Raw genomic sequence first — 115343 nt, forward strand, 5'->3', positions numbered from 1 at the left:
GGAAGTGCTGGAGCTGCTCTACCAGCCAGAAGCCGCGGGCGATTACCTGCGTTAATCTCTTCTGAATAAGCGCCTACCCGCTTTGCACAGAGGATGCAGCCGCATCCTCTTTCCGCAAATTCACCCAATTTTCCTATACCGCGCAAAATGGCCTTAATCCACGCTTAACCTGTTTTGGTGCCGCGGGGACGGTCATGAGTGAGATAGGCGTTATCACACTTATCTTTCTGATTTTTGTGGCGATTATCGTCACGGCCGTGCTCTATCTTGAACGCCACTGGTAAGCGAACATTCTCAGGCAACCCCGCCCGGGAAGGCATTCACCAGCCCTTTAACGGTCTGCTCTGCGGCTTCGGGGGTCTCTGCGCCCGGGACCAGAATCACCTTCCGGCACTCCTCCTCGCGTTTTTCGAAAATCTTATAGGCGCGTTCCGCATCCGCAAGGGGGAGATAATGGGTCACGATCTCTTCCGGCGTAAGCAGCCCTTTTTCGATCAGCGGTAACAGTTCACCCAGCCAGGCATGGACGTGCGTCTGGCCCATCTTAAACGTCAGCCCCTTATCAAAGGCATCGCCAAACAGGAAGCCATGGATAAACCCTGCGTATACGCCGGGTACGCTGACCACCCCGCCGCGACGCACGGCAGCAATGCACTGACGCAACGCTTTGCCGCTGCTGCCTTCGATTTTAAGATTGCTGAGGATCGTTTCCGTGGTGCTGCCTTTCGCTTCAAACCCGACTGCATCAATCACGGCGTCAACGCCGCGCTGGCCCGCGGTCTGCTCGATGATTTTTTCCGCCGCGTCGTTGTCATCATCGAAGTTGATGGGGATAGCGCCATAGCGCGCCTCGGCAAATCGCAACCGGTAGGGATGGTGATCGATAACAAAAATCTGCTCAGCCCCCAGCAGCCGCGCACAGGCAATGGTCAGTAGCCCCACCGGCCCGGCGCCAAAAACGGCTACGCTTGAGCCTTTTTCAATCTGCGCATTTTTTGCCGCCTGCCAGGCCGTGGGCAAAATGTCGGACAGGAACAGCGCTTTATCATCAGAAAGAAGCTGCGGGACTTTAAACGGTCCGACGTTACCCTTCGGCACGCGAACGTATTCCGCCTGCCCGCCCGGCACGCCGCCGTAGAGGTGGCTATAGCCAAACAGCGCCGCAGGCGCGGGAATTTGCTTTTTGTTCAGTGCAGCACCCTGCCCGGCGTTGGTATTCTCACAGGCCGCATACTGCTGGAGGCGACAGAAGAAACAGTCCCCGCAGGCGATAACAAAGGGGATCACCACGCGATCGCCCTTTTGCAGATTCTTAACCTCTGCGCCGCACTCGACGATTTCCCCCATAAACTCATGGCCAAAAATATCGCCGTGCTGCACCTTCGGTATCTTTCCGCGGTAGAGATGCAAATCGGAGCCGCAGATAGCCGTGGCCGTGACGCGCAGAATAATATCGTCGGGCTGTTCGATGATGGGGTCGGGGACATTCTCGACGCGAACATGGTGTGGACCGTGATACGTAAGTGCTTTCATGCGACCTCCGAAAGGTTCCGGGTAAGTGTATAAGGGTAGCTACCCCTGAAGGTCTGCCTGTGAATACGGGTCTTTTGAGATTTATCCTGGCAAGATAAGAAAACTGACGGAGCGCTTACAGAAACCATGACTATTTTGTGGTTGAATGAGTACAGCGTTTATAAACAAGGAGAAACGGGTATGTATCAGAGAATCATTATGCCGGTTGATGTTTTTGAAATGGAGCTGAGCGACAAGGCCGTACGCCATGCGGAGTTTCTGGCGCAGCAGGACGGTGTCATCCATCTGCTACACGTGCTGCCAGGCTCCGCCAGCCTGAGCCTGCACCGCTTTGCCGCCGATGTGCGTCGCTTCGAGGAACATTTGCAGCACGAGGCGGAAAATCGCCTGCAAACCATGGTCAGCCACTTCAGCATCGACCCTTCACGGATCAAAACACACGTCAGATTCGGCAGCGTACGCGATGCGGTAAATGAACTGGCGACCGAACTGAAGGCAGACGTGGTGGTTATCGGTTCGCGTAACCCGTCCATTACCACGCATCTGCTGGGCTCTAACGCCTCCAGCGTCATCCGCCACACCCATATACCGGTGATGGTCGTCAGATAAAAAAAGAGGCCACCTTTCGGTGGCCTCTCGCTATTGCAGGTGTAGCCTTACTTTCTTTTCTTATGCGGTTTTGGTGCGGATCAGGTAGTCAAACGCGCTCAGAGACGCCTTCGCCCCTTCGCCCGTGGCGATAATAATCTGTTTGTACGGCACGGTGGTGCAGTCGCCGGCCGCAAACACGCCCTTCACGCTGGTTTCACACTTGGCATCGATGATGATTTCGCCCATGCGGTTGCGCTCAATCGCCCCTTCCAGCCAGGTGGTGTTTGGCAGCAGACCAATCTGCACGAAGATCCCTGAAAGCTGCACGCTGTGCACGTCGCCGCTCACGCGGTCGCGATATTCAAGACCAGTGACCTTGCTGCCGTCGCCCTTCACTTCCGTGGTCTGCGCGTTCAGTATGATGTCGACGTTTTTCAGGCTGCGCACTTTGTCCTGCAGCACCTGGTCGGCCTTCATGTCTGGCGCGAACTCCAGCAGGGTTACGTGTTCAACAATCCCCGCCAGATCGATAGCCGCTTCCACGCCGGAGTTTCCGCCGCCGATTACCGCCACGCGCTTACCTTTAAACAGCGGGCCGTCGCAGTGCGGGCAATAGGTCACGCCTTTGGTACGGTACTGATCTTCGCCCGGCACGTTCATGTTGCGCCATTTCGCGCCGGTGGCAATGATGATGCTGCGCGCTTTCAGCACCGCGCCGGAGGCGGTTTCAATCTGGTGTAACCCCCCCTCAACCGCAGCAGGTACCAGCCTGCTGGCGCTCTGGCTGTCGATCACATCCACGTCATAGTCGCTGACGTGCGCCTTCAGCGCGCCGGCCAGCTTCTGGCCTTCGGTTTTCGGCACGGAGATATAGTTTTCAATGTCCACGGTATCCAGTACCTGGCCACCAAAACGTTCGCCCATCAGACCGGTACGGATCCCTTTACGTGCGGAGTACACTGCCGCCGCCGCACCCGCAGGGCCGGAACCGACAATCAGCACGTCGTAAGCATCACGTTTGTTCAGCGCTTCTGCGGCACGTTTTTCGGCACCGGTATCCACTTTGGCGACGATTTCCGTCAGCGTCATACGGCCCTGGCCGAATTCCTGACCGTTCAGATACACCGCCGGAACGCCCATCACGTTGCGATCGGTGATTTCATTCTGGAAGGTACCGCCATCAATTGCCGTGTGTTTGATGCGCGGGTTGAGGACCGACATCAGGTTCAGCGCCTGCACCACGTCAGGACAGTTGTGGCAGGAGAGCGAGTAATAGGTTTCAAACTCAAAATCACCGTCGATATCGCGGATCTGCTCCAGCAGCGCCTGCGCCTCTTTCGACGGATGACCGCCGGTCCACAGCAGCGCCAGCACCAGCGAGGTAAATTCATGCCCCAGCGGCGAGCCGGCAAAACGCGGCCCCAGCCCAGAGCCTGGGTTAGTGATCAGGAAAGACGGCTTACGGACGTTAAGCGAGTTATCCTCTTTGAAGGTCACTTTTGGTGACAGTTCAGCGATCTCTGCCAGCAGTTCCTTGATCTCTGCCGATTTCGCGCTGTCGTCCAGCGTGGCAATCAGCTCAACGGGTTTGGTCAGTTTCTCAAGGTAGGCCTTGAGCTGGGTTTTCATCGTGGTGTCGAGCATGGTTCTTCCCTCTCTTAAAACGTCATCATGCAAGCTGCCTTATACGGGCGGCCTGAATGCAACTTGCATCATGGTGCTGGAATGAAATGGGCGCGGGTGCGCCCATTGATTGCCGGGTGGCACGTCGTTTACCCGGCCTACGATACTGTAGGCCTGTGCAAGCGCAGCGCCGCAGGCTTTACAGACTTAGATCTTGCCGACCAGGTCTAAAGATGGCGCCAGCGTTGCTTCGCCTTCTTTCCATTTAGCCGGGCACACTTCGCCTGGGTGAGAAGCGACATACTGCGCTGCTTTTACTTTACGCAGCAGGTCAGACGCATCACGGCCGATACCTTCAGCGGTAACTTCGATAGCCTGGATAATGCCCTGCGGGTCAACAACGAAGGTCGCACGGTCAGCCAGGCCTTCATCTTCACGCATGTTGTCGAAGTTACGGGTCAGGGCGCCAGTCGGGTCACCGATCATCGCGTATTTGATTTTGGCGATGGTTTCAGAGCTGCTGTGCCATGCTTTGTGGGTGAAGTGGGTATCGGTAGACACAGAGTAAACGTCTACGCCCAGCTTCTGCAGTTCGTCGTAATGGTCAGCCACGTCGCCCAGTTCGGTCGGGCAAACGAAGGTGAAGTCAGCCGGATAGAAGAAGAAGACGCTCCAGCGACCTTCGGTATCTTTCTCGGTTACTTCGATGAACTCACCGTTTTTGAACGCCTGGTTTTTGAAAGGTTTAATTTTAGTGTTAATCAAAGACATCTGTACTTCCTCCGTGTTTTCGTTGAGATGTAAGGTAACCAACTTTATCCATCGGGGCTAATGCGTATGCTTTATCAAATCAATCAGCCAAACCTTACAACGCCAACAAGACAACCTTGTGAACGGAACTAACGGAAAGCCTGAACGTAAAAAGGCCGCCCTGGTGGGCGGCCCTGATACCTGAACTTTCCACAGGAACTTTCAGTGCCAGCCTGGGCTGGCGTTGCGTTGCGCTCTACATACCTTATTTCAGGCCGTAACAGCGGTTTGATTACAGCACCGGTTTTCAGTTTGGGCAATCCGTCACGCCGGCATTCCGCCCTATGGCTGTGATAGGTTTTACCGAATAGCCTCCGCGTCTGCCTGACTCAACGAGAGGCTTAATAATGAGAATGAGTTGCAATAAGTGGTCTTACTGGTGGCCAGAACGAAAGTGACAATAATGAGTCACAGCGAATGTATAACCAATAATGGTTATTTGAGAACAACGCCGCAAGTTTTAAAGATAAAAATATCTTAATAACGGCTGAAGTTCTATTTCAATAATCCAGCCTCGTGATATATTAAGCTCGTATTCAAAACAAATTAAGTAGGTTAATCACAAGGATTGTAAATGATTAACTTCGAACTATAGTTATCAGTAATGTGATGACAACAACACACTCAGGATGATTTATGGCAAATCTTTACGACCTTAAAAAATTCGATCTTAATCTGTTAGTCATTTTTGAGTGCATTTATCAGCACCTTAGCATTAGCAAGGCAGCGGAAACACTCTATATCACGCCCTCAGCAGTGAGCCAGTCCCTGCAACGCCTGCGCGCGCAACTGAATGACCCGCTTTTTATTCGTTCGGGTAAAGGCATTACCCCGACGACGGTGGGGATCAATTTGCATCACCATCTGGAAGAAAACCTTAATAGCATTGAGCAAACCATTAATATCCTGAATAACGCGCAGATCAAAAAGAGCTTTGTCATCTATTGCCCGCAGATTGTGGCCCATGGGCGCTTCGGCAGCCTGCTAAGCTCTCTGCTTGCAGACGAAAATTACGACATAGAACATAATGATGTGCTCTTATCTCCTGAGTCAGCCGAGGATTTGCTCGCCTACCGCAAGGCCGACCTGGTGTTTAGCTTTGCTCCGGTTAACAGTCGCTCTATCGTCTGTACCCGCTTTATGAAGTTAGCAATGCTGTTGGCGTGCAGCAAAGATCACCCCCGCCTCGGCGATAGCGCAACGATTGAGGAACTCAGCCAGGAAAAATTCACGCTGATGCGCAGTCAGGAGAATGGCATAAAAGAGTTCCAGCTGCAGTCAAACATTCTCCTTCCGGAACGCAACGTCTGTTTCCGCAGTGACTCACTGCTTTCGATTATGAATATTATTGGCGTGAGTGGTTTAATAGGCTTTGTACCAACAATATTGTTTGAACGATATAAAGACCATCTCAACCTGAAGAGCATTTCCTTGCCTTTTGCGACTCCTCAAGTAGATGTTTATATGCTTTACAATCGCTCGGCGTTAAACAGCAGCGTGTTTACGCAATTCATTGAAAAAATCGAAGTGGAATAACTTGCGGTATCGCCTGAATACTTTTTAATTACATTCGGGCAACAAATCCTTTAATGGAAGATCTTATTATTCCGGTTTCTCCTTAATATCTTTACTATTCATGGTTTATCAGCGTAAATAAAAGCCCCCGACAGTCATACTCAGGAAGAGATTGAACATGTCACTGTATAAATATCCCCTGCAGCTTAACGTGCTGGAGGCCGCGCAGGAGCGCATCGGCTGGACGTTCGCCACCTTTTCCCGCATCTGCGTCTCCTTCTCCGGCGGCAAAGACTCCACCGTCATGCTGCATCTCACCGCGCAAATGGCCCGGGCGCAAAAACGAAAAATCAGCGTGCTTTTTATTGACTGGGAAGCACAGTTCTCCTGCACCATTGAGCACGTTAATGCGCTGCGCGAAGGCTACCGGGACGTCATCGAGCACTTTTACTGGGTGGCGCTTCCGCTGACCACGCAAAATTCCCTCTCACAGTATCAGCCTGAATGGCAATGCTGGGCGCCGGACGTGCGCTGGGTGCGCCAGCCGCCGGAAGGCGCCATCACCGCTGCGGATTATTTTGATTTTTACCAGACGGGAATGACCTTTGAAGCCTTTGTCCGCTCGTTTTCCGACTGGTTTGCCCTGCACCGTCCGGCAGCCATGCTGGTGGGCATTCGCGCCGATGAATCCTATAACCGATTTTTGACCATCGCCAACAACCGCAAGCATCGCTTCGCGGACGATAAGCCCTGGACAACCACCGCGCCCGGCGGGCACGCGTGGTACGTCTATCCTCTTTACGACTGGAAAACCGCAGACATCTGGACATGGTTTGCAAAATCCGGAAGCAGCTATAACCCGCTCTACAACCTCATGTTTCAGGCGGGCGTCCCGCCGCGCTATATGCGCATCTGCGAGCCCTTCGGCCCGGAACAGCGCCAGGGACTCTGGCTCTATCATGTTCTCGAGCCCGAGCGCTGGGCCGCCATGTGCGAGCGCGTCAGCGGCGTGCGCAGCGGCGGCTTCTACGCCGGGCAGGACAACCACTTTTATGGCCACCGGAAAATCCTCAAACCCGATCACCTCGGCTGGCGCGACTACGCCATGCTCCTGCTGAACAGCATGCCGCAAAACACGGCTGAGCATTACCGCAATAAAATCGCGATCTATCTGCACTGGTATCAGAAGAGAGGCATGCCGGATATCCCCGAGACGCAGGACGGCGATATCGGCGCCAAAGACATCCCCTCATGGCGCCGTATTTGTAAGGTATTACTTAATAATGACTACTGGTGCAGGGCGCTGTCGTTCAGCCCGAATAAACCTAAACATTATCAGCGCTACAGCGAACGAGTGAAGGCGAAGCGCAAGGAGTGGGGCATTTTATGCGACAAAGAATAATTACCGAGATCGAAACGTACCTTCAGTCACTTTGCGAGGAGGATCGGATTACTGCCATCAATGCCTTTCGCGAAGCGATCCATAAAAACAGCCCTTTTCGCGAGCAACCGATAGACTGCGTTCTCTGGATCAAACAGGACGCGATTATCGCTAACGACTACAACCCCAATAACGTTGCCCCTCCGGAAAAACGGCTGCTCAGCAAGTCGCTCGAACTCGATGGATTCACCCAACCTATTGTTGTGACGGAAAGTGAAGCCCATCACTACGAAATTGTGGATGGCTTTCATCGCCACGAAATCGGCAAAAATCGGGCGGCGTTGAAGCGTCAGCTCAGAGGATATCTCCCCGTCACCTGCCTGCGCCAGCACCGGCAGGATAAACATGACCGTATGGCCGCCACGATTCGCCACAATCGGGCGCGGGGTCGGCATCAAATCAACGCCATGTCAGATATCGTGCGCGAACTGGCACAGCTCGGCTGGAATGATGAGCGAATAGGCAAAGAGCTGGGCATGGACAGCGATGAGGTGCTGCGCCTCAAGCAAATCAACGGTCTGCTGGAGCTGTTTGCAGACCGCCGTTACTCAGAAGCGTGGACGGTGAAATAATCAGAGCGTGTTCAAACGCTCCGCCGCCGCCAGCAGCGTCGATTCCTGCTTCGCAAAGCACAGGCGGATCAGCTTGTGCGGGAAGGGATCGGCGCAGAACACCGACAATGGAATGGCGGCCACGCCGATCTCTTTCGTCAGCCACTGGCAAAAGCTAACGTCGTCCAGATCGGAAATCGCGCTGTAGTCGGCGAGCAGGAAATAGGTTCCTTCAGACGGCAAAATTTCCAGGCGGCTTTGGCTCAGCGCCGCCACAAACAGATCCCGACGTTCACGACAGAAGTGCGGCAGCTCGCGGTAATGCGCGGGTTCCGCGCGCAGCATATCCGCCAGCGCCAGCTGAGCTGGCGTGTTCACGGCAAACGTCAGGTACTGATGCACTTTGCGCAGCTCAGCGCTGATGGCCGCCGGGGCCACGCAGTACCCTACCTTCCAGCCGGTCATATGGTAGGTCTTACCAAACGAAGAGACGGCGATTGCACGCTCGCGAAGCTGCGGATGGGCCAGCACGCTGGCATGCCCTTCCTCAGCAAAGCAGATGTGCTCGTAGACTTCATCGCTCAGGACGTAAATTTCCCGTTCGGCGATAGCCTGCCACAGCGCGGCAAAATCGGCTTTTTGCCACACCGTCGCCGACGGGTTATGCGGCGTATTCAGGATCACCAGACGGGTTTTGTCACTCAGCAGCGCAGCAAACGCCTGCCAGTCAGGGCGGAAATGCGGCGGCTGGAGCGCCACGCGTTTCACCACGCCGCCGGAGAGTTCAACCGCAGGCGCATAGCTGTCGTAGCTCGGATCAAAGCAGATGACTTCATCCCCCGCGCGCACCAGTGCGGTGATGGCCGCGTACAGCGCTTCGGTCGCCCCTGCCGTCACCGTGATATCACTGTTCGCATCGGGCTTATGGCCATACAGCTCCGCCGTTTTGTCGGCAATCGCTTCCCGCAGCGCCTGCACGCCCGTCATCGGCGCATACTGATTCGCCCCCTGCGCCACGTGATACGCCAGACGCGCCTGCAGATAAGCCGGGCCGTCGAAATCCGGGAACCCCTGAGAAAGGTTAATGGCGTTGTGCTGCTGCGCCAGGGCGCTCATCTGCGTAAAGATGGTGGTACCGAGGTTGGGAAGTTTACTTTGCGGAATCAAGGCGTTAATGCTCATTGTGTTGTGCCTGCTTGTAATACTTATGTTGCTGCCACTATAACACGATGTTAGTCTTTGGCAATCAAGACGCTTAGACGTCTATACCCTAAATAATTCGAGTTGCAGGAAGGCGGCAAGGGAACGAATCCCCGGGAGCGTACAAAAGTACGTGACTGGGGTGAGTGAGTGCAGCCAACGCACCTGCAACTTGAAGTATGACGGGTATAAACCATATGAATATTCCTGGCCGAGAGGGTAAAAGGAAAATGACAGACAACCTGCAACTCACGCATCTGGTCGACGCCTGCCGCTGGATCGGTGCCAAAGGCTGGGCGCCCGCTACCGGCGGTAACATGTCGGTGCGTCAGGACGAACATCTCTGCTGGCTTAGCGAATCCGGCAAAGACAAAGGTAGCCTCACAACCGATGACTTTCTGCAGGTGGAGATCGCCACCAACCGCGCGCCGTCCGGTCGTAAACCGTCGGCGGAGACCGGTCTGCACACGCTGATTTATCGCCTGTTCCCGGAAGCCAACGCCGTGCTGCACGTTCACACGGTTAACGCCACGGTGCTGTCGCGTCTGGTCAAAGAGGCCGAGCTCACCATCAGCGGCTTTGAGATGCAAAAATCTCTCACCGGACAAACCACGCATCTGGACACGGTGGCTATCCCGGTCTTTGATAACGACCAGGATATCGACGCCCTCGCCTCACGCATCGCTCATTACGCCCAGAAACGGCCGCTTAATTATGGTTTTCTTCTGCGCGGTCATGGCTTAACCTGCTGGGGACGCGACGTGGCCGAAGCCCGGCGTCATCTGGAAGGATTAGAGTTCTTATTTGAATGCGAAATGCGTTTACGACAACTGGAGAGAGTATGATTCGCGCGATTGTGACGGATATTGAAGGGACCACCAGCGATATTCGTTTTGTCCATGATGTTTTGTTCCCCTACGCGCGTGAGCGGCTGGCGGCCTTCGTGACCGCGCAGCAGTACGCCGAGCCGGTCAAATCCATTCTGGACAACCTGCGTGATGAAATCGCTAACCCACACGCCAGCGTCAGCGAACTTATCGACGCCCTGTTTGCCTTTATGGATGAAGACCGTAAATCCACGGCACTTAAAGCGCTGCAGGGGATCATCTGGCACGACGGCTACGTTAACGGCGACTTTACCGGCCATCTCTACCCGGACGTGCTCCCGGCGCTGGAAAAATGGAAAGCGCAAGGGATTGATCTCTATGTTTATTCCTCTGGCTCCGTCGCCGCGCAGAAACTGTTATTTGGCTACAGCGACGAAGGTGATATTACTCATCTGTTCAGCGGCTATTTCGACACCCACATCGGCGCCAAGCGCGAGGTGCAGTCTTATCAAAACATTGCGGCGCAAACGGGCATTGCCCCGTCGCAGATCCTGTTCCTCTCCGATATTCATCAGGAGCTGGACGCGGCTGAACAGGCAGGTTTTCGTACCCTGCAGCTGATTCGCGGTGATGATGACGGCGCAAGCCACCACCATCAGGTCCACCAGTTTGACGAGATTAACCCGGAGCAGATCCCTTCATGAGCGCATTGACCATTTATTCCGACAAAGACGCCAGTCAACACCAGTGGCGCAGCACCGACGCCGCCGAGATTGCCCAACAGCTCAACGCGAAAGGCGTGCGGTTTGAACGCTGGGCGGCGGATCGCGATTTAGGACACGATCCCGCGCCTGAAGCCGTGATCGCGGCGTATCAACATGCGATCGACAAACTGGTGGCAGAGAAGGGCTATCAGAGCTGGGACGTGATCAGCCTGCGCGCCGACAATCCGCAGAAAGACGCGCTGCGCGCGAAGTTCCTGAACGAACACACCCACGGCGAAGACGAAGTACGCTTTTTCGTGGAAGGCGCGGGCTTGTTCTGCCTGCACATCGGCGATGAGGTATATCAGGTCTTGTGCGAGAAAAACGACCTGATCTCCGTGCCCGCGGGCACGCCGCACTGGTTTGATATGGGCTCAGAGCCGAACTTTACGGCGATTCGTATTTTCGATAACCCGGAAGGCTGGGTGGCCCAGTTTACGGGCGATGCGATCGCGGATGCGTATCCACGCCTGGCATAGGTATTTAAAATTCTAGTGCCATTACAGTTAATCAATGGCACTTTTAATTGAATTAGAATGGAATATCATCTATAAAAACAATTTCCTTATTCACTTTTATGTTAAAAATATCTTCAATATAGATTCGAAGTTGCCCTTTTATCTTTTTGTTATCATCCAACAACTCATTAAGCTGCGAATTCTTAGTACTTATCTCAACTATTAATGAATCATCAGAAGGCCAAATATCATCTATGCTAAAACGATCATATATTTTAAAATCCCTCATAACTTCGAGAGATAACTTTGCTCCATACTTATGCCAGAGCTCTTTTGTTAAAATCTTACGCTTATCAACACTTGAAAAAACTTCATTATAAAAATTCGAAAAACACTTATTGATATAATTCACATAATGTTCGTGAAGTTTTTGATAATAGACTTCGTTGGCTAAAAAACCATTAAGTGTCATGAAGTTTATTTTTGAAGCAGTCGATTCACCATTTATAATATAATTGCTTATGATAGTATGCGATTCCGTTTCGCTTGGGTGTATTTCATCTCCTTCACATTCCAGTAGGATCATCTCACTATCAATTAATGACATTAGATGAAAAAAATATACACTACGTTCTTTTTTCCTTGAAGATAAAGAAGTTAATTCATAAGACTGCGCTTTCATCAGTGACGTTATCGAATTGAATATATTTTTATCATTATTTGACCTTCCACTTTTCTTACTCATTTCTTGAAAAGCAAAAACATTTTTTGATACTTTGAAAATTTTTTCATAAACAATACCATCCGGCACGCCGATTTTCTCTTTATTATTAACCTCTAATTCATACTTTAATACTGGGTGATTACTCCAGTTTTTCAATGGCTCATAATCAATATTGGGGTCATTGGGTCTAATGTTTTTCACTAAAAGAGCCCAAACATTTTCTTCATTTTTCTTACAGCTAATTATTAGAGTTGTATAAACTAAGACATCTCTGATTTTTGTCGCTTTGTAAGCAATAATATCTATTTCACGCGCAACATTTTGTACATCATCAATATAATATTTGTTATTAATAACCCCCCAGCCATTTTTATTTAAAAAATCTGACACCTTACTTTCCAAAATAAAACCAGTACTTTTAATATTTTCAGCGTAAATTTTTAATTTATCACTCATTTTAGGTCCTCAATCACAATATTTTATCATTCACCTTATTATTAGTATTGCTATTTTTATCTATATTATTTCATTCAAAATTAGTGATATATCCACACCAACCATTCTTGCCAGATGCACAAACTCCACCACATCTAACCTGCGCTCACCACTTTCCACTTTAGCGATAAACGATTGGGGTTTCCCCAAAGCCTCAGCAAGCTGCACCTGAGTAATCCCCTTCTCTTTACGAGCCTTCTTCAACGCATTGATAACACGCTGGTATTCGTCCGAGTAAACTGAGGCCATTGTTCCGATTCCATACAAATATCCTGAAATCGAATATCCTCTCATTGCGTTTTTATCCCAAAACAGGATAATTAAGCGCGTAACAAACACATGTAAGGAGGACACAATGCGTCATCAGAACTGGCATCCTGCCGATATCATCGCCGCACTAAAGAAAAATGGAACAAGCCTGGCTGCGTTGTCCAGAAAGGCTGGCCTTTCCTCATCCACATTGGCAAACGCGCTTACCCGACCGTGGCCCAAAGGTGAATTGCTTATCGCACAGGCGCTAGACATTCCGCCCGATGTGATATGGCCGGAAAGATACTTTGATGAAAAGGGAGAGCCAATATTTCGTCAGATGAGGAATACTAAAAAAGAAATCTATCTTCGACTTGATCAATGAATTCTCCCCCTTCACCCCAACCCTCTCCCTCAAGGGAGAGGGGGTCGAAGAGACTTCACATACGCCACCAGCTGATCCAGCACAATCCCCCACCCTTCGTGAAATCCCATCTGTTCATGCTGCTCGCGGATTTCCTTCGTGGGGTGGCGCGCAATCGCCGTATAGCGGGTTTTCCCCTCCCCGGCGTCTTCCAGCAGCAAAATTGCCGTCATAAACGGCTTCTCGGCCGGTTTCCAGCCTTCGGTATAGCCGTCGGTAAAGACCAGCTTTTTCGCCGGGTCGATTTCAAGAAACACGCCCCGGTTATCCATCCGCTGGCCGTCCACCTCAAACACGGTGTTGAACCGCCCGCCCACGCGCAGATCGAGATCGCAGTCGAGCACCTTATGCGGTGCAGGGATGAAGAAGTGTTTGATGTGTTCGGGCGTAGTCCAGCAGAGCCACAGGAGGTCGCGCGGTGCGTCCACCACGCGCTCCAGTTTTAAGTCTGTTTCAGGGTCGAGCGTCACGGTGTTGTCCTCTTAAGGGAGCCCCTTAAAGGATAGCCGGACTCAGGCAAATTTCCCTTCCGCAACCTCTTCCGGCGTGACCACGCCCGTATCCAGCACCCAGCCGCTAATCAGCGAGGCTGGGGTCACGTCAAACGCCGGGTTGTAGACCTTCGCGTTTTCAGGTGCCCACTGCACCGCGCCAAAGCTTCCGGCGACGCCCGTCACCTCGCTGGCGGCACGCTGCTCAATCGGGATCGCGTCGCCGTTCGGGCAGTCCGGGTCGAGGGTCGTTTGCGGCGCGGCCACGTAGAACGGAATGCCGTGGAATTTTGCCAGCACCGCCAGGGAGTAGGTGCCGATTTTATTCGCCACGTCGCCGTTAGCCGCAATGCGGTCTGCGCCCACCCACACGGCGTCGACCTGCCCTTTCGCCATCAGGCTGGCGGCCATGGAGTCGGTAATCAGCTGATACGGCACGCCCAGTTCGCCCAGCTCCCAGGCGGTTAATCTTCCCCCCTGCAGCAGGGGGCGGGTTTCATCCACCCAGACGTTGCTGACCTTGCCTTCCTGATGCGCGCGAGCAATCACCCCCAGCGCGGTGCCGACGCCCGCCGTTGCCAGCCCGCCGGTGTTGCAGTGGGTCAGCAGACGGCTGCCGGGCTTCACCAGCGCGCTACCCGCGCTGGCAATCGCATCGCAAAGTCGTTTGTCTTCGTCAATCAGGCGCAGCGCTTCGGCCACCAGCGCCGGAACAAAATCTTCCTGCCACAGCGCCCGCTTCATGCGGTCCAGGTTGTTCATCAGGTTCACCGCCGTCGGCCGGGAGGCGCGCAGGGTTTCCAGCGCAACCGCCAGCTCGTCACGGCTTTTGCCGTTTTCGGCCAGCAGCGCCAGCAGCAGGCTTGCAGAGAGACCAATCAGCGGCGCGCCGCGCACCCGCAGGGCGTGAATATGCCCCACCAGCGCCTCTACCGTTGAGGCATCCAGCCAGCGTTTCTCCTGCGGAAGGGCCTGCTGGTCGAGAATAAAGAGCTGATTATCCGCTACCCGCAGGCTGGTCGTCTGTAATGTCTGCATGTCGTTAATTCCCTGTTGCGTTGTTGTAGCACATTGTGTCAGGATGAAATCCAGATGTATAGACGTCTACATGTCTTTATTAGCAAACCCGTGAGGAGCAGGCCATGTCGCAATACCGTACCTTTACCGCTCAGGACGCCGTGGAATATGCCAGGCAGTTTGGCGGCCTTGACGATCCTTCATCGCTGGTGGAGGCGCAGGAGGTAGGCGACGGCAACCTCAATCTGGTGTTCAAAATCTTCGACAGCGCGGGCGTGAGCCGCATCATCGTCAAGCAGGCGCTGCCCTACGTGCGCTGCGTCGGCGAGTCCTGGCCGCTGACGCTGGATCGCGCCCGTCTGGAGGCGCAAACGCTGGTCGAGCACTACCGGCACAGCCCGCAGCACACCGTGAAAATCCACCACTTTGACCCGGAACTGGCGGTAATGGTGATGGAAGATCTCTCCAGCCATCGCATCTGGCGCGGCGAGCTGATCAAAAATAATTATTACCCGCAGGCGGCGCGTCAGCTGGGTGAATACCTCGCGCACGCGCTGTTCCACACCAGCGATTTCTTCCTGCATCCGCACGAGAAGAAAGCGCAGGTGGCGAAATTCATCAACCCGGAGATGTGTGAGATCACCGAAGATCTGTTCTTCAACGATCCGTACCAGATCCACGAACGCAACAGCTACCCGGCCGAGCTGGAAAATGACGTCGCCGCGCTACGCGACGACGCCCAGCTGAAAATTGCCGTGGCCTCCCTCAAGCACCGCTTCTTTTCTCAGGCTGAAGCCCTGCTGCACGGAGACATCCACAGCGGCTCGATTTTTGTGGCCGACGGCAGCCTGAAGGCCATCGACGCCGAGTTCGGCTATTTTGGCCCGATTGGATTTGATATCGGCACCGCCATCGGCAACCTGCTGCTCAACTTCTGCGGCCTGCCGGGGCACCTGGGCATTCGCGATGCCGCCGCCGCGCGCGAGCAGCGCCTGACCGATATTCAGGAGCTGTGGAACACCTTCGCGGAGCGCTTCCAGGCGCTGGCGCACGAGAAAACGCGCGACGCGGCGCTCAGCGCGCCGGGCTATGCCTCCGCGTTCCTGAAAAAGGTCTGGCATGACGCCATCGGCTTCTGCGGCACCGAACTCATTCGCCGCAGCGTCGGGCTTTCCCACGTCGCGGATATCGACACCATTCAGGACGAGGCGATGCGCCACGAATGCCTACGCCACGCGATAACGCTCGGCAAGGCGCTGATTGTGATTGCCGACCGTATCGACAGCGCGGAAGATCTGGTGGCGCGGGTGCGGCAGTACAGTTGAGAACGTTTGCCCGGTGGCGGCTTCGCCTTACCGGGCCTACGAGAGCAAAATGTAGGCCGGGTAAGGCGAAGCCGCCACCCGGCTAAAACTCATCCTAAATACTCAATCACCGACAGCCCGCCGTTGTAGTCCGTGCTGTAAATAATCCCCTGCGCATCCACAAACACGTCGCACGACTGGATCACCTTCGGGCGATTCGGGCGGGTATCCATCATTTTCGCCGGCGCGGCAGGCACCAGCGCCCCCGTTTCAACCGGCCGATACGGATTAGAGATGTCATACGCGCGCACGCCCGCATTCTGCCAGGTGGCAAAAATCAGCGTTGAGCTGACAAAGCTTCCCGGCCGGTTCTCGTGCAGGTTGTGCGGGCCGAAATGCGCCCCTTTCGCCACGTAGTCGATTTCATCCGGCTGCGGGAAGGTAGAGATGCTGACCGGGTTCGACGGCTCGCGGATATCAAACAGCCAGATCAGCTTCTCGCCGTCTTCCTGGTTATCGAGCACCGCTTCGTCCAGCACCACCAGCAGATCGCGGTCCGGCAGCGGCAGCGCGGTGTGCGTGCCGCCGCCAAACGGCGGACTCCAGTTGCGGTGGCTAATGAGCTTAGGCTGAGTACGATCCTTCACGTCCAGCAGCGTCAGGCCGCCGTCGCGCCAGCTGCCGTACGCGGTATCGCCGGCAATAATCGCATGGTGGAGCGCGTAGCGTTTCCCTTCCGGCCAGTTAGGCTTCTCCCCTTCTGCCTGATTCATCCCCGGCAGCCACCAGCGCCCTGCCACCTCAGGCTTACGCGGGTCGGCCAGGTCGATCGTCAGAAAGATGTAGTCGGTAAAACCGTCAATAAGCGCCGACACGTACGCCCAGCGGCCCCCGACGTACCAGATGCGGTGAATGCCAATGCCGCTCAGCGGCAGAAAGCCGATTTCGCGCGGCGCGTCCGGCGTGGAGATATCAAAAACGCGAAGGCCAGCGCTCCAGCCTTTGTCCTGCACGTCGCTGACGGTCTCGCCCACCTGCCGGGTGTAGTAGACCTTCTCGTCGGCAAAGCGGGCATCGGCAAACAGATCCCGGGCGTTGATGACCAGCAGCAGGTCATCATGCGCCTGCAGATGCACGTTCCAGGTGCCGGGCGGCGCGGGCACGTAGCCCGCCGCTTTCGGGTTTTTCGGATCGCGCACGTCGACAATCGAAAAGCCCTGCGACACCATATGGCCGATATAAGCGAAACCGCGGTGCACCATCAGCTGCACGCCGTCCGGGCGACCGCCCTGATCGCTATGGCCAATCAGCCGCATATTGCGGCTGTATTCGGGAGGGGGTAAATGAGTCACCTTGAGCTCCTTTCGCCGGGTGGCGGCTTCGCCTTACCCGACCTACAACACCGTAGGCCCGGTAAGCGAAGCGCCACCGGGCATTATTTTGACCTGGCTTCCAGCGTCGCAAACCACGGCGCAATGAAATCTTCCGTCTGTCCCCAGCCCGGAATGATTTTCCCCAGCGACGCCACGTTCACCGCGCCCGGCTGGGCGGTCAGCAGCGTCTGCGGAATAGCGGCCGCCTTAAAATCGTAGGTCGCAGGCGTGGCTTCCCCGGCAATCTTATTGGCGATCAGGCGCACGTTGGTCGCCCCAATCAGCTTCGGATCCACCGCCACGCTCACCTTCCACGGGCTGCCCGGCTCGCGCATCAGCTGCAGATCCTGGTTGGAGATGTCGATGCTGTAGAGTTTGATCTCGGTACGGCCGTTCTCTTTCAGCGCTTTGTACGCGCCCTGGCTGAAGGCGTCCCAGGTTCCCCAGATGGCGTCGATTTTGCCTTTCGGGTATTTCGCCAGGATCGCCCCCACCTTGTTGGCGGTGTCGCCCTGCACGTCAGAGGAAACCGCGCCGATAGACTCCAGCTCTTTGATGTCCGGGTACTGTTTTTGCAGCTCTTTATACGCCGCCTGACGACGCTCCATCGGCGGGAAGCCCGCTACCCACAGCTTGACGATATTGGCCTTGCCGTTGAAATCTTTCGCCAGCTGGCCGAAGGAGAGATTGGTCAGAGAGGCATCGTCCTGTTGGGTCACGGTTACGCCCGGGATCTCGCCGTTGACGGCGGTATCAAATACCGCGACCTTAATCCCGGCGTCCACCGCCTTCTTCACCAGCGCGGTGGAGTACGGATCGCGGCCCTGAGACAGGATAATCCCGTCGTACTTCTGGCTGATGGCCTGGTTCACGAAGTCCTGGAATTTGGCGTCGTCCCCGTTGCTTAAAAAGGTGCTGACCTTAAAGCCAAGCTTCTTCCCTTCCTGAATGGCCCCTGCAATAAACTGCGTGGTGTTGTCGTCTGAGCCGAGGTTACGGATCACCGCGATGCGAATGGGGCCGTCGTGGTTGGCAATGGCCGCCGGGAGCGGTGCGGGCGTGGCCGCGAAGCCAGGCAGAGCGGTGAATAACCCTAATGCCACCAAAGAGAGTGCAATCTTTTTCATTTTTTATCCCGTTGTGTTGTCAGCGTTTTTGTATGTAGGTAATCGCCAGCGCTACCGCGAGCACCAGCCCTTTTATAATGTCCATGGCGTAATACGGCACGGAGAGCATCACCAGCCCGTTCGACAGCACGCCGAGAATCACCGCCCCGACCAGGGTCCCCAGCGCATTCGGCTTGCCGGACCCGGCCAGCGAGAAGCCGATCCACGCCGCCGCCACCGCATCCATCAGGTAACCGCCGCCCGCGTTCACCTGCGATGAGCCAATGCGCGAGGCCAGCAAAATCCCGCCCAGGCCCGCCAGCAGGGAGGCAATCACGTAGGCCGCCACCTTGTAGCGGGTGGTGCGAATCCCCGAGAGGCGCGCCGCTTCCGGGTTACCGCCAATGGCGTACATCCGACGACCATGAGTGGTGAGCGACAGCCCCAGCTGCGCCAGCACCGTCACCACCAGCATGACGATCACGATAGTCGGTACCTGTCCCAGCAGGCTGAACGTCGCAGGGATGGTGCCTTCCGCCATGTCGCCGCTCGGCAGCACCATGTTCTCGGTAATCGACCCGCCGTAGCTGTAGGTCATCGCCACGCCCTGGATCACAAACAGGCTGGCCAGCGTCGCGAGCATGTCCGGAATGCGCAGGATAACGATCAGAAAGGCGTTAAACAGCCCCACCAGCGTGCAGAGCGCAAGGGTGATCAGAATCGACTCGGTGGTGCCGAAGCCGTGCCAGACGAAAAGGGAAATCACCAGCGCGTTCGCCAGCGACGCGGTAGACCCCACGGAGAGATCGAACCCGCCGATGGTCAGCGATATCGACACGCCGATGGCAATCACCGTCACGATGGCAATCGAGCGCAGAATATTGATGATGTTGTTCGGATCGAGGAAGCTGTCCGACGCCAGGCCAAAGACGGCCACCAGCGCGACGACGGTTAACAGCATGCCCCACTTGTAGAGAAAATCGAAAATCTGCTGACGGCCAGACGCCGCCGCGTTTACTGAAAGGGCCTTGCTCACGACGCCGTTCCTCCGGTTGAATAATAAAGTAGTGTCTCTTCACGGGCCTCGGCCCCGGCGATTTCCGCCACGATGCGCCCGTCCCACAGGACGCAGATGCGGTCGCACAGCCCGACCAGCTCGGCAAATTCGCCGGAGGCGTAAATCACCCCTTTGCCCTCGCGCGCCAGGCCGTCAATCAGCTGGAACAGATCGGTTTTGGCCTTCACGTCCACGCCTTTGGTCGGCTCGTCGAAGATCAGCACGCTCGCGTCATTGCGCAGCCATTTGCCGATGGCGATCTTCTGCTGATTGCCGCCGGAGAGACGTCGCAAAACCTGCCCGGGACCGCGGGCGCGAACGCCGACGCGGGCGATCACCTCCTCCGCCCAGCGCCACGCCTGACGATGGCCGAACAGGCTCCAGCGCGAGAAGCTGTTATCGGCGCACACGGCAAGGTTCATGCTCACCGGCTCGTCGATAAAAATGCCCTCTTTGCGCCGCTCTTCCGGCACCAGCGCCAGGCCGCGCAGCACCGAGTCCGCCGGGTCGCGCGGTTTCCAGTCCTGATGGTTCAGCTCGCCGTTCGCGACGCGGCTTTTGCTGGCGCCAAACAGCGCCTTACAGAGTTCGGTTTTGCCCGCGCCCGCCAGCCCGGCAATGCCGAGAATTTCGCCCTTGCGCAGGTGCAGCGAGATATCTTTCAGCAGCGCGTCGTCGTGCAGCCCTTCTACCCGCAGCAGCGTTTCGTCGCCGTGCGGCGGCCGCGCGGGCGGATAAATATCGCTCAGCACGTGGCCGAGCATCTTCTCGACAATCGCTTCGCCGCTCAGATCGGCCATCGGGCCGGACTCAATCAGCTTGCCGTCGCGGAGCACCGTCAGGGTGTCGCAGATGGCCTTCAGCTCGTGAATGCGGTGTGAGATAAACACCACGCCGATGCCCTGCTGCTTTAACCGTCTCACCACCGCAAACAGGCGCTCGCTCTCGTGCGCGTCCAGCGGCGCGGTGGGCTCATCAAGAATGAGAAAACGGCAGTGGTGTGACAGGGCGCGCGCCAGCAAAATCTGCTGCTTTTCGGCAAGCGTGCAGCTGTCGATGGAGCGGCGAACGTCCAGAGAAACATCCAGCTGCGCCAGCGCCTGTCTCGCCTGCTGGCGGACGGCGCGCCAGCTGAAGCGATGCCCCGGCTGCGCCAGCTGGTCGAGCATGATGTTCTCGGCGATGCTTAATCCCGGGATCAGCGCCACGTCCACCTCCTGCTGCACGAGGTGGATGCCCAGCCGTTTGGCGTCCAGCGGCTCGCGGATGCTTACCGGCTGGTTATTGATGGAGATTTCGCCTTCATAGTGGTCGTGCGTCCCGCACAGCACCGCCATCAGCGTCGATTTCCCCGCGCCGTTGGCGCCGGTCAGCGCATGTACCGATCCGCCGGTTAAGGTGAAATTCACGCGCGACAGCGCCTGAAAGCCGGAAAAGGCCAGGCTGATACCGCGCATCTCAAGGCGACTGGAAACCATCCGCGTAAATCCTTCATAACTCTTCTGATTTATCGAATTTTTCACAGCTCCGGTTGACTGACAACGACGGAAAAGGCATAAGTTAAAGCGAAATATTATTAGCCATCCGGATGTCCAGACATAACATCGGGTTAGCGCTTGCTAAAAAAGGACAACACCATGAGCAACACCGATATCCGCGTCGTGCCTGGCCCGGCGAACTACTTCTCCCATTCCGGAAGCCTTGCGCGTCTGAATGACTTCTTTACTCCGGAGCAGCTTTCACGCGCGGTGTGGATTTACGGCGAGCGCGCTATCGACGGCGCGCGCCCGTTCCTGCCGGAGAGCTTTCACGCGCCGGGGGCGAAACGCCTGCTTTTTAAAGGCCACTGCAGCGAGCGCGACGTCACCCATCTGGTGAACGAATCCGGCAGCGACGCCAGCGTGGTGATTGGCGTCGGCGGCGGTGCGGTACAGGATGCCGTCAAGGCCGTGGCGCGTCGTCTGGGGGTGCCGTTCGTGGGCATCCCCACCATTGCCGCCACCTGCGCGGCGTGGACGCCACTCTCCGTCTGGTACAACGATGCCGGTCAGGCGCTGCAGTTTGAGATCTTCGATGACGCCAACTTCCTGGTGCTGGTGGAGCCACAGATCATTCTCAACGCCCCGGCGGAATTCATGCTGGCGGGTATCGGCGATACGCTGGCGAAGTGGTACGAAGCGGTGGTGTTGGCACCTGAGCCGGAGAACCTGCCGCTGACCGTTCGGCTTGGCCTTAACGGCGCGCTGGCGATCCGCGACGTGCTGCTGGAGCACAGTGAGGAAGCGCTGGCCGACCAGCAGCGCGGCGAACAGACGCAGGCGTTTCGGGACGTGGTGGACGCGATTATCGCCGGCGGCGGGATGGTCGGCGGTCTGGGCGAGCGCTATACCCGCGTGGCGGCGGCGCATGCGGTGCACAACGGCTTAACCGTGCTGCCGCAGACGGAAAAATACCTGCACGGCACCAAGGTGGCCTACGGCATTCTGGTTCAGAGCGCCCTGCTCGGCCAGGACGACGTGCTGGCGCAGCTGGTGGCGGCGTACCGGCGCTTTAACCTGCCGACCACGCTTCGCGCGCTGGACGTCGATATTCACAACCGTGACGAGCTGGATAAGGTGATAGCCCACACCCTGCGTCCGGTGGAGTCAATTCACTCTCTGCCGGTGACGTTAACGCCCGACGTTCTGCGCGCCGCGTTTGAGAAGGTGGAATCCTTCAGCCGTTAATCGCGCCGACAGGCTATACCTAATGATGATTCTCACCACTCTCGTCACGAGGTCATCATGCAGATCGATTTAACAGGTAAAAAGGCGCTGGTTACCGGCGCCAGCCGTGGATTGGGTCGGGCTATCGCGCTGTCGCTGGCACGCGCCGGTGCCGATGTGGTTATTACGTATGAAAAATCCGCCGATAAAGCCCAGGCGGTCGCCGATGAAATTAAGGCGCTTGGGCGGCACGGCGAAGCGATTCAGGCCGACAGCGCCAGCGCGCAGGCGATTCAGGATGCCGTCACCCATGCAGCGCGTTCCCTTGGCGGGCTGGACATTCTGGTCAACAACGCGGGTATCGCGCGCGGCGGCCCGCTGGAGTCCATGACCCTGGCGGACATCGACGCGCTGATCAACGTCAACATTCGCGGCGTGGTGATCGCCATTCAGGAAGCGCTGGTGCACATGTCCGACGGCGGGCGCATCATCAACATCGGCAGCTGTCTGGCGAACCGCGTGGCGATGCCGGGCATTGCCGTTTACTCGATGACCAAGTCTGCCCTTAACTCCCTCACCCGCGGCCTGGCGCGCGATCTGGGCCCGCGCGGCATTAACGTTAACCTGGTGCATCCCGGCCCCACCAACAGCGATATGAACCCGGAAGACGGCGAACAGGCGGAAGCCCAGCGCCAGATGATTGCGGTCGGCCACTACGGCCAGCCGGAAGATATCGCGGCGGCGGTCACCTTCCTCGCCAGCCCGGCGGCCGGGCAGATCTCCGGCACAGGGCTGGATGTCGACGGCGGGTTGAACGCCTGATCGCACCTTTTCTGCAAGCCTCTGTCGCCCGGCAGAGGCCTTGTCGAGCCGCCTCGATGTTTCGCTTTTTACCACTTACTTCCGTTTTATGTCCGCTCTACAGTACCTCATAAGAAATTCGGAATTTATCTAATAGTCTTATTATTTCCTTATAATTTGTGCGGGCGTACAGTGGAGGTACGGATGAAGATTGTCTGGTCTAATGGTGCAAAAAAGGCTTTTTCCAGAATTGACGAGCGGTATCAACGCCGCATTGAGGTAAAGCTTGCCGAACTGGATGACCGCTCGGCACCCCGGCCCGATATCAAAAAAATATCGGCGACAGAAAATCATTTCCGGCTTCGCGTTGGCGATTACCGCATCATCTATACGCTTCGGGACGATCCCGATAACCATTGTTATGTTTTAGCCGTCAAGCGCAGAACTTCAACGACTTACCTGCATGAGGAGAAAGCCACCTATGGCTGTTCAGCTAATTAAGGACGATAACGGTAAAACGCAGTATGTGGTTATTCCTTATCACGAATACTTCCGCATGTGCTCACAGATGGCAGAGATCGACGACGAAACCGATGACGATCTGGAGGATATTGAGGTCGAACACGATAGTCTGGATGACGTGGAATTGCCCGGAGACGTGTGCAGCATCATGACCTGGCAGAACGTCAGCCTGCAGGCCGCGTGGCGTATCCTGCGCGGGCTATCCCAGCAGGAGGTGGCGGAGAAACTCGGCATCAGCCAGTCCGCCGTGTCACAGCTGGAAGCGCTGGACTCCCGTCCGCAAAAGCGCACCCGCGAAAAGCTGGCGGCGATCTACGGCTGTAAGCAGGAGCAGATCAGCCTCTATCTCCCGAAAGAGGGTTAACAGCACTTCGCCCCGCCCTTGCCGCCGTAGCGGGCGTCCTGGCGGTCACGGAAAAATTCTTCGTAGGTCATGGGCGTCTGGTCCGGATGATTGACGCGCATATGCTCGACGTAGTTGTCGTAGTCCGGCACGCCAATCATCATTTTGGCGGCCTGGCCCAGGTACTTACCTGCTTTGGAAAGGGTGTCGAACATAGTTCTGATCTCACAAGAAATGTAGGCCGGGTAAGCGCTAGCGCCACCCGGCACACGGGTTAATGCGCCCCTTTGGCCTGGGTCACAATCTCTTCCAGGTTTTCAGGCATTGGCTCATACGGCGTCTCTTTCGCCGTTGGCGCGTCGACTTTCAACGCCGCCAGCGCGGTCCTGAGAGAATACAACGCCAGCACCACGACCACCACCATAAAGAAGATGGTCAGCCCGGCGTCCAGACGGTTGTTAAACACCAGCTGCGACAGCTGCGATTCGGTGTACTGCGCCGGGATCTTGCCGCTGTCGATCATCGCCTGGAACTTGTTGGCGATCGCCAGGAAGCCCACCTTGTTATCCGGGCTGAAGGCCTTCTGCCAGCCCGCCGTCAGGGTACAGACCAGCAGCCACGCGGTCGGCACCAGCGCCACCCACGCGTAACGCTGGCGCTTCATCTTGAACAGCACCACCGCGCAGAGCATCAGCGCCATGCCCGCCAGCATCTGGTTGGCGATACCGAACAGCGGCCACAGGGTGTTAATCCCGCCCAGCGGATCGACCACGCCCTGATGCAGGAAATAGCCCCACGCCAGCACGCACAGCGCCGTCGCCAGCAGGTTAGCCGGGAGCGAATCGGTCCGCTTCAGGTTCGGGGAGATGACGCCCAACAGATCCTGCAGCATAAAGCGCGCCGCACGGGTTCCCGCATCCACCGCCGTCAGGATAAACAGCGCTTCAAACAGAATGGCGAAGTGATACCAGAACGAGACATCCATCAGCCCGCCCAGCGCGCCGTGGAGAATATACGCCATGCCGACCGCCAGCGTCGGCGCCCCGCCCGCGCGGGAGATAATCGACTGCTCGCCCACTTCGCTGGCGATGCTCGTCAACGTTTCAGGCGTAATCGCAAAGCCCCAGCCGCTCACCACCTGCGCGGCGGAAGCGACCACGTCAACGGTGCCCGCCGGAGCCAGGACCGCCATCGGGCTGTTCATCGCGAAATACACGCCCGGGTCGATAATACAGGCGGATACCAGCGCCATGATGGCGACGAAAGACTCCATCAGCATGCCGCCGTAGCCAATCAGGCAGGCCTGATTTTCATTCGCCAGCATCTTCGGCGTCGTCCCGGAGGCGATCAGCGCGTGGAAGCCCGACACCGCCCCGCAGGCGATGGTAATAAACAGGAACGGGAACAGATTGCCGGTCCAGACCGGGCCGGTACCGTCGATAAATTTGGTTAACGCCGGCATGGTCAGCGTTGGGCGCATAATCAGAATACCGATTGCCAGCCCGACAATGGTGCCGATTTTCAGGAAGGTAGAGAGGTAGTCACGCGGGGCCAGCAGCAGCCATACCGGCAGCACCGCCGCCACGAAGCCGTAGCCTACCAGCATCCAGGTCAACTGCACGCCGGTGAAGTCGAAGAACGGCGCCCAGGTCGGGCTTTCCGCCACCCAGCCGCCGGAGATAATGGCGAACACCAGGAACACCAGACCAATCACCGACACTTCACCAATGCGGCCCGGACGCAGGTAGCGGATGTAGATCCCCATGAACAGCGCCAGCGGAATGGTAAAGGCAACGGTGTACGTCCCCCACGGGCTGTGGGTCAGCGCTTTCACCACAATCATCGCCAGCACCGCGAGGATAATCACCATGATCATAAAGGTCGCCACCAGCGCAATCACCCCGGCAGTGGCCCCCATCTCCTCTTTCACCAGCTCACCCAGCGAACGTCCGTCGCGGCGGGTAGAGACGAACAGCACCATAAAGTCCTGCACCGCCCCCGCCAGCACCACGCCCGCGAGGATCCAGATCATCCCCGGCAGGTAGCCCATTTGCGCCGCCAGCACCGGCCCCACCAGCGGGCCTGCCCCGGCAATCGCCGCAAAATGGTGACCGAACAGCACTTTCTTGTCGGTCGGCACATAGTCCAGACCGTCGTTATGGCGGACGGCAGGCGTCATGCGTGTTGCATCAACGCCCAGGACGTTCTTGGCGATATAGCGGCCATAAAAACGATAGGCGATCAGGTAAACGCAGACCGAGGCAACGACGATCCAGAGCGCGTTGATCTGCTCCCCCCGGTTGAGGGCGATATAGCCCAGGGCAAAAGCTCCCACAACGGAGAGCCCTGCCCATGTAAGGTATTTCCCTGAGTTGTTCATAGTTGTTGTCCGTTGTCGTGAAACAGTGATGAGATGTTACATTTTGTTTCTAGAACAACCGGAAAAATTTAACAACTTTGAAACGCAATAATGCGTGGTCAAACCAGAGATTTACACCACAGTGTTAAGCCGATCACTTTGATCTGAGTTAGCCCAACACCATCGTACTCAACCGGCAGGTACAGCACCGCCGCCCCTGCTCGTCGAAGACCCCAATCTCCCAGCTCTGGCTCGAACGCCCAAGATGCAGCGGCTGACACACGCCGCGAACCTTGCCGTGGGATACCGCCCGATGATGCGTGGCGTTCAGCTCCGTGCCCACCACGCTCTGCCCGTCGCGGGTCATCAGAAATCCGGCCATTGAGCCGAGCGTTTCCGCCAGCGCCGCCGAGGCCCCGCCGTGCAGCAGGCCAAACGGCTGATGGGTACGCGCATCCACCGGCATCTCCGCTTCCAGCGCGTCATCCCCGAGGCGGGTATAGACGATGCCCAGGTTCGCCACCAGGGTATTCACGCTGGTGGCGTTCAGTTCCTCAAGCGATAAATGACGTTTCCAGATCATTTACGCCCCCAGCGTGGAGCCGCCGTCCACCACGATATCCTGCAGGGTGATATGGCTGGCGGCATCGGAGGCAAGGAACAGCACGGTCGCAGCTATCTCCTGAGGACGGGCAATTTTGCCCAGCGGAATACCGAGCTTAAACTGCTCGCCGAAGCCGCGAATGCGCTGCTGCTCCGCATCGTCGCTTTTCCACAGGGTGCGCTGCATATCGGTGTCCGTTGAGCCCGGCGACACCAGATTACAGCGCACGCCGCTGCCTGCCAGCTCCAGCCCGACGGTCAGGGCCAGGCTTTTCAGCGCCGCTTTCGATGCGCCATAGGCGCTCATGCCGATGCGCGGCGTGTGCGCCGCATCGGACGCCACGGTAACAATCGCCCCGCCCTGCTGACGGCGGAACTGGCCCATGGTCTGCTGGAACAGATTGAACGCGCCGCCGACGTTGACCGCAAAGGTATCCTGCCAGTCTTCCTGCGAGAGCTGGTCCGTCGCCCCCATGCGCAGAATGCCCGCCGCGTTGACCAGCACGTCCAGACGCTCAAGGGTATTAAGCAAACGGCCACACACATCGCTGACCTGAGCAAAATCCGCCACGTCCAGCGTTTCGGTGGCAAACGGATAATCATCCTGCGGGAAGGCCAGATCGAAGCCGGTCACCTGCGCGCCGGCTTCGGCAAACGCCAGTGCGGTCGCGTAGCCAATCCCCTTCCCCGCGCCCGTCACCCAGACGGTTTTGCCGGTGAAATCAAACACCATCACTTCACCTCGCGGGAGAGCAGCGCCCACCAGGCGTCGAGGGTCGGATTTTTGGCCAGCATCACGAAATCGATATCGCCGTGTACTTTGCGCCAGCGGGCGGCCAGCGCCATCATGCGCACTGAATCCAGGCCGTAGTCGATCAGGTTTTCGTCATCCATCGGCTCGTCGGACTCGTCCAGCAGCGGCAGGATCAGCTCGCGCAGCGCGGCCTTCGAGGCCGGAACGGACGGCAGCAGCTCGTCGGTCATCACCACGCGGCCCGAGCGTCCTGCCACGTATTTCAGCGACATCAGGTGCTCGTCGCGGGTGAAGTCCGCCAGCGCGTCGGCAATGAAGAACGGCTTAATGTCGCGCATAAAGGCGTCGGTGGCGGTGGTCATGCAGCCGATGTGGGCGTAAACGCCGGTAATCAGCAGCTGGTTGCGTCCCGTTTCTTTCAGCATCTGCTCCAGCGGCGAGCGGTGAAACGCGCTGTAGCGCCACTTCACCAGCACCGTGTCCGCTTCGTCCGGCGCCAGCTCGGCAACGATGCGCTGCTGCTCCGGCGAGCGGGTGAGGCCCGGCCCCCACATGTCGTTCAGCAGGGCGCGGTCTTCATCGCTCTGCTCTTTCGGCTGCGCGGTGTAGTACACCGGGATATTGTGTTCTTTGCAGTACGCGCGCAGTCTGGCGATGTTCGCGACTACCTGCTGCATCATCGCGCTGTTTTCGCCCCAGAAGTTCAGGAAATACTCCTGCATATCGTGGATCAGCAGCGCGGCGCGCTCCGGTTCAAACGCCCAGTTCACCTTGCTGGTCGGCAACTCTGCGGCGGTCGGCAGCGCGTAAGCGGTTAATTTTGGAATGGCCATACTCTTTTCCTCACCCCCGGGCGCGTTCAGCAAGCCACAGGCGCAACTGTTTCTTATCAACTTTGCCGACCGGCGTCAGCGGGAGCGCATCCACGCTCTCCACGCGGTCCGGCAGCTTAAATTCGGCGACGCCCTGCTCGCGCAGGAAGCGACGCACCTCGACCGCGCGCAGGGGCTGTTTCACCACCAGATACGCGCAGCTCTTCTCGCCCAGCAGGCTGTCCTCCATGCTCACCAGCGCGGCGTGGATCACCGACTCATGGCGCAGCAGCAGGTTCTCGATCTCCTCGGCGGCGATCTTCTCGCCGCCGCGGTTGATCTGATCTTTCTCGCGCCCCTGCACGGTGATGTAGCCCTGCTCGTCAATGGCGATCAGATCCCCGGAGCAGTAAAAGCCGTCGGCGTCGAAGGCGCTGGCGTTGTGTTCCGGGCTGTTGAAATAGCCGCGGAAGGTGTACGGGCCGCGCGTCATCAGGCGTCCGACCTCCCCACGCGGCAGCGGATTGCCGTGCTCGTCCGCCACCCACACTTCGTCGTCCGGGCACATCGGGCGGCCCTGGGTGTTGATGATGCGTTCCGGGGCGTCGTCGAGCGCGGTGTAGTTCACCAGCCCTTCCGCCATGCCGAACACCTGCTGCAGCTGGCAGCCAATTTCAGCCGGAATGCGCGCCGCGAGCGTGGCGGAGAGGCGTGCGCCCCCCACCTGGAGCAGCTTGAGGGATTTCAGCTGCGCGCTGTCCGCGCCGTCGGCAATCGCCTGCAGCCACAGGCTGACGGCAGGCGGCACCAGCGAGGTGACGTTAATCTGATGCTGTTCAATCAGCGGGAAGCAGAGCGTGGCGCTCGGATCGTTCGCCAGCACCACGCAGCCGCCCGCGGTAAAGACGCCTAACGACCCCGGCGAGCTCATGGCGTAGTTGTGCGCCGCAGGGAGCGCGTTCAGGTAACGCGTTTCGGCGGTAATGCCGCAGATCTCGTTGCTGCGACGAATGCTGTAGTCATAGTCGTTGTGCGTTCGCGGGATCAGCTTCGGCGTGCCGGTGCTGCCGCCGGAGAGCTGGAAAAACGCCACCTCGTCGGCGGGCGTCGGGTTGGCAATAAAATTGTCCGCCGGGCGGGTAATCGCCGCCTCCAGCGCATGCTCGCCCCCGTCACCGCGAAGCAGCACGACGCGTACCGAACGGTGTTCACCCACGAAAGCGTTGAGGAAGTCATCGCCCGCAAACAGCGCGTGGTCGCGATCGGCGATCAGCACGGCAGGGTTGATCTGCGCCGCGTAGGCGTTCAGCTCGCTGCGCTGGTGGCTAAAGAGCGCGTTGACCGGCGCGACGCCGATTTGCAGCAGCGCGAAGAAGGTCATGTAGAACTCGGCCACGTTGCCAAGCTGCACCAGCGCCGTCTCGCCACGCTGCAGCCCACGCGCCTGAAGGGCTGAGGCCAGGTTGTTTACGGCCTGATTCAGCGCGCGGTAGGTAATATGGCGATCGCCATCGATAATCGCCACCGCATCGCTGTCCGCCCGATCCGTCAGGATGAGGGTCAACGGCAGATCCTGCCAGTAGCCTTTTTCACGGTAGCGGCGGGCAAAATCCTCAGGCCAGCGGGTAAAGGGAATGGTCATGAGTCTTCCTTAGTGCAAACCAAACACGTTAAGCATGGTGGAGAGCTTCACGCCCGTCTCGCGCCACTCGCCCACCGGGGAGGAGGCAGGCACAATGCCCGCACCGGCAAACAGGCGAACGGTATTTTCGCGAAGACGCGCGCAGCGGATGGTCACCACCCACTCGCCGTTGCCTTCGCTGTCGCACCAGCCAACGATGCCGCCGAACAGCTCGCGGTCGAACGGCTCCAGTTCGGCAATCAGCTCTTTCGCCGCCTGATGCGGGAAGCCGCTCAGCGCCGGGGTCGGGTGCAGCAGGCAGGCCAGCGTCAGGGCGTTCTCGTTTTCACGCGCCTCGCCTTCTACCGGCGTTGCCAGATGCCACAGCGTCGGCGTGGTAATCAGCTGAGGAGAATCAGGCATGCTGAGATGGTGGCTGCGCGGTGCCAGAATGGTCTTCATCGCCTGGGTGACCAGGTCGTGCTCGTGGCGGTCCTTTTCGGAGGCCAGCAGCTTGTTGCCCGCCTCGCGATCCAGCACATCGTCAGGCTGACGGCGCGCGGAGCCCGCCAGCGGAAGCGAGCTAAAGTGCGCCCCCTCTTTGCGCAGCAGCAGCTCCGGGCTGGCGCCCAGCAGCACCCCGCCGTCTTCCAGCGGCACGTGGAAGTTGAAGCTCGCCGGGTTCTGGGCGATCAGGCGCTCCATCAGAGCGCCGCTGTCCAGGCGTTTGTCGGTCGCGATATCAATCAGGCGCGACAGGACCACCTTGTTCACCTGCGGCGTGGCGGTCAGCGACGCGGCGCGAGCGACCATCTCTTCGAAGACGGGCTGCGGCGGGATCTCGGCGCGTTGTGCCACCTTCAGGGCCTGCGCGCCGGAAAAATAGCGTGCGGACTGCTGACGTGCGGGACGGGAAAAGGTCTCCCAGCGTTGCGGAATAAACAGCGACGAGGGCTTGCGGGTGTCGAACGGGATCGCCCCCACCATCACCGGGTGAGCAATACCGCTGGCTTTTGCCGTGCGGAAGGCCTGGGCTAATTTTTGCTGGAAGCGACCCGCCGGATCGTCACCGCCGACGGCGGGTTCACTGAAGCGGGCAAAGCAGCCGGACGTGGTAAAGCTGCGGTAAGGCGACATAAAGAAAAAACGGTCTGATTCCAGCGTGGTTGCGGCGTGCTGAACTTCCTCAGCCAGGGACGTATCCATATCATCCTCCTCAAAATGATAAAAGAAGCAATAATGATTATCATTTATATTTTCGTCGGCTAACCTAATCCCACATCGCTTCGCTGTCAACCGTCGGGCAAATAACTTGTGCGACAAAAGCTTGCATCCCGTTGCGGCAAATATGAAAATGAGAAGCATTATCTCCAACAAAAACAGGATCCCGTGCTGTGAAATTCCCTGCCGTTTTCCGTAATCCCCTGCTTTTATTATCACTTTTTGTTTTAGGACTTACCTCAGCCGCTGCCGCCGACTGGCCCCGTCAGGTGACCGACAGCCGTGGCGTTCACACGCTTGAGAGCAAACCGACGCGCATTGTCTCCACCAGCGTGACCTTAACCGGCTCCCTGTTGGCCATTGACGCACCGGTCGTCGCCAGCGGCGCGACCACGCCGAACAACCGCGTAGCGGATGGACAGGGTTTCCTGCGCCAGTGGGGCGATATCGCGAAGCAGCGCAAGGTTGCCCGGCTGTATATCGGCGAGCCGAGCGCTGAAGCGGTGGCCGCGCAAATGCCGGACCTGATTTTGATCAGCGCTACCGGCGGGGATTCCGCGCTGGCGCTGTACGATCAGCTTTCCGCCATTGCGCCGACGCTTATCATCAACTACGACGACAAGAGCTGGCAGGCGCTGCTGACCCAGCTGGGCGCGATCACCGGACACGAAAAGCAGGCCGCAGAGCGCATTGCCGCGTTTGATAAACAGCTCGCGCAGGTGAAACAGCAGATGACGCTGCCGCCGCAGTCGGTGAACGCCATCGTCTACACCGCCGCCGCGCATTCCGCCAACCTGTGGACCGCCGAATCGGCGCAGGGCAAACTGCTGCACCAGCTGGGCTTTACGCTGGCGGACCTGCCTGCCGGGTTGCAGACCTCAACAAGCCAGGGCAAGCGCCACGACATTATCCAACTGGGCGGTGAAAACCTGGCGACGGGACTGAACGGCGAAGGGCTGTTTGTGTTTGCCGGCGACGAGAAAGACGTGGCGGCGATTTACGCTAACCCGCTGCTGGCGCACCTGCCGTCGGTAAAAAACAAGCGCGTATGGGCGTTGGGAACCGAGACGTTCCGCCTGGATTATTACAGCGCGATGCTGGTGTTGCAGCGTTTGAATGCGATGTTTAAATAACAGGCACGTTCCCCGTAGGCCCGGTAAGCGCAGCGCCGCCGGGCGTTTTGTCGGGTGGCGGCTCCGCCTTACCCGACCTACAAGGTCACCACACTCTCCTGCCTGAACCGGCGCAATTCCACCAGCGCCACCAATAAGATCACACCAACCATTGCTAACACAAACCCGCTGCTGCTCGCCGACGCCGCCGGGGTCATTATTGCCCCCAGCCCGCCGAGGATCGCCGCGCCAATGGCATCGCCCGTGACGTTCTGCGCGGTCCACAGGCCGTTAATGCGCCCGAGCATTCCTTCCGGCGTCTGGGTCTGGATCAGGGTGTACTGCAGCAGCGAGCTGATGGCGCTCAGCCAGCCGAAGATCACCAGACACATCACCCCCAGCGCCCAGACCGGCATCAGGCTGAAGAAGCCAATGGCGATAAACGAGGCCAGCGTGGCAAGCAGCATAATCAACCCCGGCCGCGCGCTCTGGGCCAGGTTGCCGCTGGTGAGCGCCCCGCAGGCCGCACCGAGCGGAATGGCGGCGTAGAGAATGCCTATTTCCGAGGCGCTCATCTGCCACTTTCCCGACAGCGCCGGGTAGAGCACGCGCACCGCGCTCGCCATCGTCAGCAGGCCGCCGAGCAGCGCAATCCCGCCAATCAGCGGGTTGCTGAACAGGAAACGAATCGCGGCCATCAGGGACTTCAGCGGATGCTCGCGCGGCTGCGGCGGAGGTGGCAGCAGCGGCAGGCGCAGCAGCGTCAGCGTGGTGATAAACGTCCCCGCCGCGGCCAGGCCGTAGTTCCACGCCACGTTGCCGGTTGCCAGCAGCAGGCCGCCCACCATCGGCGAAATCACCGAGCCGAGGCGCACGGTGAGCATGGTGATCGCCCCCGCCTGCATCAGGTTCTCGCGCCCGACCAGCGCGGGCGTCGCCGCCAGCAGCGCCGTCACGCCTAACGAGGCGAAGAAGCCGTCCCACAGCCCGAGGGCATAAATGACCATCAGCGACGGCTCAGGGAGCATGGCGTTCAGACACAGCCCGATAAAGCCCACGCCGCAGGTGCCGCGCGCCAGCAGGATCAGCTTTTTACGCTCGTGGCGGTCCGCCAGCACGCCGCCGACCATCAGGCCGATAAACATCGCCCCGCCGGTTAAGGTGACGGATAGCCCTACCAGCCAGCTGGAGTGGGTCATCGTCTGGATCTGTACCGGCACGGCCACGCCGAGCAAACCGAGGGACAAAATGGAGATAAAGCGGGCAATAAACACGGCGCGATACGCCGGGTGCGTTTTAAGCAGGCTGAGGTTGAGCAGCCAGGATTTTTGATTCATGACAAAGCCTTGAGTGTAATTCTACCCATTCCATGGGCGCACATGCTAACATAGCCAAATAAGATAGATAACGATAATCACTATCATTATCAAATCATGGATGTTGCTATGTCGTTTTCCTCTTCTGCGGTGCGCGCCATTGCCGTGCCCGTATTATTGCTACTGCTAATCCTTGCGATTGCACTCAGCCTACTGGTCGGCGCTAAATCGCTGCCCGCGTCCGTTATTGTTGATGCTCTCTCCGGAACCTGTCAGAGCGCCGACTGCACCATCGTGCTCGACGCCCGCCTGCCCCGCACCCTTGCCGGGCTGCTGGCCGGCGGCGCGCTCGGCCTTGCCGGTGCCCTGATGCAAACCCTCACCCGCAACCCGCTGGCGGACCCCGGCATTCTCGGCGTGAACGCCGGCGCCAGCTTTGCCATCGTGCTGGGCGCGGCGCTGTTCGGCTTCACCTCTCCGTCTGAGCAGCTGGTAATGGCCTTCTGCGGCGCGCTGGCCGCCTCGCTGGTGGTCGCGTTTACCGGCAGCCAGGGCGGCGGACAGCTGAGCCCGGTACGCCTGACGCTGGCGGGCGTGGCGCTTGCCGCGGTGCTGGAAGGCTTGTCCAACGGCATCGCCCTGCTCAACCCGGACGTTTACGACCAGCTGCGCTTCTGGCAGGCCGGTTCGCTGGATATCCGCACTCTTGAAACGCTGAAAGTGGTGGCGATCCCGGTGATGATTGCCGCCGCCGTAGCGCTGTCGTTAAGCCGGGCGCTGAACAGCCTGAGCCTCGGCAGCGACACCGCCACCGCGCTCGGCAACCGCGTCGCGCGCACGCAGCTGATTGGCCTGTTGGCCATCACCGTGCTGTGCGGCAGCGCGACCGCCGTGGTCGGGCCGATCGCCTTTATCGGCCTGATGATGCCGCACATGGCGCGCTGGCTGGTGGGGGCGGATCACCGCTGGTCTCTGCCGGTCACGCTGCTAGCGACGCCTGCCCTGCTGCTGTTTGCCGACGTGCTGGGCCGCCTGCTGGTGCCGGGTGAACTGCGCGTCTCGGTGGTCAGCGCCTTTATCGGCGCGCCGGTGCTGATTTTCCTGGTGCGCCGTAAACGCGGAGGTGGCGCATGAGGGCCCCGTCCCGGCGTTTAGTCACCAGCGTCTCCCTGCTGGTCGTCGCCAGTCTGCTGCTGGCGGTCTGGAGCCTGCAAAGCGGTGCCGTAACGCTTGATTTCGCGCAGGTCTTTCACGCTCTCACCGGCAGCGCGCCGCGTAACATCACCATGGTGGTCACCGAATGGCGACTGCCGCGCGTGGCGATGGCAATCCTGGTCGGCGCGGCGCTCGGCGTCAGCGGCGCGATATTCCAGTCGTTGATGCGCAACCCGCTCGGCAGCCCGGACGTGATGGGCCTCAATACCGGGGCCTGGAGCGGCGTGCTGGTGGCGATGGTGCTGTTCGGCCAGCACCTGACGGCCATTACCTTCACGGCGATGGCGGGCGGCATTCTGACGTCGCTGGTTATCTGGCTGCTGGCCTGGCGCAACGGTATCGACACCTTCCGGCTGATCATTATCGGTATCGGCATCCGCGCGATGCTGATGGCGTTTAACACCTGGCTGCTGCTGCAGGCCTCGCTGGAAACGGCGCTTTCCGCCGGGCTGTGGTATGCAGGTTCTCTCAACGGCCTGACGTGGGGCAAAACCTGGCCCGCCGCGCCGCTGATTGTGCTGATGTTTATCGGCGCGCTGCTGCTGGTACGGCGCATGCGGCTGCTGGAGATGGGCGACGACAGCGCCTGCGCGCTGGGCGTGAGCGTCGAACGCTCGCGCCTGATGCTAATGCTGGTGGCGGTATTGCTGACCGCCGCCTCCACCGCCATCGCCGGGCCGATCTCGTTTATCGCCCTTGTCGCGCCGCATATCGCACGACGTCTAAGCGGGACGGCGCGCTGGGGATTAACTCAGGCGGCGCTGTGCGGCGCGCTGCTGCTACTGGCCGCCGATCTCTGCGCCCAGCGGCTGTTTATGCCTTACCAGCTTCCGGTGGGCGTGGTGACCGTCAGCCTCGGCGGGATTTACCTTATCGTTTTGCTCGTTCAGGAGTCACGCAAGAAATGACAGACACAACCACCCGCTTGCGCGGCGAACATCTCACCCTCGGCTACGGCAAAAAAATCGTTGCCCGAGACTTAACCGTTGCCATTCCGGACGGCCACTTCACCGCGATTATCGGCCCGAACAGCTGCGGAAAATCGACCCTGCTGCGCACGCTGAGCCGCCTGATGACGCCGGTGGAGGGGAGTGTCTTCCTGGACGGGGAGCAGATCCAGCGCTTCGCCAGCAAAGAGGTGGCCAGGCGCATCGGGCTGCTGGCGCAAAACGCCACCACGCCGGGAGACATCACGGTGCAGGAGCTGGTCTCACGCGGGCGCTACCCGCACCAGCCGCTGTTTACCCGCTGGCGCAAAGAGGACGACGAGGCGGTGAACCACGCGATGCAGGCGACGGGCATCACCGATCTCGCCCAGCAGAGCGTGGACACCCTTTCCGGCGGCCAGCGTCAGCGGGCGTGGATTGCGATGGTGCTGGCGCAGGAAACGTCGATCATGCTGCTGGACGAGCCGACAACCTGGCTGGACATCAGCCACCAGATTGACCTGCTGGAGCTGCTTAGCGAGCTGAACCGCACGCAGGGCTACACCCTGGCGGCGGTGCTGCACGATTTAAACCAGGCGTGCCGTTACGCCACGCACCTGATTGCCTTGCGCGACGGGGAGATTGTGGCCCAGGGCGCGCCGAAGGAGATTGTCACGCCGGAGCTGATCGCGCGGATCTACGGTATGCGCTGCATGATTATTGACGATCCGGTGGCGGGAACGCCGCTGGTGGTGCCGTTAGGTCGGCGGTAATTGCCGGGTGGCGGCTACGCCTTACCCGGCCTACGGGAGCCGAGTGTAGGCCGGGTAAGGCGTAGCCGCCACCCGGCGCTTTTGACGTTACCCCAAAATCTCCCTCAACACTGGCCCAATTTTCTCAAACGCCTGCGGTGAAATGATATCCACGTGGGCGCAATCCTGGCTGTACACCTCCAGTTCCCCCACCCACGGTGCCCAGGCGGCCTGCGGATCCATCATGCGCGTGCGTTCGGCAACAAACAGCGTTGCTTTACCGTCAAAGCGTGAACTGTGCGCCGTGGTGAGCAGCCGCACCGCATCGGCGTAGTTGCCTTCGATAGCGTTAAACAGCTCGCTGGAGCCCTGTCCCTGCTGGGCGGCGATAAACGCCTGCCGCTCGCGCTCGATTTCCGCCAGCACCGCCGGGTCGAGGCCGTTGGCCTCTTTCTCCGCCCAGTTCTGGGTTTCCGGCGGCCAGGTATCCAGAAGGCCGAGGAACGCCACCGCTTCCCCCTGCTCGCGCAGGCGGGCCGCAATGCCCTGCGCCAGCGTGCCGCCGAGGGAATAGCCGAACAGGTAATACGGCCCCTGCGGCTGCTGCTTACGCAACGTGTTCAGGTGATGGTCGATGACCCCATCGAGATCCGCGCACTGCTGCATCGGGCCGTCCGGACGCGGCGACTGAATGCCGACGATTGACCAGCGCGGGCTGAGGTAGCGCGCCAGGACGCTAAACTGCCAGGCAAAGCCGGACGCCGGATGGAAGCAGAACAGCGTCGGGCCGTCGCCCTCACGCAGCGGCAGAAGGGTTTCATATCCCAGACGCTGCGCCTGCTCGTCGCTCATTTGCGAGTCCAGCAGCGCGCTAAGCTTGCTCACCGTCGAGGCGACCATAATTTGCCCCGGCGTGACCTTGCGGTTGAACGCGCGGCTGAGCTGAGCCGCCAGACGCATCGCCAGCAGCGAGTGGCCGCCGAGGGCAAAGAAATCCGCCTCAATGTCGCTGATCTCACAGCCCAGCAGCGCGGCAAACGCCTGCGCCACGGCGATTTCAGTTTCGCTTTCCGGCGCGCGACCGGAGGTTTTACCGGTCAGCTCCGGCAGCGGCAGCGCCTTGCGGTCGAGCTTGCCGTTGGCGCTCAGCGGCAGCGCGCTGATTTGCAGCAGCACCACCGGCACCATATGCGGCGGCAGCTGGGCTTTGAGCGAGTCCAGCAGCGCGTCGCGGTCCAGCGGTAAGCCGGATTCAGAAACCACGTACCCCACCAGCTGGCGCGCATCGCCGCCCGTCGCCGCCGCCTGGTTGAACACGCAGGCGTGCGCCACGGCCTGGGCCACGTCCGGCAGCGACAGCATCGCCCGGTCGATTTCACCCAGCTCGATGCGCTGGCCGCGGATTTTGAGCTGGTCATCGCTGCGGCCCAGATATTCCACCGCGCCGTTATCCAGCCAGCGGGCAACGTCCCCGGTGCGGTACATCCGCTCGCCCGGCGCGAACGGGTCGGCGATAAAGCGGCTGGCGGTGAGATCGGGGCGTCCCAGATACCCCTGCGCCAGCTGAATGCCGGTGAGGTAGAGATCCCCCGCCACGCCGAACGGTACCGGGCGCATCATCGCATCCAGAATGCGCAGCCCCGTGTTCCACACCGGGAAGCCGATCGGCACGCTGTTGCCTTCCACCGCCGCCAGCTCGGGCCCAAACGCCGGATACCAGCTGACGTCCACCGCCGCTTCGGTCGGGCCGTAAAGGTTATGCAGCGGCACGTGCGTCAGCTGTTCCCACTCGCGGCACAGCGCCGTCGGCAGCGCTTCGCCGCTGCAGAACACCTGCTTAAGCGTTCTGCAGCAGTCGACGTTTTCCGGCGTCAGCGAGGCGACAAACGCCGCCAGCATCGACGGCACGAAGTGGGTAGTGGTCACGCCGTAGTGCATGAAGAAGCTCTGCATCGCCTGCGGATCGCGGTGCGCGTCCGGCTCCGCCATCACCAGCTTTGCCCCGGCGATAAACGGCCACCAGAACTCCCACACCGACACGTCAAAGCTGCACGGCGTTTTCTGCGCCACCACATCGTTCGCGCCCAGCGGATAATGGTCCTGCATCCACTTCAGGCGGTTAACGATGGCGGTATGGCCGACCATGACCCCTTTTGGACGCCCTGTCGAGCCGGAGGTAAAGATGATGTACGCCGTCTGCTCCGGCTTTGCCAGACGCAGCGGCTCAGCATCGGTGGCCGGTAAAAGTGTGTTGTAACTAAACGTCTCGACGGACAGATCGCTAAAACGCGGAAGCTGTTCGTCGGTGGTAATGAGCAGAGAGGGCTTCGCATCCTCCAGCATCATCCGCAGACGATCGTCCGGGTAACCGGTATCCAGCGGCAGCCAGGCGGCTCCCGCCTCCACAATGCCGTGCAAGGCTAACGTCAGGAATACCGAGCGCGGCAGGGCCACCGCCACGCTGTCGCCCGGCTTCACGCCGCGCGCGCGCAGCAGGTTTGCCAGCGCGACGACCTGCTCGCGCATCTGACGATAGCTGAGTTCAACGTGCGCATCCACCAGCGCCGGGGCATCCGGCGTTTTGCTCGCCTGTTCCGCCACCAGATCCGCGAGCGTGGTGGACGGCAGCGCCAGTCCGGTATCGTTGATGCGCGCGAGTTTTGCGTATTCCTGTTCTGAAACGGTTTCCACCTCGCCGCAGCGCAGGTCCGGGTTGGCCGCAAACTGCACCAGCATCGCGTTCAGGCGCGCGACGTGACGCGTCAGCGTCGCCTCATCGTAGCGCTGCTTATTGGCGAGGATCTCCATGCTCAGCCCGCCCTGCTCGTCCGGGAACAGCGCCAGCTCCAGATCGTTCACCGGGCCGGTCGCCAGCGTGTGGGTGATGGCCTCCACGCCGTCGATATCCAGCTGGTAGTCGAACACTTTAACGTTCAGCACCGGACCAAACAGCGCTTCATCGCCTGCGGCACGTCCGCTGTCGCGCACGATCTGCTCGGCGTCGTAGCGCTGGTGGCGGCGCATTTTTTTCAGCTGGTTCGCCAGGCGCAGCGCCAGCGAGGGCAGGCTCTCCTGGGGATCGATATTGACCGCCAGCGGCAGGACGTTAAGCACCGGCCCGGTCGAGGTGAGCGCCGCGGATCCCATCCGGCGCATAAAGATAAACCCGGCGGCGTAGTCCAGCCGTCCGGTGAGGCGCCCCAGCCACAGCGTCACCAGCGCAAGCGCCAGGTCGGTGCGCTGTACCTGCCCTGCCGCCTGTGCAAGCTGGCTGAAGGCGCGGCCGTCGGCGGTAATTTTCAGACGCAGAATGTCGGTCGTGGCGGCGCGGCCCGGCAGCGGCGCGGAGGAGAGCGAGACCGGAGAAGGCAGCTCTTTGCGCTGCCCGGCCCAGAAGGCGCCGTCGCGCCGGTACGCCTCGCTGTCGCGATAGCGCTGATACTCGTCCACCACCTCTGCAAATGGCGTAAACGGGGATTCCGGCGTGGGGTCGCCCTTTTTCCACGCGGCATAAATCGCGGCGATCTGGCGGGTAATGGCCGGGAAGCTGAAGCCATCCACCACAAGATGGTGATAACGCTGATACCAGTACCAGTGTTTTTCACCGACCTGAATCAGCTGATGGAAAGCGAGCGGCTGACCGCTGTCCACGCGCAGATCCTGACTGAGATCGGCGTCCATCAGCGCCACGGCGGCGGCGTGGGAATCAACGCGAACGATGGACGGTTCCGGCAAAATGACGGTGCCATCCACCCACTGCCATACCTCGCCGTTATCTTCGGCAAAGCGCATGCGCAGGGTATCGGCCTGCATCATGCCCGCGGCAACGGCTTTTGCCAGCAGCGGCGCATCGATATCGCCTTTCAGCTCGGTGTAGTGCGCCACGCTCCAGGCGTTTGGCAGCGTGGACAGCTGTTCCGCCATCCAGATCCCCGGCTGGGCGGCGACGAGAGGAAGACGGTTCATGCGTTCTCCCCCGCGAAATAAGACGGCTCAAGCGTCTGCCAGCGTTCCGCCAGCCACTGCTGGCACGCCTCCTGAGACTGTGCTTCGCACACCACGCCCCACCCTGCCGGCAGTTCGCACTGCTGTGGCCACAGGCTGTACTGCCCCTGGTCGTTTTGCAAAATGACGAACTGTCCCTGCGGATTATCGAAAGGATTGCTGAATTCCATACAGACTCCGTTAGTGAATAAGCGGCTGCCAGAGGGTGATAAGCCCCTGCGTCAGCCCACCGCGCCAGCAAAGCGCATCGTGTCCGCCGTCAACCTGACGCCAGATAACCGGTTGGTGTGTGTGCAGTTCGGCATAAATCGCCTGATTCGCGCGGAAGATGAGCGGCTCGTTGCGCCCGGCCTCAAGAAGGATGCGTAACCCGCGAGGGGATATTTCGCCGGTTTTAAGTTGTTCGATTAACAGCCCGTCCTGCTGGCCGCCGCGGTGTGGCCACCAGTAGGAGCCGGACTGGCTAAGCACGCAGCCAAAACGCTGCGGCCAGTGGAGGCCAGCATAAAGCGACGCGAGACCGCCAAAGCTCTGGCCAGCCACCACCGTACGGTCGGCGCGGTCGCTGAACAGCGCGTGTTTTTGGACAAGGGGGAGAAGTTCTTCCTGCACCGCCAGCCAGAAGTCGGGATTGCACGGCAGCTCGCGGTTGCGATGCGCCATGTCGATAACATCGATTAAGACGTAGACCGCAGGCGGTAATTTGCCTTCACGGGTGAGCGACGCCAGCGCAGGCCAGACCGGCATGCTTTCGGCCCAGAACTGCCCGTCGAGCAGCACCGCCAGCGGGCGTTCCGAGTCGTCGCTCCCGGTGGTGAAAATCCAGATGCGACGGCGATTTTTCAGGCGCGCGCTTTCCCACTCAATGCAGACTGGCGGCTGATACGGCGTATCGGGATGATTCCAGCCCGGCTGAACCGGTGCTTGCGGCATCTCCAGCGCCGAGACGGCGTGCCCACGCCCGCCGCGCCAGCTCTGCGGGTTCAGCGGGTCTGAAACCGCGTGCGGCAGCAGCTTGCGCCAGCCTTCACGCAGCGCCATGCGTTCCGGCTGCTCGCCTTCAAACACAACGCTGGCAAAATCGTTTTCATTCACGGAAGGGATAAAACAATAGCTTCCGCGCCACTCGGGGCTGAACTCGCCCTGCCACTGCCAGACGTCGGTATCGGGAATGCGTTCGAGGGACTGCGGGCGGGCATTTTGGTGGTGATCGGTCACGCCGGTGACGTAGAGCCAGACGCGTTTGATTGGTGACGTTCTTTGCGTTCCTGCCGGGTCACGCCACCAGAACGTGACGCGATAGTTTCCCTTTTCCGGCCTCCATTCAGGCCCGTTTTTCGACTGCCACCACGCTTCACTTCCCGTTGTTAACGCCGTCACCCTTATAACCTCATGTTTAACAGTCTTTTTTGTTTCAGAGCAAATTTTATTGATAATATTATTGATAACTATTTGCATTTGCAATAGCGTAGTGCCCGCGCTGTGGGAAGCGCTCATAAAACAACCACAAAAGCAGGACGTACAATGAATAAGAAGATTCACTCTCTGGCCTTGCTGGTCAATTTAGGGATTTATGGCGTCGCGCTGCCTGCTCTGGCAGACGACAACACCGCCTCTGCGCAGCACGAAGATACGATGGTGATCACCGCCGCCGAGCAGAATCTGCAGGCGCCGGGGGTATCGACCATCACCGCCGATGAGATCCGCAAAAACCCGCCCGCGCGCGACGTGGCGGAAATCATCCGCACCATGCCGGGCGTTAACCTGACCGGTAACTCCACCAGCGGCCAGCGCGGGAATAACCGTCAGATTGATATCCGCGGCATGGGGCCAGAAAACACCCTGATCCTGATCGACGGCAAGCCAGTGACCAGCCGTAACTCCATCCGTCTGGGCTGGCGCGGCGAGCGTGACACCCGCGGCGATACCGGCTGGGTGCCGCCGGAGATGATCGAGCGCATCGAAGTGATCCGCGGCCCGGCCGCCGCGCGCTACGGCAACGGCGCGGCAGGCGGCGTGGTGAACATCATCACCAAAAAATTCGACGACCAGTGGCACGGCTCCTGGAACACCTACCTGAATGCGCCTGAGCACAAGGATGAAGGTTCCACCAAACGCACCAACTTCAGCCTGAGCGGCCCGCTGGGCGGCGACTTCAGCTTCCGCATGTTCGGTAACCTGGACAAAACCCAGGCCGACGCGTGGGACATCAACCAGGGTCACCAGTCTGACCGTACCGGTGCCTACGCCGACACGCTGCCCGCGGGCCGCGAGGGTGTAGAAAATAAAGACATCAACGGCGTGGTGCGCTGGGACTTTGCGCCGATGCAGTCTCTGGAATTTGAGGCGGGCTACAGCCGTCAGAACAACCTCTACGCCGGTGATACCCAGAACACTAACAACGACAACAGCTCCAGCGGCCTGGTGAAAAAGAACTACGGTAAAGAGACCAACCGTATCTATCGCCAGAACTTCGCGGTGACCTGGAACGGCGGCTGGGATAACGGCATTACCACCAGCAACTGGGTGCAGTACGAGCACACCCGCAACTCCCGTCTGGGTGAAGGGCTGGCGGGCGGTACGGAAGGCTTGTTCAACAGCAATAAATTCACCGACACCGATCTGGCCGACGTGATGCTGCACAGCGAAATCAACCTGCCGATTGATTTCCTCGTTAACCAGAACCTGACGCTGGGTACCGAGTGGAACCAGCAGCGCATGAAAGATTCCACCTCCTTCACGCAAACCCTGCAGGGCGGCACCATTCCGGGCATGAGTAACGATCGCAGCCCGTACACGTCGGCAGAGATTTTCTCCCTGTTCGCCGAAAACAATATGGAGCTGACCGACAGCACCATGCTGACCCCTGCCCTGCGCTTCGACCACCACACCATCGTCGGCAACAACTGGAGCCCGTCCCTGAACCTGTCGCAGGGTCTGGGGGATGACTTCACGCTGAAGATGGGTATCGCCCGCGCCTATAAGGCGCCAAGCCTGTATCAGACGAACCCGAACTACCTGCTCTACAGCAAAGGTCAGGGCTGCTACGCCAGCTCCGACGGCGTAGGCTGCTACATGATGGGTAACGACGACCTTAAGGCCGAAACCAGCATCAACAAAGAGATTGGTCTGGAGTGGAAGCGCGACGGCTGGCTGGCGGGCGTGACCTGGTTCCGCAACGACTACCGCAACAAGATCGAAGCGGGCTACGCGCCGATCGGCCACACCTCATCTGGTAAAGTGCAGACGGATATCTACCAGTGGGAAAACGTGCCGAAAGCGGTGGTTGAAGGGCTGGAAGGCTCCCTGAACGTGCCGGTCAGCGACACCATTAACTGGACCAACAACATCACCTACATGCTGCAGAGCAAGAACAAGGAGACCGGCGACCGTCTGTCGATCATTCCGGAGTACACGCTGAACTCGACCCTGAGCTGGCAGGTTCATCAGGACGTGTCGCTCCAGTCGACCTTTACCTGGTACGGCAAGCAGCAGCCGAAGAAGTACAACTACAAAGGTCAGCCGGTGACCGGGTCTGAAAAAGACGAGGTCAGCCCGTACAGCATCGTTGGCCTGAGCGCGACCTGGGACATGACCAAAAACGTCAGCCTGACCGGCGGCGTGGATAACGTCTTCGACAAGCGCCAGTGGCGTGCGGGTAATGCCCAGACGACCGGGAACGCCACCACCGGCGCGTATATGTACGGCGCGGGGGCTTATACCTATAATGAGCCAGGCCGCACGTGGTATATGAGCGTGAATACGCGATTCTGATAAAGGCAACAACGCCGCCCTCTCCCTGTGGGAGAGGGCTGGGTGAGGGCATCAGGCCGCACTATTTATTGATAGAGGGGAAACCATGCACACCACCCACCGCACGTTCATTCTCGCCGGCCATACCGTACACCACGTCACCTTCGACCCAACCACCTTCACCGACGCCGATCTCCTCTGGCTCCCCCACCACGCTGAGCTTGCAAACGCCGGGCGCAAACGCAAAGCCGAGCATCTGGCAGGCCGCATCGCCGCCGCGCATGCCTTACCTGACCACACCGTGCCCGGCATCGGCCCCAGCGGAGAACCGCTCTGGCCGGAAGGCGTTTCAGGAAGCATCACCCACAGCGGCACGCAGGCGATGGCGGTTGTGGCATGCGACCATCCGGCGATTATCGGCATCGATTGCGAAACGATCCTCTCCGAGAATGAAGCTCAGGAAATAAAAGACGGCGTCATTGATGCCCAGGAAGAGCTCGTCCTTTCCTGCTCAGGTTTTCCGTTCCCCCTCGCCCTGACGCTGGCGTTTAGCGCCAAAGAGAGCCTGTTCAAAGCCCTCTTTCCGAAGGTACAGTCCTGGATGGGGTTTGACAGCACTCGCGTCACACAGCTCGACGATAAAACGCTTACCCTGGCATTAACCCTTCAACGCGCAGGATACGCCAAAGCCACCGCCTTCACCCTTCACTGGCGACAGCACGGCGAACAGGCGATCACCCTGCTGTAAGGCTCTCCTGCCGACGGGAATGCAGAGGCTCAACCCGACACCAAACATGCCTGAAAAAATGATCCCCATAACCCATTCTGTTTGATTCGGCTGTTATCTTTCAGGCATTCGGTGGAAACCGCGCAGAACAGGCCGGATGCGAGGGTATTTCAAATAATGCGTTAACGATAGGTCATAGTAAACGACGCCGTGGCGCTCACCGAGCCTGATCGAGCATTCGCAGAGGTCATATAATAAGCGGCCTTAAAGGGAATATTGACGATTTCTCCTGCCGAGGTCGTCGTGCCGTATTTAATAAGCTTGCCGAACTGCACGGGCGAATCGTTATATTTTAGCTGAATGCCCAAACCTGTAGCCGTCGAACTGCTGTTTAACCCCAAAACTCCGTTAACAGGATCGGCAAGCGGGCTGACATTATCCAACGTCACATTCACTGCGGTCTGTGCACTACAGATAAGCGGTATGGAAAATGTCACCTGATTCTGGGTGCTGCCGACGCCGTTAAACTTCGGTAATAGCGCAATTCCCATATTAATATTCAAATTTTTATCTTCAATCTGACAGGATGCAGTGCTTATATTCATCGGCGAAAATATATATTTAAAAAGCGGCAGGCGCATAATGTTATTACTTCTCGGAGTACTGTATTCCATATTTAGCGCCAGAGCGGGTATTGAGCCCGTCTCCGGGGTAGTGCTGGTTTTGATCAGCTCAAAAGTATCCGTGAACGTTGATACACCATCCTGGAGGATCCCTCGCCTCCAGTTCGGGTTATTGAGGTCCATTCTGGTGACAAATTCGCTACTTTGCGTGGTGCTGGAAAAGTTCTTCCACCGGATGCCAATGCCAGGAACCTCTGTCGCCCGCACGTTTGCCAGCGGCGAGGCGCCGTAATCCGTATTCGCCCCGGAGAGCTGAATAAACCACGAGCCATCGTATCCGATTTGCTGACCCTCAGGGTCACATTTTATGGGGTTACTGGTAATTATCGTTGCTAATACCGTTCCAACCGGCGCATCCCGCTGAACGACAATATTGTGATCGAAGTTGACCGCTACGTCGTTTGCAGAACACAGCGCAAAGGCATTCAGAGAGACAGCGCATCCCACGGCTGCCGTCGCGATTTTAAATACGGTGGACATGATATGTTCCTTCATTTCAGGCAAGGCGTAGGCCTTCTCTCGTAAAAGTAATAATACGTATTAACGCAATGAGAAATTTAACGACACGTCGCAGCGGTACGCTGAATTTTACCCGGTAAGGCGTTCAAGTTTATTTTGGCGCGACAGGTTTTCGCTCCCCACTGTACCGTTATGCTGTCACCGTCGTTCAGGCCGCTCATATAGACCTCTCCGTCGCTCCCGACAATGCTCATCGCATCGCTTCCGTTAAGCTTTACCATGGCCCCAAAGGGCACCGGCGAGTTCTGATACAGCAACGTTATCAGAGCCCGGAACCCCGTTCTCGCTTTGAACGTCGCGCGCACCACGGCACCGCGCGTAGGTACGACGTTGACTACGGATTCGTCCACATCCACGTCCGGCCCCAGCGAACCGATGTCTATCGCAATCCGGTTTTCCTGATAAGCGCTGGCATAGGGCACTACCGCATATCCGCGCCAGTCCGTTTTAACGCCAGGGTTATTGCGCACGCTCACGCCTGATGCGCCCTGCGCTTCTAGCAGCACAATGGTATCCCCCAGCGGCTGAGAGAACGTCACGCCATGCTCGTGGCCGACAATCCCCCCCTGCAGACCGAAGTTCAGCTGACTGTTCTGTCGGCTGTAGTTGTAGCCTGCGCTTACGGTACCGTAGCCGCCTTTATAGGTTCCGCTTAGGGAACTTCTCGATTCTCCGCCAGACGACGTATAGCCCTGCTGAACAAGGTAGCTCAGGTTATTATCAGAGAGTGCGGTGCCGCTCAGACCCACCAGGTGCGTCTCAGGACCGTTCTTTTGCATATTCACGCTATAGCTGGCCCAGCTTTGCGGCAGCCATTTGCTCAGCGGCACCTGTAAGTTAAAGGCTACAATCTGGTCCCTACGGTCTTTGCCCGGCGTTTCGCTGTAGGTGTAGCCGAGCGAGTAATTGATATCGCGAATACTGGTGTTAAAGCCGGTGCTGACGTTGCGCTCATAGCCCTGTCTGCCCCAGTAGTCCTGCTGGTATGCCGAAATATAAAAATTTCCCCAGCTTTGCAGCGACTGGCTGAGGTTGAGTTGCAGTCGGCTTCGCTTGTTGTAGCGCTGGCTGCTGAATTCATTCACCTCCTGGAAGGTATAAAAGCCTTCCGTGGAGTAGCGATAGCTTGCGAGCGTCACGGTGGTATCGGTCGTGGCCACCGTTTTTGAATACTGCACCCGATAGGACTGTCCCCGGCTGCGGCGATTTTTCTCCTCAACGAGCTGGCTTTCGGCAAGGGTAACGTCCGCCGATAGTGAGCCTATATCGCCAAAGCTGAGGCCGGAACCAAGCACGCCGGACGCATAGTTACTTGCCCCCAGGACGCCACCGTACAGCGTGAGATTATTGGAGAGGCCATAAGCCAACGTGCCCAGGCCAAATGTGGGCGTATGTGCCCCATGCTTCGTCGTTCGAAACTCGCCTGTGCTCAGCGCATACTTCACGCGGCCTTCCCGCAGCATGACGGGAACCGCGGAGAAAGGTTGCACGAAATGCTGGACGCTGCCGTCAGCTTCGGTGACGACAATATCCAGATCGCCGCTCGCTGACGTAGGATAAAGATCGCGAATGATAAAGCTGCCAGGCGCCACGTAGGTTTGATAAACCGTGTAGCCGTTTTGCTTCACGGTAACCGTGGCGTTGGTGCGGGCGATCCCCCGAATGATGGGGGCGAAGCCGCGCATGCTTTCCGGCAACATGGTGTCATCGGAAAAAATTTGGGCGCCGCGAAACATCACGCTGTCAAACACGTCGCCGGGGGTGCTGGTTTCCCCCACCTGAAACTGCCCTCTCAAAAACTGGACGTCGCGGCTCAGGGTCGTATTCAACGACGAAAACGACTGCTTTCCGTTGTTCTTCGTCACGGTGCTGTAGTTACGCAGGCGCCACGGTCCCGCATTAATACCGCTTTGCAGATTGGTGTAAAGCTGATCCTGCGCCTCACCGTCCCGGCTCCAGCTGCGCGAGCCGTTGATGCTGTAATTTACCAGCAGTGCAGAAATGCCCTGGTTCCAGCGCGACGGATCAACGGTGCCGCGTGCCCGCGCGTTAAGCGCCGATTGAGGGATAGAGATATCCAGTCTCTGCCTGTCAAAATCCAGCCGGGTGGAGGCATCCGGTATAAATGCGCCGGGATCGGTAATTATTGCCTCGGCAGGCAGCATGGATAATTCAGGAAATGCCTTGACCCTGACACCAAGTGATTCCAGCACGCTCCGGTTAAGCTCCGGCGCCAGCCCGACGCCGTTAACAGATACAAAAGAGATATTTTCCGTTCGGATATAATTTTCATTAAGCCATATTTCCACCCTGTAGGTGCCGGGTAACTGTTCTCCCCGCTCGAAGCGGCCCAGATCGATGCCCTGAGAAGTCGAGTGTGTTTTTTCAAGCGCATCGGCCATAAAATAGAGTTCGCCCGCAGCTGCGGGAAAAACGCCCGAAATAAAAATCGCTATCGTCGAGAGTCGACTTACGCGGTTAGGCCACGAGCCAGAGAAAAAACCATATCGAGAAAAAGGAACAGTATTCACTTTGCTTACCTGCGCGAGTGACATAGCGTATTGTTAATATTTTTTATTTCAGCATCTGGCGCTTTTCTGTCGTTACGCCACCAAAATCATTTATGGCTTTCCAGGCCACCTGCGTTCCACTGCCGGCCACCGTTGCGGAACTAAAGGGTGAAATCATCGGCGGCTGCGCAATCGTTTTATTGCCAATCGTTAATGAATAAAGAGAAACGTAGAACGGCGTTGGGTTATTAATCACCAGGTGTTCACCGCGCGTCTCAAACTTTAATTTCGTCCATGCTTCACCGGATTTTTCAGACGCCAGCGCCGCAGGGCGATAGAAAATTTTCATACGCGTCTTAACGGCAATAAGCAGCCGATTTTCATCTGACCGAGTCATTGAGGGAATAGACTTAACGTTTAGCCAAAAAACAGATTCGCGATTATCAGGCAGTGTTTTTTCACCGGTATAAATGATCCGCAGCGTATTTTCATGACCTCCGTCGAGGCGGAACAGGGGCGGCGTAACGATAAAAGAAACCTTCTCCTTCGAGTTTTCACCTAACTCAACCCATGACTGAATTAAATAGGGAACGGCATCCCGACTGTTACTCACTGGGAGTGAGGCTTCGCTTTCATTTCCATTATAAATTAAGCGTGTCCCCCCGACGGTTATGCTGGCCTGAACCGGTAGAGAGAGCAGGCAAACGCCTGATAACGCAATCGTTCGAATAAGTTGACTCATCATACGTTCCCAATATTTCAGCAAGAGACAACGGGGCGCACCTTAGGTACGCCCGGGATATTACTGATAGGTAATGGTAAAATCTGACGTCGCGTTTGCCGTACCCGCCACCACGGCAGCCTGCGTTGCCTTATATTTGGCCACGAAGGTCATCTTATTGCTGTTTGCGGCATCTTCGCCTGCGCTGGTGTCAAGGGTGATGCTCTTCGACTGGGTTGCCAGAGGGATCGCGGTAATGCCATCCTCTTCATAAAACGCAACGCCTACACCTTTCGCCGTTTGATCGCTGTTCAGCGCAAGAATACTGGTGTCAGAGCTGTCCGCAGTACCATCAAACTTAATAGATGCAGAGGTAACGGCCGCGGGGCAATTGTTCAACATAATGCTGAAGCGGGTTGCAGCAGCAACAGATCCGGCCGCGCTGAACGAGCTTTTAGGGATTTTCCCAAGGTTAACGGTCTGATTCGCCGTACTGGATTCAATCGTACAGGCCGAATCAAGGATTGTGCCGGTGAAATTAATTTTTCCATCGGCCGCCTGAGCGGCAAAGGTGATTCCACTCACGGCAGCGGCCGTCAGTACATTACGAATTACACGGGTAACTTTAGTTTGCATAGCTTTATCCTTAGGATTGAACATTATCTGCATTGACGTCATGTCAATGCAGGAACAGCGGAATAAGTCCGCTAAACCAGTTAATGTATTATTTATTGCCCAGTCAGGCTGATTTTAGACAAGGATGGTGATAAGCCTGAGTGGATAAAATAACGATGAGCTGTTTCATCTCTGAACTGCTTCCTAATGCAAGTCGCTTTCTTAAATAGTAGTTTTTATTAATGTCATCGCGGTCATTGCAACGATATTTCCCGGTCGACGCATCGTATAGCGTCATCAGAAAGTCCAGATGTTCTGGCGATAACTTTACAGATAACCTGTCGTAAATAACATCGGCTACTTCCCAGGGTTTTTCCGTTGCGGGGAGTTTCGCTGCGCGATCGCAAAGCGCCTTCAACTCTTTGATCGTCGTAACCAGCCAGAAGAGTTTTAAATAGCTATTGCCTGTGTTTTCTTCTGGTGAAATAAAATAGGTTCGTCGCGATAATCCTCTGGCCGCGAGCCGAGAATACAACCACCTTATGTTATCTGTTGTTTCATCAATTGCATCAATCAAAATGCAAGGCTTATCCAGGATCGTTGCACAGACGATAAACTCAAGGCGGTTATCAAAAAAGAATACCGCTTTGTCCGCTGAGGATAAGCCCTGAATGGCCTGCCTCATTGCAAAATTCCGAGTGAACACCAGTAGCGTCGTCAACGTTCATTCCTTTTTTTAATTCACATAACATGATTAAGATGAAGTTTTGACAACATATATGCGCTCTAAGCAAGACCTATCGATTACATAAGCTTTTCCATCAACCCTTGCAAAGGGATACCGCTCAAAGCCGACGGTATTAAACGCATTTTGAATTTTTTTAATCATGGACAGTAGATAAGATCTGGAGCACCGCAACCCATGATCTTCAAAAACATGTACGATGATGTCATTATCGTAGACAATTCCTTCATCCATTCCTGACAATAAATACTCAAACAATCTGGCTTTCGTTGTACCAAATCTTTTGATTCGGCCATTTTTGATATTAATTAGCGTGCGCGTTGTTGGCCTGTATTCCAGATGCTGGAAAATGGTGTATCCATACAGAAGTTCGTCAGAGACAAAAGGCACAACCACTCCTTAGGGGCTTATCGTTCTCATTTCTTTGACATCTCCTCCTCCGCACTGGGTAATCAGTGTTCGCCTGATTTGTAGAAGATGGTATTTGAATGAAGAAAATGTGACAATGAGACAGATTTATCAAGATAAAAAATCACAACTTCGACTCTATTAGAAATATTCAACCACTAACTTAACATTATTAAGTATAAAAACCCTTTTGATAAAAAAATGTATAAAGCCAACACTAATTTTTAACGAAATTATTACACAAGCATATTCATCCATTATAATTAACAAAACAGAACAAAAAACCAAACAATAAATAATCAATAAGTCAAATCAATAAGTTAGTAGAGTAAAGAAAAGGAATTAAACCTTTTCTTAATAGGGTTAATTTAAGATTATTCATGACAAAACTTTGAGTTTTAGTAAAACGCCCAATACAAAACATGAATTTTCTTTACAAAACTCTAACACCCTCTCGTGTGAATAATAAAAAAACCTATTAAAAATCAATTACATCATGAGATATCACACTCAGATCAATTTTTTTTGATGAAAATTAACATTATTCCGGCACATTCCTTCTTCCCTTCCCGTGATGAGTTCTGCCAGCAAACTCAAGAGATAAAAAAGGCAAGTGCCGATAGACACTTGCCTTATATTGCGCGTTTGTAAAAAGTAACTTACGTATCCGGGAACATCACGCTATTCCCCGGCGCTTCCCTGTGCAGATGGATAAAGTTCAGGTGCCGTTCATACTGGTCCAGAATATCCGTAATCACCTGCTCCTTGCTGTAGTCCATCAAATCATTCCCCTGGCTTCCTTCAAGCAGGAAGGTCTCCAGCCGGTAGTAGGTCGATTTCCCGCTGCGCGCCCGGTAGGTAAAGCCGGGGACCGAGTACTGCTGCGGCCAGATCTGGTAGACAAAGTTCTGCTCGTCGCCCATGTGCACCAGCAGATCCAGGTGCCCCAGGGTTTCACCCTCCTCTGGCGGCAGGTTTTTCAGCTCCACGTACGCACCGCGCAGCTTCAGTTCCTGCGCCACCTCTTCCATTGCCGGGAAGCAGACCGTCTCCATCATCTGTTTGGTGTAGCGCGTGCCCGGATAGTTCATCAGGCGCGACAGGCGTTTCTTCCAGCTCAGCCTGTCCTGCGCCCCCATCGGACGCGGTGCGGTATCGCGGCTGGCGCTGACGCGGCGGTAATCTTCCACCTTGAGCGATTTATACAGCCCGGCCATCACAAAGAAGATGACGAAGCTGAACGGCAGCCCCATGATCACCGTGGTGTTCTGTAGCGCCGAGATGCCGTTGGTCATCAGCATCCCAAGCGTCAGCAGGCCGATGGCGACGGACCAGAAGATGCGCAGCCAGTTCGGCGCGTCGCTGTTGATGTCTTTGAGCTTCGAAGTGAAGTTACCCAGCACCAGCGCGCCGGAATCCGCTGAGGTGACGTAAAACAGCAGGCCGGTAATGGTCGCCACGGAGGCGCTAAAGGTGAACGCCGGGTACTGCGCCAGCAGGCTGTAGAAGCCGCGCTCCGGGTGCGCCATCGCTTCCTGCGCAAAGGTCGCGTTGCCGTGGATAATCTCATGCAGCGCGCTGTTGCCGAACACCGACAGCCACAGCAGGGTAAAGGTGAACGGGATAATCAGCGTGCCCATCACAAACTGGCGGATGGTGCGCCCGCGCGAAATACGCGCCAGGAACAGGCCGACAAACGGCGACCATGCGACCCACCACGCCCAGAAGAACAGCGTCCAGTTGTTCATCCACTCCACCGGACGGTCAAAGGCGAAGCTGTTCAGCGTCATGCCCATAAAGCGGTTCACGTAGTCGCCCACGTTCAGCACTAAGGCATTGAGCAGGAACGAGGTGTCGCCCATAAACAGCACGAACAGGATGAGGCCCAGCGCCAGCGCCACGTTCAGTTCGGAGAGCACGCGGATGCCTTTATCGACGCCTGACGTCACCGAAATGGTGGCAATAATGACGGAGAGCGCAATCAGCGCCGCTTTCGCCGCCATCGAATCCGGAATATCAAACAGCACGCTCAGCCCGTAGTTGAGCTGCACCACGCCAATCCCGAGCGTGGTCGCGATACCGAAAATGGTGCCGATCACCGCCGCAATGTCGACGCTGTGGCCAATCGGGCCGTTGATCTTTTTACCGAAAATCGGGTACAGCGCGGAGCGGATGGTGAGGGGCAAATTATAACGATAGCTAAAGTATCCCAGCGCCATCCCCATCAGGGCGTACATTGACCAGCCGGTCAGGCCGTAGTGGAACAGCGTCCAGACCATCGCCTGGCGCGCGGCCTCCATTGTCTGCCCTGCCCCTTCCGGGGGCTGCATATACTGCGTGACCGGTTCGGCCACGGAGAAGAACATCAGGTCGATGCCGATGCCCGCGGCAAACAGCATCGCGGCCCAGCTCAGCAGGCTGAACTCGGGCTTGGACTGCTCTGGCCCGAGCTTCACGGAGCCGAAGCGCGAGCAGGCAATGCAGACCACAAAGACGATGTAGAGCGTGGCCGCCAGCAGGTAGTACCAGCCGAAGGTCTTCGATACCCAGTTCAGGGTGCGCCCAATCCACTCGGCAGAAAAATCGCGAAAGAAGATCGTTGTCAGGGAAAACAACAAAATCAGCCCGGCGGACGTATAAAAAACGACCGGGTTGATTTTGTCTTTTTCTCTGTCCTGTGAAAGGTCTGTCATCCAGTATCCTCACTGTTTTTGTAACTATTAAAATCCAAATCCGCAACAATTAAGACACATTTTATATTGAACGTCCAATCAAAAACCGCTTTAATGGTTAACCAACGCTGATGAATGGAGTGGCAAAAATGCCCAAAGTGGGGATGCAGCCGATCCGGCGCAGGCAGCTTATCGACGCCACGCTGGAAGCAATAAATGAAGTGGGAATGCACGACGCGACGATCGCTCAGATCGCCCGTCGGGCAGGCGTTTCCACGGGGATCATCAGTCACTATTTCAAAGACAAAAACGGCCTGCTGGAAGCGACCATGCGCGACATCACCGGCCAGCTGCGCGATGCGGTATTAAGCCGCCTGCACGCCCTGCCGAACGGCAGCGCGGAGCAGCGTCTGCAGGCGATTGTCGGCGGTAACTTTGATGAAACCCAGGTGAGCAGCGCGGCGATGAAGGCCTGGCTGGCCTTCTGGGCAAGCAGCATGCACCAGCCGATGCTCTACCGCCTGCAGCAGGTGAGCAGCCGCCGCCTGCTGTCGAACCTGGTGTACGAGTTCCGCCGCGAGCTTCCGCGCGAGCAGGCCCAGGAGGCGGGCTACGGGCTGGCGGCGCTGATCGACGGGCTGTGGCTGCGCGCCGCGCTGAGCGGCAAGCCGCTGGATAAGACCCTGGCGCAGTCGCTCACCAGCCACTTTATCAGCCAGCATTTACCGACCGACTAACCGAGGAGAATTTATGTCCCGAATGGCAGAACAGCAGCTTTATATCAATGGTGGTTATACATCGGCCACCAGCGGTCGCACCTTCGAGACCATCAACCCGGCCAACGGTGAAGTCCTGGCGACCGTACAGGCCGCCGGGCGCGAGGACGTCGACCGCGCCGTAGAAAGCGCAACGCGCGGGCAAAAAGTCTGGGCGGCGATGACCGCCATGGAGCGCTCCCGCGTTCTGCGTCGCGCCGTCGACATCCTGCGCGAGCGCAACGACGAGCTGGCAAAGCTGGAAACCCTCGACACCGGTAAAGCGTATTCCGAAACTTCCACCGTCGACATCGTCACCGGAGCGGACGTGCTGGAGTACTACGCGGGGCTGATCCCGGCGCTGGAAGGCAGCCAGATCCCCTTGCGTGAGACCTCATTCGTCTATACCCGCCGCGAACCGCTGGGCGTGGTGGCGGGCATCGGCGCGTGGAACTACCCGATCCAGATCGCCCTGTGGAAATCCGCCCCGGCGCTGGCGGCAGGTAACGCGATGATCTTCAAGCCGAGCGAAGTGACGCCGCTTACCGCCCTGAAGCTTGCCGAGATCTACACCGAAGCGGGCCTGCCGGACGGCGTGTTTAACGTCCTGCCGGGCGTGGGCGCGGAGACCGGCCAGTACCTGACCGAGCATCCGGGCATCGCGAAAGTCTCTTTCACCGGCGGCGTCGCCAGCGGCAAAAAGGTGATGGCCAACTCGGCGGCCTCGTCCCTGAAAGAGGTGACGATGGAGCTGGGCGGCAAATCCCCGCTGATTATTTTCGACGATGCGGATCTGGATCTCGCGGCGGACATCGCCATGATGGCCAACTTCTTCAGCTCCGGCCAGGTGTGCACCAACGGCACCCGCGTGTTTGTTCCGGCTAAGTTCAAAGCCGCGTTTGAGCAGAAAATCGTTGAACGCGTGGGCCGCATCCGCGCGGGTGATCTGTTCGATGAAGCTACCAACTTTGGTCCGATGGTCAGCTTCCCGCACCGCGACAGCGTGATGCGCTACATCGCCAAAGGCAAAGAGGAAGGCGCGCGCGTGCTGTGCGGCGGCGACGTGCTGAAGGGCGAAGGCTTCGATAACGGCGCGTGGGTGGCCCCAACCGTGTTCACCGACTGCACCGACGAGATGACCATCGTGCGCGAAGAGATCTTCGGCCCGGTGATGTCCATCCTCACCTATGAGTCCATTGAGGAAGCGATTCGCCGCGCCAACGACACCGACTACGGGCTGGCGGCGGGCATCGTCACGGCCGACCTGAACCGCGCCCACGGCGCCATTCATCAGCTCGAAGCGGGCATCTGCTGGATCAACACCTGGGGTGAATCCGCCGCAGAGATGCCGGTCGGCGGCTACAAGCACTCCGGCATTGGCCGCGAGAATGGCGTGATGACGCTGCAGAGCTACACCCAGGTGAAGTCCATCCAGGTTGAGATGGGTAAATTCCAGTCCATATTTTAACCGGGAGGTTTATTTGCAATTTGACTACATCATTATCGGGGCCGGCTCTGCCGGCAACGTGCTGGCTACACGACTGACTGAAGATCCGAACACCACCGTCCTGCTGCTTGAAGCGGGCGGGCCGGATTACCGCTTTGACTTCCGCACCCAGATGCCCGCCGCGCTGGCGTTCCCGCTGCAGGGCAAGCGCTACAACTGGGCGTACGAAACCGAGCCAGAACCCTTCATGAACAACCGCCGCATGGAGTGCGGACGTGGCAAAGGGCTGGGCGGCTCGTCGCTGATCAACGGCATGTGCTACATCCGTGGTAACGCGATGGACCTCGACAACTGGGCGAAAGAGCCGGGCCTGGAGCACTGGAGCTACCTCAACTGCCTGCCCTACTACCGCAAGGCAGAGACCCGCGACGTGGGGCCGAACGACTATCACGGCGGCGACGGTCCGGTGAGCGTTACCACCTCGAAACCGGGCGTGAACCCGCTGTTCGAGGCGATGGTGGAGGCGGGCGTACAGGCGGGCTATCCGCGCACAGACGATCTCAACGGCTATCAGCAGGAGGGCTTCGGCCCGATGGATCGCACGGTCACCCCGCAGGGCCGACGCGCCAGTACCGCGCGCGGCTATCTGGATCAGGCGAAACCGCGTCCGAACCTGACCATCCGCACCCACGCCATGACCGATCGCATCCTCTTTGAGGGCAAGCGCGCGGTGGGCGTCGAGTGGCTGGAGGGTGAAAGCACCATCCCATCCAAAGCGACGGCAAAAAAAGAAGTGCTGCTGAGTGCCGGGGCGATTGCCTCCCCGCAGATCCTCCAGCGCTCCGGCGTGGGCAACGCTGACCTGCTGAAGCAGTTCGATATCCCGCTGGTGCACGATCTGCCCGGCGTGGGGGAAAACCTGCAGGATCACCTGGAGATGTACCTCCAGTACGAATGCAAAGAGCCGGTCTCCCTCTACCCTGCCCTGCAGTGGTGGAACCAGCCGAAGATTGGCGCGGAGTGGCTGTTTGGCGGCACCGGCATAGGTGCGAGCAACCACTTCGAAGCGGGCGGGTTTATCCGCAGCCGCGAGGAGTTTGAGTGGCCAAACATTCAGTACCACTTCCTGCCGGTGGCGATTAACTACAACGGCTCGAACGCGGTGAAAGAACACGGCTTCCAGTGCCACGTCGGCTCCATGCGCTCCCCGAGCCGCGGACACGTGCGCATCCAGTCGCGCGATCCGCACCAGCATCCGGCGATCCTGTTCAACTATATGTCCCACGAGCAGGACTGGCAGGAGTTTCGCGACGCGATCCGCATCACCCGCGAGATCATGCACCAGCCCGCGCTGGACAAGTACCGCGGCCGTGAAATCAGTCCGGGCATTGACTGCCAGACCGATGAGCAGCTGGACGAGTTCGTGCGCAACCACGCGGAAACCGCCTTCCACCCGTGCGGCACCTGCAAGATGGGCTATGACGAGATGGCGGTGGTCGACGGCGAAGGCCGCGTTCACGGGCTGGAAGGGCTGCGCGTGGTGGATGCGTCGATTATGCCGCAGATCATCACCGGCAACCTGAACGCCACCACCATTATGATTGGTGAGAAGATTGCCGATGCCATTCGCGGTCGCGAGCCGCTGGCGAAGAGCACGGCGGCGTATTATGTGGCGAACGGGGCACCGGTGAGACGCTAAGTCATTTGCCCTCTCCCCACCGGGGAGAGGGAATTCACTTCCCCGCCACAAATTTATTTTCATTTCCCTGCATCCAGTTTCCCCCCGCCCCTCGTATATGAGTATGTGAGCAACGCCTTTGCTCCTTAATCCGAGGATAAATGATGAAAAAGCTACTCAGTGTTGCATTCGTATCCAGCGCGATACTCTTCTGTGCAGGCGCATCAGCAGCCATGACGTCAGACACCGTGATGGTGGGCGGAGCGGCGATGTTCCCGAGCAAAAATATCGTTGAAAACGCCGTGAACTCGAAAGATCACACTACGCTGGTGGCCGCCGTCAAAGCGGCCGGGCTGGTGGATACGCTCCAGAGCAAAGGGCCCTTCACCGTGTTTGCCCCAACCAATGCGGCGTTTGCGAAATTGCCTGCCGGCACGGTCGAGAACCTGGTCAAACCCGAAAACAAAGCCACGCTCACCAGCATTCTGACCTATCACGTGGTCGCCGGTAATTACGATATGAAAGCGCTGGAGCAGAAAATTAAACAGGGCGGCGGCCACGCGGAGCTGAAGACCGTTAACGGTCAACCGCTCTGGATCATGAGCAACGGCCCGCACAATATTCAGCTTAAGGATGGTAAAGGTAACGTGGCGAACATCAGCACCTACGACGTCCATCAGAAAAATGGCGTGATCGATGTGATTGATACCGTCCTGATGCCTAAGTAGTTGTCTATACTTCGGAAGTGTGACGTTGCCTTCCGGGAAAAACATGGATAACGCGCTGGCTGAACAACAGTTGAAATTAATGCAGGCGGTCGCAAACGGCGATCGCCGCGCATTTGAACAGCTTTACCGACTCACATCGCCTCACCTGTTTGCCGTTGCGCTGCGCATGCTGCGCGACCGCGCCTGGGCAGAAGAGATCCTTCACGACTGTTTTGTCACCGTCTGGAGTAAAGCCGAAACCTATAACGCTACCCTGAGCTCCCCGATGACCTGGCTTACGCACATTGTGCGCAACCGCTGTATTGACTGGCTGCGCAGCGGGCAAACCCGGGCTGCAGCCCGTGAAGAGTCGTATTCGGAAGATATTCTGCTAAGCGAAAGCGATGAGCAGAATAACTGGCACGACGATGCGCAGGCAGAGCGGCTCAGGCATTGTCTCGAACATTTGAGCAGCGAGCAGCGCCAGAGCATTACGCTCGCCTACTATCAGGGAATGTCTCACAGCGACATTGCCGACTGGCTCCAGCAGCCTGTAGGCTCGGTGAAAAGCTGGATACGTCGGGCAATGGACCATCTTCGGGAGTGCGTGGGGCTATGAATGACGCAGAAAAACGCGATGACATGCTGGCTGCGGAATATGCCCTCGGCACCCTGCGCGGAGGGGCGCGGCTTCAGTTGCAGAAACGGATTGCCCATGAACCCGCTCTGGCCGCCCGCGTCGCGTACTGGCAGGACATGTTCAGCACGCTGGATAGTCATCTTGTGCCCGTCCCTCCACCCGAGACGGTGTGGAAAAGAATCGCCCTCGACCTGCCGCCCAAAAAGCCTTTACGCAAAAGTCGGCCTTATGTCGGCTGGATGGTTGCAGCCTCCCTCGCCGCCCTGTCGGTCGTTGCCTGGTATGCCATCCGTACCCCGGAACTCGCTCCGCTGATGGTCCTCAACGATGCCCAACAGCACGGGGAATGGGTCGTCAGCGCGGATGCCAGCCGCCAGCACCTGAGCATTGCCCCTCTTCGGCCGACGGCCGTCGCGGCGCAACACAGCCTCCAGCTTTGGCTGATCCCAGGCGGGCAGGCGCCGGTCTCCATGGGGCTGCTGCATAACGACATACCGACACGCGTCACCCTCAGGAACACAACGCTCCCTCCTGACGCCACGATAGCCATAAGCCTTGAACCAGAGGGCGGATCGCCCACTGGGCTCCCCACAGGCCCGGTGCTTTACAGTGGCAAATTGTAATTCTCAGGCCCTGTTCGCAGGGCCGCTATCGTGCCCCCATTTCATTTATATACTTTTCTCGGTTACCAATAAGAATTAAATATTAAGCCTGTAATTAATGTAATTATTAAAAAACGACATTGACAGACTCTTGCGTACTCCATTAAGTTTTAAAAGAACATCATTTTATTCCCGATACACAATATATCAAAAACCGCATTAATGAATTTGTCATTATTCATTAATGCTTCTCTGCCTTTTATTTTTTGCATCACTCAATAGCGAGATAAGATCATGAATAATAGTGCAAACAAGGTTGTTGTCATTACCGGTGCCAGCAGCGGTATTGGTCAGGCGATTGCCCTCCATTTAGCGAATAACGCGTTTTCGCTGGTGCTGGTGGCGCGCCGTCTGGACAGAATTAATGCCCTGGTGGATCAGATTATTCAGCAAGGCGGCAAGGCGATAGCCGTGAAGGCCGATGTCACCCGTCAGGAAGAGGTTAAGCGCGCCATTGACGCTGCCGTTGACGCCTACCAGCGCGTGGATGTGCTGATCAACAACGCGGGCTTTATGGCTATCGCTCCCTTGAGCGAGCTGAAAACCGACGAATGGGACAAGATGATTGATACCAATCTGAAAGGGGTACTGTACGGCATCGCTGCCGCTTTCCCGGTGTTCCAGCGTCAGGGCAGCGGGCATTTTATTAACGTTGCCTCCGTCGCGGGCATCAAGGTGCTGGCACCTGGCGGCGTGGTGTACAGCGCCACAAAATTCGCCGTCCGCGCGCTGAGTGAAGGCTTACGTCAGGAGGCGGGTAAAACTATCCGCACGACGCTTATTTCGCCCGGCGCCGTCGAAAGCGAACTGCAATTCGGCAGCTCTGACGAAGAGAGTAAAAAATTTCTCCATGAATTTTATAAGCAGGCTATTCCGGCTGACGCAATTGCCCGCGCGGTTTTATTTGCCATAGAACAGCCTGGCGACGTTGATATTAATGAAATTGTTGTGCGTCCAACGCAGGAAGAATTTTAGCCTGGGTTAAATAATACTGAATGAGGTGTCAGTATGATTAAATCATTAACGTCCTTATCAGATCTCAATATGCGAACGGGTGCCGATATTCTTCTTGAAGTGCTGGAGAGTGAAGGCGTGGAATATATTTTTGGCAACCCCGGCACCACCGAGCTTCCTCTGATTGATGCCCTGCTTCGCCATGAAAATATTCACTATATTCTGGCGCTTCAGGAGAGCACCGTGGTGGCGATTGCCGACGGCTATGCGAAAGCCTCCGGCAAAACGGGCTTTATCAATTTGCATACCGCCAGCGGTCTGGGGCACGGGATGGGGAATCTCATTAATTCGCGGATCATGAAAACCCCGCTGGTTGTCACCGTCGGACAGCAGGATACGCGACACTACGTGCGCGACCCGCTCCTGTACGATGACATTGTCTCCATTGGCTCCCCGGTCATGAAATGGGCGCAGGAGGTCACCAGCGCCGACCAGCTCCCGGTGTTGGTGCGCCGGGCGTTTCACGCTGCCAGCTATCCTCCTGGCGGCCCAGTGCTGCTCTCCCTGCCGATGAACGTGATGGAAGAGCTGAGCGATGCCGGGATACAGACGGCGTCGAGAGTGAACTACCACACCGTGGCGGGCTCGCTGGACGAACTGGCGGAGGCGCTCAGCGAGATCGCGCCGGGCAGGATCATGATTGTGGCGGGCGATGAGGTGCACTCCAGCGGCTCGACGCAGGAGATTGTCGAGCTGGCGGAAGCGCTCAGCGCCCACGTCTACGGCTCCTCCTGGCCGCTGAATTTACCTTTTCCCACCCAGCACGCGCTCTGGCGGGGCAATATGCCCACCACCGCCAGCGAAATCGCCAGCATCATCAATGCCTACGATGCCGTATTCATCATCGGCGGCAGAAGCCTGATCACCATTTTGTACAGCGAGGGCGAGGCTATTCCGGCGACCTGCGCGGTGTACCAGCTCTCGGCGGATATGCACGAGCTTGGCCGCACCTATGCCACTCGCCTTTCGGTGATGGGGGATATCAAACTGTCCCTGCACGAACTGCTGCCAAAGCTTAAGCAGCGCCTGATCGCCAGCACGCTGGCCCACCAGCGGCTGCTGGTGGCGGCCCGCGACGAACGAGAGAAGGAGTGGCAGCAGCAGGAGGAACGTCTGGCCGTCGAGCGGCTACGCCCGGCCCTTTCGCCGATGGTCGCAGCCTGGGAAGTCATCCGATCCATTCCGGCGGGTACCACCATCGTGGATGAGGCGATAGCGACCGCCAGGCATGTCCGCCGGTTCATCTCTGACCAGCAGCACCAGCGCTACTACTTTATGCGCGGCGGCGGACTGGGCTGGGGGATGCCCGCAGCAGTAGGTCACTCGCTGGGGCTGGGCCGCGAGCCGGTAGTGTGTTTAGTTGGAGACGGAGCCTCCCTCTACTCGCCGCAGGCGCTCTGGACGGCGGCACACGAAAATCTGCCGGTCACCTTTATCGTCATGAATAACAGGGAATACAACATCCTGAAAAACTTTATGAAGAGCCAGGCTGACTACAGCTCAACGCGGCTGGGGCGTTTTATCGGGATGGACCTGGTGAACCCGCATATCGATTTTCAGTCGCTGGCCACCGCCATGGGCGTCCACTGCTGCCGGGTAACCGAGGCTGCCGATATCGCCGAAGCGGTAACGCGCGGCCTGCAGTCAGGAAAAACCAACCTGATTGAAATCGCGATTTCCGCGGATTAACCGCGCGTTTACGCTGTACCCTACATAAAAAACTTATAACCGAAACGCCTCAAGCCGCTTTATCTGCCGCCCTTCCTCGTCAAAATTCTCTGCCGCCAGCCAGGCGCGCAGCTCCGCGTCTCTTTGCGGCCATTCGCCGTCAATAATAGAAAGCATATCGCTGTCGCGGTTGCGCCCTTTACGCACCAGCTTCTGGCGCAGGCGTCCTTCCCAGACAAACCCCAGCCGCTCCGCCGCCCTGCGCGACGCCACGTTCATGGAATCGCACTTCCACTCGAGGCGCCGGTAGCCGTGCTCAAACGCATTTTTCAGCAGCAGCCACACCGTTTCGGTGCCGATGAGGGAACCTTTCATTTTGCGCGACCAGGTGACGTGACCAATTTCCACCGACCCCAGCAGCCGCTCGTTGGCCATATAGCTCACCAGCCCCACCGCCCGTTCGTTGCGTAAGTCAATGACGGCAAACGGCACCAGCTCATCGTCCATGACCTTCGCCATGATCCAGTGCGCGGTGGCTTCCACGCTCGTGGGCTGCGTGCTGGCAAGCCACGTCCAGTCGCTGTCGTCTCCCAGCGCGTAGGCCTCAAAGAGATCGGCCGCGTGGCGATCGGCGTCCAGCGGCTCCAGGCGACAATACTGGCCGAACAGCGGCGTGCGGGTTAACGCGCGCGCGCCTTTCCAGTCGGGAACGATATCGTTAACGGTTTGACCATGTTGATTGATTTCGGGCACGGCGGTGACTCCCTGAAAGGTAAGGCATTTGTTATAGCAGGTTAAAAAGCGCGCGAAAAGCAGCGTGTTTTAATAGCCCGAGCGCATGCGATATTCCCGGAAGGCATAAGTAAAGCTGAATTTCGACTTTGTGGAATGTCACAGTCGCCCTAACGTAGCGGAGCATAAAACAATCACAATATATTCTTCTCAGGGATCGCTATGACAAAAAAACTGTTGCCGTTACTGGTGCTGGCTGCGCTCTCAGGCGCCGCTCACGCCGCTACGCCGCCCAACACGCTGGTGGTTGCCCAGGGGCTTGATGACATCGTGAGCCTCGACCCGGCCGAAGCCAACGAGCTCTCCAGCATCCAGACCGTGCCGAGCCTGTACCAGCGTCTGGTGCAGCCGGACCGCGATAATCCGGAAAAAATCACGCCGATTCTGGCAGAAAGCTGGGACGCGGACGCGGCAGCAAAAACCCTGACCATAAAGCTTAAACCCGATGCGACATTCGCCTCCGGCAACCCGCTGCGCCCGGAAGACGTGATCTTCTCTTATACCCGCGCCGTGACGCTGAACAAATCCCCGGCCTTTATCCTCAACGTGCTGGGCTGGGACGCGAGCAACATCGCCAGCCAGCTGAAAAAGGTGGACGCTCATACCCTCCAGCTTCACTGGACGGCGGACGTCAGCCCGTCGGTGGCGTTGAATATTCTCTCCACGCCGATTGCCTCCATCGTCGATGAAAAAGAGGTCGCCGCGAACATCAAGGATAACGACTTCGGTAACGCCTGGCTGAAAATGCACTCGGCGGGCAGCGGCGCGTTCAAAATGCGCGTCTATCAGCCGCATCAGGCCATCGTGCTGGAAGCCAACGATTCCGCCCCCGGCGGCGCGCCGAAGCTCAAAAGCATCATCATTAAAAACGTCCCCGATCCGGCTTCACGCCGCCTGCTGATCCAGCAGGGGGATGCGGACGTGGCGCGCGATCTGGGTGCAGACCAGATTAGCGCCCTGGACGGCAAGCCGGGCGTGAAGGTGCTGAGCATTCCGTCCGCCGAGCAGAATTACCTGGTGTTTAACACCGGCAACAGCGCCAATCCGCTGCTGAACAACCCGGCGTTCTGGGAAGCGTCGCGCTGGCTGGTCGACTATGACGGCATCACGAAGAACCTGCTGAAAGGCCAGTATTTTGTTCACCAGAGCTTCCTGCCGGTCGGCCTGCCGGGCGCGCTGGAAGACAATCCGTTTAAATTTGACCCGGCAAAAGCGAAAGCCATTCTTGCCAAAGCGGGCATTAAGGACGCGCACTTCACGCTGGACGTGGAGAACAAGCCGCCGTTTATCACGATTGCCCAGTCGATGCAGGCGAGCTTTGCGCAGGGTGGCGTGAAGGTGGATCTGCTGCCTGCCGCCGGGAGCCAGGTCTATGCCCGCGTGCGCGCGAAGCAGCATCAGGCGGCGATCCGTCTGTGGATCCCGGACTACTTCGACGCGCACTCCAACGCCAGCGCCTTCGCGTGGAACGACGGGAAGTCCAGCACCGTGGCCGGACTGAACGGCTGGAAAATCCCGGAGCTGAACAAGGCCACGCTGGCGGCGGTTGCCGAACCGGATCCGGCGAAGCGTCTGGATCTGTACAAGAAAATGCAGGAGCAGCTGCAGCAGAGCTCGCCGTACGTGTTCGTCGATCAGGGCAAAACCCAGATCGTGGTGCGCGATAACGTGAAGGGGTATCAGCAGGGGCTGAACGCGGATATGGTCTGGTACGATCGCGTCACGAAGTAGCCCTTGTTGCCGGGTGGCGCTGCGCTGACCCGGCCTGTGTTCTCGGTTTTTGTAGGCCGGGTAAGGCGAAGCCGCCACCCGGCATGAAGAGATTTTCCATGCCACATCTTTCCACCCGCGTGCTTCAGGGCCTGCTGACCCTGCTGCTCACGCTCTTCGGGCTGCTGCTCGTCACGTTTGCGCTCTCGGCGTTTTCACCGGTCGATCGCGTGCTGCAGATCGTCGGCGATCACGCCAGCCAGTCCACGTACGATCAGGTTCGCCACCAGCTCGGGCTGGATCGACCGCTGCCCGTGCAGTTCTGGCACTATCTGCAGAGCCTCGCCCACGGTGATTTAGGCACCGCCAGCGCCACCGGGCAGCCGGTGCTGCAGGATCTGCTGCACGCCTTCCCCGCCACGCTGGAGCTGGCAACGCTGGCGCTAATTATCGGCACGATACTCGGCGTGATTGCGGGTGTGCTGTGCGCCCGCTACGCCGGTTCGCCAGTGGACTTAGCGATCAGAACGCTCACCCTGCTCGGCAACTCGGTGCCGATTTTCTGGCTCGGCCTGCTGATGCTGGCCCTGTTCTACGCGAAGCTGCAGTGGAGCGCGGGCCCCGGCAGGCTGGACGACATCTGGCAGTTCACCGTCGAGCCGCGCACCGGCTTTGCGCTGATAGATACCTGGCTTTCCGGCGATCGCGAGGCGTTTCGCAACGCCATCAGCCACCTGGTGCTGCCGGTGGTGCTGCTGGCCTACTACTCGCTGGCGAGCATTACCCGTCTGACCCGCTCCGCCTGCCTCGGCGAAATGAACAAGGAGTATATCCTGCTTGCCCGCGCCAAGGGCGCCGGGGAGATGGCCATTCTGCTGCGCCACGTGCTGCCGAACATTCGCAGCACCCTGCTGACGGTGATCGCCCTGGCCTATACCAGCATGCTGGAAGGTGCGGTATTAACCGAAACCGTCTTCTCGTGGCCGGGCATCGGACGCTATCTCACCACCGCCCTGTTCGCCGGAGACACGACCGCGGTCATGGGCGGCACGCTGCTGATTGGCGTCTGCTTTGTGCTGATCAATAACCTTACCGACCTGCTTGTGCGGGCGACCGATCCCAGGGTGCGCTGATGCCGTTTTATCTCTTCTTACGCCGCCTGCGCCGCTCCCCTGCCGCCGTTTGCGGGCTGATTGCCCTGGCGCTGCTGGTGTTTATTGCCCTGTTCGCGCCCTGGCTGGCACCGGTTGATCCGAACTGGCAGGACGCCGCCGCGCGCCTGCAGGCACCGAACGGCCAGCACTGGCTGGGCACCGACAGCTACGGGCGCGATCTGCTCTCGCGCCTGATTTACGGCACCCGTCCGGCGCTCGGGCTGGTGGCCTTAGTCACCGTTATCACCCTGCCCGCCGGGCTGCTGGTGGGGATCCTGTCCGGCTACTACGGCGGCTGGCTGGAGCGAGTCCTGATGCGCTTTACCGACGTGGTGATGTCGATGCCGCGCCTGATCCTCGCCTTCGCGTTTGTGGCGATGCTCGGCCCGGGGCTGGTCAACGGCGCGCTGGCGCTGGCCTTAACCACCTGGCCGGCCTACGCGCGTCAGGCCCGGAGCGAGATTCAGCGTCTGCGCCACAGCGATTATCTGGCCGCCGCGGAGATGATGGGGATCCGCGGCCCGCGCCTGCTGGTCGGCCATATTGTGCCCCTGTGCCTGCCGTCCGCGATTGTGCGGCTGGCGCTGGATCTGGCGGGGATTATTCTGGCCGCCGCTGGTCTCGGCTTCCTCGGCCTTGGCGCACGGCCGCCCATGGCCGAATGGGGGGCGATGATTGCCGACGGCATGCAGGTCATTTTCGACCAGTGGTGGATTGCCGCTATTCCGGGCGGAGCGATTCTGTTTGCCAGCCTGGCGTTTAACCTGCTGGGCGATGGCCTGCGCGACGTACTGGAGCCACAGCATGACTGAACACCGCGTCATCGTCGATGCGCTGAATATCGACTACCCCGCCGCACGCGTGGTCAACAACCTGAGCTTTACGCTTGGCAACGAGCGGCTGGCGCTGGTGGGGGAATCCGGCTCCGGCAAGTCGATGTCCGCCCGCGCCCTGATGGGTCTGGTGCGTAAACCCGGTATCGTGAGCGCCAACCGGCTCAACGTGCTGGGCAACGATCTGCTGACCCTGAACGCCCCTCGCTGGCAGGCGCTGCGCGGCAACGGGATTGCGATGGTCCTGCAGGACCCGCGCTACGCCCTTAACCCTGTGAAAAGCGTCGCCGCCCAGCTTGATGAGGCGCTCACGCTGCATCAGCGCCTGCCGCGTCCGGAGCGTACGGCGCGTATTCACGACATCCTCCGCGCCGTCGGGCTGAGCGAGAACGTGCTGTCACGCTATCCCGGCGAACTTTCCGGAGGCATGGGCCAGCGGGTGATGATTGCGATGGCGCTGATCAACAACCCGCAGGTACTGATTGCCGACGAACCGACCTCCGCGCTGGACGCCCGCCTGCGCAACCAGATCCTCGAGCTGCTCGTGCAGCAGTGCGAAGAACGCCAGATGGCGATGCTGCTCATCAGCCACGATCTGCCGCTGGTGGCCGAGCACTGCGACCGCGTGCTGGTGATGTATCAGGGCGAAAAGGTCGATGAGATGGCGGCAAGCCGGCTCCCGCAGGCGACGCATCCGTACACGCGAACCCTGTGGACCTGTCGTCCAGACGCCCATACCTATGGGCAGATGCTGCCGACGCTCGACCGTTCGCAGCCGTGGAAGGAGGCCAGCGATGGCGATCGTTGAGGTTAACCAGGTGCAGGTCGCCTTCGGGGAAAAAACGGCGGTTTCGGCCGCCAGCTTTAGCATTGAGAAAGGCGAGACGTTCAGCCTGATCGGTGAATCCGGCTGCGGGAAATCGACTATTCTGCGCGTGCTGGCGGGGCTGCAGCGCGAGTGGCGCGGCAGTATTGCGCTACTGGGAGAAGCGTTAACGCCAGGGCGACGCTTTGAAGGCGAGCTTCGCCGCAACGTGCAGATGGTGTTTCAGGATCCGTGGGCGTCGCTGCATCCCAACCACACGATTTCTCGCACGCTGTCGGAGCCGTTGAACATTCGCGGCGAGACGCAGGTCGCGGAGAAGGTGGCCAATGCGCTGCACGAAGTGGGGCTCTCCGCCGACGCGGGCAGGCGCTATCCGCACCAGCTTTCCGGCGGCCAGCGTCAGCGCGTTGCCATTGCCCGCGCGCTGCTGCTGCGCCCGCAGCTACTGCTGCTGGACGAGCCGACCTCGGCGCTGGATATGTCGGTGCAGGCGGAAATCCTGAACCTGCTTAATCGCCTGAAGGCCGAGCATGAGATGACCTATCTGCTGGTGAGTCACGACGCGGACGTGATTGCCCATATGTCCGACCGGGCGGCATTGATGGCGCACGGGAAGATCCAGAAGGTGTTTGACCGTGAGGCGATGTTACGGGGCGAGCACAGGATGGGTTAAGTGCGTGCGGCGGTGCCCGGTGGCGCTGCGCTTACCGGGCCTACGTTTCGTGCCGCGTTGATGGTTCTTCGTAGGCCGGGTAAGGCGTGCCGCCACCCGGCAAACAATTACTTCAGCAGCTTCACCGTGGCATCGATGTCGATCTCATCTTCGGTGAAGATCAGCGTCGTATTCTGGAAGGTGGTGATCGCCAGCTTCTTCACCGTGCGCATTTCGCCCGGCTTTTTATCGGATTTTGGTTTGATGCTGTTCATCAGCAGGCCCACCGACAGCACCGCGTTCTCTTTGTCGATTTTGGTATCAACGGGCTGTTCTTCGCTGAACACCACGAAGGATTTGATCGAGGTGAGCTTTACGCGCTCGCCTGCGATATAGAGATGTTTGCTTTCGGGGATCACCTTCACCGCATAGGCGGAAAGGCCTTTGTTGTTGGTGGTAGGCTCGAAGGTCACCGCGGCATCTTTCTTAATCAGATCGGGGTTCGCGACCTTAATCACATGAAAATAGCGGTTGTCGCCGTTTTCATCTTTGATAAATCCAAAGCCTTTATCTTTAAACCACGTTGTGATTGTACCGTTCATCGCTGTTACCGCCTGTCAGATCGTAATGACTAAAGTTTTGCAGCGCGCAGTGTAATGCACAATGACGGAGGAGACAAAAAAAAGCCCCTGCACGGGGGCAGGGGAAAACTCATGTCAGAGCTTATTAGAATTTAGTTGAACACCATCCCACCATCGATGAGCAGAGACTGGCCTGTCATGTAGTCAGAGTCCGGTCCTGCCAGGTATGAGACGCAGGCGGCGACATCTTCCGGTTCGGACAGGCGGCCAAGCGTAATGCGTTTGGCAAAAGTCTCGGTTCCGTAGCCGAGCGGTTTACCCGCCGCCTCGGAGACCTGACGGTCGATCTCCGCCCACATCGGCGTTTTCACGATGCCCGGGCAGTAGGCGTTAACGGTGATCCCCAGCGGAGCAAGATCCCGCGCGGCGGTCTGGGTTAGGCCGCGCACCGCGAATTTACTGGAACTGTAGACGGCCAGCTCCGGGTTACCGGTGTGGCCCGCCTGGGAGCAGGCGTTGATGATTTTCCCGCCGTGCCCTTCTTTACGAAACGCGTCAATCGCGGCCTGAATGCCCCAGATCACCCCTTTCACGTTGATGTTGTAGACTTTGTCGACAATCTCCGGCGTGATGGATTCGATTGGCGTGGATGGCGCGACCCCGGCGTTATTGACGATCACGTGGAAACCGCCCAGCGCGGTGCGGGCTTTCTCCACCGCCGCAAATACCTGCTCGCGGTCAGAAACGTCTACCTTCACGGCGACGGCGTTACCGCCGTTACGGATAATTTCATCGGCCACGGCTCTGGCCGTTTCCGCGTTATAGTCGGCGATGGCGACGGCAAAGCCATCCTTCACCAGGCGAAGCGCAATCGCTTTACCAATCCCCTGGCCTGAGCCTGTTACGAGAGCAACTTTTTGCATTTCTCTGTCCTTATGTTGAGTCACAAAATCTGGCTGAGATGGAGCTGGCCCATCAGCAGCGGGTTATCGCTGTAGTCGACGGGAATGGCCACCACGGCCGGGCCATCCACATCCATCGCCGCGCGCAGCGTGGGTTCGAGCGCGTCGGCGCTCTCCACGGCAAAGCCTTTCGCGCCAAAGGCGTCGGCATAGACTTTGAAATCGACCGGGCCGAACTCGACGCCGGAAAGACGCTGGTATTTTTTCTCTTCCTGAATGGCAACCATGTTGTAGCCGTTATCCACCCAGATGATGTGCAGCACGTTAGCGTTGAGGCGCACCGCGGTTTCCAGTTCCATGCTCGACTGCAGGAAGCCGCCGTCACCGGAGACCGACACCACCTTGCGGCCCGGGTTGACCAGCCACGCGCCAATGGCCCACGGCAGCGCGACGCCCATGGTCTGCTGGCCGTTGGAGATCATCACCTGACGCGCCCGGAAGCTGTAGAGGTAGCGGGCGATCCAGATGTGGAAACTGCCCATATCCACGGTGAGCGTCACGTCGTTATTGACGATGTCCTGCATGGCCCGCACGATGCGCAGCGGATGCAGGGCGAACTGATTAAGCGAGGCGCCGCGACGATCGAGCAGATCGCGCTGATGCTGGCGATCGACCAGAATTTCGGAGGCCCGCTGGCTCAGCTCCAGCTTGTGGTCGATCCGGTTAGCGAGCAGGTTCAGCGTTTCGGCGATGTCCCCCACCAGCTCCAGATCCGGCACGTAGTTACGTTCTTCATAGGCAGGCAGCACGTCGATGTGCACCAGCGTGGCGTCGCCGCTGTTCCACATGGACGGCTCGTACTCCACCGGACTGTAGCCGATGCAGATAATCAGATCCGCCAGATGGAGCAGCCTGTCGCCCGCCTGGTTATTGAACAGACCGACGCGTCCGGCGAAGCGGGTGAAGTGTTCCTGGTTCACCGCCCCGGCGGCCTGATAGGTGCTGGTGACCGGAATACGGCTTTTCTCCAGCAGCTTGCGCAGCGCCGCGCTGTTGGCGGGCTGGCTCGCCATCAGCCCCAGCAGGATGACCGGGTTTTTGGCCTTTTCGATAAGCTTCGCCACATCGTTGATAGCGGATTCTGGTGCGGGGCCCATCAGCGCGGGACCGCTGGCGGGTAAAATCGCCCCCGTGGCGGGCTGGTCAACAATGTCCTGCGGCAGGCTGACGAACGCGCCCCCCGGCCTGCCGTGCTCGGCGGCGCGAAACGCATTCGATACCACCTCAGCAATCGCGTCCGGCGCACTCACCTCCACGGCGTATTTGGTGACCGGGCTGAACATGGCGACGGTGTCCATGCTCTGGTGCACCAGCTTCGCTTTATCCGCCCGCTTCACCGCCCCGCCCAGCGCCACCACCGGGTCGCCTTCGCTGTTGGCGGTGGCAATGCCGGTGATCAGGTTCGAGCAGCCCGGCCCGGAAGTGACCAGCGCCACCCCGGCCTTGCCGGTCAACCGCCCTACCGCCGCCGCCATAAACGCCGCGTTCGCCTCGTGACGCACCGGGATGATCTCAATGGAGGAGTCCAGCAGAGAGTCAAAGACCTTGTCGATTTTCGCCCCCGGGATCCCGAACACCTGCTTCACGCCCTGCGCTTCCAGCTGGCCGACAACCAAATCGGCGCCGTGCGCCCACTGACGTGACTGTTTCTCACTGTTCACGGTAGTTCTCCTGTTAGTTTTCGACGGCACGGATCGCCGCATCCAGATTGCTGGGGTGAAGGTTGGCCTGTAAAAAGGCGCTGTCGGCGGGCAGGTCAATCATCAGCTTGTGAATTTCACCGAAGGTGAGCACGCCGCTCTCCAGCTGGTAGTCAAGCAGATGGCCCCCGCCCTGACGGTCGTCGGTGATGAAGTGTTCGTGGTAGCCCGCCACGTTGATCCCCTGCATATGCTGCGGCGTGCGGAACCCGACCAGCACCCCTTCGCGCTGGTTAAAGCGGAACACCGGCTGGTCGTCCAGCACGTCGGTCATCGCGCGGTACGGCGGCGTCTGGCGCGGTACGGTGCGGGTGTGGGCATGGCGGAAGTTGCCGTCAATGCGCAGCGCGCAGAACAGGTTATCGGAGGGGATCTGCTGGTCGATGACGTCGTGGATCTGCTGACGGCTGACCGGCGCGTCGAAGGTTTTACGGTACTGCGGCTGGAACCAGGTCATCACCGCGAACGGCGTTTTCTGCTCCGGCTTCGCGGCCCGGGCGCTGCCGTCGGCGCGCAGCTGGTACACCTGGCTGCTGAAGGCAATCATTTCGCCGTCCAGCTCGTTGAAGGTGCCCAGACCAAAATCACCGTGTGCCAGCAGATCGGCGATGGTGGTCTCTCCTTCATACACGCCGCTTAGCAGGGCGCTCATTAGCGATGTCTGATAGATCACGCTGTCAGGATGCTGGGCGGAGAACCCGCGCAGGGTCTCGCACAAGCTGGCTTCACAGTCGCAGGCAGATGAATGCACCATCATGCTCGTCCTCTTCAACTTTATTTAGAAAGGTTAAATAAATGTTGACCCGATTCAGCAGAGAGTTCCAATATAGAAACCATGCTGGTTTGAGACGTTTTAGATATGGAACTTCGTTATCTGCGGTATTTTGTCGCGGTTGCACGCGAGCGACACTTCACCAGGGCGGCCGAAGCGCTGGGTATTTCACAGCCTCCTCTGAGTCAGCAGATCAAACGGCTCGAAGAGGAAGTGGGCACGCCGCTGTTCAGACGCCTGACGCGGGGCGTGGAGCTGACCGAAGCGGGAGAAGCCTTCTACGAGGACGCCTGTAAGATCCTGGCGCTGAGCGACGCCGCGCTGGAGAAAGCCCGCGGCATCGCGCGCGGGCTGAACGGTAACCTGTCGATTGGCATCACCAGCTCCGATGCTTTTCATCCCAAAATTTTCGCGCTGATTCGCCAGTTTCAGGTGCAGAACATGGCGGTGCAGGTTCACCAGGTGGAAGCCAATATGTCGTCGCTGACGACGATGCTGGCGGAGGGTGAACTGGATATCGCCTTCGTGCGCCTGCCGTGCGAGAGCAGCAAGGCGTTCGAGTTAACCATCCTCGATCGGGAGCCAATGGTGGTGGCGCTGCATCGCGACCATCCGCTGGCGGCGTGCGATTCGCTGGCGTTAGAGCAGCTTCGGGATACGCCGGTGGTGCTGTTCCCGCAGGAGGTCGCGCCCGGCCTGTACGACCGGGTTCACGGCTGCTGCGAACGGGCCGGGATCGACGTGCAGCACGCGCTGCAGTCGTCACAGCTTTCATCCTCCCTGAGCATGGTTTCCGCCGGCGGCGGGTTTGCGCTGGTGCCGAAATCCATGGCGGCCATTTCTCCGCCGAATGTGACCTACCACGCGCTGAGCTCGCCGGAGCTTTACACCGATATCGCGCTCTGCTGGCGGCGCTTTGAACGCTCGCGGACGGTGAAGCGGTTTCTGGCGATGATGAGCGAGGGGTAGCGGCCGGTTTGGTTGGTGGTTTTTGTAGGCCGGGTAAGGCGTAGCCGCCACCCGGCAATGCCCTTCTGGAAGCCGCCTCGCAAACCTGCAAGCAACCTTATGTAATTCAGGGGCATCCCCTTTCCATCCTTTTTTCACCGCCGTAAAGTGCCTGCGTTGCGGCCCATCCGTAACCGGGCGTAGGAACCCGTTAGCATAACGTGACATTTTTACCTAAAGAGGATGCTAAATGGCTACTGTCCCTGAGTTTTCTTATGCGCCCTCTGAAGAAAGCGCCGTTCACCACCTCATCGACCTTCAACTTTGCGATTCCGCAGATCTCTTCGAACTGGCTGACACCTGCGCCGCCTGCGTGAGCGTGCTGGTTGAAACTGACGATCCTGTGACATTTTCTATACTTTGCGAGCGCTTGCTGGCACTGCTTAAACGCCTGCGTGAATGTTGCGATACAGAACTTCCCCCGCATCTGGTTGAACGGCTTATCGCAGGAGAAAAGATCGTTTCCTGCGTGCCAGACTGCTGGCAGGAGACGACGTTGCAGGTGGATTATGCCGTGGCGTTAACGCTGGCGGTGATGGGCGGGACACTGCCTGCGCGCGTGGCGAAAGAACTCACCGGGCTACTGCATGATATGGTCTGGCTGTTGGCGGAGTTTGTGAAGGAGCCGTATATCGCGACGCACTGAGGCGGGTGATGGAAGGCCGGAATTCTGCTGCTGCGGACGGGGGACGATTTCGGCCAGATACCCCTCTCTTTTCCTGGTAATTGCTTGCGGAACGCCATCTGATACTCTGGCTGCACTCAAGGGATGACAAGGAAGAGAAATGCTGAATCCTGGATTCGTGACCCGCAAAGCGCTTGCTCAGTGGCAGGATGTCCCCGCTTTTTTACCTCAGTTCCAGTTTCATGAAAAACACCGAACGGTCATTCATACTGCGCATCCCGAACATATTCTGCCGTTGATTGCAAACTTTGACGTCCGGCAAGATGTCGTCATTCGGCGGCTGATGTTTTTACGGCAATTACCGCAGAAATTTCTGCATAATCAGCAGGCTAACTCCATCGGCAACTTTGGCCTGCACAGTTTTACCCTTTTGAAAAACTCAGCATCTGAGCTCTGCTATGGCTTGCGAGGACAGTTCTGGCGTTCAGATTTTGGTCTGGAAAAAGTACCGGATGTCAGCGCTTTTCAGACGTCAGTGACGCCGGGCAGCGCGACATTGTTGCTGCGCTATCAGGTAACGGAATTGGCGCCAGGCCAGCATGAACTCAGTACAGAAACGTTCGTCGATTGCCCGGACAGAAGCACCCGGCTCAGAATGGCGGCTTACTGGCTGATAATCCGGGCGGGCAGCGGCTGGATCCGCAGGAGAACGCTGAAAGCGGTTAGGTTGAATATCGAGAAGCTGGACTGAAGTGCAACAGATAACCTTATGGCGTTCAGCGTTAGCACTTCGCTTTAAATATCCGTTTCCGGACGAGAACTGCCGGGAAGAAATGTTTGAGGAGCGGTTATTAGCAAAAAGCGGTACCGATCAACCGCCTTTAAAATGAATACCTGCGCGGCGGATATTCACCCTTAACACAAATTTACGCGGAAAATTACCTGTACAGTACAATTATTTATCGGTCAGTTGTGTTTGTAATAGACTTCGTTTAATCTATTGTTAATTATAAAATTTACCAAAGGTCCATATATGGAATGGGGATGCATAAAGTGTGGGGTCGAAATACCTCAGGACAGAGAGTTTTGCGACAGTTGCGAAGATAAAAACTTCAGGAAAATTGGAGGCTTTCTTTTTCTCCCTCTTATAGGATTAGTGGTCACCGCTGCTTCCAATCTTTTTGCAATGACAGATGCATTTAAATTTACGATAGAAAACTATTCGCATTTGAATGCAAATGCAAAAATCTTCTTCATGCTTTCCCTGGTTATTTATATAGGCGAATTTCTTTTTACAGTCACCGTTCTTTCATTTTTCCTAAAAAAGAAGAAATCGCTACCAAAGCTTTATATTTTGTTTTTAATATCAATCGTGACGACAATGTCATTTAATACCTACTTGCTTTACATATTAATTCCTGGCGCTGAAATTGGCTATAATGAACTTGTGCCAATTTTTAGAAACGTGATAACAGCTTTGATTTGGATTCCTTATTTCATAACATCTGTTCGCGTAAAAAGAACGTTTATCCGATAAAAGCACGAGTGACTTCATCATTTTGATGACAGAAGATGCATGGCTATACTAATGCACATACAGTCATCAACACTGAGCGGACGCTATCACCGTCCGCTCATTATACGGAAAGGGCAGAAAAGTGGGTAAGGTCCGCACTGAGTTAAGAACGGACACTCTTGTAGAAAGCATGGCGTCGGATTATAGTGAGAGCATTGATTGATAAGTGAGTAGAATCAGAACAGTAGCCAATGAAACAAAAACTTCGCAAACGTAACCAGGACTGGATATCAAGGCAATTACAACGTGCGCGCAAAGAGAAAATGCCGTTAAGTTTCTTTATTAATTTTCCTTCAATACGAGCAACTGCGTGTAATGGTCAGCGCCTTAAACGGCGTGGTCGTCTCAAGCCTGACTGGAGTCGCGCATTGTTTCATCCGGGGTGGGGAGAAGTGCCGATTATTGGACCGCAAGGCTCAGTGTATTGGTTTGAGGGGTTTGATAAGGAACAATTACCTGGAGAATTGATGCCGCTATGGGAAGATGTTTGATTGTATTGACTTTGAATTAATAACTTTCAGTGTAACGCTTAGACAGTGAGGAGTAGAGGCCAATTCTACTCAAAGACTAACGTATTCCTGTTAGCCATTAACCGATTTTATCTAGTTAAAGATAATCTACATAGCTGACCGAATCTGCGTATCCCCAAATTCTATAACCGGTTGATACCTCGATTCCAGGGAGATGAATAGCGCGAAGAATAGTACCTACCATGGTATGTTGTTCAACTGAGTTTGTCATAATATCAAGATACTTGATATCCAAATAGCCACCTTCACAGAAATGGTAAAACCACTCGCCATCAACTGCAGATTCATAGCCATTGAGAAAAGTGATTTTCCATAAGGGGGAAGATTCAATGCTAACCATTGCCATGCGGATCTCATTCCATTTTGTATTATTCATGCAGCTATAAAGCATTTGAACCTCCCGGGATCTGCTCCCGACAGATTAACACGCTACCAGGATAACAACGTAAAATTATGGCACAAAGCTGAACTTCATATTCACTTGTCTTCCCCCCTCTCTATCGCCCCACCGCCACTCTCAGGTACGAATCCGTGAACGCGTTTATCACCATGTTCAGAAAAGTGATGGGCAGCACGGCCGCCCATTACTTTGCCGAACGGAAAAACAGTAACCGTTAACCCGGCCCCTCGCTCCCCGCCGCCAGCAGCGGCACCACCACGTCGCTGATGGGCACCGCAATGCCGTGTTTGCGGCCGTAGCGCTGAATCACGCCGTTGCGGATGTCCCACTCCATCGGGCGAGCCGCCTGACGGTCAGCGAGAATCGACGTGCCGAGGTCCTCAGGCGCGCGCTGAAAGTTCGCCAGAATCTCCTGCGCCACGTCATCGGCCAGCTTCGCCCCCTCGGCGCGGGCGACAATAAGCCCTTCCCGCAGATAGGCCAGCGCAAGTTCGCTGATATCCTCGCGCCTGAACATCCCGGCACGGCGGTTAGCGAGCACCATCAGCCCGGCGACCGCGTTTTGCAGCAGCTTGCGCCAGGCGACGGTGGGGAAATCCGCCGAGAGTTCAACCGCGCAGCGCGTATCGCGAAGCGCCTCCACCACCCGCTGCGCCTGCGGCACGTCCGGCAGCGTCAGGCGCGGCTTCGCCCGTAGCCAGACGGAGGCATCCGGCTCGCGCTGCGCCGGGAACCAGACCACCGACGGCAGCACCGTTGCGCCACTGACCAAAGGCTCAAGCTGCGCCTTCTGCTCTACGCCATTTTGCAACGCGCAGACCACGGTATTTTCATCGCAAAGGGCGCGCAGCCACCCGGCGCTGTCGGCATTTTGCGTCGTTTTTACCGCGATAAACACGAGGTCAACGGGGCGCGTGATGGCCGTCGGATCGGTGAATACCGGACCGGGTACCACCGTTTCACCCTCATCGTGACGCAGGCGTAATTCCGGATGCGCGGTCCGTCCGCAGAGCAGCGGCGTGCGGCCCGCGTCATGCAACACCGCGGCAATGGTGGTGCCAATCGCACCGGGACCAATCAGCGCAATGGTTGGATAGTCAGACATGAGTCACTCCCCTTTTGCTAAGCCTGCTATCAGTTATACCACCCTGAGACGAGCGCGCCACACCCGTTGTCTATACTCAACATTCACAGACAACGGAGTGCGCCATGCCTTTACCCGATTTCAAATCCTCTGAACCTTTTACCCTCGGCATCGAACTCGAACTGCAGGTGGTTAACCCGCCGGGGTACGATCTCAGCCAGGACTCCTCCGCGCTTATCGCCGCCGTCAAAGACGACATCAAAGGCGGCGAGGTCAAACACGACATCACCGAAAGCATGCTCGAAATCGCCACTGGCGTGTGTCAGACCATCGACCAGGCGGCGGCGCAGTTCTCGGTGATGCAGCAGAGCATCCTGCGCGCCGCGGCGGAGCAGCATATCCAGATCTGCGGCGGCGGGACGCACCCGTTCCAGAAGTGGCAGCGTCAGGAGGTGTGCGACGACGAGCGCTATAACGTCACGCTGGAGCGCTTTGGCTATCTGATTTTGCAGGCGACGGTATTCGGCCAGCACGTGCACGTCGGCTGCCGGACCGGGGATGACGCCATTTACCTCCTGCACGGCCTGTCGCGCTTTGTACCGCACTTTATTGCCCTGGCGGCCGCCTCGCCGTACATGCAGGGCACCGACACGAAGTTCTCCTCGTCGCGGCTCAACATCTTCTCCGGGTTCCCGGATAACGGACAGATGCCGTGGGTCAACAGCTGGCAGGAGTTCGAAGGGCTGTTCCGCCGCCTGAGCGCCACCAGCATGATCGACAGCATCAAAGATCTGCACTGGGATATTCGCCCCAGCCCGCATTTTGGCACCGTTGAGGTACGGGTGATGGATACCCCGCTGACGCTCGGCCACGCGATTAACATCGCCGGGCTTATTCAGGCGACGTCGCACTGGCTGCTGACCGCGCGGCCGTATAAGCATCAGGAACGGGATTTTCTGCTGTATCGCTTTAACCGTTTTCAGGCCTGTCGCTACGGGCTGGAAGGCATTCTGACAGACGTGCATACCGGCGAGCACAAAACCGTGGCGGAAGATATCGCCTGGCTGCTCGAGCAGGTTGCGCCGTCCGCCGAGAAGCTCGGCGCGACAAGCGCCATCAAGGAAATTGCCCTGCTGTTAAAGCAGGGCAAGAGCGAGGCGCAGCGCATGCGGGACTTTATCGCCGATGGCGGCTCGCTGATTTCTCTGGTGCAGAAGCACTGTGAGCTGTGGGCGACGAGTCCGTAATGCCGTGGCCCCACTCGCGCAGGCGCTGGAACAGCACGAACAGCGCCGGGATGAACACTATCCCCACCACGGTCGCCACCAGCATGCCGCTGAAGACCGTAGTGCCGATGATGCGGCGGCTCTGGGCACCCGCCCCGGTCGCCAGCATCATCGGCAGGACGCCGATAATGAACGACACGGCGGTCATCATTACCGCGCGGAAGCGGCGCGATGCTCCCTCCCGTGCGGCATCGACAATCGCCATTCCGTCCATGCGCCGGGCGCGGGCAAACTCCACGATAAGAATTGCGTTCTTGGCGGCGAGGGCTATCAGTAGCACCAGACCAATCTGCACGTACACGTCGTTGGCATAGCCCGCCAGCCACAGCCAGACCAGCGCCCCGCCGATGGCGAACAGCACCGAGAGCATCACGCTCGCCGGCAGCGTCCAGCTCTCATACTGGGCGACGAGGAACAGCCACGCCATCACCACCGCCGCCAGCACGATCCATATCGCCTGATTGCCGGTCTGCTGCTCCTGATACGACATGCCGCTCCAGGCGTAGTCGTACCCGGCTGGCAGGTTTTCCGCCAGAATCTCGCCCATCGCCGCCATTGCGGTGCTGCTGCTCACCCCTTCCGCTGCCGAGCCGCTCACCGATACCGACGGGAACTGGTTGTACTGCTGAATAAATGGCGCGCCGACGGTCGGCGTGATGGTGACGAGGTTGCTCAGACGCACCCGCTCGCCGCTGTTGCTGCGCACGAAAAGCTCGCTGATTTGCTCCGCGCGCTCGCGCCACTGCATTTCGTTCTGCATCACTACGTGGTAGACGCGGTTGTTGACGCTGAAATCCCCGGCGCGCGTGCCGCCAAAGGCGGTTTGCAGGCTGCTGAAGATGCGTGACACCGGCACGTCGAGGCGGGCCGCGCGCTCGCGGTCAACGGTGAGCGTCATCTGCGGCACGTTGCTGCTCCAGGTGGTGAACACGCGGCTCAGCTGCGGGTGCTGGTTGGCTTTCGCCAGCACCTCACGCGTCACGCGCTCCAGCTCCGCCGGGCTTTGCCCCGCCTGCGCCTGAATGCGCAGGTCGAAGCCGGAGGCGTTGCCCAGCCCCGGCAGCGTCGGCGGCGCAAAGGTCATGATGGTGGCTTCCGGCAGGGCCAGCAGCTGTCGCTGAAGGGTGCCCATCACCTCATCCAGCGGCGGACGCTCGCTCCAGTCTTTGAGCATGATGGAGATAAACCCGCCGTTCGATGCGCTGGTGCCGTTGAGGATGTTAAACCCGGAGACCTGAATCACGTCTTCTACCGCCGGGTTTTTAGCGATCAGCTCGCGCGCGGTGGTCATCACCGCTTCGGTGCGCTCCAGCGAGGCTGCCTCCGGCAGTTGGACGCTGGCGAAGAAGTAGCCCTGATCCTCCTGGGGCAGGAAGCCCTTTGGCATCGACATAAAGCTGAATACCACCACCGCCGCCGCGCCTGCGGTGGCCAGCAGCGCCAGCCACGGACGGAGGTTGAACACGCTCACGATCCGGGTGTAAAGCATGCGCATGGCGTCCAGCCCGCGGTTGAACCCACGGAAAACGGCGGCGGGCTGTGCCGGACGCGGGCGCAGCAGCAGCGCGCAGAGCGCGGGCGTCAGGGTCAGCGCCACCAGGCTTGAGAGCGTGACGGCGGTCGAGAGCGTCACCGCAAACTGGCGGTATAGCTCGCCCACTATCCCTGGCAGGAGCGCCACCGGTACAAACACCGCCAGCAGCACCAGCGTGGTGGCAATCACTGGCCCGGCAATCTGGCGCAGCGCCAGCGCGGTCGCCGCCGTGCGGCTCTGCCCTTCCGCCATCAGCGTTTCAACGCTCTCCACCACCACGATGGCGTCATCCACCACCATGGTCAGCGCCAGAATAATGGCAAACAGGCTGAGCGTGTTGGCGGAGTAGCCGAGCGTATAGAGCACCGCAAAGGTGCCCACCAGCGACACCGGAATGGCGAGGGCGACAATCAGCGTCGCGCGCCAGCTCTGCAGGAACAGGGAAACGACCACCACCACCGCCAGCATCGTCAGCGCCAGCGAGACGCCGATCTCTTTAATGGTGGCAGCCACAAAAGAGGTGGTGTCGAATTTCACCTCATAAACCAGGTCGTCCGGGAAGCGCGTTGAGAGGCGTTCCAGCTCCGCGCGTACCGCATCGGCCACGCGCAGGGCGTTGGCGGACGGCGTCGGGTAGATACCCAAATAGGCGGAGTCGTGCCCGTTCAGCTGCGCGCCGGAGCTGTAGCTGCGCGAGCCGAGCTCGATGGTGGCGACGTCCTTCAGGCGCACCAGCTGGCCCATCTCCCCGGCGCGAATAATGATGTCGGCAAACTCGTCGGCCTGGCTTAAGCGCCCCAGCCCGTTGATGGTCAGGGTCTGCTGCTGGCCGTTAAACACCGGCGGGGTGCCCACCTGGCCGGCCGCGCCCTGTACGTTCTGCTCGCGCAGCGCCTGCGCCACGTCATCGGTGGTGACGTTCAGGGCGTTCATGCGGTCCGGGCGCAGCCAGATGCGCATGCTGTAGTCGCGCGCGCCGAACATCTGCACCTGCCCCACGCCGGGCAGACGCGACAGCGCCTCGCGCACCTGGGTGCTGGCGTAGTTGCTGACGAACAGCGGCGTGTGGGTGTTATTCGGTGAGTAAAGACTTACCCCCATCATCAGGTTGGTGGCGCGCTTGCGCACCTGCACGCCGTTTTGCTGCGCCTCGGTGGGCAGCTGCGCTACGGCCTGCGCCACGCGGTTCTGCACGTCGATGGCGGCGAGGTCCGGATCGGTCCCCGCCGCAAAGGTGATGTTCAGGCTGTACGAGCCTTCGTCCGAGCTGGTGGACTCCATGTAGAGCATATGGTCCACGCCGTTCAGCTGCGTCTCCAGCGGCGTGGCGATGGCCTCCGCCACGTCGGCCGAGCTGGCACCCGGCCAGCTGGCAGAGACGTTCACCACCGGCGGCGCGATCTGCGGGTACTGCTCCACCGGGATAATCCTCAGCGCGATGGCCCCCAGCAGGGTGATGACCAGCGCAATCACCATCGCGAAGCGCGGGCGTTTGATGAAAAACGTCAGCATGATGGCTCCTTAATTCAGTATCTGGACGGCAGTGCCGGGCTGCACGCGCTGCGCGCCGTCAGTAATCGCTCGCTCACCGGGCTTCACGCCAGAGGCAATCTGGAACTGCTGGCTAATCTGACCAGCCACGTTCAGCGGGCGCATTTCGGCGTTGCCGTCGGCATTAACCACCCAGGCAAAGAAGCCGTCGCCGTTCTGCTGGACTGCGGCGGCGGGGAGGGTCAGCACCGGCTGCTCGCTTGCCGGGCGCAAATAGACATTCACGTTGCCGCCGGGCAGCAGCTGATGGCGCGGATTGGCAAACTCGGCGCGCAGCATCACGCTGGCGGTACGCGGGTCAACGCGGTTATCCACTGACGTCAGCTCGCCGCTGACGCGCTGGCCGTTGCTGTCGATCAGCGCCTGCCAGGCACGCTTCATGGCGTTGATATCCGCATGCTCTCCGGCTTTGGCGGCAAACGCCCCCTCTTCCAGCGCAAAGGCGATGCGGATCGGGTCAAGCTGCACCACCTCCACCAAAACGCCGCTCGCCGGGTTGACCAGGCTACCCACGTGGAAGCTGCTGTGCCCCACGCGGCCGTCAATCGGCGAGGTGATGCGGGTGTAGCTCAGGGTGACGCGGCGGGCGTCGAGCCGGGCCTTCGCCTGCTCGAGAGCGGCGCTGGCGACGTCGCGCTGCATGCGGGCGTTGTCCACGTCGTGACGGCTGATGGCGTTGCTGCTGCCGAGACTTTCAAAGCGGGAAAGCTGCTGCTGCGCCTGGCGCAGCGTGGCTTCGGCGCTTTTCACTTCGGCCTGCGCCAGGCGCAGGGCGGCGCGCGGCTCGGCGTCGTCCAGCTCAAACAGCACGTCGCCCTTTTTCACGTACTGCCCGTCGCGGAAGTGGATTTTGGCAATCGTGCCCTCCGTGCGTGCGCGTAGCTCAACGGTGTGAATGGCTTCGATGCGGCCCGGGATCTGGCGCTCGGCGGCGTGGGCGGTTTGCTCCACGGTGGCGACGCGAACGGGAATGGCGGCGAATGCGGGTTGCAGGATACTGACAAGAAGTGCTAACAGGACCGGGAATTTCATGGGAGTACCTCAGGGTTGTTGCCCTCACCCCGGCCCTCTCCCACAGGGAGAGGGCGGTCAGAGTCCCCTCTCCCCGTGGGAGAGGGTTAGGGTGAGGGCAAAAGGTTATGCAGCCTTACGGAACCTGCGGGTCAGCCGCTTCTCGATTTCGACGACGAAGAACATCACGCCTGCAACGGCCAGGGTCACAAACCAGTAACGCAGCGGCAGGGCTTCGGTACCGAACAGCATCTGCATAAACGGCAGGTAGATAATCGCCGCCTGGAGCAGGAACAGCACGCCCGTCACCAGCCAGATCCCTTTGTTCGCCAGCAGGCCGCGGTTGAGGGAGAACCCTTCGGTGTTGCGGCAGTTAATCATGTACACCCACTGGGCGCAGACCAGCATCTGCAGCAGCACGGTGCGGATGAACTCCGCGCTGTGGCCGCGCGGGGCCAGCCAGGCTTCCAGCGCAAAGGCGGCGATGGCAATCATGGTGCCGACGAAGGCCACGCGCCAGACGGCGTAGGCGTCCATCACGTGCTGGCCGGTCTGACGCGGCGGACGGCGCATGATGTTGCGCTCGGCGGCTTCAAAGGCCAGGCCGAAGGAGAGCGTGGCGGAGGTCGCCATGTTCATCCACAGGATCAGCACCGGCGTCAGCGGAATGATGTTCCCCGCCAGCAGCGCAATCACAATCAGCAGCCCCTGCGCCAGGTTGGTCGGCATGATGAACAGGATGGTCTTCTTCAGGTTGTCGTAAACGCGACGCCCCTCTTTCACCGCGCTGGCGATGGTGGCGAAGTTATCGTCCGTCAGGACCATGTCCGCCGCCTCTTTGGTCACTTCCGTGCCCTTAATGCCCATCGCAATGCCCACGTCCGCCTGACGCAGCGCCGGGGCGTCGTTCACGCCGTCACCGGTCATGCCGACAATTTCACCTTTGTCCTGCAGCGCTTTCACCAGGCGCAGCTTATGCTCCGGGCTGGTACGGGCGAAGATGTCATACTTCACCGCGGCTTCCGCCAGCGCGGCGTCGTCCATCTTCTCCAGCTCATAGCCGGTGACCGCCTGCTCGCTGTTGCTGATCCCCAGCATCTGCCCGATGCTCATTGCCGTCTGCGGGTGATCGCCGGTGATCATCTTCACGCGGATCCCCGCCTGCTGGCAGGCGTTAATCGCGTCAATCGCTTCCGGGCGCGGCGGATCCATCATCCCGGCGATGCCGAGGAAGATCAGGCCGTGGCTCAGGTCATCGTGCGTCAGTTCCTGCTCGCCGTTCGCCGGCTTGAACGCCGCGGCGACCATCCGCAGCCCCTGACGCGCATAGCGCTCCATCTCACTTTCCCAGTACGCGCGGTTGAAGGCTTCCGCACCGTGACGGGTCTGCTGCTCGGCGCACAGGGCGAAAATGACGTCCGGCGCCCCGGTAATCAGGATCTGCTCCTCACCCCCAATCTGGTAGTGGGTGCTCATGTACTTGTACTGCGAGTCGAACGGGATTTTGTTAACCAGCGTGGTCGTGACCGGCTCAAGGTTGGCCTTCGCCGCCAGCACCTTCAGCGCGCCCTCGGTCGGCCCACCGGTAATGCCCCACAGCCCGCGCTCGTCCTGAATCAGCTGACTGTCGTTACACAGGTCGATGGTGCGGAGGTACTGCTCCAGCACGGTACCCGGCTGGATGTGGACCGGCTCGTCGCTGCCTTCCAGGTAGATGTTACCCACCGGCTCGTAGCTGTTGCCGTCCACGCGGTAGCAGGCGTCGGCGGTGATGATGGCTTTGACCGTCATCTCGTTCATGGTCAGGGTGCCGGTTTTATCCGAGCAGACCACGGTCATCGCGCCAAGCGTTTCCACCGTCGGCAGCTTGCGGATGATGGCCCGCTTGCGCGCCATTGCCTGCACGCCCAGGGAGAGGATGATGGAGATAATGGCCGGCAGACCTTCCGGCACGGAGGCCACCGCCAGGCTGATCAGGGAGAGCAGCAGCTCGCCCATTGGGATCTCGCGGAACGCCAGGCTGAAGACAAACAGCGCGGCCATCATCGCCAGAATAATCGCGAAGATCGCCTTACCCAGCTTGTCCATCTGCACCAGCAGCGGCGTACGGTGCTTCTCGATACCCGCCATCATCTGGTTGATGTGGCCGAGTTCCGTATCCTGACCGGTGGCGGTGACCACGCCGATGCCGCCGCCCGCGCTGACGGTCGTCCCGGAGAAGACCATATTGGTGCGATCGCCCAGCGGTAATTCGCCGCTCAGCGGATTAACGTGTTTATCCACCACGGTGGATTCACCGGTCAGAATCGCCTCTTCCACGCGTAAATTATGCGCTTCAATTAAACGCATATCCGCCGGAATACGATCTCCCGCGCGTAATACAATAATATCGCCCGGGACTATTTCAGTTGTGGGAATTGTTTCATGGTTGCCGTTACGAATAACGCGCGCCTCGCTGGCGAGCATATTACGAATACTCTTCAGGGATTTTTCCGCGTTGCTTTCCTGAATATGACCAATTAAGGCATTGATTACCGCCACGCCCAAAATAACCAGCGTATCAACCCAGTGGCCCATTACTGCCGTTAATACGGCGGCGGCCAGCAGGACATAAATCAGGACATCATTAAAATGGGCCAGGAAACGCAGCCAGGCGGGTTTCCCTTTTTTCTCCGGCAGCGCGTTCGGCCCTGTTTTTTGCAGACGCGCCTGCGCCTCTGCACGGTCCAGACCGCTGGCCTGGCTCTGCGCGTGAGCAAGCACCTGCTCTACGGTCTGCTGGTATGCCAGCCCGCCGGAAGGCGGCACGTTCGGAATCACTTTTTTTTCAGTCATCGTATTTTTCCTTCAATTTCCGGTGAACAGAAGCCTGAATTCCTTTCGGGCTTAAATAAATTCATTTTAAAGTCTTGCGGGTAAAATTGATCTACCGCAATATAATGACTTCTCGGTTATTCAAAACTGATTAAAACTATGTCGATGATCTGATTTTTACAAAATATTTCTAAACCAAAACTAAACGAGGGGGAACCATGTGGGGTATTTATCGCGGGCGCAGACTGGTGTTATACGTTATCGCGGCCATTGTTATTGCCACGTTAATTGGTTATAGCACCTATACATTTGTAAAATTATTTTCCTGAGACGGACGTTTATTTACACTACGCGATAATTATTTAATCGCGTCTGGGATATTTATCTTTTTCTGTTAATTATTCACAGAATAGCGCATTCGTTTTATCCGTAAACGTGCGCCGGGTTTATATTGCTTTACGTTCCGGGATGCCGGACAATGACATTTTTAACTGACGATTAACATTACGATGAAACACCCGCTAGAGTCGCTGCTCACCGCAGGCGGCATTTTATTGCTGGCACTGCTTTCATGCCTGCTGCTCCCTGCGCCTTCGCTTGGGCTGGTACTGGCGCAGAAGCTGGTTCAGACCTTTCACATGGTCGATCTTAACCAGCTCTATACCATTCTGTTCTGCGTGTGGTTTTTACTGCTCGGGGCGATTGAATTCTTTGTGCTGCGTTTCGTCTGGCGACGCTGGTTTTCACTGGCGTCGTGAGCCCATAAAAAGGCCGGGTGGCGGCTACGCCTTACCCGGCCTACACGCGACAGGTTAATGTGTCTGGCTATGGTTCTCTTTACGGTACGCGCCAGGCGGCTGGTTGAACGTGCGGGTAAAGATGCGGGTAAACGTCTGCTGCGAGTCAAACCCGTAACGCAGGCAGATGTCGTACACCCGGGCGTCGGATTCACGCAGATCGCGCGCCGCCAGCAGCAGCTTGCGTTCACGGATATAGCGCCCCAGACTCTCCCCTTTGTACTGCATAAACAGCCGCTGCAGGTGCCACTTCGAGTAACCCGCGTGGCGGGCAATCTCTTCTATTCGTAATGGCTGGTGCAGATTGTCGTCGATCCATTCGACGATAGTGTCGATGACTTGAGCGGAAATGGTCATACTGCTGTCCCCCTCTGCTTCTCGCTTAAACATTATTCCCACCACGCACGAAAGGTTTGCGCGGTGTCGCTTACCCGGACGGGCTCGCCCAGTTCCGGCGTCAGCAACCGATAATTTTTATCCTGGCTGGCTTTTGCCAGCTGGATCAGCGGATCGTTCCAGGCGTGTTTCGCCAGCACGAAGCGTCCGTTATGCCCGGGCACCACGGCTTTCGCGTTCAGATCCGCCGAGGCCTGCGCCGTTTCCTCCGGCAGCATGTGGATGTACTTCCAGTCCTGGTCGTACTGGCCGTTTTCCATGATGGCGACGTCCACTTCGCCAAACTGTTCACCGATGGCCCTGAAGTGCGGGCCGTAACCGGAATCCCCGCTGTAGTAAACCTTCTGCTCTGGCGTGACGAACATGAAGCTGCCCCACAAGGTGCGATCGCGTTTGATGCCGCGGCCGGAGAAGTGACGCGCCGGCAGAACGTGCACCGTCAACGCATCGCTGATGCGCACCGACTGGTTTCAGTCGCGTTCGTCAATAATCTCGGGCTTCATCCCCCAGTAACGCAGGTGGGAGCCGACGCCCAGCGGCGTCACCACCCGCTTCACCTTCGGCAGTAGCGCCCTGATGGTGGCGTAATCAAGATGATCGTAGTGATCGTGCGAGATAATCAGCAGGTCGATCGCCGGCATGATTTCAGCCCGCCACGGATACTCGCCGGCAAAGGCCTTATTGAGGAACGAGAACGGCGCGGCATAGTTGCCAAGAACCGGGTCAATGAGGATCCGTTTACCCGCGAGCTGCAGATACCACGAGGAGTGACCGAGCCACACCAGGGTGTCCTGCTCCAGCGGCAGGCTCGCAAGATCGGTTTTCACCAGCGGCAGCGGCTGGGCCGGGCGGGCGTTTTCGGTTTTTTTGGTCAGAAACTCCCACATCGCGACCAGCATATTTTTGTCACCGTTATAACCCGGCGTCGGCAGCGTATTGTGGAATTTCCCCTCGCGATACTGTGGAGAGGCCTCCACTTCAGTAAGCCGTTCACCCTGCGGCGGCTGGCCGAATCCGGCATTCAGAACAAACGGTAAACTCGCGGCTGAAGCAATAATCATGATTAACACCACGCAGATGAAGAGAGGTTTTTTCATATCCTGACCCGAAAACGCGCCCCATCCGATAGCGTGCGCAGGGTAAACTTGATTATGAGTGAGTAAGCACTCATTATAGATATGATGATAAAGTCGTCAAGACGTTTTCGATCTTTGACATTCCGCGTTGCAGCGTGTCAAAGCACGTGTTTCAATCAGGGTTTTTATAATTGACAGGAGGAAAAATTTAGTGGCACGTCCGAAGAGTGAAGATAAAAAACAGGCCTTACTGGACGCCGCAACCACGGCGTTTGCACAGTCAGGTATTGCCGCCTCAACGGCGCTCATTGCCCGTAAGGCGGGCGGTCGCCGAAGGCACCCTGTTCCGCTACTTTGCTACGAAAGACGATCTGCTGAATGCCCTCTATCTGCACCTGAAGCAGGATCTCTGCCAGACCATGCTGGCGAACCTCGATCGCACCATTACGCTGCCCAAAGAACATACCCGCAATATCTGGAACAGCTATGTAGACTGGGGTATTCGTAACCCCGTTGCCCATGCGGCGATCCGCCAGATTGGCGTCAGTGAAAAGCTGAGCGCCGAAACGGAACAGGCGGTGAAAGAGATGTTCCCGGAGCTGCATGAGCTCTGCCGCCGCTCGGTGCGTCAGGTGTTTATGTCTGATGAATTTAAAACGTTTGGCGATGCGCTTTTCTTATCGCTGGCCGAAAGCACGATGGAATTTGCCACCCGCGATCCGTCCCGCGCCGTTGAATTTAAAGCGCTCGGCTTTGAGGTAATGTGGCGCGGACTTGCCCAGGAAGAGAGCGATGGACAGTAAAACGTTGCAGGAACACGCAAAACGCGTGGCGCTGGAACTGCCGTTCACCGAACACTGCTGGCCGTTTGGGCCGGAGTTTGACGTGTTTAAAGTGGGCGGGAAAATTTTCATGATTGTGGCCGTCGCGCACGGGCGGCCGCACGTTAGCCTGAAGTCAGACCCGGAAAAATCGCTGTTAAATCAGCAGATTTATCGCGGCGTTGAACCGGGCTATCACCTCAACAAAAAGCACTGGATTTCCCTTTACGGTACGGACGACGTGACGCCGGAACTGGTTACCGATCTCATCAATGATTCCTGGCATCTGGTGGTGGATAAACTGCCGAAAAAAGACCAGAAGTGGATCCGGCCGGTCTGATTGTTCGTCTGAGACGAACAGATTAAGCGCTCGAATTGCCCTTATCTTTTTCCGCGTCCCGCTGTAATCTGCTCACCTTTCGCGCCCGCACGCGGGCGAATTTCATCATCAGGAGTTGTTATGGATATCATTTCTGTTGCGCTGAAACGCCACTCCACCAAGGCGTTCGACGCAAGCAAAAAACTGACCGCTGAAGAAGCGGAAAAAATCAAAACCCTGCTGCAGTACAGCCCGTCCAGCACCAACTCCCAGCCGTGGCACTTTATTGTCGCCAGCACCGAGGAAGGAAAAGCGCGCGTGGCGAAATCCGCGGCGGGCACCTATGTGTTCAACGAACGCAAAATGCTGGATGCTTCTCACGTGGTGGTGTTCTGCGCGAAAACCGCGATGGACGACGCCTGGCTGGAGCGCGTTGTCGATCAGGAAGAAGCCGATGGTCGCTTTAATACCCCGGAAGCGAAAGCGGCAAACCATAAGGGCCGTACCTACTTTGCTGACATGCACCGCGTGGATCTGAAAGATGACGACCAGTGGATGGCGAAGCAGGTTTACTTGAACGTCGGTAACTTCCTGCTGGGCGTGGCTGCGCTGGGCCTGGACGCGGTACCGATTGAAGGTTTCGACGCCGCGATCCTCGACGAAGAGTTTGGCCTGAAAGAGAAAGGCTTCACCAGCCTGGTGGTGGTGCCGGTTGGGCATCACAGCGTGGAAGATTTCAACGCCACGCTGCCGAAATCTCGCCTGCCGCTGAGCACGATTGTGACCGAGTGCTAAACAAAACGGGCCGCTCTGTGCGGCCCGTTACGCTTTACTGATGACTAACCTGCGATGTGGGTGCACATCACGATCGTGTCCCCAGGCAAACGCAATCCAGCGCTCTTCCAGCTCGGCATATGAGCTCACCGGCGTTAAGTGCCACTCTTCTCCTACCGTACCGTCAGCCACGCTTATCCGATAATTCATGCTGAACGCCCAGTCTATCATGCGTAACCAAAACCGCTGTCCGTCGCCGGTTTGTTCGCTGTCAGACACAACAATGTCGTATTCGCTTAGCACCCATTGAAAGAAGGATTGTGGTAAACCACTTATAACCCGCTGATGGACAGCGCGTGGCGTACGCCACACCATGACCTGTGTCGCAGCACCGTGGGGGAACGTAATTTCTTTATGAAACGTCAGCTTGACCGCATACGCCGTATAGGGTTTTCCGTCCTCGGTGGTCACGAGACGGTATTCATCGCCGTAGCGCGATTTTAACAAGCGATATCCCACAGGCAGCATAAATCCGGGCAGATGAAAATCCACCGTACCCCGCGCAAGAAACGCTTCGGTATGTTCGACGTTTCGGGAGATAAGGCCTAATTTTTGGCTGAAATCTGCGGAATCAATCATCAGTGGCGACATGGTGGTTTCTCATGGCGTGAGTATAGACGACTTAACACCCCGTCGAAATGATGTCGATTCAGTGATGGGTTTAAGTTAACCCCCACATTACGCCAGTCTTCTCCACTTAGCAGAGACGGCTCTTATTCCCTGAAAGCCCCTCGCAAAAATTATTTCCCCTGCGCCGCCAGCCACGCCATCGCCCGCTCTCCCGCCTCATCCACCGGCAGATACACCAGCAGCCGCGATCCGTTTCGCGGCGCGGAATACCAGTACATCTGCTGCAATGTAAAATCCCCCAGCTCGGGATGGGTAAACAGCTTGAGCTGGTTCTCCACACCGCGCACGTCGTTGCGCTGGTGCCACAGGGTTTTAAACTCTTCGGACACTGCAAAGAAGCGCGCCAGCTTGGCCTCCCAAAGCGGATCGCCCCGGTGTTCGGCCATCGCCGCGCGGAAATAGGAGACAAAGATGGGCAGCACGTCGTCGCGTCTGCCGAGGCGCGCGCGCCACGCCGGATGCGTGAGGAACAGATAAATACAGTTGCGATCTTCGGGAGGGATGTCATTGAAATCGACGCCCATCAGATGCCCGAAGCTGTCGTTCCACGCCACGATATCGAAGTTCGGTTTCTGAATGCTGGCGGGTTTCGGCATCAGCGTATCCAGCAGGCGGCGCGTGCCTTCGCTAATGCCCTCGCAGCAGACCGCCTGCGGCGCTTCACCCGGCGGTAAACCTGCTAACACAAACAGATGTCGGGCCTCGGTCGGGGTACATTGCAGCGCTTTTGCCACGGCCGCCATCACCGCGCTGGACGGATTGACGTCCCTGCCCTGCTCAAGCCAGGTGTACCAGGTGACGCCCACATCAGCGAGCATCGCCACCTCTTCCCGGCGCAGGCCCGGCGTGCGGCGGCGACCGCTGCGCGGCAAACCTAAGCGCTGCGGATCGAGACTTTCCCGCCGGGCGCGTAAAAATGCCCCGAGCTGTTTTCGGGTGTCATCCTGACGTGAAACGACCGGTTCAGACATCAGCGCCATAAATCCCCCTGCATGGTAGTGCCAGTACCAGTATAAGCAAGAACTGGTACCCGTTTATCTGATGGTAGATGCTACGACCATCTGTTGAATGACGCAATGGAGTTACCATGAATACGTCAGTTGTTTCACCGGGTCGCGCTGGCCTGATATTGCTGTTAACCGGCCAGATGCTGCCGATGATTGATACCTCAATCACTAACGTGGCGCTGGACGCCATCACCCATTCACTGCATGCGACCGCTACCGAACTGGAGCTGATCGTCGCCCTCTACGGCGTGGCCTTTGCCGTCTGCCTCGCGCTCGGCAGCAAGCTGGGAGATAACTTTGGCCGTCGTCGTCTGTTCATGTGGGGTGTGGCGAGCTTTGGCCTGGCCTCGCTGCTGTGCGGAATGGCGGGGAACATTGAACAGCTGCTCGCCGCGCGCATCGTTCAGGGCGCGGGGGCCGCACTGATCGTGCCGCAAATTCTTGCCACGCTGCACGTCACGCTGAAAGGCACCGCCCACGCCAAAGCCATCAGCCTGTTCGGCGGCATCGGCGGGATTGCGTTTATCGTGGGACAAATGGGCGGCGGCTGGCTGGTATCGGCGGATATCGCCGGGCTGGGCTGGCGTAACGCCTTCTTTATCAACGTGCCGATTTGTCTGGTGGTGCTGGCGCTGAGCCGCCGCTTCGTACCGGAAACCCGTCGCGAGACGCCGTCACGCATCGACTGGCCGGGTACCGCGCTGCTGGCGGTCATGCTTTGCTGCCTGCTGTTCCCGATGGCGCTCGGCCCCCAGTGGCACTGGTCCTGGCCGCTGAAGGCGATGCTGCTCGCCCTTGTCCCGCTGGCCTGGCTGATGGCGCTGAACGCGCGCAAAAAAGAGCGTGAGAATGCCCACCCGCTGATCCCGCCGCGCCTGCTTGCGCTTCGCAGCGTGCGCTTTGGCGTCCTGATTGCGATGCTCTTTTTCAGCGCCTGGTCCGGGTTTATGTTCTGTATGGCACTGACCATGCAAACCGGTCTGGGGATGGCGCCGTGGCAGTCCGGGAACAGTTTTATCGCCCTTGGCGTGACCTACTTTGTTTCGGCCTGGTTCGCGCCGCGGCTGATTGCCCGCTACAGCACCAGCACAATCCTGCTGACGGGTCTGGCGATCCAGATTACCGGCCTGCTGGCGCTGATCGCCACGTTCCGCGTTTGGGGCATGGAGAATACCACCCTGACGCTGGCACCCGCGACCGGACTGGTGGGCTACGGGCAGGCGCTGATCGTGAACAGCTTCTATTGCATCGGGATGCGCGACATTCAGCCTGACGACGCGGGAGCCGCGAGCGCTATTTTAAGCACCCTGCAGCAGGCCGCGCTGGGCCTCGGCCCGGCCATTTTTGGCGCCATTTTGCTGCACGCGCTTCAAAACCATCACGGGGATTACACCCAGGCGGTGAACGTCTTCCTGATGGTGGAAACGACCATGATGGTGGTACTTGCTCTGGCGACACTGCGTATCCGCCATAGCCTGTGCCTGCCGGTGGCGAAGATCTGTCAGGCCGCCAAATAAGTTCGTGAATTTGCATAATAGATCCGCAGCCGCCATTATGGGGCTGCAAAAATACAGGAGACGTTATGCAGGAATTGATTGCTCAGGTTGAAGAGTTAGGCATTGAAATTAATCACACCACCTCTTTAGTGATTATCTTTGGTATTATTTTTCTTACCGCCATCATCGTTCATTTTATTCTGCACAAAGGGGTACTTCGCGCATTCGAAAAGCGCGCGCAGGCCAGCAGCCATTTATGGCTGCAGATCATCACCCAGAATAAATTATTTCACCGTCTGGCCTTTACCCTTCAGGGGATAATCGTCAACGTCCAGGCGGTACTGTGGCTGCAAAAGGGCAGCGAAGCGGCGGAAATACTCACCACCTGCGCGAAGCTGTGGGTGATGGTCTATGCCCTGCTCTCCTTCTTCTCGCTGCTGGACGTGATTTTCAATCTGTCGCAGAAAATGGCCACCGCGTCGCAGCTGCCGCTAAAGGGGATTTTCCAGGGCATCAAGCTGGTGAGCGCCATTCTGGTGGGAATATTGATTATCTCCCTGCTGATTGGCCAGTCTCCGGCGATTCTGATCAGTGGTCTGGGCGCCATGGCCGCCGTGCTGATGCTGGTGTTTAAAGACCCGATACTTGGACTTGTAGCGGGTATCCAGCTTTCCGCCAACGATATGCTCAAGCTCGGCGACTGGCTGGAGATGCCGAAATACGGTGCCAACGGCACGGTGACGGATATCGGCCTGACCACCGTGAAAGTGCGCAATTTCGATAATACGATTACGACCATTCCGACGTGGGCGCTGGTCTCCGACGCCTTTATCAACTGGAGCGGCATGTCGGCCTCCGGCGGACGACGCATTAAGCGCAGCCTGAACATTGATACCACCAGCATTCATTTTCTCGACGAACAGGAGCAGCAGAAGCTCATTCAGGCGAAACTGCTGAAGCCCTATCTGGCCGCACGTCATGAGGAAATTAGCCTGTGGAATCAGCAGAACGGTGAAGGGGAATCGGTATTAAACCTGCGCAAGATGACCAATATCGGCACCTTCCGCGCCTACCTGAACGAATATCTGCGCAACCACCCACGCATTCGTAAAGATATGACGCTGATGGTGCGCCAGCTCGCGCCGGACGCCAACGGCCTGCCGATTGAAATATACGCCTTCACCAACACGGTGGTCTGGGCGGAATATGAGGAGATTCAGGCCGACATCTTCGACCATATTTTCGCGGTGGTGGATGAATTTGGTCTGCGCATTCACCAGTCGCCTACGGGGAATGATATTCGCTCCCTGACAGGCGTTATTGCCAGATAATCAGGTGCTGGCGCGGGAAATAAAGCGCCAGTCCATCATCACCCTTTCCGTGGGCGCGTCCGGGTTGTCGATCTTATTTAAGAGCAGATCGACCGCCTTGCGCCCGATATCCCGCGACGGCTGTTCGATGGTGGTGAGCGAAATCATGTCCGCCAGCTCCGTACCGTCAAAGCCGACCACGGCAATATCCTCTGGCACCCGAAGACCTGCCTGCTGAATGGCGCGCAGCGCGCCCGCCGCCAGCGTATCGGAAACGGCAAATACCGCATCCGGCGGATTATTTTTTAACAGGTTTTGCATCGCCGCCATGCCCGCCCCGGAGCTGAGATCGCTGGCATACTCCACCGCCTGATAGTCCAGATCGCGCAGGTGGATCACGCTCTTGTAGCCGCGTTCGCGCAGGCGGGCATATTTGTAGCTGAGATCGTGGTTGATCATCGCGATACGCTTGCGGCCGCCGTCGGCCAGCTGGCTGACGGCATGCTGTGAAGCGTCCACATCATTGATGCCGACGCAGGAGACCGCGCCCGCATCGGCATATTCGGCGCACTGCACCCACGGTGCAGAACCAATCAGCGCGGCCAGCTCCGGCAGCTTCGAGAAGGCGTCCATGGTGATAATGCCGTCGACGATTTTGCCGGAGAGCAGGCTTAAGCCCGAGCGGGAGCGCTCGATGTCCGAGCCGGAGTTGCACAGCAGAATGCGGTAGCCGTTTTTCTCCGCCTCGGCTTCGATGCCCTTCACCACTTCGGCGCAGAACGGGTTGGCAATGTTGGACACCATCACCAGGATCATATAGCTGCGAGCGGTGCGCAGCTGACGGGCGAGCAGGTTTGGCTGGTAGTTGCTCTCCTGAATCGCCCGCAGAACGCGCTCGCGATTTTTCGCCTTCACGGTGTCGCTGTTATTCAGCACGCGGGAGACCGTCGCCACGGAGACCCCGGCCAGCTGAGCGATTTTCTGAATTGACATAGCGACGACACATCCTGCGGTTAGCGTTTTGTGCAGGCTACCATAAATTTATTGCCCGGCGAACCGGGCAACGCGTTATTGTTCCACGCGCACCCAGCGCTGCTGCTGATGGCTTTTCACAATGGCATCAATGATATACATCACGTTTGCGCCATCGTGAAACGTCGCAAACTGCGGCGTCTCCGGCATCGCGCCCGCCTGCACGGCGCGGTAGAACTGCGCCATCATATTTTTGAAGGCGTCCGGCCAGCCTTCGATATGTCCGCCGGGGAAGCGGGCGCTGTCGGCCACGTCAGGGTTCATCAGCCCCGGATCGTCGGTGAGCGTCTGGTTGGCCTGCGCGCGATGGCCGATCCACAGCTGCTGCGGCACCTCCTGGTCCCACGCCAGCGAGCGCTCGCTGCCGTTGATCTCAAACGTCAGGCGGTTTTTACGCCCGGCGCTCACCTGCGAGATGCTAAAGCAGCCCTTGCTGCCGTCGTCAAAGCGGAACAGCACCGAGCCGGAGTCTTCGGTCGTGACCGGTTTGTCTACATACTCCGCCTGCTCGTCGTGGGAGAAGGTTTGATTCCCGACCTTGCTGGCCCTGCGCGTCGGCCAGACGATGGATAAATCAGCCATCACCTCGGTAATGCGCCGCCCGGTAACGAACTGCACCGTATCGCACCAGTGGGAACCGATATCCGCCACCGCCCGCGACGCACCGCCGAGCGCGGCATCCACCCGCCAGTTGTAGTCGGTTTCCAGCAGCATCCAGTCCTGCAAATAGCTGCCGTGCGAGGCGAACAGCCGCCCGAGGGTGCCCGCGCGCATCATGCTCGCCGCCTGACGCACCATCGCAAACTGACGATAGACAAAGCTCACGCCATGCACCACGCCCGCCAGCTCTGCCAGCGCCACCAGCTCGCGCGCCTCCTCAGGGATCATGCACAGCGGCTTTTCGGAAAACACGTGCTTGCCCGCGCGCAGGATCTGGCGGTTAATCTGTGCATGCAGGTGGTTCGGCGTGCAGTTGTGCACCACGTGCAAATCAGGGTGCGCGAGCAGCTCCTCAACGCTACCGTACACGTGCGGTACGTTTAGCAGGCGCGCCTTTTCCTGCGCCTTAACGAGCGAGCCGTCGCACAGCGCGACCACCTGAACAAACCCAAGGCGCCTGAGCGCCTCGATATGTGCCGGGCCAATAAACCCGCTGCCGACGATCCCGACGTTAATCATGGCTGCCCCCTGCGGCGAAATCGTCAAACGCGCGCCCGGCAACCGGAATGATGTGGCGGCGGATAAATTCACTGCCTTCACTCGCCCCGGTATCGCCATCCTTAAGGCAGCACTCCCACTCCAGCACCGCCCAGCCGTCATAGTCGTACTGGGTCAACTTGCCGAAAATGCCTTTGAAGTCGATCTGCCCGTCGCCGGGCGAGCGGAAGCGTCCGGCGCGGTTGATCCACGGCTGGTAACCACCGTAGACGCCGCTGCGCCCGCTGGGGCGAAACTCGGCATCCTTCACGTGGAACGCTTTAATACGCGCATGGAAGATGTCGATAAAGGTCAGATAGTCCATCTGCTGGAGCAGCATATGGCTTGGATCATAGAGAATGTTGCAGCGCGGATGGTTGTCCACCAGCGCAAGAAAACGCTCGAAGGTGACGCCGTCGTGCAGATCTTCCCCCGGATGCAGCTCAAAGCAGACGTCCACGCCCTGCTCGTCGAAGGTATCCAGAATCGGCCGCCAGCGGGTCGCCAGCTCCTCGAATGCTTCCTGAAAACGCTGCTCGTTATGCGGCGGCCACGGATAGAAAAACGGCCACGCCAGCGAGCCGGAGAAGGTGGCGTGTGCTTTCAGACCTAATCTTGCCGAGGCGACCGCCCCCTGCTTCAGCTTCTCCGTGGCCCACGCCCGACGCGCCGCCTCGTTACCGCGCACGGAAGCGGGCGCAAAGTGGTCAAACGCGTCGCTGTAGGCGGGGTTCACCGCCACGAGCTGCCCTTCCAGATGGGTCGACAGTTCGCTGATAACCAGCCCGTGTGCGGCCAGCTTAGCGGCGATGTCGTCGCAGTAGGTCTGGCTCTCTGCGGCTTTCTCGACGTCAAAGATGTGCGGATGGTTGCAGGGGATCTGCACCGCCTTATAACCTTTACCTGCCGCCCATTCAGCCAGCCCGTCGAGCGAATTAAACGGCGCTTCTGCGCCAATAAACTGCGACAGAAAAATGCCGGGTCCTTTCATCGTCCTCATACCACCTCCTGAACGTTACGCCTTGTCATCGTCATACTTAAACGTGAGAAGGAAAATCAGCGCGATCGCCGCGGCCGCTACCGCCGGAATCCACCAGAATGTCACCCACGCCTGCGGCACGATCTGCCCTGCCACCAGGCGGTTATAGAGCGCGCCGGAAATCTGCGAGCCGAGCAGCATGCCGATGCCGTAGGTGAACATCACGATCATGCTCTGGGCCTGGCCTTTCACCTTTTCGCCCGCCACGCGGTCGGTGTAGATAAAGCCGACGACAAAGAAGAAATCGTAGCAGACGCCGTGCAGCAGGATGCCGAGATACAGCAGAATGCGCCCCTCCTCGCTGACGCCCAGTGCGAACATGGCGTAACGCACAAACCACGCCAGCATGCCGATCAGCAGCATGACCTTCACGCCCAGACGGCGGAACAGCAGCGGAATAACCAGCATGAAGACGATCTCGGACATCTGCCCGAAGGACATGGCGGTGCTGACGTCGGCAATTCCCGCATCCGCCAGATACGAGGCGGTGTAGGCGTAATAGGTGCCGAGCGGGACGGAGATCAGCATCGCGCAGACGGAGAAGACGAAAAAGTGGCGGGTTTTGAGCAGCGCAAAGGCATCCGCGCAGAAAAGATCGCGCACCTTCACCGGCAGGCCTTTCGCCGGAGCAGGCGTGTGCGGCAGCGTCAGGCTGTAAAGCGCCAGCAGCACGGAGCTGGCCGCCGCCACCTGAAAGATGGTAACGCTTGCCGCCACGCCGGTGACGCCGATGAAAATGCCCGCCACGATCCAGCCGATGGTGCCGAACACGCGCACCACCGGGAAGGTTTTATCCACGTTTGCCAGGCTGTGAAACGCGATGTTGTTGGTCAGCGCCAGCGTCGGCATGTAGCAGAGCGTGTAGCCAAACAGCAGGCCAATCAGCAGCGCGCCGTTCTCGGCAATCAGCGCCCCCGGCACGAACCAGAGGATCGCCGCGCCCGCCAGGTGCATCACCGCCATCACCTTCTGCGAGGCGAAGAAGCGGTCCACCAGCATGCCGAGCACGAACGGCGAGAGAATGGAGGCGATAGGCCCGGCGGAGAACGCATCGCCAATCAGCAGAGACATGTTGTGCTGGGTCATCACCAGCCCTAGCGTAACCGACCAGCTACCCCAGATAAAAAACTGCAGAAACATCATCAGCGACAGCCGCGGCACCAGCAGCCGATGCTGCGCTATCGTCTTTTCACTACTTTCAGTTGACACCATAATAAGCCTCACCCGGAAAAAGTAATCGATTACAAAATGATTCAAATGAAAAGTAATCGATTACAAAATAATGTTCCTGTGGATCGTAGAAGATTTGGGAGAGGGGTCACGATAAAGATGAAGCAGTGTTTTGTAGGCCCGGTAAGCGCAGCGCCACCGGGCGTGAAGGCAGGTGCGGTCTGTTACCCTCACCCCGGCCCTCTCCCACAGGGAGAGGGAGAAAAACGGGCTACTTTTTGCGTGAGAGCTTAAACGCGATAAACAGGAACACCACCCACACCGGCAGCAGCATCGCCGAGAGGCGCATCTCATCCATGGTGCACATCAGCATCAGAATCAACGCCAGGAACGCGATACAGAGGTAGTTCCCCGCCGGGTAAAGCAGCGCTTTGAACTGCGTTTCGCGCCCCTTGCGGCGCATCGCCGCGCGGAATCGCAGGTGCGCGAGGCAGATCATGATCCAGTTCAGCAGCAGCGTAGCGACAACCAGCGCCATCAGCAGGCCGAAGGCCTCTTTCGGCAGCAGATAGTTGATCAGCACCACCAGCGAGGTAATCGCCCCGGAAAGGAACAGCGAGTTCACCGGCACGCCGCGACGGCTGACGCGGGTGAGGAATTTCGGCGCGTTACCCTGCACGGAGAGACCAAACAGCATGCGGCTGTTGGAGTAAACGCCGCTGTTATAGACCGACAGCGACGCCACCAGAATGACGAAGTTCAGCGCAGAAGCCACCACGTTGCTGTTCAGATCGTGGAAAATCATCACGAACGGGCTGCTGTCGGATTTCACTTCTACCCACGGGTAGAGCGCCAGCAGCACCACCAGCGAGCCGATGTAGAACAGCAGGATACGGTACACCACCTGGTTAACCGCTTTCGGAATGCTTTTGTGCGGGTCATGCGCTTCCGCGGCGGTGATGCCAATCAGCTCCAGCCCGCCGAAGGAGAACATGATCACTGCCAGCGAGAGGATCAGCCCTTTCCAGCCGGTCGCCAGGAAGCCGCCGTGCTGCCAAAGGTTATCGATCGTGGCGCGCTCGCCGCCGTGACCAGAGAACAGCAGCCACAGGCCGAAGCCGATCATGCCGATAATCGCCAGCACCTTGATCAGCGCAAACCAGAACTCGGTTTCGCCATACAGGCGGACGTTGACGAGGTTAACGGCGTTAATGATGATGAAGAAGGCCGCCGCCCAGATCCACGTCGGGACATCCGGCAGCCAGTACTGCATATAGATGCCTGCGGCGGTCAGCTCCGCCATCCCGACCAGCACGAACATCACCCAGTAGTTCCAGCCGGAGAGGAAGCCTGCGAACGGACCCCAGTATTTATAGGCAAAATGCGCGAAGGAGCCTGACACCGGCTCTTCAACGACCATCTCGCCAAGCTGGCGCATGATCAGGAAGGCGATAATCCCGGCGATACCGTAACCCAGCAGCACCGCCGGACCGGCCATCTGAATAGCGGGGCCGATGCCGAGAAAGAGCCCGGTACCGATTGCGCCGCCAAGGGCAATTAACTGAATATGTCGATTTTGCAAACCACGTTGCAGCGTCGGATTCTGATCCGACGAGGCTTCAGCGCTACCATGGCCTGAAGCGGATGACGCGTCTTTCACGTCCTACCCCTGTCTCTTTTTTAGAAGGGGCACGTTTTAACACTTCATGCTGGCGGTAGCAAGTTTAACGCCGGGGGCACGGCATGCCCCCGGCGATGCAAGGTTATGAGCCGATGATCCCGCCGTCCGCTTTGACGATGACCACCGTTGAGGAACGCGGGCGTCCGTTCGGATTCGCGTCTGGCCAGTTGGAAACAGCGCGAGGGTTAGCAGGGTCGGTGATATCATCCCCGCCCTCCCCCGGATGCTGAATGTTGATGAACAGCGTCCGGTTATCCGGCGTAAACGCAATCCCGGTGATTTCACACCCGCGCGGTCCGGTCAGGAAACGACGGTACTCGTTGGTGCCCGGAATGGTGGCCACCATCTGGTTATTGCCCATCCCCTCGTAGGCTTTCTTATTGATGGTGCTGGAAGAGACGTCGGTCTGGATCCACAGCACGCCCTGATGATCGAACGACAGGCCATCGGGGCTGCCGAAGGCCGCCCCCTGCATGGAACCTTTAGCCTTCGGATCGTCGCTGTCGGTCCGCCCGCCCATCACCAGAATATCCCACTTAAAGCGAGCGGCAGCAGGATCGGCCCCCTCTTCGTGCCAGTGCATAATATGACCAAACACGTTATTAGCGCGCGGGTTGGCGGCATCAACCGGTGCCTTACCCTCCTTCCCGCGATCGCTGTTGTTGGTGAGCGTACAGTAGACGCTGCCGCTGGCGTGCGGGTCGACCGCTATCCACTCGGGGCGATCCATCTTCGTTGCCCCCACCGCGTCTGCCGCCAGGCGGGTTTTAATCAGCAGATCGCCCTGGTTTTCAAACCCGTTGCTCTTATCCAGACCCTTTTGCCCGAAGATCAGCGGCAGCCAGTCGCCGCTCCCGTCTTCGTTGAAGCGGGCAACGTACAGCGTGCCGGACGTCAGCAGCTGCATATTGGCTTCACGGTTCGCGGGATCGTATTTTTTGTCCGAGACAAACTTATAGATGTACTCGAACTTCTGGTCGTCCCCCATATAGACCACCACGCGGTTATCGGCGGCAAGCGTGACGGCCGCCCCCTCATGCTTGAAGCGGCCCAGGGCGGTGTGCTTGCGCGGCGTGGAGGTCGGGTTGTAGGGATCGATCTCCACGACCCAGCCGAAGCGGTTAGGTTCGTTAGGGGTTTTATCAACGCTGAACCGCTCGTCCACCTCGTTCCAGCGGTAGGATTCATCGCTGTCGCTGATCCCGTAGCGTTTTTCCAGCGGGTTGAGATCGCTTTTTTTGACAAAAATATCCGACCAGTTTTCCTCGCAGGTGAGATAGGTGCCCCACGGCGTGTGGCCGTTAGCGCAGTTTTGCATGGTGCCCAGCACGCGCTCCCCCTGCGGGTCGGCGGCGGTTTTCATTAAGTCCTGATGCCGCGCCGGGCCGGTAAGCTGCATCGGCGTATTGACGGTAATGCGGCGGGCATACGAAGACGGGCGAACCACCTGCCAGTCGCTGCCCGATTTTTTCACTTCCACCACCGACACGCCCATCGCGTTCTGCCCCTTGCGGGCCTTGTCGAGGCTCCAGTTCGCCGTACCGTCGGTAAACAGCATCCCGTTGTCGATGTATTCATGGTTCATTGCCAGCAGGCCATGCTCCGGGTTTTGCTCCCCCTGCGGCAGGCTAAACCACGCCATGCCGTCATGATGCATGCCCGCCTGCGCAGCCTGTTCGTCCACGGTGTTGCTGGCATCCGGCTTAAAGGCCGGCATGTTGTTTTTGAGCCCCGTCGGATCCCCCCAGCGATAAAACGGGCGGGCGATATAGCCTTCCGGCACCCTCACCGTATCTTCCGTGGAGACGTCGATGCTGGTAAAGCCCAGGGAAACCGCTTTTGCCAGTGCAGAAGGCTTTGATACCGCGGCAATCGCATTTTCGGGTTTGATCAGAAAGGGGAATGAAACGGCAGCGCCCGCCACGGCGCCCATCTGGAGAAAACGACGGCGGGAGAGGAACACCTCTGCAACCTCGGAGAATACCGGGTTCGCGCTGCGGTTAGCGATGTCGTCGCGATGTTCTTTTTTAAAAACGGATTTGAGGGGTCTGCCCATAGTGGCTTCCTGTCATTGGCCAAGAGGTAAGGAGTCGGCGACCAGTCTAAGAAGCTTTTATTACAATTTTATAACACAACGGCGGAGGTGTGGGGCGTCCCTGCCCCGGATAACGAGGTGGAACGCTTAGAACTCGTAGCCAACCGAGACCTTAAAGGTCCGCGGTTCGCCCTGAGTGATGTAAGTGCCGGAATCGTCTACGCTGGCCCAGTAGTTCTCGTTGGTCACGTTGTCGATGCCTGCGCGCACGGTCATCTGGTTTGCATTGTGGTTCACCGCGAAGCGATAGCGCATGCCCAGATCCAGCGTGGTGTAGCTGTCCAGCTTTTTGGTGTTTGCCAGGTCAGCGTACTGCGTGCCGGAGTGGTTCACGCGGGCGGTCGCTGTCAAACCGTCAACGGGCTTGATGTCGTATTCCGCGCCCAGCACGGCGTAGACGTTCGGGACACCAATGGCATCGTTGCCCTGATTTACGCCGTTTTTGGTTTTGGTCAGCTCCGCCTGCAGCCAGGTGGCGCTGGCGTTGAGGCGCATCCCGAGCATCGGCTCGCCGAAGACGTTCAGCTCCACGCCGCGGTTACGCTGCTCGGCGTCCAGGCCGTAGTGATTGTTGCTGTCGAGGATCGCCGACGGCATCTTGATCTCAAACAGCGCAAGCGATCCGCCCACGCGGCCAAAGTCCGCCTTCACGCCCACTTCGTTCTGCTTAGAGTGAACGATACCGGTGCTCTGGCCGTAGTTGGTGGCGGTGTTAGGCGCGGTTTTGCCCGGCTGCAGCGCTTCGGTGTGGTTGGCGTAAAGGGAAATTTCTTCCCACGGTTTGTAAACCACGCCGTAGGTTGGCATCCAGCGGCTGCCGTCGAAGCCGTCCGCGTCGTTCTCTGCGCCAGTAACTTTGTTATACCCGCGAACGACCACTTTCTGATGGCGCGCGCCTGCGGTGAAAAGCAGCTTGTCGTCAAGCACGCCCAGGGTATCGCTCAGCAGCCAGCCCTGGGTGCGGGTGCGCCCGCTGGTCAGCGGATCGCTGTATTTACCGCCGGAGCCGTTGAGGTTGGTGCTGTCTGGCATATCCACGCCGGTGTTGTGGTAGATGTTGGTGGTCGGGTTATCCTTCGTCGCCGACATTTTCCACGCGATCTTTTCATTTTTGGTCATCGCAGAATAGCCAACGTTGACCTTGTGCGAGACGAAGCCGGTGTTGAAGTTGCCGCGAATGCCCGCCATGCCGCTGACGGAATCGCTGATGCGGTTGGTATCCAGTCGGCTGACCGTTGCGTTACCGCTTTTATCCAGCAGCTTCGGCGCGCTGTAGATCCCTTCTTCGTGCGCGTGCTGCGCGCCCAGGCCGGTATAGGCCGTCCAGTTATCGGTAATGTCGTACTCGCTGCGCCACATCCCAAATTCGTTTTCGATATCGCTGTAGGCCCACTTCTGCGAGAAATTGCGATCGTTTTTCGGCGGCTCGGGCACGAAATCCACCGCCGAAATATTGACGCTGGTCGGGCTGCCGTGGAAGGTTTTCTTCTGATAACCCAGATCCAGCGAGGTGCGGAAACGGTCGCCTTTGTAATCCAGACCGGTGGAGAGCAGCGTGGTGCGGCGGCGGTCGTTCGGTATGCCGGTTTCCCCTTCGCGGTGGACCAGGTTCACCCGCGCGCCAAACTGGTCGCTGTCGCCGTAGCGACGGCCCGCATCCAGCGTGGTGCCAATCTGAGAATCGGAGGTGTAGTCCAGGCCCACTTTCGCCTGCGGGAGTTCGCCCGCGTGTTTTGGCTCAAGGTTGATCATCCCGCCCACGCCCGAGCTCGCCGCGCCGTTCATCAGGGCGTTTGCCCCTTTGAAGATCTCAATGCGCTCAACCATCTGCGTATCCACCACCTGACGCGGCAGCACGCCGGACAGACCGCCAAAGGTCATGTCGTCGCCGTCGAACTTCAGGCCACGGATGCGGTAGGTTTCCGCGCTGTTGCCGTACCCCTGAACGAACTGTACGCCCGCGTCGTTGGCGATCACATCAGCAATGGTTTTCGCCTGCTGATCTTCCACCAGCTTCGAGGTGTAGCTGATGATGTTGAACGGCACGTCCATGGCGTTCTGCTGACCGAGCATCCCCATACGCCCGCCGTTCGCCACCTGTCCGTCAAGGAAGGCCGGTACCAGCTGGTCCCCACCGGGTTTGAAATCGCTGACCGGTGCAGAGTGCACAACGAGGGTATCTTCTTTTTGATCGTCCGCCGCGAAGGCGGAATGCGTTACCGCGCCAACGGCGAGCGCCAGCAGCGTTTTGTGTATTCTGGTGTTGTTCATCGTTAACTCATTTGAAAGTGCGCGCAAAAATAGCCCGTTGTCAGGCCTTAGAATGTATTGATAGCAATGCAAATGAGAACTATACGCATTATCCGTGCGTTAGCAAGCGTAACCGCGAACAACAGGAAGAGGTGGGGAGACAGGATGAGGAACAACCACCCCAAAATGGGGTGGCTGCAATGACGTTATTTTTTCTTGTAGATATTAGCCGTACCGTGAATTTTATTGTTGGTGTTCCCTGAGGTGAGCACCAGAACATCCGCGCCTTGCTTATCGGCTTTCTCAATCAGTTCTTTTTTTGCATCATCAACCGATACTTCATTTGAGGTGCTTACCGTACCGATTTTTTGATACTGAGACTCGACTTTCTTGAACTCATTTTTAGTCAGCAGTTGGGCAGCAAAAGCATTGGTCGTAAACAGTAACGCCGTTCCCAACAAAATAGCAGTCGTCTTTTTCATAACCTTTTTCCTTGAGATTAATCAGCAACTACGAAAAACCTCACGCATGATGGTGAGGTTTTATGAGCATGGTAGAGAATCTCAGGAAATGCCATATATTCTGGAAAATTCTTTTATAACAGTCCATTGCATGAAATTATTAATGAATATTAAGAATAGTCGAATACACGCGCGGTGCCAGCAATATCAATGCGAACCGCCGTGCCCGGGTTCCATCCTGGCTGGCTGACGGTCTTGAGGGTCACGGGCTGCGGCTGTCCGGTAAGCCCAAGGGTGAGCGTCGACAGGTGACCGGTAAAATCCACATCAAGAATGGAGATCGGGCTTTCATGTGAGGCGCATGCCGTCACGCTCAGCTGCTCCGGGCGCAGCATCACTCTGCCCTGCCCTGTCGCCAGCGGGTTGTCTGTGGGCACCTCACCCAGGGCGCAGAGGGCGTAGCCCGCGGTGAGCTGCGCAGGCAGGATCAGCGCATCACCAAGAAACAGCGCCGTCTCTTCGTCAACGGGACGGGTGTAAACCTCATAAGGCGTCCCGACCTGCGTGAAGCGTCCGGAACGCATGACGGCAACATGCGTGGCAAAGGAGAGCGCTTCGTTCTGATCGTGGGTAACCAGAATCGAGGCCACGCCCGCTTCGGCCAGCAGATCGGCCGTGGCCTTTCGCGTCATGGCGCGCAGGCCAGTATCCAGAGCCGAGAACGGTTCATCCAGCAGCATCAGTGAAGGACGCTGGGCCAGCGCACGGGCAAGGGCCACGCGCTGCTGCTGTCCGCCGGAAATCTCGTGAGGCCAGTGCGTGGCGAGCTGCCTGTCCAGCGAAACCATCTCCATCAGCGCCTCAACGCGCTGGCGTTTTTCGTGGCGGGTCCCGTCCAGCCCCCAGGCAATGTTGTCTGCCACGTTGAGGTGCGGGAACAGCGCGCCCTCCTGAGGCACAAAACCGATCCCGCGCTGGTGGGCAGGGACAAAACGGTTTTCATCAAACAGGGTTCTCCCCTGCATAACAATACGACCGGTGTCGGGCGTCTCAAACCCGGCAAGGATACGCAGCAGCGTGGTTTTACCTGACCCCGACGGCCCGACAATGGCCGTTCTGCTCCCCGGCGCAACGCTCAGGTTTAAGCTGTCGAGCACCTGCACATCAGCAAACGATTTAGAAATGGCGGTTAATTCAAGCATGTCATAGCCCTGCAATTTTCTTCGACTGCATATAGAGAATGGCGGTCAGCGGGAGGGAAATCAGGATCATCAGCATCGCGTAAGGCGCGGCGGCGACATAGTCAATTTCGCTGGTCAGCGCCCAGAATCCGGTAGAGAGCGTGCGCGTGCCCAGGGGAGAGAGTAACAGCGTGGCAGTCAACTCGTTGCTGACGCCGAGGAAGACCAGCGCGGCCCCCGCCGCCGCCCCCGGCGCGGCCAGCCGCATCGTGACGCTCCAGAGCGCCTTCGCGGGCGTGCTGCCAAGGCTGCGCGCCACGTTTTCCAGCTCAACCGGCGCCTGCGCAATTCCCGCCCGCAGGTTGATGAGCGCGCGGGGCATAAACATCAGCAGGTAGGCAAGGAACAGGGTAATTTCCGTCTGGTAAATGGGACGGGCGTAATGAATGGTGACGGTGACCAGCGCCAGCGCCGTGACAATGCCCGGCAGCGAACTGGTGATATAGATGCACCCTTCCAGCATCCGGAAGATACGGTGCGGGTAGCGGATACCGAGCCACGCAATGGGGATCACACACGTCGTCGTCAGCAGCGCGCCGCCCACGCCGAGCATCAGCGTCTGGCGCAGCGAGTGCCAGAGATCGGCGCTCATCCAGTTTTCCACCCCGCCGAGCCAAATCCAGCGACACAGAACAGCTAACGGCACGCCCAGCGCCAGGACGATCAGCACCATGAAAAACAGCTGCCCCAGCGCGGCAGCCGCAGGCTTTAGCGGCCAGCGTTTCTGCTCGCGCGCAGCCCCGGCGCCAATGCGCGCGTAGCGTGCTTTTCCACGCGTCACGCCTTCCAGCACCAGGATAGCGAGGCAGCATAACGCCAGCACGCCCGCCAGCATGTTTGCTGCCGGGCCGCTGAAGGTAGACTGAAACTGGTCATAAATGGCCGTGGTGAAGGTATCAAAGCGGATCATCACGTACAGACCATATTCCGCCAGCAGGTGCAGCGCCACCAGCAGCGCGCCGCCGCAGATAGCCAGCTTGAGCTGGGGTAGCACCACGCGGAAAAAGACCTTCCACGGCGGTGTGCCGAGCGACGCGGCGACATCTTCGAGCGTCGGGTCAAGGCGGCGGAGCACCGCGGCAACCGGCATGTAGATAAAGGGATAGTAGGCAAGCACGGAGAGAAACACGCCCGCGGAGAGCCCGTGCATCGACGGAACCACGCTCACCCAGGCATAGCTTTGCACAAACGCGGGAATGGCCAGCGGGGCGACCGCCAGCGCGGACCAGATGCCCCGTCCGGCAAGCTGCGTGCGCTCGGTGAGCCAGGCAATCGCCACGCCCGTCACGATACACAGCGGAACCGCCAGGGCCGTCAGCCACAGCGTGTTGCTGAGCAGCTCAGCCACACGCGGGCGAAACACCAGCGCCTTAATGGTTTCCCAGCCCGTCTCAATGCCAATGGCAATGATAAAACCCAAAGGCAGAAGCGCCAGTAATGAAAACAAGACAGCTAACGCAACCATCGGCAGTGCAGGACACCTGCGGGCAGGCTCCTGCACTCTGTTTTTTCCGATGTCGAGACTTAGACCAGACATAAGACCTTCACTTCACTCTCAGGATCACAGCAGGCCGGCTTGCGTCATCAGCTCGATAACTTTTTTACTGTTGAGCGTTGAAGGTTCAACTTTCGGTGCATCAAGATCTTTCAGCGGGACCAGTTTCGGGTTTGAGGCCGCGTTCACGCCCACGGCGTATTCAAAGGCGTTGTTGGTACGCAGGCTTTCCTGACCTTCTTTGCCGGTAATGTATTTGATGAAGGCCTGCGCCTGCGCTTTGTGCTTGCTGGACGCCAGCACGCCACCGCCGGAGAGGCTCACAAACGCGCCCGGGTCCTGGTGCTTAAAGTAGTAGAGCTGGGTGTTTTTGCTGTTTTCACCGGTTTTGGACTGATCGACAAAGCGGTAGTAGTGGTAAATCACCCCGCCATCAATCTGACCCGCATTGACCGCTTTCATCACGGTGCTGTTGCCTTTATAGGCCACGAAGTTGGCTTTCATCGCCTTGAGCCATTCCTGGGTGGCCTTCTCGCCCTTCAGGGCCAGCATCGCGCTCACGATAGCCTGGAAATCCGCGCCTGACGGTGATGCCGCCCAGCGGCCTTTCCACTCGGGTTTCGCCAGATCCATCAGCGATTTAGGCAGCTGCTGTTCGCTCAGTTTCGCCGGGTTATAGACGAACACCGTGCTGCGGGCAGCAATGCCGATCCAGCGGCCATGCGCCGGACGATACTCTGCCGGTACCTGCTTCAGGGTGTCGGCATCCAGCGGTGCGAACAGGTTGGCGTTATCCACCAGCACCATGGACGGCGAGTTTTCCGTCAGGAACACGTCTGCCGGCGATGCGCTGCCTTCCTGCACCAGCTGGTTACCCAGCTCGCTGTCATCACCATTACGCAAAGTCACTTTAATCCCGGTTTCTTTGGTAAAACCGTCAACCCACGACTTCACCAGGTTTTCATGCTGCGCGTTATAAACAACGATACCTTCGTTGTTATCGGATGCAACCGACTGTGTGGAAAGGAAAAGGGATGAGGACAACAAGGCAAGCGAGAAGCAGGACAGCAGGCGAGAATTCATGAACATATCCTTAATAGACCAACGGGAGTAACCACTCATAGCTTTGTGGGACAGGATTAAAGCATACAACAACGCTAATGATAATTAGTATCAATCCAGTTTAGGCGTAAAAGTGTAAAATTTCTTTTTAGCCGATTTCGTAATGATAAAAATCCAAATTTTAATGCGAGATAATTTCTAGATTAAGAAAACCTTAAGCCTGCCAACAACGAAATTCATTAGCCTTCTATTCATTATAGCGCGAAGGTAAAACTGTTATTCGCGCGCCCGGCAGATATAAAAAAGCCCCGATAGTGCGGGGGCTTTTTATGCTTATCCGGAGGTAGCTAAATTTATTAGGCTACTCATTTAAAAAGCCTCACATAGCCGCATGAGGGGCATACACAGGATAGGTGAAGAACAATAAATGCACGCAGTTCAGCCCAAAATGGAATAACGTTGCAACCCAGAGCCTGCCGCTCCACATCCACGCCAGGCCGTAAATAATGCCGGAGAGGCTGGCAAAAATAATCAGCAGTAAACCGCCGCTATAATGCATCAGCCCAAAGAGGACTGAGGCCATCAACAACGCGACAACAGGATGAACGATCCGGGACAAGCGCTGCTGCAGGTAGCCTCTGAACAGGGCTTCCTCGGCCAAAGAGACGAAGAAAATATTCGCAAGGGCAAATTGCGCGAACCATTCTGGCGCATGTGGCTCAATTCTCAGCCCGCCCAACGCCACAGCCAGAAGTAACAGTGCGGGTACCGCAAGTACCAATATTATCCAGCCGAGCTTGCCAATTTTATAGAGGGGTTTTGCTACGAATAGCGTTGGCATGCACGTAATTAAAAAGAACGGCACCACCGCCTTGTCCATATTAAAGTACATACTGAACGGTATGCTTTGCGGACCAACGACGACAGCATCCAGCACTTTGGGATTATGGAAGCCCGGGAGCACATGCATAACCAGGGCAACGGCGATGATCACACACAGGCCTTCAATCAGATAAGTATATTTATCATCCTTATTACGTAGCCATTCAACAGCAGACCAGCCAATAACGATTGACGCAATAACCAGCAGCGCCGGGGCGTCAAGAATGCTCTGGTTCCAGCCGAGAAATGCCGTTAATCCCAGCAGCAGGTAAGCCAGGCTTTTATTAAGGGAAAGTGCGGCAAGCGAAATTGCGAGTAGATACCACATAAATGTCCTTCATGACCGATAAATTTTAGGGTCGATGTCCCAAATATGTCCCACAACGGAAATCAGGAGGATGTGAGTGAGGCGTAACTCTATGAAATGAAATGGCACGCCCTGTAGGATTCGAACCTACGACCTACGGCTTAGAAGGCCGTTGCTCTATCCAACTGAGCTAAGGGCGCACTGAGAAGCGTGTACTTCGCGGTGATGAAACGCGAAGAATTATACGGTCAATGGCAGGTGAGTCAATGCCTTTTCCGTTTTCAGGGCCAATTACCGCTAGCCGATTGTAAATACGGCTATTTTCTCAACATTCCTCCCTATTTTACCGTAAAATTTAGCGCTGCGAAAAGGCTTAGTTGCATTTAAGTAACGCCTGCTGTTTTCCTGAACGTCAGCTCGTCACACTAGAGCCAGGTATCCCGGCCGCCTGGAGGCTGACAGACAACAGGACAATGGAGTGACAGCGCAAAACCTGATCGATACGCCCCCCCGGTTACAGTACCTCTCTCAGGACATCGTCGGCATTAAGATTGAGCCTATCGTCGCCCTCGCCTCTTTGCGTCAGGTTGGCGTCGAGGTCCTTAGCGTCCTGGCCGATACGCGGCACAGTGAGGATTTTTTTTGCGATCGGTCCGCTGGCTGGTCGCTAACGCTGCTTGAGGCGCAGCTTGCTGCGTTAAAAAATACGCCGCACGGTCATAACCTTTTTATTAATCTGCCGATAACCGTCCTGACAGAGCCTGCGTCCTTCCAGCGGCTCATCAGACTCCCCTGCGTGCCGCTCAATATTGAGCTTGTCGACCTTGCGGCTTTTTTGGCGCTGTCCGTCGCGCAGAAGCAGCGCGTGGTTCAGAATCTGCAGCAGCTGAGCAGACAGGGGCACGCTATCTGGCTGGATGACATTGATGATGTCTTAGTGCAGTCGTTTTTATCCTGTCGACTTCCGTTAAGCGGCATCAAAATAGATAAGGAAGCATTCTGGCGTTTACGCGACACCCCTGCGCTGAGGCAACTGGTTTCCCTTTGCTTTCAGCTTGCCGGGAAAGTGCTTATCGAAGGTATTGAGACTGAACGCGATCGTACCTGGGCACTGCAGGCAGGCGCAGACTTCGGCCAGGGATATTACTGGCCGTCCTGGACATGGCCGGAGGATTAAAACGCCATTTCCAGGAGGGAGACCATGCGAATGACAGTGCGCCGTTACCGGCGGCGGCGTACAGGAAGTGATGCACTGGGATTTACGCGCTCACCTTTTGCTCCCCCCTTTTTCGACCGGCTCGAATTTTTGAGCCAGTCCATCAGCCAGCCCCGCAAAACAGACGCCCCGTTTATTCTCCTGGTGACGGAGGATCATTTCCTGCGCACCGGTTTTCTCAACGGGCAGTTTCCCCTGAGCAGCTGCTGCGATTACGCCACGCTGGACGACGCCCTTATCGCACAGACCCAATGGCCCTCCGCCCGTCTGGTCGTGGATATTGAAAGCCGGTCAACGGGGCTTCTGGAGAAACTGGATCAGTTGAGAAGGCATAGCCTGTTTCCTCCGTTCCTGACGCCCTGGCTGTTAGTCCGGGCCGATAATTACGACACCCGCCTTTTCTGCAAAGCGGCAGGTCCCTTTCATGTGCTCGAGCGCCAGCTGAACGCCGCGGCACTCCAGCACAGCCTGCTGGATGCCCGCCCGCCACAGGGCTCCGACAAAGACTGGTTCAACCGCAATGAATGGCCGATCCTGCAGGAACTTTCCCGGGGCAAGACGTTACGTCAGATTGCCCTTATGCAGAATCGTCCCTATAGCCGCATTATCTATCGTCTTAGCTGCATCCTGGTGAAGCTGGGGCTGAGTCATCGACAGGAATTGTTGCATCTTCTTAATAACCTCTCAGACTGCACGTTTTCACTCACGTCCTAACCCCTTATTTCCTAAAGCGCTTTAAGAATTTACTTACCATTCGCGTTTCAAAAATGTTAATTTTTAACAATAAAGTCGAAATTATAACTATTCCTAATTTATGGGCGAGAACCTTGTGAAATGCCACAAATTGAACGAACGGCAGCACTTTCCTCCATCCGTTAAGTGAATGCAGATAGCGTTAACAAGATGATAATGATGTAAAAACAAGCAGCTTAGCGACTGCGCCCTGGAGGAAAAAGCGAAGCAGATAGCATGTTCTCCTGTGCAGGAGTTGCGGAGCTGAAGGTCAACCTTCACGCTTTCAGATGAAGGTCTGACGGCCTGCGAGGGCAATTGTTCACCTCATCAGACCGGGCGAGTCCCCCAAAATGATGCGTATTTTTGTTAACAATTGATCAACATAAAGAGATATGTGTTATTTTTTGTTATTACATAAAGATGAAAATATGCGGTAAATGAGATAACAGGATATTTCCGCTAAATTTAAAAAAATAGCGATTCAGATCCAGAAGATAATACAAACCCATAAGCGGATATTAATTTACAGGGTTTTCGGAAAAAACTTACCCTGTATAATAAGATGCGTACCAAATCTGAATAAGAAAAACCTTTTTGCCAACACCAGCCAAATGAGATGACCGCGCTGAGGCATAGTTCTTTTCATTACGTAAACAAGGATGCTTTCGCTCTTTCCAGGGAAATACTACGGTATAGGGATCTGCACATTATATCCTTCCGGCATTTCGAGAGTTTTACCAAACTCTGCATAACGCTTTTAACAATCTGAGGCATTAAAAATGAAACCGGCATCCGTTATCATTATGGACGAACATCCTATCGTCAGAATGTCGATAGAAGTCCTGCTACAGAAAAATAAGAATATCACAGTCAAGCTCAAGTCTGGCGATAGCCATGAAGTCCTTGACTGTATCCGTAATCACCCTATCGATCTGGTGATCCTTGACATTGAACTCACGGGCACGGATGCTTTCGCTTTACTTAAGAGAATCAGAAACTTAAACAAAGACATTAAGGTTCTGTTCCTCTCATCTAAATCAGAGTTATTTTACGCGGGTCGCGCCATTCGCGCCGGGGCAAATGGCTTCGTCAGTAAACGAAAAGATTTGGGTGAGATCTACAACGCCGTAGAAATGATCCTGATGGGCTATTCCTTTTTCCCATCGGAAACGCTGAACTTTATAAACCATTTGGGTTCAGGGAAAGGGATGGCAGTCGATATGCCATTATCAAATCGCGAGGTCACGGTATTACGCTATCTGGCGAATGGATTATCCAATAAGGAAATTGCTGAACAGCTACTATTAAGCAACAAAACCATTAGCGCGCATAAATCCAATATTTATTCCAAGCTGGGCGTGCAAAGCATCGTGGAATTAATCGACTACGCCAAAGCGCACGAGCTGCTTTAACCTGAATTCACTCCCTGCAGCTTATCTGAGCTGCAGGGAGTGCGGTCAGTGCTAATTATAGTTAATCATAAAGGTGGCATCCGCATCGGCTCGTCCGGGCTGAGGGTTATCTGCAGTGGCAATATAATTGGCATAAAACGACAATGTTGCATTCCCCTGCGCATCAACCGAGACCGGCTGGCTGGCCTGCTGGAGAGCCAGACGCGTTTTATCCGCATCCCTGATCTCTACCGCGACACGGCTCGCTGTACTGGCGTCGTTCAGCGCCAGCAAACCGTTATTGCTCCCGTCGGCTTTGCCCGAAAACGTAATCGACGCGGCACCCGGCGGACAGCCGGTCAGCTTCAGCGTAAACGGCATGGGCTGCGTGCGGCTCCCGGTGGTGCTGAGCTGTTTCGTGGGCCAGGTGCCCAGCGTGACGGTCTTGTCGCTGTCGCTGCCTTCCGCGACGCAGGTAAAATCAACAATATTGCCGGACATCTGAATATTGATCTCGCCCAGTGCTGTCACTGACCACGCGTTGGTCTGAAACATCACCAGCGCCAGCGCAGTAACATGTCCTTTCCAGTTCCGCATCTCTCCCCCTTAATCGTAATCCACGCGGAGATAGCCGCGAGAGGTGAACCGGCCTTCTGCGGGTTTATTCCCGGTAATGCTTACCGGCCAGACGCGGATCCCCACCTGCGCCTGTGCACTGTCATCCAGGCGGAACGGAATTTTGCTGTTCAGGTTGTTAGGCGTCAGAGGCGTGCCGCTATCGTTCGCCACCACAAATCCCAGATCGGGGTTATCGGATACCAGCGCATTGCCAGCGATTTTTTCCGCCTCGATACGCATCGTCAGATACGCATTGGCCTCCACGTTCGTACACTTGATGGCAATGGTTTTACTTTGTGGCGAGACTTTCTGGGGACGGTTTCCGGCACCCGCCTGGCTGAACAACGATGCGCCAATATCACCAAAATCAAACTCCACCACCTGCCCGGCATTTATCGCGCAGCTTTGTGGCACCTGAATGGTACCGCTATAGCTGATGGTATACACCGGCGTATTCAGGGAGTCAGATGGCGTGGTGGTCACATACACGGTGAACATGGTTTGCTGAGGGATCACCACCATATTGATAAACCGTCGGGTGACTCTCAGGCGAAAGACCAGCTTTGAGTCGGTAACCGGAAACGCTTTGTTCTTCGGAACGTTAGGGTGCTCCCCCATCTGGATGTAGTTCGCCGGCGGATAGAACGTCCCCGCGAAGTCATCGTGGATCTGCATCGCGCCATCAAGATAGTCATTGAGCTTCACATACTTGTAGCTATCAATCACCGTCGTTATCGGCAGACTGGTGACGTAGCTACGCATGGTGGACTTGCCTGTCGTCCCTCTGGGACATATGGCATTCACGCCGACCAGCCCAGACTTTTGCGCCAGGGTCACAAT

105 protein-coding genes, 1 tRNA gene and 4 pseudogenes (2 of these 110 only partly in view) are annotated in these 115343 nt (G+C 57.9%); 50 read left to right on the forward strand and 60 right to left on the reverse strand.

The window, feature by feature from the left end; translation table 11 throughout:
* Both rnk and yldA read left to right on the forward strand, forming a co-directional pair.
* Window positions 1-55, forward strand: the final stretch of a protein-coding gene (gene rnk / locus LLF79_RS09125) for a nucleoside diphosphate kinase regulator (protein ID WP_021242588.1). It extends 356 nt beyond the left edge of the window; the window shows 55 of its 411 coding nt (coding positions 357-411); the start codon falls outside the window, past its left edge; it ends in the stop codon at window positions 53-55.
* A 139-nt stretch (window positions 56-194) separates the two neighbouring features.
* Window positions 195-284, forward strand: a complete 90-nt coding sequence (gene yldA / locus LLF79_RS26950) for a small membrane protein YldA (RefSeq protein ID WP_008501020.1) — start codon at window positions 195-197, stop codon at window positions 282-284.
* Between the two features lie 10 nt (window positions 285-294).
* Here yldA and LLF79_RS09130 read toward each other — a convergent pair whose 3' ends face one another.
* A complete protein-coding gene (locus LLF79_RS09130) occupies window positions 295-1533 on the reverse strand; it encodes a zinc-dependent alcohol dehydrogenase (protein ID WP_008501018.1) in 1239 nt (412 codons plus the stop codon).
* Window positions 1534-1713: 180 nt separating this feature from the next.
* Here LLF79_RS09130 and uspG point away from each other — a divergent pair, with 180 nt between their 5' ends.
* Window positions 1714-2142, forward strand: a complete 429-nt coding sequence (uspG, locus tag LLF79_RS09135; protein ID WP_008501017.1) for a universal stress protein UspG — start codon at window positions 1714-1716, stop codon at window positions 2140-2142.
* A 60-nt stretch (window positions 2143-2202) separates the two neighbouring features.
* Here the strand turns inward: uspG and ahpF are convergent, their stop codons facing one another.
* Both ahpF and ahpC read right to left on the reverse strand, forming a co-directional pair.
* Complete coding sequence (gene ahpF / locus LLF79_RS09140) at window positions 2203-3768, reverse strand: alkyl hydroperoxide reductase subunit F (RefSeq protein WP_222664778.1); 1566 nt, start codon at window positions 3766-3768, stop codon at window positions 2203-2205.
* A gap of 186 nt (window positions 3769-3954) precedes the next feature.
* Entirely contained in the window at window positions 3955-4518 is a 564-nt protein-coding gene (ahpC, locus tag LLF79_RS09145) for an alkyl hydroperoxide reductase subunit C (protein ID WP_008501015.1), read from the reverse strand.
* A 675-nt stretch (window positions 4519-5193) separates the two neighbouring features.
* Between ahpC and LLF79_RS09150 the strand changes: the two genes are divergently transcribed.
* The 3 genes from LLF79_RS09150 (at window position 5194) to LLF79_RS09160 (ending at window position 8085) form a co-directional block, all read left to right on the forward strand.
* Entirely contained in the window at window positions 5194-6093 is a 900-nt protein-coding gene (locus LLF79_RS09150; RefSeq protein WP_227879398.1) for a LysR family transcriptional regulator, read from the forward strand.
* Window positions 6094-6250: 157 nt separating this feature from the next.
* Window positions 6251-7474, forward strand: a complete 1224-nt coding sequence (locus tag LLF79_RS09155; RefSeq protein ID WP_021242593.1) for a phosphoadenosine phosphosulfate reductase — start codon at window positions 6251-6253, stop codon at window positions 7472-7474.
* Entirely contained in the window at window positions 7459-8085 is a 627-nt protein-coding gene (locus tag LLF79_RS09160; RefSeq protein ID WP_032656202.1) for a ParB/RepB/Spo0J family partition protein, read from the forward strand. Before LLF79_RS09155 ends, LLF79_RS09160 begins: the two co-directional genes overlap by 16 nt.
* Here the strand turns inward: LLF79_RS09160 and LLF79_RS09165 are convergent, their stop codons facing one another.
* Window positions 8086-9246: a pyridoxal phosphate-dependent aminotransferase gene (locus tag LLF79_RS09165; RefSeq protein WP_227879399.1), complete on the reverse strand. Its 1161-nt coding sequence runs from the start codon at window positions 9244-9246 to the stop codon at window positions 8086-8088.
* A 248-nt stretch (window positions 9247-9494) separates the two neighbouring features.
* Between LLF79_RS09165 and LLF79_RS09170 the strand changes: the two genes are divergently transcribed.
* From LLF79_RS09170 to LLF79_RS09180, 3 genes are read left to right on the forward strand one after another with little or no spacing between them, the layout of a single operon-like run.
* On the forward strand, window positions 9495-10109 hold the full coding sequence (locus tag LLF79_RS09170) for a methylthioribulose 1-phosphate dehydratase (protein ID WP_219283611.1): 615 nt from the start codon (window positions 9495-9497) through the stop codon (window positions 10107-10109).
* Complete coding sequence (gene mtnC / locus LLF79_RS09175; protein ID WP_008501009.1) at window positions 10106-10795, forward strand: acireductone synthase; 690 nt, start codon at window positions 10106-10108, stop codon at window positions 10793-10795. Before LLF79_RS09170 ends, mtnC begins: the two co-directional genes overlap by 4 nt.
* Window positions 10792-11334 carry an acireductone dioxygenase gene (locus LLF79_RS09180; RefSeq protein ID WP_095429324.1) on the forward strand — a complete coding sequence of 181 codons (543 nt, stop codon included), beginning with the start codon at window positions 10792-10794 and terminating at the stop codon, window positions 11332-11334. Before mtnC ends, LLF79_RS09180 begins: the two co-directional genes overlap by 4 nt.
* A 52-nt stretch (window positions 11335-11386) precedes the next feature.
* Here the strand turns inward: LLF79_RS09180 and LLF79_RS09185 are convergent, their stop codons facing one another.
* Both LLF79_RS09185 and LLF79_RS09190 read right to left on the reverse strand, forming a co-directional pair.
* A complete protein-coding gene (locus LLF79_RS09185) occupies window positions 11387-12493 on the reverse strand; it encodes a hypothetical protein (RefSeq protein WP_227879400.1) in 1107 nt (368 codons plus the stop codon).
* 60 nt (window positions 12494-12553) lie between these two features.
* Window positions 12554-12781 carry a helix-turn-helix domain-containing protein gene (locus LLF79_RS09190; RefSeq protein WP_213375899.1) on the reverse strand — a complete coding sequence of 76 codons (228 nt, stop codon included), beginning with the start codon at window positions 12779-12781 and terminating at the stop codon, window positions 12554-12556.
* 106 nt (window positions 12782-12887) lie between these two features.
* Here LLF79_RS09190 and LLF79_RS09195 point away from each other — a divergent pair, with 106 nt between their 5' ends.
* Window positions 12888-13166: a helix-turn-helix transcriptional regulator gene (locus LLF79_RS09195; protein ID WP_227879401.1), complete on the forward strand. Its 279-nt coding sequence runs from the start codon at window positions 12888-12890 to the stop codon at window positions 13164-13166.
* Window positions 13167-13195: 29 nt separating this feature from the next.
* Here LLF79_RS09195 and LLF79_RS09200 read toward each other — a convergent pair whose 3' ends face one another.
* Together LLF79_RS09200 and mtnA are read right to left on the reverse strand one after the other, a co-directional pair.
* Window positions 13196-13675 (reverse strand): SRPBCC family protein, encoded by a 480-nt coding sequence (locus LLF79_RS09200; protein ID WP_213375893.1) that lies wholly within the window; start codon window positions 13673-13675, stop codon window positions 13196-13198.
* 42 nt (window positions 13676-13717) lie between these two features.
* A complete protein-coding gene (gene mtnA / locus LLF79_RS09205; RefSeq protein WP_159124785.1) occupies window positions 13718-14734 on the reverse strand; it encodes an S-methyl-5-thioribose-1-phosphate isomerase in 1017 nt (338 codons plus the stop codon).
* 104 nt (window positions 14735-14838) lie between these two features.
* Here mtnA and mtnK point away from each other — a divergent pair, with 104 nt between their 5' ends.
* Window positions 14839-16038 (forward strand): S-methyl-5-thioribose kinase, encoded by a 1200-nt coding sequence (gene mtnK / locus LLF79_RS09210; RefSeq protein ID WP_021242600.1) that lies wholly within the window; start codon window positions 14839-14841, stop codon window positions 16036-16038.
* A gap of 89 nt (window positions 16039-16127) precedes the next feature.
* Here mtnK and LLF79_RS09215 read toward each other — a convergent pair whose 3' ends face one another.
* The 4 genes from LLF79_RS09215 to LLF79_RS09230 form a co-directional block, all read right to left on the reverse strand.
* A complete protein-coding gene (locus LLF79_RS09215; protein ID WP_227879402.1) occupies window positions 16128-17369 on the reverse strand; it encodes an LVIVD repeat-containing protein in 1242 nt (413 codons plus the stop codon).
* 83 nt (window positions 17370-17452) lie between these two features.
* The gene (locus tag LLF79_RS09220) at window positions 17453-18517 is read right to left on the reverse strand and encodes a sugar ABC transporter substrate-binding protein (RefSeq protein ID WP_023343571.1); all 1065 of its coding nucleotides are present in this window, start codon (window positions 18515-18517) and stop codon (window positions 17453-17455) included.
* 19 nt (window positions 18518-18536) lie between these two features.
* The gene (locus LLF79_RS09225; protein ID WP_023343570.1) at window positions 18537-19532 is read right to left on the reverse strand and encodes an ABC transporter permease; all 996 of its coding nucleotides are present in this window, start codon (window positions 19530-19532) and stop codon (window positions 18537-18539) included.
* Window positions 19529-21031 (reverse strand): sugar ABC transporter ATP-binding protein, encoded by a 1503-nt coding sequence (locus LLF79_RS09230; RefSeq protein ID WP_032656173.1) that lies wholly within the window; start codon window positions 21029-21031, stop codon window positions 19529-19531. The genes LLF79_RS09225 and LLF79_RS09230 overlap by 4 nt, the downstream gene beginning before the upstream one ends.
* A gap of 159 nt (window positions 21032-21190) precedes the next feature.
* Between LLF79_RS09230 and LLF79_RS09235 the strand changes: the two genes are divergently transcribed.
* The 4 genes from LLF79_RS09235 to LLF79_RS09250 all read left to right on the forward strand — a co-directional run bounded on the left by LLF79_RS09235 (window position 21191) and on the right by LLF79_RS09250 (window position 23945).
* Window positions 21191-22279: an oxidoreductase gene (locus tag LLF79_RS09235; RefSeq protein WP_227879403.1), complete on the forward strand. Its 1089-nt coding sequence runs from the start codon at window positions 21191-21193 to the stop codon at window positions 22277-22279.
* 57 nt (window positions 22280-22336) lie between these two features.
* On the forward strand, window positions 22337-23080 hold the full coding sequence (locus tag LLF79_RS09240; RefSeq protein WP_227879404.1) for an SDR family NAD(P)-dependent oxidoreductase: 744 nt from the start codon (window positions 22337-22339) through the stop codon (window positions 23078-23080).
* 183 nt (window positions 23081-23263) lie between these two features.
* The gene (locus LLF79_RS09245; RefSeq protein ID WP_023326881.1) at window positions 23264-23560 is read left to right on the forward strand and encodes a type II toxin-antitoxin system RelE/ParE family toxin; all 297 of its coding nucleotides are present in this window, start codon (window positions 23264-23266) and stop codon (window positions 23558-23560) included.
* Window positions 23541-23945 carry a helix-turn-helix domain-containing protein gene (locus tag LLF79_RS09250; RefSeq protein ID WP_008500997.1) on the forward strand — a complete coding sequence of 135 codons (405 nt, stop codon included), beginning with the start codon at window positions 23541-23543 and terminating at the stop codon, window positions 23943-23945. Before LLF79_RS09245 ends, LLF79_RS09250 begins: the two co-directional genes overlap by 20 nt.
* Here the strand turns inward: LLF79_RS09250 and LLF79_RS09255 are convergent.
* The 7 genes from LLF79_RS09255 to entC all read right to left on the reverse strand — a co-directional run bounded on the left by LLF79_RS09255 (window position 23942) and on the right by entC (window position 31279).
* Window positions 23942-24139, reverse strand: coding sequence for a YbdD/YjiX family protein (locus LLF79_RS09255; protein WP_006809671.1), 198 nt, complete (start codon window positions 24137-24139; stop codon window positions 23942-23944). The two genes, LLF79_RS09250 and LLF79_RS09255, sit on opposite strands and share 4 nt — an antisense overlap.
* Window positions 24140-24198: 59 nt before the next feature.
* Window positions 24199-26304, reverse strand: a complete 2106-nt coding sequence (gene cstA / locus LLF79_RS09260) for a pyruvate/proton symporter CstA (protein ID WP_045335465.1) — start codon at window positions 26302-26304, stop codon at window positions 24199-24201.
* A gap of 148 nt (window positions 26305-26452) precedes the next feature.
* Entirely contained in the window at window positions 26453-26866 is a 414-nt protein-coding gene (gene entH / locus LLF79_RS09265; protein ID WP_008500995.1) for a proofreading thioesterase EntH, read from the reverse strand.
* On the reverse strand, window positions 26867-27619 hold the full coding sequence (gene entA / locus LLF79_RS09270; RefSeq protein WP_227879405.1) for a 2,3-dihydro-2,3-dihydroxybenzoate dehydrogenase EntA: 753 nt from the start codon (window positions 27617-27619) through the stop codon (window positions 26867-26869).
* Window positions 27619-28473 (reverse strand): isochorismatase, encoded by an 855-nt coding sequence (locus LLF79_RS09275; RefSeq protein WP_227879406.1) that lies wholly within the window; start codon window positions 28471-28473, stop codon window positions 27619-27621. Before LLF79_RS09275 ends, entA begins: the two co-directional genes overlap by 1 nt.
* A 10-nt stretch (window positions 28474-28483) precedes the next feature.
* The gene (gene entE, locus LLF79_RS09280; protein ID WP_227879407.1) at window positions 28484-30094 is read right to left on the reverse strand and encodes a (2,3-dihydroxybenzoyl)adenylate synthase EntE; all 1611 of its coding nucleotides are present in this window, start codon (window positions 30092-30094) and stop codon (window positions 28484-28486) included.
* A 9-nt stretch (window positions 30095-30103) separates the two neighbouring features.
* Window positions 30104-31279, reverse strand: a complete 1176-nt coding sequence (entC, locus tag LLF79_RS09285; protein WP_058653589.1) for an isochorismate synthase EntC — start codon at window positions 31277-31279, stop codon at window positions 30104-30106.
* Window positions 31280-31467: 188 nt separating this feature from the next.
* On the opposite strand from entC, the gene fepB reads away from it, so the two are divergent.
* Complete coding sequence (gene fepB, locus LLF79_RS09290) at window positions 31468-32427, forward strand: Fe2+-enterobactin ABC transporter substrate-binding protein (protein ID WP_227879408.1); 960 nt, start codon at window positions 31468-31470, stop codon at window positions 32425-32427.
* 77 nt (window positions 32428-32504) lie between these two features.
* On the opposite strand, the gene entS is transcribed toward fepB, so the two are convergent.
* Window positions 32505-33743, reverse strand: coding sequence for an enterobactin transporter EntS (gene entS / locus LLF79_RS09295; RefSeq protein ID WP_227879409.1), 1239 nt, complete (start codon window positions 33741-33743; stop codon window positions 32505-32507).
* A gap of 108 nt (window positions 33744-33851) precedes the next feature.
* On the opposite strand from entS, the gene fepD reads away from it, so the two are divergent.
* The 3 genes from fepD to fepC are packed head-to-tail and all read left to right on the forward strand — an operon-like array spanning window position 33852 to window position 36636.
* On the forward strand, window positions 33852-34856 hold the full coding sequence (fepD, locus tag LLF79_RS09300) for a Fe(3+)-siderophore ABC transporter permease (RefSeq protein ID WP_045407845.1): 1005 nt from the start codon (window positions 33852-33854) through the stop codon (window positions 34854-34856).
* Window positions 34853-35845, forward strand: a complete 993-nt coding sequence (fepG, locus tag LLF79_RS09305) for an iron-enterobactin ABC transporter permease (RefSeq protein ID WP_032656144.1) — start codon at window positions 34853-34855, stop codon at window positions 35843-35845. Before fepD ends, fepG begins: the two co-directional genes overlap by 4 nt.
* Window positions 35842-36636, forward strand: a complete 795-nt coding sequence (gene fepC, locus LLF79_RS09310) for an iron-enterobactin ABC transporter ATP-binding protein (RefSeq protein WP_227879410.1) — start codon at window positions 35842-35844, stop codon at window positions 36634-36636. The genes fepG and fepC overlap by 4 nt, the downstream gene beginning before the upstream one ends.
* Window positions 36637-36723: 87 nt before the next feature.
* Here the strand turns inward: fepC and entF are convergent, their stop codons facing one another.
* From entF to fes, 3 genes are read right to left on the reverse strand one after another with little or no spacing between them, the layout of a single operon-like run.
* Complete coding sequence (entF, locus tag LLF79_RS09315; protein WP_227879411.1) at window positions 36724-40581, reverse strand: enterobactin non-ribosomal peptide synthetase EntF; 3858 nt, start codon at window positions 40579-40581, stop codon at window positions 36724-36726.
* Window positions 40578-40790 carry an MbtH family NRPS accessory protein gene (locus tag LLF79_RS09320; protein WP_227879412.1) on the reverse strand — a complete coding sequence of 71 codons (213 nt, stop codon included), beginning with the start codon at window positions 40788-40790 and terminating at the stop codon, window positions 40578-40580. The genes entF and LLF79_RS09320 overlap by 4 nt, the downstream gene beginning before the upstream one ends.
* Before the next feature lie 10 nt (window positions 40791-40800).
* Window positions 40801-42000, reverse strand: coding sequence for an enterochelin esterase (gene fes / locus LLF79_RS09325; protein WP_227879413.1), 1200 nt, complete (start codon window positions 41998-42000; stop codon window positions 40801-40803).
* A 144-nt stretch (window positions 42001-42144) separates the two neighbouring features.
* Here fes and LLF79_RS09330 point away from each other — a divergent pair, with 144 nt between their 5' ends.
* Both LLF79_RS09330 and entD read left to right on the forward strand, forming a co-directional pair.
* The gene (locus LLF79_RS09330; protein ID WP_227879414.1) at window positions 42145-44394 is read left to right on the forward strand and encodes a TonB-dependent siderophore receptor; all 2250 of its coding nucleotides are present in this window, start codon (window positions 42145-42147) and stop codon (window positions 44392-44394) included.
* A gap of 85 nt (window positions 44395-44479) precedes the next feature.
* Entirely contained in the window at window positions 44480-45121 is a 642-nt protein-coding gene (gene entD, locus LLF79_RS09335; protein WP_227879415.1) for an enterobactin synthase subunit EntD, read from the forward strand.
* Window positions 45122-45133: 12 nt separating this feature from the next.
* Here the strand turns inward: entD and LLF79_RS27040 are convergent.
* The 8 genes and pseudogenes from LLF79_RS27040 to betT all read right to left on the reverse strand — a co-directional run.
* Window positions 45134-45258: pseudogene (locus LLF79_RS27040) on the reverse strand (metal ABC transporter permease); the annotation flags it as partial.
* A gap of 24 nt (window positions 45259-45282) precedes the next feature.
* Window positions 45283-46263: a fimbrial protein gene (locus tag LLF79_RS09340; protein WP_227879416.1), complete on the reverse strand. Its 981-nt coding sequence runs from the start codon at window positions 46261-46263 to the stop codon at window positions 45283-45285.
* 77 nt (window positions 46264-46340) lie between these two features.
* Complete coding sequence (locus LLF79_RS09345) at window positions 46341-48704, reverse strand: fimbria/pilus outer membrane usher protein (protein WP_046092251.1); 2364 nt, start codon at window positions 48702-48704, stop codon at window positions 46341-46343.
* A 172-nt stretch (window positions 48705-48876) separates the two neighbouring features.
* Window positions 48877-49557, reverse strand: a complete 681-nt coding sequence (locus tag LLF79_RS09350; protein ID WP_063929721.1) for a molecular chaperone — start codon at window positions 49555-49557, stop codon at window positions 48877-48879.
* A 57-nt stretch (window positions 49558-49614) separates the two neighbouring features.
* A complete protein-coding gene (locus tag LLF79_RS09355; RefSeq protein ID WP_025912686.1) occupies window positions 49615-50169 on the reverse strand; it encodes a fimbrial protein in 555 nt (184 codons plus the stop codon).
* Window positions 50170-50272: 103 nt separating this feature from the next.
* Window positions 50273-50869 (reverse strand): hypothetical protein, encoded by a 597-nt coding sequence (locus tag LLF79_RS09360; protein WP_025912685.1) that lies wholly within the window; start codon window positions 50867-50869, stop codon window positions 50273-50275.
* 33 nt (window positions 50870-50902) lie between these two features.
* Window positions 50903-51283 carry a hypothetical protein gene (locus tag LLF79_RS09365; RefSeq protein WP_025912684.1) on the reverse strand — a complete coding sequence of 127 codons (381 nt, stop codon included), beginning with the start codon at window positions 51281-51283 and terminating at the stop codon, window positions 50903-50905.
* Window positions 51284-51960: 677 nt separating this feature from the next.
* Window positions 51961-53994 carry a choline BCCT transporter BetT gene (betT, locus tag LLF79_RS09370; RefSeq protein ID WP_045335450.1) on the reverse strand — a complete coding sequence of 678 codons (2034 nt, stop codon included), beginning with the start codon at window positions 53992-53994 and terminating at the stop codon, window positions 51961-51963.
* A 128-nt stretch (window positions 53995-54122) separates the two neighbouring features.
* Between betT and betI the strand changes: the two genes are divergently transcribed.
* From betI to LLF79_RS09410, 8 genes are all read left to right on the forward strand, one after another.
* Window positions 54123-54710, forward strand: a complete 588-nt coding sequence (gene betI / locus LLF79_RS09375; RefSeq protein ID WP_008500977.1) for a transcriptional regulator BetI — start codon at window positions 54123-54125, stop codon at window positions 54708-54710.
* A gap of 13 nt (window positions 54711-54723) precedes the next feature.
* Window positions 54724-56196 carry a betaine-aldehyde dehydrogenase gene (gene betB, locus LLF79_RS09380; RefSeq protein ID WP_227879418.1) on the forward strand — a complete coding sequence of 491 codons (1473 nt, stop codon included), beginning with the start codon at window positions 54724-54726 and terminating at the stop codon, window positions 56194-56196.
* Window positions 56197-56209: 13 nt separating this feature from the next.
* Window positions 56210-57874 carry a choline dehydrogenase gene (gene betA, locus LLF79_RS09385; RefSeq protein ID WP_227879419.1) on the forward strand — a complete coding sequence of 555 codons (1665 nt, stop codon included), beginning with the start codon at window positions 56210-56212 and terminating at the stop codon, window positions 57872-57874.
* A 143-nt stretch (window positions 57875-58017) separates the two neighbouring features.
* The gene (locus LLF79_RS09390; RefSeq protein ID WP_023326865.1) at window positions 58018-58581 is read left to right on the forward strand and encodes a fasciclin domain-containing protein; all 564 of its coding nucleotides are present in this window, start codon (window positions 58018-58020) and stop codon (window positions 58579-58581) included.
* 43 nt (window positions 58582-58624) lie between these two features.
* A complete protein-coding gene (locus LLF79_RS09395) occupies window positions 58625-59179 on the forward strand; it encodes an RNA polymerase sigma factor (protein ID WP_023326864.1) in 555 nt (184 codons plus the stop codon).
* Entirely contained in the window at window positions 59176-59823 is a 648-nt protein-coding gene (locus LLF79_RS09400; protein WP_227879420.1) for an anti-sigma factor domain-containing protein, read from the forward strand. Before LLF79_RS09395 ends, LLF79_RS09400 begins: the two co-directional genes overlap by 4 nt.
* 273 nt (window positions 59824-60096) lie before the next feature.
* Window positions 60097-60837 (forward strand): SDR family oxidoreductase, encoded by a 741-nt coding sequence (locus tag LLF79_RS09405; protein WP_227879421.1) that lies wholly within the window; start codon window positions 60097-60099, stop codon window positions 60835-60837.
* Window positions 60838-60870: 33 nt separating this feature from the next.
* The gene (locus tag LLF79_RS09410) at window positions 60871-62565 is read left to right on the forward strand and encodes a thiamine pyrophosphate-binding protein (RefSeq protein ID WP_206805336.1); all 1695 of its coding nucleotides are present in this window, start codon (window positions 60871-60873) and stop codon (window positions 62563-62565) included.
* A 33-nt stretch (window positions 62566-62598) separates the two neighbouring features.
* On the opposite strand, the gene LLF79_RS09415 is transcribed toward LLF79_RS09410, so the two are convergent.
* The gene (locus tag LLF79_RS09415) at window positions 62599-63297 is read right to left on the reverse strand and encodes a GNAT family N-acetyltransferase (RefSeq protein WP_227879422.1); all 699 of its coding nucleotides are present in this window, start codon (window positions 63295-63297) and stop codon (window positions 62599-62601) included.
* A 201-nt stretch (window positions 63298-63498) separates the two neighbouring features.
* Between LLF79_RS09415 and LLF79_RS09420 the strand changes: the two genes are divergently transcribed.
* From LLF79_RS09420 to LLF79_RS09440, 5 genes are all read left to right on the forward strand, one after another.
* Window positions 63499-65067: an ABC transporter substrate-binding protein gene (locus LLF79_RS09420; RefSeq protein ID WP_227879423.1), complete on the forward strand. Its 1569-nt coding sequence runs from the start codon at window positions 63499-63501 to the stop codon at window positions 65065-65067.
* A 98-nt stretch (window positions 65068-65165) separates the two neighbouring features.
* The gene (locus LLF79_RS09425; protein ID WP_046092629.1) at window positions 65166-66179 is read left to right on the forward strand and encodes an ABC transporter permease; all 1014 of its coding nucleotides are present in this window, start codon (window positions 65166-65168) and stop codon (window positions 66177-66179) included.
* On the forward strand, window positions 66179-67012 hold the full coding sequence (locus LLF79_RS09430; protein WP_046092630.1) for an ABC transporter permease: 834 nt from the start codon (window positions 66179-66181) through the stop codon (window positions 67010-67012). The genes LLF79_RS09425 and LLF79_RS09430 overlap by 1 nt, the downstream gene beginning before the upstream one ends.
* On the forward strand, window positions 67005-67841 hold the full coding sequence (locus tag LLF79_RS09435; protein WP_046092631.1) for an ABC transporter ATP-binding protein: 837 nt from the start codon (window positions 67005-67007) through the stop codon (window positions 67839-67841). Before LLF79_RS09430 ends, LLF79_RS09435 begins: the two co-directional genes overlap by 8 nt.
* On the forward strand, window positions 67828-68532 hold the full coding sequence (locus tag LLF79_RS09440) for an ABC transporter ATP-binding protein (protein WP_046092632.1): 705 nt from the start codon (window positions 67828-67830) through the stop codon (window positions 68530-68532). Before LLF79_RS09435 ends, LLF79_RS09440 begins: the two co-directional genes overlap by 14 nt.
* 107 nt (window positions 68533-68639) lie before the next feature.
* Here LLF79_RS09440 and LLF79_RS09445 read toward each other — a convergent pair whose 3' ends face one another.
* From LLF79_RS09445 to budA, 4 genes are all read right to left on the reverse strand, one after another.
* Window positions 68640-69113, reverse strand: a complete 474-nt coding sequence (locus LLF79_RS09445) for a cold-shock protein (RefSeq protein ID WP_046092633.1) — start codon at window positions 69111-69113, stop codon at window positions 68640-68642.
* A 131-nt stretch (window positions 69114-69244) separates the two neighbouring features.
* Window positions 69245-70015 (reverse strand): (S)-acetoin forming diacetyl reductase, encoded by a 771-nt coding sequence (locus LLF79_RS09450; RefSeq protein ID WP_008499406.1) that lies wholly within the window; start codon window positions 70013-70015, stop codon window positions 69245-69247.
* Between the two features lie 20 nt (window positions 70016-70035).
* Entirely contained in the window at window positions 70036-71715 is a 1680-nt protein-coding gene (alsS, locus tag LLF79_RS09455) for an acetolactate synthase AlsS (protein WP_044597037.1), read from the reverse strand.
* Window positions 71716-71728: 13 nt separating this feature from the next.
* Complete coding sequence (gene budA / locus LLF79_RS09460; protein ID WP_031275271.1) at window positions 71729-72508, reverse strand: acetolactate decarboxylase; 780 nt, start codon at window positions 72506-72508, stop codon at window positions 71729-71731.
* A 105-nt stretch (window positions 72509-72613) separates the two neighbouring features.
* On the opposite strand from budA, the gene LLF79_RS09465 reads away from it, so the two are divergent.
* The 5 genes from LLF79_RS09465 (at window position 72614) to LLF79_RS09485 (ending at window position 76226) form a co-directional block, all read left to right on the forward strand.
* Window positions 72614-73495 (forward strand): LysR family transcriptional regulator, encoded by an 882-nt coding sequence (locus LLF79_RS09465; RefSeq protein ID WP_021242639.1) that lies wholly within the window; start codon window positions 72614-72616, stop codon window positions 73493-73495.
* Between the two features lie 229 nt (window positions 73496-73724).
* On the forward strand, window positions 73725-74180 hold the full coding sequence (locus tag LLF79_RS09470) for a hypothetical protein (protein WP_045407884.1): 456 nt from the start codon (window positions 73725-73727) through the stop codon (window positions 74178-74180).
* 139 nt (window positions 74181-74319) lie between these two features.
* Window positions 74320-74910: a hypothetical protein gene (locus tag LLF79_RS09475; RefSeq protein ID WP_045407886.1), complete on the forward strand. Its 591-nt coding sequence runs from the start codon at window positions 74320-74322 to the stop codon at window positions 74908-74910.
* A 282-nt stretch (window positions 74911-75192) separates the two neighbouring features.
* Window positions 75193-75696 carry a DUF2569 family protein gene (locus tag LLF79_RS09480; RefSeq protein ID WP_227879424.1) on the forward strand — a complete coding sequence of 168 codons (504 nt, stop codon included), beginning with the start codon at window positions 75193-75195 and terminating at the stop codon, window positions 75694-75696.
* Window positions 75697-75926: 230 nt separating this feature from the next.
* Window positions 75927-76226 (forward strand): hypothetical protein, encoded by a 300-nt coding sequence (locus LLF79_RS09485; protein ID WP_126534563.1) that lies wholly within the window; start codon window positions 75927-75929, stop codon window positions 76224-76226.
* Window positions 76227-76341: 115 nt separating this feature from the next.
* On the opposite strand, the gene LLF79_RS09490 is transcribed toward LLF79_RS09485, so the two are convergent.
* On the reverse strand, window positions 76342-76656 hold the full coding sequence (locus tag LLF79_RS09490; RefSeq protein WP_008499398.1) for a DUF6678 family protein: 315 nt from the start codon (window positions 76654-76656) through the stop codon (window positions 76342-76344).
* A gap of 119 nt (window positions 76657-76775) precedes the next feature.
* Between LLF79_RS09490 and LLF79_RS09495 the strand changes: the two are divergent.
* Window positions 76776-76883 (forward strand): annotated as a pseudogene (locus LLF79_RS09495) (AraC family transcriptional regulator); the annotation flags it as partial.
* On the opposite strand, the gene LLF79_RS09500 reads toward LLF79_RS09495, so the two are convergent.
* A complete protein-coding gene (locus LLF79_RS09500; RefSeq protein WP_206805778.1) occupies window positions 76880-77770 on the reverse strand; it encodes an oxidoreductase in 891 nt (296 codons plus the stop codon). The pseudogene LLF79_RS09495 and the gene LLF79_RS09500 overlap by 4 nt on opposite strands.
* A gap of 104 nt (window positions 77771-77874) precedes the next feature.
* On the opposite strand from LLF79_RS09500, the gene LLF79_RS09505 reads away from it, so the two are divergent.
* Entirely contained in the window at window positions 77875-78996 is a 1122-nt protein-coding gene (locus LLF79_RS09505; protein ID WP_227879425.1) for a YbdK family carboxylate-amine ligase, read from the forward strand.
* Here the strand turns inward: LLF79_RS09505 and LLF79_RS09510 are convergent.
* The 3 genes from LLF79_RS09510 to LLF79_RS09520 form a co-directional block, all read right to left on the reverse strand.
* Window positions 78926-82081, reverse strand: coding sequence for an efflux RND transporter permease subunit (locus LLF79_RS09510; RefSeq protein WP_227879426.1), 3156 nt, complete (start codon window positions 82079-82081; stop codon window positions 78926-78928). The genes LLF79_RS09505 and LLF79_RS09510 overlap by 71 nt on opposite strands.
* A 9-nt stretch (window positions 82082-82090) precedes the next feature.
* Window positions 82091-83152 (reverse strand): efflux RND transporter periplasmic adaptor subunit, encoded by a 1062-nt coding sequence (locus LLF79_RS09515; protein ID WP_227879427.1) that lies wholly within the window; start codon window positions 83150-83152, stop codon window positions 82091-82093.
* 105 nt (window positions 83153-83257) lie between these two features.
* A complete protein-coding gene (locus LLF79_RS09520) occupies window positions 83258-85966 on the reverse strand; it encodes a cation-transporting P-type ATPase (RefSeq protein ID WP_087449830.1) in 2709 nt (902 codons plus the stop codon).
* A 488-nt stretch (window positions 85967-86454) separates the two neighbouring features.
* Here LLF79_RS09520 and LLF79_RS09525 point away from each other — a divergent pair, with 488 nt between their 5' ends.
* Complete coding sequence (locus LLF79_RS09525) at window positions 86455-86703, forward strand: DUF1158 domain-containing protein (RefSeq protein WP_013097677.1); 249 nt, start codon at window positions 86455-86457, stop codon at window positions 86701-86703.
* Window positions 86704-86757: 54 nt separating this feature from the next.
* Here LLF79_RS09525 and LLF79_RS09530 read toward each other — a convergent pair whose 3' ends face one another.
* Window positions 86758-87099 (reverse strand): RamA family antibiotic efflux transcriptional regulator, encoded by a 342-nt coding sequence (locus tag LLF79_RS09530; protein ID WP_010428317.1) that lies wholly within the window; start codon window positions 87097-87099, stop codon window positions 86758-86760.
* A gap of 32 nt (window positions 87100-87131) precedes the next feature.
* Window positions 87132-88235: pseudogene (locus tag LLF79_RS09535) on the reverse strand (MBL fold metallo-hydrolase).
* 190 nt (window positions 88236-88425) lie between these two features.
* Here LLF79_RS09535 and LLF79_RS09540 point away from each other — a divergent pair.
* From LLF79_RS09540 to nfsB, 3 genes and pseudogenes are all read left to right on the forward strand, one after another.
* Window positions 88426-89017: pseudogene (locus LLF79_RS09540) on the forward strand (TetR/AcrR family transcriptional regulator).
* A complete protein-coding gene (locus LLF79_RS09545) occupies window positions 89007-89375 on the forward strand; it encodes an MmcQ/YjbR family DNA-binding protein (RefSeq protein ID WP_023293103.1) in 369 nt (122 codons plus the stop codon). The pseudogene LLF79_RS09540 and the gene LLF79_RS09545 overlap by 11 nt, the downstream one beginning before the upstream one ends.
* Window positions 89376-89495: 120 nt before the next feature.
* The gene (nfsB, locus tag LLF79_RS09550; protein WP_021241586.1) at window positions 89496-90149 is read left to right on the forward strand and encodes an oxygen-insensitive NAD(P)H nitroreductase; all 654 of its coding nucleotides are present in this window, start codon (window positions 89496-89498) and stop codon (window positions 90147-90149) included.
* 27 nt (window positions 90150-90176) lie between these two features.
* On the opposite strand, the gene LLF79_RS09555 is transcribed toward nfsB, so the two are convergent.
* Both LLF79_RS09555 and LLF79_RS09560 read right to left on the reverse strand, forming a co-directional pair.
* Window positions 90177-90779, reverse strand: a complete 603-nt coding sequence (locus tag LLF79_RS09555) for a hypothetical protein (RefSeq protein WP_008499384.1) — start codon at window positions 90777-90779, stop codon at window positions 90177-90179.
* 149 nt (window positions 90780-90928) lie between these two features.
* Window positions 90929-91798 carry a helix-turn-helix transcriptional regulator gene (locus tag LLF79_RS09560; protein ID WP_008499383.1) on the reverse strand — a complete coding sequence of 290 codons (870 nt, stop codon included), beginning with the start codon at window positions 91796-91798 and terminating at the stop codon, window positions 90929-90931.
* Window positions 91799-91905: 107 nt separating this feature from the next.
* On the opposite strand from LLF79_RS09560, the gene LLF79_RS09565 reads away from it, so the two are divergent.
* Both LLF79_RS09565 and LLF79_RS09570 read left to right on the forward strand, forming a co-directional pair.
* On the forward strand, window positions 91906-93342 hold the full coding sequence (locus tag LLF79_RS09565) for an MFS transporter (protein ID WP_227879428.1): 1437 nt from the start codon (window positions 91906-91908) through the stop codon (window positions 93340-93342).
* Between the two features lie 65 nt (window positions 93343-93407).
* The gene (locus tag LLF79_RS09570) at window positions 93408-94652 is read left to right on the forward strand and encodes a mechanosensitive ion channel family protein (protein ID WP_227879429.1); all 1245 of its coding nucleotides are present in this window, start codon (window positions 93408-93410) and stop codon (window positions 94650-94652) included.
* Here LLF79_RS09570 and LLF79_RS09575 read toward each other — a convergent pair whose 3' ends face one another.
* The 13 genes from LLF79_RS09575 to LLF79_RS09635 form a co-directional block, all read right to left on the reverse strand.
* Entirely contained in the window at window positions 94653-95624 is a 972-nt protein-coding gene (locus LLF79_RS09575) for a LacI family DNA-binding transcriptional regulator (RefSeq protein WP_008499380.1), read from the reverse strand. It lies immediately after the preceding gene.
* A 75-nt stretch (window positions 95625-95699) separates the two neighbouring features.
* Window positions 95700-96842, reverse strand: a complete 1143-nt coding sequence (locus LLF79_RS09580; RefSeq protein WP_227879430.1) for a Gfo/Idh/MocA family protein — start codon at window positions 96840-96842, stop codon at window positions 95700-95702.
* Window positions 96835-97860: a sugar phosphate isomerase/epimerase gene (locus LLF79_RS09585; protein ID WP_227879431.1), complete on the reverse strand. Its 1026-nt coding sequence runs from the start codon at window positions 97858-97860 to the stop codon at window positions 96835-96837. The genes LLF79_RS09580 and LLF79_RS09585 overlap by 8 nt, the downstream gene beginning before the upstream one ends.
* 15 nt (window positions 97861-97875) lie before the next feature.
* Entirely contained in the window at window positions 97876-99111 is a 1236-nt protein-coding gene (locus tag LLF79_RS09590; protein WP_227879432.1) for an MFS transporter, read from the reverse strand.
* A gap of 229 nt (window positions 99112-99340) precedes the next feature.
* Window positions 99341-100729, reverse strand: coding sequence for a phenylalanine transporter (gene pheP / locus LLF79_RS09595; RefSeq protein WP_227879433.1), 1389 nt, complete (start codon window positions 100727-100729; stop codon window positions 99341-99343).
* Window positions 100730-100832: 103 nt separating this feature from the next.
* Entirely contained in the window at window positions 100833-102806 is a 1974-nt protein-coding gene (locus LLF79_RS09600; RefSeq protein ID WP_227879434.1) for a PhoX family phosphatase, read from the reverse strand.
* Window positions 102807-102932: 126 nt separating this feature from the next.
* Entirely contained in the window at window positions 102933-105116 is a 2184-nt protein-coding gene (locus LLF79_RS09605; RefSeq protein WP_227879435.1) for a TonB-dependent siderophore receptor, read from the reverse strand.
* 185 nt (window positions 105117-105301) lie between these two features.
* On the reverse strand, window positions 105302-105577 hold the full coding sequence (gene yahO, locus LLF79_RS09610; protein WP_021241596.1) for a DUF1471 family periplasmic protein YahO: 276 nt from the start codon (window positions 105575-105577) through the stop codon (window positions 105302-105304).
* Between the two features lie 149 nt (window positions 105578-105726).
* Entirely contained in the window at window positions 105727-106758 is a 1032-nt protein-coding gene (locus tag LLF79_RS09615) for an ABC transporter ATP-binding protein (protein ID WP_227879436.1), read from the reverse strand.
* A gap of 1 nt (window position 106759) precedes the next feature.
* Complete coding sequence (locus LLF79_RS09620) at window positions 106760-108334, reverse strand: iron ABC transporter permease (RefSeq protein WP_227879437.1); 1575 nt, start codon at window positions 108332-108334, stop codon at window positions 106760-106762.
* Window positions 108335-108358: 24 nt separating this feature from the next.
* The gene (locus LLF79_RS09625) at window positions 108359-109375 is read right to left on the reverse strand and encodes an iron ABC transporter substrate-binding protein (protein WP_227879438.1); all 1017 of its coding nucleotides are present in this window, start codon (window positions 109373-109375) and stop codon (window positions 108359-108361) included.
* A gap of 358 nt (window positions 109376-109733) precedes the next feature.
* Window positions 109734-110564 carry a CPBP family intramembrane glutamic endopeptidase gene (locus LLF79_RS09630; protein ID WP_227879439.1) on the reverse strand — a complete coding sequence of 277 codons (831 nt, stop codon included), beginning with the start codon at window positions 110562-110564 and terminating at the stop codon, window positions 109734-109736.
* A gap of 102 nt (window positions 110565-110666) precedes the next feature.
* Window positions 110667-110743 (reverse strand) — tRNA-Arg (locus LLF79_RS09635).
* A 278-nt stretch (window positions 110744-111021) separates the two neighbouring features.
* Here LLF79_RS09635 and LLF79_RS09640 point away from each other — a divergent pair.
* From LLF79_RS09640 to fimZ, 3 genes are all read left to right on the forward strand, one after another.
* On the forward strand, window positions 111022-111720 hold the full coding sequence (locus tag LLF79_RS09640) for an EAL domain-containing protein (protein ID WP_227879440.1): 699 nt from the start codon (window positions 111022-111024) through the stop codon (window positions 111718-111720).
* A gap of 24 nt (window positions 111721-111744) precedes the next feature.
* Entirely contained in the window at window positions 111745-112473 is a 729-nt protein-coding gene (locus LLF79_RS09645; protein WP_227879441.1) for a DNA-binding response regulator, read from the forward strand.
* Between the two features lie 800 nt (window positions 112474-113273).
* A complete protein-coding gene (gene fimZ / locus LLF79_RS09650; RefSeq protein ID WP_008499339.1) occupies window positions 113274-113906 on the forward strand; it encodes a fimbria biosynthesis transcriptional regulator FimZ in 633 nt (210 codons plus the stop codon).
* A 51-nt stretch (window positions 113907-113957) separates the two neighbouring features.
* Here fimZ and sfmF read toward each other — a convergent pair whose 3' ends face one another.
* On the reverse strand, window positions 113958-114482 hold the full coding sequence (gene sfmF, locus LLF79_RS09655; protein WP_070531444.1) for a fimbria assembly protein: 525 nt from the start codon (window positions 114480-114482) through the stop codon (window positions 113958-113960).
* Window positions 114483-114491: 9 nt separating this feature from the next.
* On the reverse strand, window positions 114492-115343 hold the 3' portion of the coding sequence (gene fimH, locus LLF79_RS09660) for a type 1 fimbria D-mannose specific adhesin FimH (protein ID WP_111986589.1). Its footprint extends 153 nt past the window's final position; the window shows 852 of its 1005 coding nt (coding positions 154-1005); the start codon falls outside the window, past its right edge; the stop codon is at window positions 114492-114494.

Origin of the sequence: Enterobacter cloacae complex sp. 2021EL-01169, from assembly GCF_020733125.1 — a bacterium.
In the GTDB taxonomy this organism is placed as follows: Bacteria; Pseudomonadota; Gammaproteobacteria; order Enterobacterales; family Enterobacteriaceae; genus Enterobacter; species Enterobacter roggenkampii.

Excerpts from the sequence above, each read along its gene's own strand:
- LLF79_RS09580 (WP_227879430.1), bottom strand. The coding sequence starts at position 96,842 with ATGATTAACGTCGGGATCGTCGGCAGCGGGTTTATTGGCCCGGCACAT.
- LLF79_RS09185 (WP_227879400.1), bottom strand. The coding sequence starts at position 12,493 with ATGAGTGATAAATTAAAAATTTACGCTGAAAATATTAAAAGTACTGGT.
- LLF79_RS09530 (WP_010428317.1), bottom strand. The coding sequence starts at position 87,099 with ATGACCATTTCCGCTCAAGTCATCGACACTATCGTCGAATGGATCGAC.
- LLF79_RS09180 (WP_095429324.1), top strand. The coding sequence starts at position 10,792 with ATGAGCGCATTGACCATTTATTCCGACAAAGACGCCAGTCAACACCAG.
- LLF79_RS09440 (WP_046092632.1), top strand. The coding sequence starts at position 67,828 with ATGGCGATCGTTGAGGTTAACCAGGTGCAGGTCGCCTTCGGGGAAAAA.
- mtnC (WP_008501009.1), top strand. The coding sequence starts at position 10,106 with ATGATTCGCGCGATTGTGACGGATATTGAAGGGACCACCAGCGATATT.
- LLF79_RS09545 (WP_023293103.1), top strand. The coding sequence starts at position 89,007 with ATGGACAGTAAAACGTTGCAGGAACACGCAAAACGCGTGGCGCTGGAA.
- betI (WP_008500977.1), top strand. The coding sequence starts at position 54,123 with ATGCCCAAAGTGGGGATGCAGCCGATCCGGCGCAGGCAGCTTATCGAC.
- LLF79_RS09445 (WP_046092633.1), bottom strand. The coding sequence starts at position 69,113 with ATGAACGGTACAATCACAACGTGGTTTAAAGATAAAGGCTTTGGATTT.
- LLF79_RS09485 (WP_126534563.1), top strand. The coding sequence starts at position 75,927 with ATGAAACAAAAACTTCGCAAACGTAACCAGGACTGGATATCAAGGCAA.
- LLF79_RS09555 (WP_008499384.1), bottom strand. The coding sequence starts at position 90,779 with ATGTCGCCACTGATGATTGATTCCGCAGATTTCAGCCAAAAATTAGGC.
- entH (WP_008500995.1), bottom strand. The coding sequence starts at position 26,866 with ATGATCTGGAAACGTCATTTATCGCTTGAGGAACTGAACGCCACCAGC.
- LLF79_RS09250 (WP_008500997.1), top strand. The coding sequence starts at position 23,541 with ATGGCTGTTCAGCTAATTAAGGACGATAACGGTAAAACGCAGTATGTG.
- LLF79_RS09630 (WP_227879439.1), bottom strand. The coding sequence starts at position 110,564 with ATGTGGTATCTACTCGCAATTTCGCTTGCCGCACTTTCCCTTAATAAA.
- fepD (WP_045407845.1), top strand. The coding sequence starts at position 33,852 with ATGTCGTTTTCCTCTTCTGCGGTGCGCGCCATTGCCGTGCCCGTATTA.
- LLF79_RS09590 (WP_227879432.1), bottom strand. The coding sequence starts at position 99,111 with ATGGTGTCAACTGAAAGTAGTGAAAAGACGATAGCGCAGCATCGGCTG.
- LLF79_RS09520 (WP_087449830.1), bottom strand. The coding sequence starts at position 85,966 with ATGACTGAAAAAAAAGTGATTCCGAACGTGCCGCCTTCCGGCGGGCTG.
- LLF79_RS09160 (WP_032656202.1), top strand. The coding sequence starts at position 7,459 with ATGCGACAAAGAATAATTACCGAGATCGAAACGTACCTTCAGTCACTT.
- LLF79_RS09130 (WP_008501018.1), bottom strand. The coding sequence starts at position 1,533 with ATGAAAGCACTTACGTATCACGGTCCACACCATGTTCGCGTCGAGAAT.
- LLF79_RS09645 (WP_227879441.1), top strand. The coding sequence starts at position 111,745 with ATGCGAATGACAGTGCGCCGTTACCGGCGGCGGCGTACAGGAAGTGAT.
- entA (WP_227879405.1), bottom strand. The coding sequence starts at position 27,619 with ATGGTGTTTGATTTCACCGGCAAAACCGTCTGGGTGACGGGCGCGGGG.
- ahpC (WP_008501015.1), bottom strand. The coding sequence starts at position 4,518 with ATGTCTTTGATTAACACTAAAATTAAACCTTTCAAAAACCAGGCGTTC.
- LLF79_RS09575 (WP_008499380.1), bottom strand. The coding sequence starts at position 95,624 with ATGTCAATTCAGAAAATCGCTCAGCTGGCCGGGGTCTCCGTGGCGACG.
- LLF79_RS09395 (WP_023326864.1), top strand. The coding sequence starts at position 58,625 with ATGGATAACGCGCTGGCTGAACAACAGTTGAAATTAATGCAGGCGGTC.
- LLF79_RS09600 (WP_227879434.1), bottom strand. The coding sequence starts at position 102,806 with ATGGGCAGACCCCTCAAATCCGTTTTTAAAAAAGAACATCGCGACGAC.
- sfmF (WP_070531444.1), bottom strand. The coding sequence starts at position 114,482 with ATGCGGAACTGGAAAGGACATGTTACTGCGCTGGCGCTGGTGATGTTT.
- LLF79_RS09195 (WP_227879401.1), top strand. The coding sequence starts at position 12,888 with ATGCGTCATCAGAACTGGCATCCTGCCGATATCATCGCCGCACTAAAG.
- LLF79_RS09585 (WP_227879431.1), bottom strand. The coding sequence starts at position 97,860 with ATGAGGACGATGAAAGGACCCGGCATTTTTCTGTCGCAGTTTATTGGC.
- LLF79_RS09435 (WP_046092631.1), top strand. The coding sequence starts at position 67,005 with ATGACTGAACACCGCGTCATCGTCGATGCGCTGAATATCGACTACCCC.
- entE (WP_227879407.1), bottom strand. The coding sequence starts at position 30,094 with ATGACCATTCCCTTTACCCGCTGGCCTGAGGATTTTGCCCGCCGCTAC.
- LLF79_RS09390 (WP_023326865.1), top strand. The coding sequence starts at position 58,018 with ATGAAAAAGCTACTCAGTGTTGCATTCGTATCCAGCGCGATACTCTTC.
- LLF79_RS09330 (WP_227879414.1), top strand. The coding sequence starts at position 42,145 with ATGAATAAGAAGATTCACTCTCTGGCCTTGCTGGTCAATTTAGGGATT.
- LLF79_RS09465 (WP_021242639.1), top strand. The coding sequence starts at position 72,614 with ATGGAACTTCGTTATCTGCGGTATTTTGTCGCGGTTGCACGCGAGCGA.
- LLF79_RS09605 (WP_227879435.1), bottom strand. The coding sequence starts at position 105,116 with ATGAACAACACCAGAATACACAAAACGCTGCTGGCGCTCGCCGTTGGC.
- LLF79_RS09615 (WP_227879436.1), bottom strand. The coding sequence starts at position 106,758 with ATGCTTGAATTAACCGCCATTTCTAAATCGTTTGCTGATGTGCAGGTG.
- LLF79_RS09220 (WP_023343571.1), bottom strand. The coding sequence starts at position 18,517 with ATGAAAAAGATTGCACTCTCTTTGGTGGCATTAGGGTTATTCACCGCT.
- LLF79_RS09525 (WP_013097677.1), top strand. The coding sequence starts at position 86,455 with ATGAAACACCCGCTAGAGTCGCTGCTCACCGCAGGCGGCATTTTATTG.
- LLF79_RS09450 (WP_008499406.1), bottom strand. The coding sequence starts at position 70,015 with ATGCAAAAAGTTGCTCTCGTAACAGGCTCAGGCCAGGGGATTGGTAAA.
- LLF79_RS09430 (WP_046092630.1), top strand. The coding sequence starts at position 66,179 with ATGCCGTTTTATCTCTTCTTACGCCGCCTGCGCCGCTCCCCTGCCGCC.
- budA (WP_031275271.1), bottom strand. The coding sequence starts at position 72,508 with ATGGTGCATTCATCTGCCTGCGACTGTGAAGCCAGCTTGTGCGAGACC.
- LLF79_RS09235 (WP_227879403.1), top strand. The coding sequence starts at position 21,191 with ATGAGCAACACCGATATCCGCGTCGTGCCTGGCCCGGCGAACTACTTC.
- LLF79_RS09320 (WP_227879412.1), bottom strand. The coding sequence starts at position 40,790 with ATGGAATTCAGCAATCCTTTCGATAATCCGCAGGGACAGTTCGTCATT.
- LLF79_RS09240 (WP_227879404.1), top strand. The coding sequence starts at position 22,337 with ATGCAGATCGATTTAACAGGTAAAAAGGCGCTGGTTACCGGCGCCAGC.
- LLF79_RS09620 (WP_227879437.1), bottom strand. The coding sequence starts at position 108,334 with ATGTCTGGTCTAAGTCTCGACATCGGAAAAAACAGAGTGCAGGAGCCT.
- LLF79_RS09405 (WP_227879421.1), top strand. The coding sequence starts at position 60,097 with ATGAATAATAGTGCAAACAAGGTTGTTGTCATTACCGGTGCCAGCAGC.
- LLF79_RS09500 (WP_206805778.1), bottom strand. The coding sequence starts at position 77,770 with ATGTCTGACTATCCAACCATTGCGCTGATTGGTCCCGGTGCGATTGGC.
- LLF79_RS09165 (WP_227879399.1), bottom strand. The coding sequence starts at position 9,246 with ATGAGCATTAACGCCTTGATTCCGCAAAGTAAACTTCCCAACCTCGGT.
- yahO (WP_021241596.1), bottom strand. The coding sequence starts at position 105,577 with ATGAAAAAGACGACTGCTATTTTGTTGGGAACGGCGTTACTGTTTACG.
- betB (WP_227879418.1), top strand. The coding sequence starts at position 54,724 with ATGTCCCGAATGGCAGAACAGCAGCTTTATATCAATGGTGGTTATACA.
- fimZ (WP_008499339.1), top strand. The coding sequence starts at position 113,274 with ATGAAACCGGCATCCGTTATCATTATGGACGAACATCCTATCGTCAGA.
- LLF79_RS09425 (WP_046092629.1), top strand. The coding sequence starts at position 65,166 with ATGCCACATCTTTCCACCCGCGTGCTTCAGGGCCTGCTGACCCTGCTG.
- LLF79_RS09245 (WP_023326881.1), top strand. The coding sequence starts at position 23,264 with ATGAAGATTGTCTGGTCTAATGGTGCAAAAAAGGCTTTTTCCAGAATT.
- nfsB (WP_021241586.1), top strand. The coding sequence starts at position 89,496 with ATGGATATCATTTCTGTTGCGCTGAAACGCCACTCCACCAAGGCGTTC.
- yldA (WP_008501020.1), top strand. The coding sequence starts at position 195 with ATGAGTGAGATAGGCGTTATCACACTTATCTTTCTGATTTTTGTGGCG.
- LLF79_RS09410 (WP_206805336.1), top strand. The coding sequence starts at position 60,871 with ATGATTAAATCATTAACGTCCTTATCAGATCTCAATATGCGAACGGGT.
- entD (WP_227879415.1), top strand. The coding sequence starts at position 44,480 with ATGCACACCACCCACCGCACGTTCATTCTCGCCGGCCATACCGTACAC.
- LLF79_RS09480 (WP_227879424.1), top strand. The coding sequence starts at position 75,193 with ATGGAATGGGGATGCATAAAGTGTGGGGTCGAAATACCTCAGGACAGA.
- LLF79_RS09150 (WP_227879398.1), top strand. The coding sequence starts at position 5,194 with ATGGCAAATCTTTACGACCTTAAAAAATTCGATCTTAATCTGTTAGTC.
- entC (WP_058653589.1), bottom strand. The coding sequence starts at position 31,279 with ATGGATACGTCCCTGGCTGAGGAAGTTCAGCACGCCGCAACCACGCTG.
- LLF79_RS09190 (WP_213375899.1), bottom strand. The coding sequence starts at position 12,781 with ATGGCCTCAGTTTACTCGGACGAATACCAGCGTGTTATCAATGCGTTG.
- fepC (WP_227879410.1), top strand. The coding sequence starts at position 35,842 with ATGACAGACACAACCACCCGCTTGCGCGGCGAACATCTCACCCTCGGC.
- uspG (WP_008501017.1), top strand. The coding sequence starts at position 1,714 with ATGTATCAGAGAATCATTATGCCGGTTGATGTTTTTGAAATGGAGCTG.
- LLF79_RS09255 (WP_006809671.1), bottom strand. The coding sequence starts at position 24,139 with ATGTTCGACACCCTTTCCAAAGCAGGTAAGTACCTGGGCCAGGCCGCC.
- LLF79_RS09565 (WP_227879428.1), top strand. The coding sequence starts at position 91,906 with ATGAATACGTCAGTTGTTTCACCGGGTCGCGCTGGCCTGATATTGCTG.
- LLF79_RS09400 (WP_227879420.1), top strand. The coding sequence starts at position 59,176 with ATGAATGACGCAGAAAAACGCGATGACATGCTGGCTGCGGAATATGCC.
- LLF79_RS09355 (WP_025912686.1), bottom strand. The coding sequence starts at position 50,169 with ATGCAAACTAAAGTTACCCGTGTAATTCGTAATGTACTGACGGCCGCT.
- LLF79_RS09420 (WP_227879423.1), top strand. The coding sequence starts at position 63,499 with ATGACAAAAAAACTGTTGCCGTTACTGGTGCTGGCTGCGCTCTCAGGC.
- entS (WP_227879409.1), bottom strand. The coding sequence starts at position 33,743 with ATGAATCAAAAATCCTGGCTGCTCAACCTCAGCCTGCTTAAAACGCAC.
- cstA (WP_045335465.1), bottom strand. The coding sequence starts at position 26,304 with ATGAACAACTCAGGGAAATACCTTACATGGGCAGGGCTCTCCGTTGTG.
- LLF79_RS09625 (WP_227879438.1), bottom strand. The coding sequence starts at position 109,375 with ATGAATTCTCGCCTGCTGTCCTGCTTCTCGCTTGCCTTGTTGTCCTCA.
- LLF79_RS09155 (WP_021242593.1), top strand. The coding sequence starts at position 6,251 with ATGTCACTGTATAAATATCCCCTGCAGCTTAACGTGCTGGAGGCCGCG.
- LLF79_RS09505 (WP_227879425.1), top strand. The coding sequence starts at position 77,875 with ATGCCTTTACCCGATTTCAAATCCTCTGAACCTTTTACCCTCGGCATC.
- LLF79_RS09345 (WP_046092251.1), bottom strand. The coding sequence starts at position 48,704 with ATGGCCGATGCGCTTGAAAAAACACACTCGACTTCTCAGGGCATCGAT.
- LLF79_RS09475 (WP_045407886.1), top strand. The coding sequence starts at position 74,320 with ATGCTGAATCCTGGATTCGTGACCCGCAAAGCGCTTGCTCAGTGGCAG.
- mtnK (WP_021242600.1), top strand. The coding sequence starts at position 14,839 with ATGTCGCAATACCGTACCTTTACCGCTCAGGACGCCGTGGAATATGCC.
- LLF79_RS09515 (WP_227879427.1), bottom strand. The coding sequence starts at position 83,152 with ATGAAATTCCCGGTCCTGTTAGCACTTCTTGTCAGTATCCTGCAACCC.
- LLF79_RS09560 (WP_008499383.1), bottom strand. The coding sequence starts at position 91,798 with ATGGCGCTGATGTCTGAACCGGTCGTTTCACGTCAGGATGACACCCGA.
- ahpF (WP_222664778.1), bottom strand. The coding sequence starts at position 3,768 with ATGCTCGACACCACGATGAAAACCCAGCTCAAGGCCTACCTTGAGAAA.
- LLF79_RS09510 (WP_227879426.1), bottom strand. The coding sequence starts at position 82,081 with ATGCTGACGTTTTTCATCAAACGCCCGCGCTTCGCGATGGTGATTGCG.
- LLF79_RS09275 (WP_227879406.1), bottom strand. The coding sequence starts at position 28,473 with ATGGCCATTCCAAAATTAACCGCTTACGCGCTGCCGACCGCCGCAGAG.
- mtnA (WP_159124785.1), bottom strand. The coding sequence starts at position 14,734 with ATGCAGACATTACAGACGACCAGCCTGCGGGTAGCGGATAATCAGCTC.
- LLF79_RS09350 (WP_063929721.1), bottom strand. The coding sequence starts at position 49,557 with ATGATGAGTCAACTTATTCGAACGATTGCGTTATCAGGCGTTTGCCTG.
- LLF79_RS09340 (WP_227879416.1), bottom strand. The coding sequence starts at position 46,263 with ATGTCCACCGTATTTAAAATCGCGACGGCAGCCGTGGGATGCGCTGTC.
- fepG (WP_032656144.1), top strand. The coding sequence starts at position 34,853 with ATGAGGGCCCCGTCCCGGCGTTTAGTCACCAGCGTCTCCCTGCTGGTC.
- LLF79_RS09490 (WP_008499398.1), bottom strand. The coding sequence starts at position 76,656 with ATGCTTTATAGCTGCATGAATAATACAAAATGGAATGAGATCCGCATG.
- LLF79_RS09470 (WP_045407884.1), top strand. The coding sequence starts at position 73,725 with ATGGCTACTGTCCCTGAGTTTTCTTATGCGCCCTCTGAAGAAAGCGCC.
- betT (WP_045335450.1), bottom strand. The coding sequence starts at position 53,994 with ATGACAGACCTTTCACAGGACAGAGAAAAAGACAAAATCAACCCGGTC.
- entF (WP_227879411.1), bottom strand. The coding sequence starts at position 40,581 with ATGAACCGTCTTCCTCTCGTCGCCGCCCAGCCGGGGATCTGGATGGCG.
- LLF79_RS09230 (WP_032656173.1), bottom strand. The coding sequence starts at position 21,031 with ATGGTTTCCAGTCGCCTTGAGATGCGCGGTATCAGCCTGGCCTTTTCC.
- LLF79_RS09570 (WP_227879429.1), top strand. The coding sequence starts at position 93,408 with ATGCAGGAATTGATTGCTCAGGTTGAAGAGTTAGGCATTGAAATTAAT.
- LLF79_RS09170 (WP_219283611.1), top strand. The coding sequence starts at position 9,495 with ATGACAGACAACCTGCAACTCACGCATCTGGTCGACGCCTGCCGCTGG.